We start from the raw sequence: 115,343 nt of genomic DNA, 5'->3' as shown, positions 1-115,343 counted from the left end.
AAGCATCACATCGCCAAGGCCGCGGAGATCGCGCTGGCCGTGCTGGCCCACCAAGAGGGCGAAAAGCCGGCCTAACGGTCTCATATTTTCAGATTGACAGATTGTCTGATAGTGGTGATACATCTGATATCACCGCTGGGCGTGCCGTCTTGCCTGCGCGGACCGGAGGACGAACGCCATGACCACCCCCGCCATCACACCGCCCGCCACCATCGTGATGATCGGCCTTGGCCAGATGGGGCTGCCCATGGCGAAGCGCCTGATTGGCGCCGGCTTCACCGTGCGCGGGGCGGATCCGTCGGAGCCGGCGCGCGCCGCGCTCGAAGCCGCGGGCGGCAAGGCGTTCGCGGCCGCGGCCGAGGCCGCCGCGGGCGCGAGTGTCATCATCACCATGCTGCCGAACGGCCGGATCGTGCGCGATGTCCTGCTCGGCGACGCGGGTATCGCCCGGGCGCTGCCGAAGGGCACGCTCATCATCGACATGAGTTCGTCGGCGCCGACCGACACCACCGGCCTCGCGGCGGATCTCGCCAAGCTCGGTGTGCCGCTGATTGATGCGCCGGTGTCGGGCGGCGTCCGCCGGGCGGTCGACGGTTCGCTCGCGATCATGGCCGGCGGTCCCGCGGCTGAGGTCGAGCGCGGCCGTCCGGTGCTGGCGGCGATGGGCAAGTCGATCTTCGCCACCGGGCTCGTCGGCTCGGGCCACGCCATGAAGGCACTGAACAACTATGTCTCGGCGGCGGGCTTGATCGCGGCCTGCGAAGCGCTGCTGGTCGGGCAGACGTTCGGCCTCGCGCCGGAGACCATCGTCGACGTGCTCAATGCTTCGACCGGCCGCAACAATTCCACCGAAGTGAAGATGAAGCCGTTCGTGATCAGCGGCGCCTTCAACTCGGGGTTCTCGCTGGCGCTGATGGCCAAGGATCTGCGGATCGCGGCGGATCTCGCTGCTCATCTCGGCCTTGGCATTCCGCAGATCGCGACCGTCGCCGACCTGTGGGAGCAGGCCAAGGGCACGCTGAAGACCGACGCCGACCACACCGAGATCTATCGCTTCCTCGCCGACATCGACGCCAACCGCCCGCACGCGGCATGAGCTTGCACGCCCGCATCGTCGCCGCGCTCGCCGATCCGGAACTGCGCCGGCTCGGCGCCGGGCTGACGGCGGGCCTGCATCTGCGCGGCGCGGGCGAGGAGATCCGGCTACGGCTCGACGACGGTGACGTCGCGTTCGATCCGCAGGCGCCCGCCGATATCGTATTGCGCGCCGATGGCGCCGCCTGGGAGCAGGTGCTGACGGTGCCACCGCCGCCGCGCTTCCAGGCCTTCACGGCGCTCGCCATCGCCAACGAGGCGTTCGTGGTCGAGGGCGATCCGCTGCGGGTCGCGCAGGCGCGCGCGGTGCTCGAACGGCTGTTCGAGCTGGTCTGTGCCTCGCCGGTCGCGGCCGCCGCCAGCGTTGCGCGGGACATCGGCCAGATCGCCGGTCGCTATCATGCGGCCACCCTGGACGAGGGCGTCTGCAATGTCTTCATCGAGCAGGCGGGCGCGGGCCGGCCGCTCATGTTCCTGCACACCGCCGGCGCCGACGGCCGCCAGTTTCTCGGCCAGCTGTCCGATGTCGCGCTGGCGCACGACTATCGGATGATCGCGCCGGACATGCCGTTTCACGGCCGCTCGCTGCCGCCGGCCAGCTGGCAGGGCGAACCCTACAGGCTCACCGCAAACCGCTATCTCGGCTGGTGCAGCGCGATCATCGAACAGGTGATCGGCGAGAAGGTGATCGTGGCCGGCGGCTCGATGGGCGCGGCCATGGCGCTGCTGCTCGCGGCAGCGCGGCCCGATCTCGTCACTGGTGCGATCGCCATCGAGCCGCCGTTCCGCTCCAAGGGGCGGCGCAATCCGTTCCAGCATCATGTCGCCGTGCATGCCGCCCTGCATAACCCCGCCTTCGTGCGCGGCCTGATGAGCCCGACCAGCCCGCTCGATCAGCGCCGCCGCGCCGCCTGGATCTATGCCCAGGGCGCGCCGCAGGTCTACACCGGGGATCTTGCCTTCTACAGCGACGAGTTCGACGGCGCCGCGATCGCGCCGCGGATCGATGCGTCACGCACGCCGGTGGCGCTGCTGTGCGGCACCTACGACTATTCGGCGACGCCGCAAGACGGCGAGAAGCTGGCTGCGCTCATTCCCGGCGCGCTGCTGCGGGTGATGGACGGGCTCGGCCATTTCCCGATGTGTGAACATCCCGACCTGTTCCGCCCGCACCTTGCGGCGGCGCTAGCGCACGTCAGCGGCTGAGCTGGCTGCGGTCGGTGGTGGACGTGAGCTACGTCATCCAGAGAGGCTGACTCAAAGCCAGTGAAACACGGGGCTTGCGATTGAACTCGTCATGGCCGGGCTTGTCCCGGCCATCCCGATAAGGAAGGCACTGCGTCCCTAAGCGGGGTCGCCGGGACGAGCCCGGCGACGACACATTCAGGTCGGTGGCTCTATTCCTAGTCAGGTTCTCAGAGTGACGGATCACTAAACCCTATTTCATCACTTTGCGAAGCGTTCAAAGCGCTGGATGGTGTCCAGCGCTTTGTCATCGATGCTTACTTCTTCTCGGGCAGCGCGCCTTCCGCCTTCAGCACCTCGTGGGCTGCCTTGAAGGCGTCGAGGCCGGCGGGGATGCCGCAATACACGGTGGCGTGCAGCAGGATTTCCTTGATCTCCTCGACGCTGACGCCGTTGGCGAGCGCGCCCTTGACATGGAGCTTGAGCTCGACCGGCTTGCTGAGCGCGGTCAGCATGGCGAGATTGAGCATCGAGCGGGTCTTGTGGTCGAGGCCGGGACGGGTCCAGGCATAGCCCCAGCACCACTCGGTGGTGATGTTCTGGAACGCCATCATGAAATCGTCGGCCTTGGCGATGCTGCCGTCGACATACTCGGTGCCGAGCACCTTGCGGCGGACCTGCAGGCCTTTTTCGAACTGTTCGCTGTGGGACATGGAGTGCCTCTTTCGTGCGGGGGTGGTGGTGAAGATCGGGGTTGCCGTCACAGCCCGAGATAGGCGCTGCGCACGGCGTCGTTGTTGGACAGTTCCTGGCTGGTGCCAGCGAGCACGACGCGGCCGGATTCCAGTACATAGCCACGGCTCGCGACCGAAAGCGCCAGCGTCGTGTTCTGCTCGACCAAGAGGATTGCGGTGCCGGTCTTGCTGATGTCGAGAAAGGTGTCGTGCAACTCGTCGACGACCTTGGGCGCAAGGCCATGGCTCGGCTCGTCGAGCAGCAGCAGGCGCGGCGCCAGCATCAGGGCGCGGCCGATGGCGACCATCTGCTGCTCGCCGCCCGACAGCGTGCCGGCGGCCTGGGTCAGCCGTTCGCGCAGGCGCGGGAACATGGTCAGCACGCGCTCGCGGCGCTCGGCAAGATCGGCGGCCTGGCGCACGGCATAGGCGCCGAGCATGACATTCTCGTCGACGGTCATCTCCGGAAACACATGGCGGCCTTCCGGCACATGGGCGATGCCGAGTGCCGGGATCTGGTGCGACGGACGTCCCACCAGCTCCGTGCTCTCGAAGCGGATGCTGCCGCGGGAGGCGACGAGGCCCGAAATCGTGCGCAGCAGCGTGCTCTTGCCGGCGGTGTTGGCGCCGATGACGCAGACGAACTCGCCGGCGTTCATGGTCAGCGAGACGTCGTGCAGCACATCGACGGCGCCGTAGCCGGCGTTGAGCTTCTGGACATCCAGCAGAGGCGTTGCGGTGGTCATGCCAGGGCCTCCCGTCATGCCGCCGCCGAGCGGCCGAGATAGGCCTCGACCACGGCGGGGTTGCGGGAGATTTCGGCCGGCGTCCCCGTCGCGATCAGCTGGCCGAAGTTCAGCACCACGAGGCGCTGGCACAGCGACATGATCGCACGCATGTGGTGCTCGACGATGATCAGGGTCAGGCCTTCCTCGCGCAGCTGGCGCAGCAGCGCCATGAATTCGTCCATCTCGAGATGGTTCAGCGCCGCCATCGCCTCGTCCAGCAGCAGCACGCGCGGCTCGGTGCAGAGCGCGCGCGCCACCTCGACGCGGGCGCGCTCCGGGAAGGACAGGTCGCGCGCCAGCTTGTCGGCGATGGCGCTGATGCCGACGCGCGCGAGGCACTGCCGGGCGAGCTCGCGCGCGCCTTCGACCGAGCGGCGCATCAAGCCGCCGGTCAGGACGTTGTCGAGCACCGAGGAATCGAGGAACAGCGCGACGTTCTGGAAGGTCTTGACCATGCCGGTAGCCGCGATGCGATGCGGCTTCAGCCCGACCAGCTCCTTGCCCTGCAGCCGGACGGAGCCGCTGTCGGGCCGGTGCAGGCCGACAAGATTGCTGAACAGCGTGGTCTTGCCGGCGCCATTCGGGCCGATCAGCCCGATGATCTCGCCGGCATTGGCGTCGAGCGAGACATTCGACAGCGCCTGGAGGCCGCCGAAGCGCTTGGAAATTCCGGAGACCTGGAGCTGGGGCTCGGCCATCACTTTCCTCCCTTGCCGATGAGGCGCTTCAGCCGCGGACCGATTGCCATGAAGCCGCGGGGCTCGATCAGGATCACCAAGATGAGCAGGACGCCGAACACCAGCTGCGACAGGCCAGCGGCTTCTGCCGAGAAGATCTGGTTGGCGAATTCTTCCAGCGGAATGACGAAGAAGGCGCCGAGGATGGGTCCTGCCGCGGTGCCGACGCCGCCGACGATGGCGATCATCGCCATGCGTACCGACACCGAGGCCACGCCAAACACTGTGTCCGGATCGAAGAAGAACTGGAACTGGGCGTACAGCGTGCCGAGGCAGGCGGTGAGCATGCCCGAGATCACCGCGGCGATGATCTTGGTGCGGGTGGTGTCGACGCCGATGGCTTCCGCCGCGTCGGCATTCTCCTTGATCGCGCGCAGGCGGTAGCCGAGACGGCTGCGGCGGATCTGGAGGAAGATCAGCGTGACCAGGATCAGCGCGGCGAGCATCAGCCAGTAGTAGGGCCGCGTCTCCTTGAACTGCAGCATGGCGAGGCTCGGCGGCGCGAACGGCACCGACAGGCCGACCGGGCCGCCGGTCAGGCTGCCCCAGCTGTTGGCGATAACCCGCACCACCTCACCGAACGCAAGCGTGGCGAGCGCGAAGTAGTGGCCGCGCAGCCGCATGGTCGGCAGGCTGATCAGCAGCGCCGCGACGGCGCCGAGCAGTGCGCCGGCGATCATGCCGAGCCAGGGCGAGAGGCCGAAATGGATCAGCAGCAACGTCGAGGTATAGGCGCCGATGCCGAAGAACGCGGCGTGTCCCAGCGACACCTGGTTGGCGAGGCCGGCGACGATGTTCCAGGACTGGGCCATGGCGCCGAACAGCAGCGCCAGGCACAGGATGCGGATGGCGTAGCCGCGGGGATCGAGGAAGAAGGGCGCCGCGATCGCGAGCGCGACGACGGCGAGAACGACAATGAGACGCATGGCGGACCGGGTCATCGGGCGGCTCCCAGCAGGCCCTTGGGCCGCAGAGCCAGCACCGCGATGAAGACGACGAACAGCACGAGGTTCTGCAACTGGATCGGGAACACCAGCGCCGAGAGCGACTGGATGATCCCGACCGTGAGGCCGCCGACCACCGCGCCGGCAACCGAGCCGAGGCCGCCGAGCACGACGACCGTGAACATCAGCACCACGAACTGGCCGCCGACGGCGGGCGAGGCGGTGAGGTACGGCAGGATCACGGCACCGCCGAACGCGGTGAGGCCGACGCCGAGGGCGAACGCCAGCATGTGCATGCGGTCGGCATTGATGCCCATCAGCTTGGCGGCCATCGGATCCTGCGCCGTCGCCCGCATGGCGCGGCCGAACCAGCTCGACTTCATGAACACGAACAGCACGAGGCCCGACGCCACCGACATCGCGAACGCCGCGAGATAAGGCACGCTGATGAACAGCGGGCCGAGCTGCAGCGACGAGGTCTGGTAGGGCGTCGTGACCGAATGGAAGCCGGAGCCGAACATCAGCAGCGCCGCGTTCTCCAGCACGATCAGCAGGCCGACCGTGAGGAAGATCTGCGCCACCTCCGGCGCCTGCATCACCCGCCGGATCAGCAGGCGCTGCAGCACGGCACCGAGCGCGAACACGATGATGAAGGCGAGCGGCGCCGCCAGCAACGGATCGAGGCCGAGCCATGCCCATGCGTAGTAGGCGACGAACATGCCGAGCATCAGGAACTCGGCTTGCGCGAAGTTCACGATGCCCATCACGCCGAACACCAGGGTCAGCCCGATCGAGATCACGGCATAGACGCCGCCGATCATCAAGCCGTCGAGGATGGCTTGCACCACCGCCATATCAGTCGTTCTCCGCTGTGCTGTCAGGAGGGCGCGAGGTAGCGCGTCAGCTCGCCCAGACCGCTTTGCCCTTGGCGAACTCGGACGGCCACACGGTGACCAGCTCCTTGTTGCGCCACTGCACCATCACCGGGGTGGAGAGGGTGTTGAGGCCGGTCTTGTCGAACTGCACGGCGCCACCGGTCATGGTCTTGGTCCAGCCGCCCGTGAAGCGGGTGTCGTGCAGCGCCTTGCGCAGCGCGTCGGGCTGGGTCGACTTCGCTGCCTCCAGCGCCTGTCCCAACACGTCCATGCACACCGCATGCTCCAGCGCCTCGTGCACCATGAAGTAGCCATAGCGCTTGCGGAAGCGCTCGGTGAGCTCGGGGGCGAGGTCGTAGCTGGCCGGCGAGATCGACAGCACGCCTTCGGCGAATTCGCCGAGGCCCTTTTCGAAGTCGGGAATGACGTAGCCGGCGGCGCCGCCGATCGCGGGGATTGCGATCTTCTGCTGGCGCATTGCGCGAATGATCTGCAGGGAGTCGTTGAGATAGGACACCGGGAACACCGCCTGGGCGCCCGAAGCCCGCAGCTTGTTGATCAGCGGCGTCACGTCGGTGATGCCGAGCGGATAGGCATCGTCCATCACCACCTGGACGCCGGCGGCCTTGGCGCCGTCGCGCAGGCCGGCGGCCTGCGAGGTGCCGTAGGCGGTGTCTTCATACATGATGGCGATCTTTTCCAGCTTCTGGCCGGCGGCGGCGGCGAGCGCCACGGTGCCGTCGAACTGCGCCTTGCCGAGCACGGAGGCCTTGGCGACGACCTGGAAGATGTTCTCGAAGCCGCGGCCGGTGATCTGGTCGGAGAACGACATGGTCAGCAGCGGCACGCCGCGGCGTTCGGTGACTTCCGAGATCGCGATGGTCAGCGAAGAGGCGAAGGCGCCGAGAATGGCGACGACGTCGTTCTGGGTCAGCAGCCGCTGCGCGACGTTGGCGGCGGTGGTCGGGGTCGAGGTCGAATCGGCGACCACGAGGTTGATGCGCGCGCCGCCCAACGCCTTGATGCCGCCGGCGGCGTTGATCTCATCGGCGACGAGCTCGACGCCGTTGCGCGAGTTGATGCCGAACTGCGCGTTGGCGCCGGAGAGCGGCATGATCACGCCGACATTGATCGCCTTGCCCTGCGCCACCGCGTCACGCAGCACGAACGGCATGGCGACGCCTGCGGCCGCGAGTGAAAGAGCCCGCCGCCGGGTTAGTCCTGCCGTCGCCCTGGTTTCAGTCTTGCTCACGGTTGCCTCCCTGAATGCTGGTTTGCGCTTCGCGCTTGGCCAAAAGCCCACGAGGGGGTGGGCCGATGCTGGCGGCAAAGTGGCTGGCCACTGATTGCCTGTCAATAACATTGACAGATTGTCTGATAGTATATGGCCGGCTTTTTTGCCGCAGCTGACCTGAAAAGCCCTTGGCGGATCGGGATCTGCTCTGCTATTAAGAAACCGGACGGTCGGTATCTTAAAGCGAAGGCGTGTCATGAACCCGATGTTGCAGGCCTATGGGGCTCTGGGGCTCGCGATCGTGTGTGAGGTGGCGGCCTCGGCGTTCCTGCAGAAGTCGGAGCAGTTCACCCGGATGGGGCCGATGATCGCCATGACCGTGCTTTACCTGGTGGCGTTTTTCCTGCTCTCCCAGGCGCTGAAGGCGATGCCGCTCGGTGTCGCCTACGCGATCTGGGCCGGCCTTGGTATCGTGCTGACGGCGGTTGTCGGCGTCGTGGCCTTTCGCCAGATGCTGGACATGGCAGCGCTGATCGGCATCGGCCTCATCGTCGGCGGCGTCGTGGTGATGCAGGTGTTTTCCCGGGCGACAGGGCATTGATGATGACGGGCAGCGGTTACAGCCGGAAGAAGGAGCCGGAGGCGGTGCGGCGGGCGCTGCTCGACGCCGCGGCGCGACTGGCGCTGCACCACGGGCTGGCGGGTCTCTCCATCCAGGCGGTGGCCGATGCCGCGGGGGTCACCAAGGGCGGCCTGTTTCATCACTTTCCAAGCCGGGACACGCTGCTGGACGGCCTGATCGCCGATCTCGTGCGGCGGCTCGACGACGAGATCGATGCGCTGATGGCGAACGATCCGCAGCCGCACGGCGCATTCACCCGCGCCTATGTCAACAGCGCGCTCGCCGGCAACGAGTTCGCATTCGGCAGCGACATGGCGGCGCTCAGCATGGCTATGACCACCGAGCCGCGGCTGCGGCCGTTCTGGGCGACTTGGCAGCAGCAACGGCTCGCGCGCCATCGCGACACCGACGACACGCCGCTCCTGGAGATCGTGCGCTTCGCCACCGATGGCGCGTGGTTCTACGGCGCCGCCGGCGCGGAGGGGGCGAGTGCGCAACTCGCGCCGCTGCGCGAGCGGCTGCTCGCGATGACCTACGAGAGCTGAAGTGATTGGCTTGATGGGCGCTGGCGGCGCCCATGGGCCTTGCGATTGAGACGATGGCGCTCGTCACACCAGCAGCACGGTCGACCCGGTGGTCTTGCGTGCAGCGAGATCGGTCTGGGCCCGGGCCGCCTCCTTCAGCGGATAGGTCTGGCGGACGTCGATCTTGACGGCGCCGGAGCCGACGACATCGAACAGCTCCTTGGCCATGGCGACGAGGTTGTCGCGCTTCGCCGCATAAGTGAAGAGAGTGGGGCGCGTGACATAGAGTGAGCCCTTCTGCGCCAGCAGGCCGAGATTGAGCGGCTCGACGCTGCCGGACGACTGGCCGAACAGCGCGACGAGGCCGAGCGGCGCCAGGCAGTCGAGCGATTTCAGGAACGTGTCCTTGCCGACGGAATCATAGACCACAGGTACGCCCTGCCCGCCGGTGATCTCCTTCACCCGCGCGACGAAATCCTCCCTGGTGTAGTTGATGGTGTGGGCGCAGCCGTGCTGCCGGGCGAGCGCGGCCTTTTCGTCGCTGCTGACGGTGCCGATGACGGTTGCGCCGAGGTGCTTGGCCCATTGACTGAGAATGAGGCCGACGCCGCCGGCCGCCGCGTGCAGCAGGATGGTGTCGCCTGCCTTCACGCGATAGGTCTGGCGGATCAGGTACTGCACCGTGAGCCCCTTCAGCATCATCGCCGCGGCGGTCGTGTCGTCGATGGTGTCGGGCAGCTTGAGCAGGCGGTCGGCGGGGATCAGGCGGGCCTCGGCATAGGCGCCGAGCGGCGAATTGCCGTAGGCGACGCGGTCACCGGGCGCGAGATCCGTGACGCCCGGGCCGACCTCCTCGACGACGCCGGCGGCTTCCGCGCCGAGGCCGCTCGGCAGCTGCACCGGATAGAGCCCCGAGCGGTTATAGATGTCGACAAAGTTCAGTCCGACGGCGGTGTGGCGGATGCGCGCTTCGCCCGGCCCCGGTTTGCCGACCGCAACCTCCTCCCAGACCAGAACCTCGGGGCCGCCGGTGGTGTTGAAACGAATGGCGTGTGTCATCGGAATGTCCTCCCTCGCGCGCTGCTGTCGGGCCCGCGCGCCCAATCGATGTTGCGCGGCGATCATGACGCGCCGCGGTCGATCCGGGAAGATCGATTTCGGCAGAGAGCTCCTGCCGGTGACGCAAACCCGGATCGGCGACGCTGCCGTCGTCCGGATTGGCGGGGCACGCGGGCATCGGCAGGCGTCCCCCGCATACCGTCGGTGGCCACGAAAATTTCCTTTTGTCACGCGCCCCGGCAGCAGTGCGTTTCGTGTTGCCGCGCCGCGATCAATGCCATGACATGCTCCGCGGATCGGTTGCTTAATCTAGTAAAACAATCGATTATTCACCGCGCAACGAACGATGGGGAATACGTCATGGCCGTCAATCCCGGAACAGTCTGGTACACGCGCTGCCCGGTGCCGTCGCCGCTCGGCATCGCGGTCCGGCTCGGCTGGGTCGAGGAGTTGTTCGCGCGCGAGAACATCGCGGTGCAGTCGATCGTCGACTCCAAGGATCGCAACGTTCGTGAAAGCCATTTCAATCATCATCTTGCCTGGTCGTTCCGCCAGGGCGGCAGCATCCCGCCGCTGCGCGCGCGCTCGGAAGGGCGGGCGACGCGGCTGGTCGCGCTGACCTGGACCGATGAATTCCAGGCGGTGGTGACGCTGCCGGGCAGCAGGATCGAAACGACCAAGGATCTCGTCGGCCGCCGCTTCGGCGTGGCGCGCCGCCCGGCCGACATCGTTGATTTCCATCGCGCGACGGCGCTGAAGGGCCTGGTGTCGGCCTTGTCGCTGGAGGGGCTGGCGGCGCGGGATGTCGAGATCGTCGAGATCCCGACGAACGAGTCCGTGATCGTGCCGGTCGGTGATCCCCGGCTGTTCGGCCTGCGCCGGCGGCTGACTTATTCGCATGAGGTTGCGGCGCTGCTGCGCGGCGAGGTCGATGCGATCTATGTCAAGGGCGCGGAAGGCGTCTCGCTGGCGAACCTGTTCGGCCTGCGGGTGGTGTCCGAGTTCGGCTTCCACCCCGATCCGCGCATCCGCGTCAACACCGGCACGCCCCGCACGCTGACTGTCGACGACACCTTCCTGCGGGAGCGGCCGGATCTGGTGCGGGGGCTGCTTGGCGAGGTCGTGCGCGCCGGCGAATGGGCGGCGAACCACGCCGACGAGACGGTGCGGATCATCGCCCAGGAGGTGCTGACAAGCGAGGAGGCGGTGCTGGCAGCCCACGGCCGCGATGTGCATCGCACGCTCGGCATCACGCTCGATGCGCCGTTCGTCGATGCGATCGAGAGCTTCAAGGACTTCCTGTTCGAGTGGGGCTTCCTCGAGGCCAACTTCTCGGTGCGCGACTGGGTCGCCGCCGAGCCACTGGCCGATGTGGGGCTGAGCCGGGCGGCGTGATGAGACTTGAGGGATTTGTCGGAGCGTCTGCGACCGCGCCTCGCCATGGCGGGTTGACGCGATGATCAGTCGTCGGTCCGTGATTGCTGGAGTCGGGGCCTCCGTCGCGGTCGGTCATTGGGGCGCCCGCGGCGCGCCGGTGGAGACGATCACGCTCGGCTTCCAGAAGACCGGCATTCCGCTGGTCGCGCGCGAGCTCAGGGTGTTCGAGCGCCGGTTCGAGCCGAAGGGCATCAAGGTGAACTGGGCCGAGTTCACCTCGGGCTTGAACCTGCTGCAGGCGATGGATGTCGGCAGTGTCAGCTTCGGCAACGCCGGCAATGTCGGCTGCATCTTCGTGCAGGCCGCAGGCGGCCGGATCGTCTACCTTGCCGCGCAACCCTCGGGGGCCAAGAGCGAAGGCATCCTGGTCAAGCAGGCGTCGCCGATCCGCACGCTCGCGGACCTCAAGGGCAGGCGGGTCGGCTATGCCAAAGGCTCGAGCTCGCACAACCTGCTGGCGGCGGCACTGGAGCAAAAGGGTTTGTCGCTCACTGACGTCACCTCCGTCGGCCTTGGCGCGGCGGACGGTGCGTTCGCCTTTGAGAACGGCAGCATCGATGCCTGGGTGATCTGGGACCCCTACATGGGCATCGCGCAGGCCCGCAGCGCCACGCGGGTGCTGGCCTACAGCGGTGACGTCATTGCTGACAACGCCGGCTTCCTGCTGGCGAATGCGGCGTTCGCGGCCAGCCATCCCGCGCTCGTCCGCGATCTTGTCGAAGGCTCGGCCGAGGCGGGCGCGTGGGCGAAGGCGCATCGCGATGAGGTCACGGCTGCGCTCGCGCAGGCGACGGGCATCGAGGCCAGCGTGTTGGCTGAGGTCAACGCACGCGCCGGGTTTGACGTCGTGCCGCTCAGCGAGCCGATCCTCGCGTCGCAACAGACCACGGCGGACCGCCTGACCCGGCTGGGTGTGGTGCCCAAGCCGGTTCCGGTGCGTGAGATTGTTTGGCAGCCGCCGGCGTGAGCGCAAGGCGTGAAGGATTGAGCAGAGAGAGCCTGATGAGTGTTGTAGGAGCAAGGGCCGAGGCTGCGCCGTCGCCCCGTCGTGTCGGTGGGCCGCAGTCGCCCGCCCGGATCATTCGCAGCGACGAGGAGGCGATTGCGGTGGCCCGCGAGATCGCCGCGCAGATCGCGGTCCGCGCCGCGGAGCGTGATCGGCAGCGCATCCTGCCGTTCGAGGAGCTCGACCTGGTATCACAGGCCGGGTTGTGGGCGATCAACGTCCCCAGGGCTTATGGCGGCGCCGGCGTGTCCTACGCGACGGTGGGGCAGGTGTTCGCGATCCTTGCATCCGCCGATGCCTCGATCGCGCAGATCCAGCAGAACCACAACAGTGCCGTGCACTGGCTGGCGGCGCTCGGCACCGCCGAGCAGAAGTCGTTCTTCCTCGGACAGATCCTGCGCGGCTATCGGTTCGGCAATGCTTCTTCCGAGGCCGGGGGATCGCGGGTCGATACCCTCGAGACGCAGCTCGTTGCCGACGGCGACGGCTTCCTGGTTCGCGGCCGCAAGGCTTATGCAACCGGCGCGCTGTTCGCCCATTACGTGACGATCATCGCGGCTGACCCGCAGGGGCAGCGTCATGTGGCGATCGTCGAGGCCGGCAGCCCTGGCCTGTCGATCATCGACGATTGGGACAGCTTTGGCCAGCGCATCACGGCAAGCGGCTCGGTCATTGCCGACGACGTGCGGGTGCCAAGCTCGCATGTGCTGCCACTGCATCGCGCCTACGAGGGATTTCCGCAGGGCGCGGTCTCGCAGATCTCCCATGTCGGCATCGATGTCGGGATCGCGGATGCGGCGATCCGCGATGCCATCGATTTCGTGCCGAAATTCTCCCGGGCGGCGCGCGACGGCGGCTTTGCGCGCGCCGTCGACGATCCGCTGCTGGTGGCGCAATTCGGCAAGCTGGAAATCCAGCTCCATGCGGCGGAAGCACTGCTGGAGCGGGCCGGGCGCACGATCGATCGGGCGATCGCCGACCCGAATGATGACACCATTGCCGCGGCCTCCATTGCGGTGGCGGAGGCGAAGGTGCTCGCCAACGACATCGCGCTGCGTGCCAGCGAGACTTTCTTCGAGCTGGCCGGCACGCGCTCCACCGTGCCGCCGCACGCCTATGACCGCCACTGGCGCAACGCCCGCGTTCACACGCTGCACGATGCGGTGCGCTGGAAATATCACGCGGTCGGCAACTACTACCTCAACGGCATCAAGCCGCCGCGGCACGGCACCCTCTAGGGCGTTCTTCGGTGGACATTCGATTTCAACGTTCGGTCCATCCAATGCGGAGCTCAGCAGCCATGCCATTCGACCTGTCGACGATGACCCGGCGATCGCTCCTGCTCGGCAGCGCTGCGTTGTCCGCAACCGTGCTGCTGGATGGCTCCGCCGGGCGCGTGGTCGCCGCCGAGCGCAAGCACGGCGGAACGCTGACCGTGCTGCTGAGCGCCGAACCGCCCACCATCACCACCATCGCGCACACGGCGTTCAACTCGGTTTTCGTCTCGGCGAAGGCGACAGAGGGGCTGCTCGCCTACGACTTCGACCTGACGCCGAAGCCGCAGCTCGCCACCGCCTGGTCCGTCAGTCCCGATGGCCTGCGCTATACGTTCACGCTGCGGCAGGGCGTGAAGTGGCATGACGGCCGCGACTTCACCGCGGACGACGTCGCGTTCTCCATCCGGGCGATCAAGGACGTCCATCCACGCGGGCGCAGCACCTTCGGCAATCTCGCCGAGGTACAGACGCCGGACGCCCACACCGTGATCCTCATCCTGTCGAAGCCGGCGCCCTATCTCATCAGCGCCTTCGCGGCGGCAGAGACGCCGATCATTCCCAAGCACCTGTATGACGGCCAGAAGGTGGACGCCAATCCGGTCTCCAATGCGCCTGTTGGCACCGGGCCGTTCGTGTTCAGGGAATGGGTGCGCGGCAGCCACATCGCCTATGAGCGCAATCCGAACTACTGGGACGCGCCGAAGCCCTATGTCGATCGGCTGATCATCCGCTTCATTCCCGACGGTGCGGCGCGCGCGGCGGCGCTGGAGACCGGCGAGGTGCAGATCGCGCCGGGAACGCCGATCCCCCTGAGCGACGTCGAGCGTCTCAAGGCGCTGCCCAATCTTAAGTTCGAGACCAGGGGCTACGAGTACACCAACAGCATTTCGCGGATCGAGTTCAACCTCGACAAGCCGTATTTCCAGGACGTGCGGGTGCGCCGCGCCTTCGCGCATGCCATCGACCGCAACGTGATCCACAAGGTGGTGAACTATGGCTACGGCACGCCCATTCCGGGTCCGTTCAGCGTCAACCTGAAGAGGTTCTATCTTCCCGACCTGCCGATTTATGCGTTCGATCCGGCGCGAGCGGAGAAGCTGCTGGATGAAGCCGGCCTGCCGCGCCGCGACGGCGGCGTGCGGCTGCGCCTCGTGCACGACTATGTGCCGAGCAACGAGAGCTACCGGCGCGGCGCTGAGTACATCAAGCAGGCGCTCGGCCGGATCGGCGTCGACGTCAGCGTGCGGTCGCAGGATTTCGCGACCTATACCAAGCGCGTCTACACTGACCGCGACTTCGACTTCACCTATAACGGCATGAGCAACCTGTTCGACCCAACCGTCGGGGTCCAGCGCCTCTATTGGTCGAAGAACTTCAAGCCGGGGGTGCCGTTCAGCAACGGATCGCATTACGCCAGTCCGGAGGTCGATGGCCTGCTCGAGGCTGCGGCGGTGGAGGTCGACCCGGACAAGCGGGTCGAGCAGTTCGCCAGGTTCCAGGAGGTCATCGCCCGCGATGTCCCTGACATCGGCATCACCACGGCGCCAGACTTCACCATCCACGACCGCCGGGTGCGCGACCATACGGTCGGCGCCGACGGCCTCAGCGGCAACCTTGCCGACGTGTATTTCGCCGCGCCTTGACGCCCGGCCGCGGCGCGACGAGGACAAGCCCGCCCGCATGGCCGGGAGACGGATTCGAATCGAGATATTTCAGGAACAATTTTTGGTGATGGCAAAGTCTTGCGCATCCGCTGCGCAAGGAATAGTCATCTGGATACGATTCCCGGCGGGCAGTCCGGTCGTTGATGAGGAGCTTGGCCGATGGCCGCGACCCCGAAGTCGAGCAAGGCGGCATCCGCGCCGAAGCTGGCGGCTGCGCCGAAGAAGGCCGCCGCCCTGAAGAAGCCCGCCGCGCCCAAGGCGCCGGCGTCCGCCAGCAAGGGCAAGCCCGAAGAGGGCAAGTCGCAGTCGCTGGTGCAGCAGGCCTACGAGAGCATCAAGGAGCGGATCATCAATCTGCACTTCCTGCCGGGGCAGTACCTCAACGAGGCGGCGATCTGCGCCCAGCTCAAGCTTGGCCGCACGCCGGTGCATCAGGCGCTGCAGCGGCTGCATCTCGAGGGCCTCGTCGATGTGCTGCCGCGCAAGGGCATCATCGTGCAGCCCGACAGCCTCGCGGAAATCATGAAGATCCTCGACTCCCGCGTCACCGTGGAGCCAGAGCTGGCGCGCGCGGCGGCGCGGCGCGTCGCCGCCGGCGAGGTGACCGCCGACCAGCTGTCGCGGATGATGGAGATCGCGACCGCGACGGTCGACCAGGATCCGCCGGATATCGCCGCGTTCACCGCCAACGACCGCTGGTTTCACCGCGAGATCGCCCAGCTCTCCGGCAATGCCATCATGAGCGATTTCGCGCGCGTGCTGCACGAGCGCTCGACGCGCTTCTGGTATCTCAACCTGTGGCAGACCATCGACGTGCCGGCGACCAACCGCCAGCACGCCGAGATCGCGGCGGCCGTGATCGCCGGCGACGACGAACTCGCCGCGCAGCGCATGCTCGACCATATCTCGGCGTTGCGCGCCCGGCTGGAAAAGCTCCAGCGCATGTCGCCCAACGCGTTCCGCTCGCTGCCGCCGCACTGACGCTGGTGTTCTGAGAGAGTACGCCGGTTGCGCCGCGGCGTCGGCGCGCACGGTCGCGCGCCACGAATTTTCATGCCGATCAAGGACATCGTGTGTCCTCGCCGTCGCAGCGGCGGAAGGGGCTTGCTTTTTGTATCATGTGAAATATCATCTAATTCACCTCATGATATCTGGAAGCCGACATGACCAGCACCACGCCTCCGACCACCCCGCCGGGGATGCCGTCCCTCGCTGAAATCCTGATCCAGACGGCGGACATGCCGTGGCGCGCGAAGTCGCTCGCGGGCGTGCACGAGAAGATGCTGTGGCGAAACGACGAGACCGGCGCGTCGATCGCGCTGATCCGGTTCGACAAGGGCGCGAGCATTCCGACGCCGCACCTGCATGCGTCGAACCAGTTCATGTTCTGCCTGCAGGGCCACTACGAGTACACCAGCACCGGCGTGACGCTGCGCGCCGGCTCGTTCTACTGCAACCCGAAGGGCAATGTGCACGGCCCGACGCTGGCGCACGAAGAGACCATCGTGGTCGAGATGTATGACGGCCCGCACTATCCCGAGCGGCCGTCCTGGTACAACAACGACGAGGACGCGCGGTGACCACCGCGGCAACCGACGGCATGCTGTCGGCGGCGACGCTCGCCGAGGCCGTCGCGGCGATCTTCGTGGCCGTCGGCGTTGCGCCGGCGGATGCGGCGATCGTTGCCGAGGATCTCGTCGCTGCCGATGTCGAGGGCGTCGCGTCCCACGGCGTCATGCTGGTGCCGATGTATGTCGATCGCCTGCGCGCCGGCTCGGTGTCGACGGCCTCCACCGGGGAGATCGTCTCCGACCGCGAGGCGGCGGTGGTGATCGACGCGCACGATGCGCTGGGACAGCTTACCGCCCGTCAGGCGGTGGGCCTCGCGGTCGAACGGGCGAAGCGTTATGGCCTTGCCGCCGTTACCGTGCGCAATGCCTTTCACTTCGGCGCTGCCGGCCGCTACGCGCGGATGATGGCGGACGAAGGCTGTGTCGGCATGGTGATGGCCAACACCCGGCCGCTGATGCCGGCGCCAGGCGGCGCCGAACCGCTCACCGGCAACAATCCCATCGCGATCGCGACCCCGAGCGCCGGCGCGTTCGCGCCGGAAATCGACATGGCCTTGAGCGCGGTGGCGATGGGCAAGATCCGCAACGCCGCCGCGGCGGGGCAGCCGATTCCGCAGGGCTGGGCCGCCGACAAGAGTGGCGCGGGAACCACCGATCCGAAGGCGGCGATCGAGGGCATGCTGCTGCCGGCGGCGGGCCCGAAAGGCTATGGCCTCGCCTTCATCGTCGATCTCCTGTGCGGCGGCCTGTCCGACGGCGCGATCGGCGCGGAGGTCGCGCCGCTCTACGGTCCGGCGGCGCGGCCCTATCGCTGCGCCAACCTGTTCCTCGCCATCGACGCCGGCCACTTCGTGGCGCCGGATGTTTTCGCCACGCGCGCCGGCGCGGAGCTGTCGCGGGTGTCCGCGACGCGCCGTGCGCCCGGCGTGGAGCGTGTCTACGCGCCGGGTGAACTCGCCTATGCCGCGCGCAGCTGCGCCGCCGGGCGCTGTCGCGTGTCCGCGGCAGCGCTGACCAGCCTGATCGACACCGCCCGTTCGCTCGGGCTCGATCTCGGCCACCTTCTCTCCAACTGAAAGTCCACCACGATGAAGCAGCAGATCACCACCGACAAGCTCGCCAAGCCGAACGGCCATTTCTCCCAGGCCACCACCATCGAGGCCAGGGGCAAGCTCGTCTTCATCTCGGGCATGACCGCGCGCCGCGCCGACGGCTCGATCGCCGGCATCGGCGACGTCGAGGCGCAGACCCGTCAGGTCTGCGAGAACCTCAAGGCCGCGGCGGAAGCCGCCGGCGGCTCGCTCGACGACGTGGTGCGCGTCGACGTCTATGTCCGCAACATCGAGCACTTCCCGATCATCCACAAGGTGCGCGAGGAGTACTTCAAGGCGCCGGTGCCGGCGTCCACCATGGTCGAGGTCTCCAAGATGGTGAAGCCTGAGTACCTCATCGAGATCAGCGCAATCGCCGTGCTGCCGAACGGCTGATCGATCATGCGTCTGGCGACAGTCAAGGTGGCGGGAGCGGCACGCGTCGCCCTCGCCGAAGGCGACAAGGTTCGTCTGCTGCCGGCCGAGGCCGGCGACATGGTGGCGCTGATCGCGCAGGGCCGCGCAGCGATCGACAGCCTCGCGGCGCGCAACGATCTTCAGGTCGCGCCGCTCGCATCCGTCGAGCTGATGGCCCCGATCCAGCGCTTCCAGCGCGACGTGCTGTGCACCGGCTGGAACTACTGGGACCATTTCGAGGAGAGCCGTGGCAAGCGCGAGGGGCAGGACGTCGACCGCCCCAAAGCGCCGACGTTCTTCACCAAGGGGCCGAACACGGTGATCGGGCCGCATGAGGCGATCGGCCTCGACGCCCACATCTCCGCCAAATGGGACTATGAGGCCGAGGTCGCTCTCGTCATCGGCAAGCGCTGCCGCAGCGTGTCGCAGGCGCAGGCGCTCGACCACGTGTTCGGCTACTGCCTCGCCAACGACGTGTCGCAGCGCGACCTGCAGCGCCGCCATGGCGGCCAGTGGCTCAAGGGCAAGAGCATCGATCGCACCATGCCGCTCGGCCCCTGGCTGGTGACGCCGGACGAGCTCGATCTGCCGAACACGCGGCTGGAGCTGACCCTCAACGGCGAGGTGATGCAGAGCGCGCTGCTCAAGCAGATGGCGTTTCCGATCGCCGAGCTGATCGCCGAGCTGTCGTTCGGCATGACGCTGGAACCGGGCGACGTCGTCATCACCGGCACGCCCTCGGGCATCGGCAATGCCAGGGAGCCGCAGGTGTTCCTCAAAGCCGGCGACGAGATGGTGGTCCGGGCCACGGGTCTCGGCGAGTTGCGCAATCGCGTCGTCTCGGCGAATCTGCACGACACGACTGACATCGCATCCATGAGCGCACCCTAATGAAAGTCCGCTTCGACGCCACCGGAGACGTCATCGCCATCACCGGCGGAGCCAACGGAATCGGCCGCGCCCTGGCGCGCGCCGCCGCCGCGGCCGGCGCCAGGGTGGTGGTCTGCGACATGGACGAGACGGCGATGGCCAGCCTGCGCGCGGAGGCGCCTGCCATCGCCACCCGCCGCATCGACGTCGGCGACCGTGCCGCGGTGATGGACGGCTTTGCCGAGATCGCGGCGTCGATCGGACCGGTCGATGGTCTCGTCTGCGCCGCGGCGATCCAGCCGCGCTCGGCGATCCACGAGATGGACCCGGCCGAATGGCTGCGGGTGATCGGCATCAACCTCAACGGCGTGATGTGGTGCTACCAGGCGGTGATCGGATCGATGATCGCGCGGCGCAGGGGCTCCGTGATCGCGTTCTCGTCGGGCCTCGCGCACCAGGGCTGGCCCAAGGCCTCGGCCTACGCTTCGTCCAAGGCGGCGCTGACCGCCTGGGTGAAGAGCGCGGCCAAGGAGGTCGCCGAGCATCGCGTCCGCGTCAACCTCATCGCGCCGGGCGTGATCGACACGCCGCAGTACCGCGCCGCCAATGCCGGCGCCGACGATGCCAGCTGGAAGTCCTCGATCGGCGTCGGCCGCCCCGAGGATGTCGTCGGCCCGCTGATGTTCCTTTTGTCCGACGCCGCGACCATGACTGCGTCGCTGCTCAGCCGCGACATGGCGTTCGCACGCAACGAAGACGACGAATAGGAGATCCCGGCCGATGAAACCGGTTCTGGTGGTGGGGGCCGGCCCGGTCGGGCTGATGACGGCTCTCGCCCTTAAATTCTATGGCATCGACTTCCGCCTGTTCGAGGAGGACCGCGAGTTCTCCAGCGACACCAAGGCAGGCACCATCCTCACCCGCACCATCGAGGCGTTCCGCCGCTACCGCGTCGATCGCGCGGTGCTGGCGCGGGCGCTGCGGCTCGACGAGATCGGCGACATCGAGCGGGCGACCAACACCCGCCGCGCCTCGGTGATGACCGAGCATCTCGTCGACGAGACGCGTTTTCCCTTCGTCATCAACCTGCCGCAGCACCATCTCGAACCGGTGCTCGCCGACGGCCTGTCGGACCTGCCCGAGGGCGCGGTCAACCTGCGCCACAAGCTGCTGTCGTTCGCGCAGACCGACGATGGCGTGGTCGCTCGCTTCGAGACGCCGGACGGCGTGCGTGAGGTCGAGGGCAGTCACCTGATCGCCTGCGACGGCGGCCGCAGCACCGTGCGCAGCCAGCTCGGCATCGCGGTGGACGGCACGTCGCTCGACGTCCGCTACATGCTGGTCGATATCAAGGTCGACCTCGACGCCGCCAATCCGCGCGACTATCCGTATCTCGCCTATTTCGCCGATCCGGCGGAGTGGATGGTGCTGGTGCGCCAGCCGCATTGCTGGCGCTTCCTGTTTCCGCTGGCGCCGGGCGTCGAGGAGGCGACCCCGGCCGAGCTCGAGGCCAAGGCGCGCCATTTCATCGGCGAGGTCAACGCCCTCGAGGTCATCAACACCGTGACCTACCGCGTCCATCACCGCATCGCCTCGACCTGGCGCAACGGCCGCGTGTTCCTCGCCGGTGATGCCGCGCATCTGATCACGCCGATGTGGGCGCTCGGCCTCAACACCGGCGTGCTCGACGCCATCAACCTGCCGTGGCGTCTCGCCTGGGTGCTGCGCGGCTGGGCCGCGGACAGCCTGCTCGACGGCTACGAGCACGAGCAGCGGCCGCTGGCCGCGCACGGCTCCGGCGAGATGGCGGAAGCGGCGCGCAAGCTGATGGGCGGCGAGAACGACGGTGCGCGGGCGATGTCCGGCTCGGCGTGGGCCAACGCCATGACGCGCTCGCTGCTCGGCGTCAGCCTCGATGTCGACGGCTCCGGGCAGTGGTCGCTGGTCAAGACCGAGCGTGGCGCAGTGCGCGTGGGCGACCGTGTTCCTGACATGCCGCTGTTCGAGGGGCGGGGCGGCCGTGTCTACCTGCACGATCTCTGCGACGACAGCTTCGTGGCGCTGTATTTCACCGACGTGCGCCGTCGCCCGGTGCTGCCGCCTGACGATCTGCCGGGCCTGCGCAGCTACGTGGTGTCGCGCTGGGACGCGCCGCTCGACTCGGGCCTGCGCGAGCGTGCGCTGCTCGACATCGGCAACCGCCTGCGCGAGCGGCTCGGCTGCGGCGACGACACCGTTGTGCTGCTGCGGCCGGACGACCATATTGCGGCGATCCTGCCGCTCGGCCACGCCGACATCGCAGGGCTCTACAACCGCATCCGGGGACACGCGTGATGACGGATTCGCACGATCGCATCCTGCTCGACGTCCATGCCCATCTCGCGCCGGTGGTGCCGGAGCGTCTCGCGGCGTTCGACGGTATCGTGTGGGATGCCGCGAAGGGCGTACTGGTGGTCGACGGCCACACGGTGGGCATGAAGGCGCTGTTCAAGCCCGACGCGCTGATCGCCTGGATGGCCGAGAACGGTGTCGGCCAGGCCTGGATCTCGGCACCGCCACCGCTCTATCGCCAGCAACTGCGCGGCGCAGACGCGCGCGCCTGGGCCGACTATCTCAACGCCGGCCTGCGCGACATCGCCGCGACCTCCGGCGATCGCCTCAGGCCGCTGATGCATCTGCCGGTCGAGGCGCCGGACGAGGCCGCGGCGATCGCTGCCGACTGGATCGCGCGGGGCCATGCGCTGTTCGCGATGCCGACGGGCACCGGCGACGATCGCACGCTCGGCGACGACGCCTTCGCGCCGCTGTGGCGCGTGCTCGACGACGCCGGCGCATTTGTCTTCTTCCATCCCGGCGAGTGCGCCGACGGTCGGCTGCAGTCGTTCTACCTCACCAACCTGCTCGGCAATCCCTATGAGAGCACGGTGGCGATCGCGCACCTCGTGTTCTCGGGCGTCCTGGAGCGCCATCCCAACATCGTGCCGTGCTTCGCCCATGGCGGCGGCCTCGCGCCGATGGTCGCGGGGCGGTGGGAGCGTGGCCACGCCACGGCGCGGCCAGGCGTCGACACCAGCCGGGCGGCGCCGTCGCAACTGATGCGCCGCATCCATGTCGACTGCATCTGCCACGGCGAGGCCGCGGCCGAGCTTGCCGACCGTACGTTCGGCGCCGACAATGTCGTATTCGGGTCGGACTGGCCGTTCCCGATGGGCATCGTCGAGCCGCGCCGCCAGCTCGGCGACTTCGCCGCCGAGCGGCGCCGGCGCTATCTCACCGACAATCCGGCGCGCCTCCTGGCGCGCTTCAGCACCAGGAAGGAACGCACATGAGCGAGATCCGCATGCCGGAGGGCACCGTCCTCGGCACCATCGGCGACGAGGTTATCTTCGAGAACGACACCATCCGGGTGTGGCGCCTGACGCTGCCGCCGGGCGGCATCCAGGGCTGGCACCAGCACAATCTGCCTTACCTGATCGTGCCGCTGACCCCCGGCGACAACTTCATGCGCTTTGCCGACGGTCGCTCGCGCTCGACCAAGGAGACCCCAGGCGAGGTGATGTGGCGCGAGGCCGGCATCCCGCACGAGCTGGAGAACGTCGGCCAGACGACCTATTCGAACGTGCTGATCGAGTTCAAGCAGGCGGTCGCGAAGGCCTGAGCGGCGAGGGCGCAGTCGAGTGCGTTGTTGCCGGAGTTATGTGATTTGATTTCGGCGCTGACCACACCCGCCGCGTCATTGCCGGGCGAAGACCCGGCAATCCAGCTTGTTCGCGACACGGCGATAGTCTCCATAAGCTGGATCACCGGGTCTCGGCGCTGCGCGCCTGCCCGGTGATGACGCTGAGAGTGGGAGTGCGCTGTCTATCCCAACAAAAAATCCCCGGAGCGTCGCTCCGGGGATTTTGTGTTTGTGACGATGCTGCGCGGCCTACTTCTGCTCGGGCAGGATCGGCGTCTTCGGCATGAAGCCGGGCACGTAGGTCTGGTTTGCTTCCAGCTTGCCGCCGTTGACCTGGACGTTGGAGTTGATGAAGTCGAAGGTCTTGGCCATCTTCTCAGGGAGGATATGCCCGAAGCCGTTCACCTTGACGTCGGTGTTGACGGCGATGCGCTCCAGCAGGTCGATCTCCTCGCGCACGATACCGCGGTCGAGGGCGGGCACGCTCTTGACCATGATCGCGGTGGCCTCGTCGCGATGAGCGAGGGTGTACTGCCAGCCGCGCAGCGCCGCGCGCACGAAGCCGCGCACCGCTTCCGGATTTTCGTCGAGGAAACTCTTCTTCACGCCGATCGAGTTGGAGTAGAGGTCGAGGCCGTAGTCGGCGGCGAACAGGCACACCGGCTGCTTGCCCGGCGCGGCGCGGCGGATCGCCGGCGCCGCCATCAGGAACTGGTCGACACCCTCGACCTGGCCGGCGGCCAGCATCGGAATGCGCGCGGCGGCATCGACATTGACGATCTCGAGCTTGCTGCCGTCGAGGCCGTTCATGTGCATGAAGGCGCGCCAGATCTGCGGGATGAACGAGGCCGAGCTCGAGCCGAACTTGAGGCCCTCGAGCTGCACCGGCTTGATGACGTTGGCGCCGGGATTGAGCGTGTAGACGCAGTACGGCGCCTCGACATAGGCGCCGGCGACGATCTTGACGTCGCTGCCCGCCTTGCCGGCGGCGACGAGGCTCGGCACGTCGATCAGGCCCATCTGCGCAATGCCGGTGACGACGCCCCGGATCGCATCCGCCGTGCCCTTCGACGGCATGATCTCGACGTTGAGGCCTTCTTCCTTGAAGTAGCCCTTCTCCAGCGCGACGTACCACGGCGTGTGGCGGCCGAGGCTGATGAAGTCGAGCATGAACTTGACGTTGGTCTCGGCCGCCGCCGCGCCGGTGAATGGGGTCGCAGCGAGGCACGACAATGTGGCGGCGACGCCGGCCAGTTTCTTCAGCATCTCAAGGTCCTCCGATCCGTTTTCTTTGCGGCATGGCCGGGGCCGTGCTTCCGGCGGCGGTTCCCGTTGACCACAGAGACATCATAAGATATTTCAGAAGACATACAAGCTGATCAAGCGACTCGTCGCAAGGCCTCCGCCGGCGCGCCGGACCGGGCGGATGAGCGCGGCATTGCGGGAAAGGAACGGGATGGGGTTCGTCGAGATATCCAACGTCCGCAAGGTGTTCGGCAGCGGGCCGAGGGAAGTCGTCGCGCTCGACGAAGCCAATCTGGCCTTCGAGGAAGGCACGTTCGTTGCGCTGCTCGGGCCGAGCGGCTGCGGCAAGACCACGCTGCTCACCATTGTCGCAGGCCTCGTGCCGAAGACATCGGGCTCGGTGAAGGTCGGGGGCCGCGAGGTCGATGGTCCCTATTCCGACTATGGCTTCGTGTTTCAGCAGCCGAGCCTGATGCCGTGGCGCTCGGTGATCGAGAATGTGCTGTTTCCGATGGAGATCCTCGGCCGCCGTGACGCCGCGGCGAAAGCGCGCGCCGAGCATCTGCTGGAGCTCACCGGCCTCAAGGCGTTCGCGCAGTCGCGGCCGCACGAGCTGTCCGGCGGCATGCAGCAGCGCGTGTCGCTGTGCCGCGCGTTGATCCACAAGCCCAAGCTGCTGCTGATGGACGAACCGTTCGGTGCGCTCGACGAATTCACTCGCCTCGACATGAACGACCTCCTGCTCAAGGTAAAGGCCGAGACCGGCGCATCGGTGCTGTTCGTCACCCACTCGATCTCGGAAGCCGTCTATCTCGCCGACAAGGTCGTCGTGTTCACGCGGCGGCCGGCGCGGGTCAGCACGGCGTTCGACATCCAGCTTCCGGGGCCGCGCAGCCAGGCGAGCCGCTTCACGCCCGAGTTCACCGCGGCCGAGCGCCGCGCCAGCGAAGCGCTCGGCCTTCTGGCCGCGCCGGCGAAGGAGTTGTGATCATGAGCCGCGCCACTATCTCCCAGATCGGCTATCCGTTCGCCGGCGTCGTGCTCATCTGCGTGCTGTGGGCCGTCGCCTGCTCGCTGTTCAAGATTCCCGAAGCGGTGCTGCCGTCGCCGGACAGCGTCGCCATCGCGTTCGTCGACAGCTTCGGCCTGCTGCTGCGCGAGGGCTGGGTGACGCTGGCCGAGACCGTGCTCGGGTTCGTGCTGGCGTTCGCCGTCGGCGTGCCGATGGCGGTCGCGATCGCCAACTCCCGCCCGCTCAACCTGATGTTCTATCCGCTGCTGGTAGCACTGCAGTCGGTGCCCAAGGTGGCGTTGGCGCCGATCGTGCTGGTGTGGCTCGGCACCGGCCTCGAATCCAAGCTCGCGATCGTCTGGCTGGTGGCGTTCTTTCCCATCATCATCGACACCGCCGCGGGCCTGCGCGCGACGCCGCGCGATCTCGTCCAGCTCGCGCGCAGCCTCAAGGCCTCGCCCTGGCAGATCTTCTACAAGGTGCAGTTTCCCGCGGCGCTGCCGTTCGTGCTGACCGGCGCCAAGGTCGCGATCACGCTCGCGGTCATCGGTGCGGTGATCGGCGAGTTCATGGGATCGAGCCACGGCCTCGGCTTTCTGCTGCTCAGCGCCACCTCGCAGCTCAACACGCCGCTGGCATTCGCCGCGCTGTTCGCGCTGTCGTTCCTCGGCCTCGGCGTCTATGCCGTGGTCGAGATCGTCGAGGTGCTGCTTGCCCGCTGGCTGCCGCCGCGCGCCGTCGGGCATTGAGGCCTCAGCGCTGCCGTGATCCGCAGCAGCCGGTGAATGTCTGCGGTGGATTGCGAAGGTCCAATCCGTTCTGCCACTCCTGGCGTGCCGCGGATATCGGTTCAGGTCATGACAAGGCGCCCAGGAATGAACGTTGGCGCCTTGATAGTCTGATCACAAGCGGACGCGCTCTACGCCGCCTGCAGCGACGACAGGAAGCGTTCGACTTCGCCCTGCAACTGCTCGGAATGCTTGGACAGCCCGTTCGACGCCTGCAGCAGGTGCGCGGCGACGAGGCTGGCCTCACCCGAGGCGCGGTTCAGGCTGTCGACGTTCGCGTTGACGTCGCTGGTGCCGATCGCCGCCTGCTGGACGTTGGCCGCGATGTCGCGCGTCGCGGCACCCTGCTGCTCGATGGCCAGTGAAATGGTGCGCGAGATGTCGTTGATTTCGGCAACCGTGGTCACGATCGCCTGGATGGCGCTCACCGCTTCTCCGGTCGCGGTCTGGATGCCCTGAATCTGCTGTGCGACCTCTTCCGTCGCCTTGGCGGTCTGGTTGGCCAGCGCCTTGACCTCGTTGGCGACCACGGCGAAACCCTTGCCCTGCTCGCCGGCCCGGGCGGCCTCGATGGTGGCGTTCAGCGCAAGCAGGTTGGTCTGGCTGGCGATGTTCTGGATCAGCACCACCACTTCGCCGATCTTGCGTGTGCCCTCCACGAGACTGTCGACCACTTGATTGGTGCGGCGAGCCTCGCTTGCGGCCTTCTCGGTCATGCCGGCGGAACGGGTGACCTGCTGGCCGATCTCGCCGATCGAGGCGGCAAGCTGCTCCGCGGCCCCGGCCACGGTGTCGACGCCCTGCGACGCCTGCGCCGCGGCGGCGGCCGCAGCCGCGGTCTGGCGTGCGGCATCCTCGTTGTTGCCGTTGATCGTGGCCGACATGCCCTGCATCTCGCCGGCCGCTGCGGCGACTGCCGTGACGATGCCACCGACCTTGCGCTCGAACTCGGCCGCCAGCGCTTGCCGCGTTGCGTCGCGCGCGCGGGCTGCCCGCTGCTCCGCGTCGGCCCGCTCGCCCTGGGCGTGCGCTTCGGCGCTCTGGGCGGCCTGGGCTTCCCGGGTGCGTTGAGCAGCCGTCCGGAACAGCTGTGCCAGGGTGGCCGCAAGCCAGATCAGCACGCTGGCTTCGATCAGGAGGACGACCGCGTGCAGCACGACACGTCCGAGGTCGCTGCCGCCCGGATAGATCGCCGCGGGCAGCAGGAAGTTGAGCAGCAGATGATGCAGCGCCACCGCGACCGTGCCAGCCACGATCGGCCGCGGGTCGCAGTAGGCCACCAGGCACGCCAGCGTCGCGAAGAAATACATGTGAAGGTCGAGCTGCCAGGTATGTCCGGCAAGCTGATAGGTGAACATCGAGACGTCGGCCATCAGCGCCACCGCCACCGTGAGGCGGGTCGGCAGTCCACTGCCCGCCGCCCGCCATGACAGCGTGGGGGCCGCGGCGCACACCGCCACGAACAGCGCCGGCAGCACCCAGCCATCGCCCCGGGCCATTCCGATGGCGACCGACAGCGGCAGGTGCAGCCACAACAGCGCGATCAATGCCTTGCTGACGGTCTCACGCAACGTGTCGAGATCCTCGTGGTCGGTGGTCATGCTGGTCTGTCCATCGTGGTGGTGCGAAAGCAGGCGGAAATCGCCTGCGGGTTGAGGGTGAGCCAGGCGCCGGCGGCGTGCAGCCGCTGCAGGCCGTTGCGGCCTTCGGGGCGGACGACGATGAGCGATGCGATGGCGGTCGTCCGCACGACGGCCGCGTCGGCCGCGGCCGCGGCGGCAAAGGTCTGCTGTGTGTTCCACCAGGGCGGGAACGCGACTGCGACTACATCCATGCCGGGAGTGGTGCGCAACGTCAGCGCGGCAACCGCGATCAGGCTTGCGGTCAGAAGCGCGGCGGCGCCCAGCCACGCTGGCCATTGCGCGGCCGGAGTATGCTGGGCCTGCTTCATGTGGCAATCTGATACCGAAACAAAGCTAATTCGACGTAAATTTGCGGTTCCCGCATTGTCGGTTCGCTTCGGAGACCCGACGGATCGGCGACGCCATCCGGGCTGAGGACATCGGCCTTGCACTGCATCCGGCGCTGCGGGCAGACTTGCTGCGCCGTTCACTTCAGGAGACGGACATCGATCCCCCTCCGCCGATCGGACTGCCGATGGCCGCAACAGGGCGCGCATCTGCCGGGATGGTCGTCATGGTCGCTGCCGCGGCGTTGCTTGTGTTCGGCCTCTGGGCGGCCTATCCGCGGCGACCGAACCTTGCGGCCTTCAATCCCGACACGGTCGCCCGTGTTGATGCCGCCACCTGGCGCGACTACTACGACAAGCGCTATCTCGCGCTGTTCGGCCACCTCTATCAGCTGTTCGCCCGCGAGTACGGCTATTCGCCGCTCGACAGCCTGCGCATCGCTCTGGCTGCGGCACAGGCGGCGAAGACCTTCCAGCCGACCACGTCGCGCGCCGCCGCCGCGGCCGCAACGCCATACCTGGTCACGTATTTCGGTGTGCTGGCCAAGGGGGCGCCCGCGGCCTTCGATATCGAAGCGGCTGCACGCACCGAACTCGACTGGTGGCAGGCGCGGCGTGAGCACAGCACAGGCGAGGCCTACGGCCTGACCATCGCCAAGGTCTCGACGCTGGTGTTGGGGCGCGACAACGCAAGGATCCGCGAAGCCGGCGTGCGGCGCGCGCTGGCGATGGATTATCGCGATGCGCGGGCGAATACGATGACGGACGCGGATTGGGCTGCGGTCGGCACGCAGCTGCAGGCGTCCTACCATGCGCTTCGGCAAGGTCTCGATGGGGAATAAGACGCCGCGCGAGCCGGCACCAATCGGCTGGGAGCGAACGAAAGCTTGCGCCGGCGCGCCGCAGCGGAGCCTCGGCACGTGCTGGCCGAGCGTCCTCACCAGACACCGTGGCCGCATCGATCGCACCCGCGGCAAGCGCTTGCGATCGCGGCAGATATCGATGATGGCTGGCGCCGAGAACACGCTCGCGCCCGGCAATGCGCGGCGAAGTCGGTGACATCTTCCGACGGAGATGGGGCGTCCAGGATCCGCCAGGTTTTAAGTAAATTCTTAAGCGCTGCGATGACCTAATCGCCGTGCAGCCCCGAACACCCGGGTGCCTTGGCCTGCCCGATCGATGGGTCCCATGTTCCGAGCGTTCGCCGCCATCGCGTCAGACTATCCTGGAGTCCTGCTCGGGCTCGCGACGGCCGTCTGCGTGCTGGCGAGCGCGGCGACAATCGCGCTGTTCCGCCGCGCGCAGGTGTCGACGGCGACCGGGCAGACGATCTGGCTCGGCTCGGCCGCCACGGTCGGCGGCTGCGGATTCTGGGCTGTCCATGCGATCCTGATGCCGCTCTACCTCCCCGGCGTGATCGCGGGATCGGATCCTTCTTTTGTGGCGATGTCGCTGACGCTGGCCATCGCCGCGGTGGGGCTTGGCCTTGGCCTCGTGCTGCGCAGCGACGCGCAGGTCACTGTCGTCATCGGGGGCCTCATTTTCGGTGGCGGCATCGCGGTGATGCACCATACCGGGCTGTCCGCGCTGGAGCTGCCGGGGCATCTGTCATCGTCGCCGTCGCTCGGCGTCCTGGCGCTGATGCTCGCCAGCGGGCTCGGCTGCATCGGGCTCGCCTTCGCGGCCCGCGGCTGCGATCTGTTCCGCTCGGCCGCCGCCGCGGCCTTTCTGGCCGTTGCGGTCATGGCCCATCATCTCACGGTGATGCATGCGATCGTGTTCACTGCGGACCCGGCTTTCGCCGGCGCCGTGTCGCCGCTGTTCGGCACCTCGCTGTCGATCGCGATCGCGACCGCGGTGATGGCGGCGCTGTGCCTTATCGCGCTGATCGGCGATGGCCGCTCCAAGGCGATGCTCCGCCGCCAGGAGGTGTTGCTGCACACCGCGCTGCAGAACATGTCGCAGGGGTTGTGCATGCTGGATGCCGATGGGCGGGTGTCGCTCTACAACGAGCGCTATGCCCGGCTGACCGGTGTGCCCGGCCTGCCGCTCAAGGGGCTGCTGCTGCTCGATCTGTTCAGAATGCGCCGGGCGGCCGGCGATTTCGCCGGTGATCCCGAGGAGTTCTTTCACCGCATCATGGCCGACATGCGCGCCGGCACGTCGAGCATCAAGATCATGGAGCACGCCAGCGGCCGCGTGGTCCGTATCGTCGAACAGCCGATGCCGGGCGGCGGCTGGGTCGCGACCCTCGAAGACATCACCGAGGCTCGCAGGGCGCAGGCGCAGCTCGCCTTCATGGCGCATCACGACGCCCTGACCGGCCTCGCCAACCGCGTCAGGTATCGCGAGGCGCTGGAACAGGCGGTCGCCAACCTCGGAAACGGCGGCGAGGTGGCGATCCTGTGCCTCGACCTCGACCGCTTCAAGGAAATCAACGATTCGCTGGGGCACCACATCGGCGATGAACTGCTCAAGCAGGTCGGCGAGCGCCTCGCGGCCTGCGTCGGCGCCACCGCGCTGGCTGCCCGGCTCGGGGGCGACGAATTCGCCATCGTGCTGACAGGCGATACGCCGATGGCCGGGGCAGCGGCGGCGCTTGCCCGGCAGATCATCGAGGGGATCTCGGCGCCGTTCGAAATCGGTGGCCATCATCTGGCGATCGGCATCAGTATCGGCATCACGGTGGCCCCGGCGGACGGCGACGACCCGGAACAGCTGCTGCGCAATGCCGATCTTGCGCTGTACCGCACAAAAAACGACGGCCGGGGCACCTTCACTTTCTTCGAGCCTGGCATGGATGCGCGGGCGCAGGCGCGGCGCCTGCTGGAAATGGAGCTCAAGACCGCGCTGTCGCAGGGCGAGTTCGATGTCTACTATCAGCCGATCGTCGGCTTCGAGACCGGTCAGATCGTCGGCTTCGAAGCTCTGGTGCGCTGGATTCATCCGCTTCGCGGGGTGATTCCGCCGGGCCAGTTCATCCCGGTGGCCGAGGAGACCGGCCTGATCCGCTCGATCGGTGACATCGTGCTGCGCAAAGCCTGCCGCGAGGCCGCAGGCTGGTCGCAGCAGGTCTGCGTCGCCGTGAACCTGTCACCCATTCAGTTCAAGAATACTGACCTCGTCGAGACGGTGGTCGCGGCACTGGAGGAGGCGAGCCTGCCGCCCGAGCGCCTCGAGCTCGAGATCACCGAGTCGCTGTTGCTGAACGACAGTGAAGCGACGTTCGCCACGCTGCGGCGGCTGCGTGAGCTCGGCGTTCGCATCTCGATCGATGATTTCGGCACGGGCTATTCCTGTCTCAGCTACCTGCGCCGCTTTCCGTTCGACAAGATCAAGATCGACCGCTCCTTCGTTCAGGATATCGGCGAGCGCGAAGATTCCATGGCGATCGTACGCGCCGTCACCGGGCTCGGCCGCAGCCTCGGCATCACCACCACCGCCGAGGGGGTGGAGACCTGCACCCAGCTCAACCTGCTGCGCGCGGAAGGCTGTACCGAGGTGCAGGGCTATCTGTTCAGCCCGCCACGGCCGGCGTCCGACGTCGAGTGGATGCTGTCGAACCGATCGGCACGCGCCACCGCGTGACGCGCGGGGCGCTCAGACGGAGCCGAGGAAGGCGTCGAGTCCGGCCAGCGTTTCCGCGGGCGTCTCCTCCTGTGGCGAGTGACCACACGCGAGCGCCCGGCCGCTGACATCGGCGGCCTTGTCGCGCCAGGTCGCCAGCACATCGTAGAGCTGCCCGACGGTGCCCTTGGCCCCCCAGATCGCGAGCAGGGGCGCCGTCACCTTGCGGTCGGCGTCTTCCGCATCATGGACAAGGTCGATGGTCGCGGCGGCGCGATAGTCTTCGCAGATCGCATGCCGTGTTGCCGGATCGCGGTAGCAGCGCAGGTATTCGTCGAACGCGGCCGGCTCCGTGGCCCCCTCGGTCTTGAGCTGGCCGGCGATATGATGGCGCAGGAAGAACTCCGGATCGGCGGAGATCAGCCGCTCCGGCAGCGGTGCCGGCTGGATCAGGAAGAACCACCAGAAATAACGTGTCGCGAATGCCTTGTCGGTGCGCTCATACATTGTCCTCGTCGGCGCGATGTCGATCAGCGCCAGCCGTGCGACAGCCTGGGGATGGTCGAGCGCCATGCGATGGGCAACCCGCGCGCCGCGGTCGTGGCCGACGACGGCGAAGCGTTTGTGGCCGAGCGCTGCCATCAGCGCCACCTGGTCGCGGGCCATCTCGCGCTTGCTGTAGTTGATGTGCCCGGGCCCGCCATCGGGCTTGCTGCTGTCGCCGTAGCCACGCAGGTCGGCGGCGATCACGCGATGGCGACGCGCCAATTGCGGGGCGATCTTGCGCCAGGTCACATGGGTCTGTGGATGGCCGTGGAGCAGCAGCAGCGGCGGGCCTTCGCCCGCGACCGCGGCACGGATGGTGATACCGGGCGCCACGTCGACATCGAGCAGGCCAAAGCCGTCGAGGAAGCGCGAGGGGCCGAGCTCGGTGATGGGCATGATCCTGGCTTACCGTCCTTGCCGGTTGCGGGGCGCCTGCCGGATCCGCCCGCCGGCAGAGCTCTGCCGCCGGATCCCGCCGGGGCATGGCCTCTCCTTATAGCAACCATATCGGAATTCCTCATCCAATTCCGGCATCAAACGATCGAAAACGCGCATTGGCCGCCTGTCGGACGCGACTCTAGGGTGCGCTCGCGCGCCGCGTGAAGACTGGTGCCGTTCCGGGAGGACCCAATGACGACAGCGACGTTCGACGATGCGCCGGGCCTTGCGCGCAAGCCGTTCTATAAACGTCTTTACGGCCAGGTGCTGCTTGCCATCGTGATCGGGGTCCTCGTCGGCAGGTTCTTTCCCGACATCGGCGTGGTGCTGAAGCCGCTCGGTGACATCTTCATCAAACTGATTCGGATGATGATCGCGCCGATCGTGTTCGTCACGGTGGTCACCGGCATCGCCAAGATGGGCAGCATGCGTGACGTCGGGCGCATCGGGCTGAAGGCGCTGATCTACTTCGAGGTGGTGTCGACGCTGGCATTGTTGCTCGGGCTCGTGGTCGGCAACATCGTCAGGCCCGGCGAAGGGCTCAACGTCGATCCGCAATCGCTCAACACCGCGCTGGTGTCGAGCTATGTCGGCAGCGGCGAGAAGCTGCAGTTCGCCGATTTCATCCTGAAAATGGTGCCGGAGACATTCGTCAGCGCGCTGACCAGCGGCGACGTGCTCCAGGTACTGGTCATATCCGTCATGTTCGGCCTGGTGCTGGTGCGCACCGGGCGCGGCGGCGGCATGATCGTAGGCATGCTCGATGAGGTGGCCGACGCGCTGTTCGGGGTGATCGAAGTCATCATGTATTTCGCGCCGATCGGCGCGTTCGGCGCGATGGCCTTTACCGTCGGCAAGTATGGCATCGGCTCGCTGCAGCAGCTCGGTGTGCTGATGCTGTGTTTCTATGCGACCTGCGCGCTGTTCATCTTCGGGGTACTCGGCGCCATCGCCCGTCTCAGCGGCTTCAGCCTGTGGCGCCTGCTGCTCTATATCCGCCGTGAGATCGTATTGGTGCTGGGCACGTCGACCTCGGAGAGCGCGTTGCCGGGCCTGATGGCCAAGCTGGAGAATCTCGGCGTCTCCAAATCGGTGGTCGGCCTCGTGGTGCCGACCGGCTACTCGTTCAATCTTGACGGCATCGCCATCTATCTGACCATGGCGGCGTTGTTCATTGCCCAGGCGATGAACATTCCCCTGCCGCTGGAGCAGCAGCTCGCGCTGCTCGCGGTGCTGCTGTTGACGTCGAAGGGCGCGGCGGCGGTGACCGGCGCGGGCTTCGTCACTCTGGCGGCGACACTGTCGTCGACCCATACCCTGCCGGTCGCGGGCCTCGCACTGCTGCTCGGCATCGACCGCTTCATGTCCGAGGCCCGCGCGATCACCAACATGATCGGGAATGCCGTGGCCTGCGTGACGGTGGCGCGCTGGGAGAACGCCATCGACCGCGAACGCATGGCCGCCGTGCTCTCAGGGCGTGCGCCCGATGACGTGCCGGCGGCGGCCGACGGCGCCGGGCCGGACACCGTGGCAGTCCATATGGCCATGCCCTCGCAGCTTGTCGGGCGGTCTGGTTGACCGCCCGGTTGGTGTCAGCGCGCCGTGCCGAGATGGAATTCGACGTTGACCTGGCCGCTGCCGCTGGCGGCGAAATAGTCGCACATCTGCTCCGCCTCGCCATCGAACGTATCCCAGCCGAGTGCGGCGAACAGCATGATGGTGTCGGCCATGCCGCCCTCGCCGTTGCACTTCACCGCATAGTCCGGAAGCATGGCGACGAACTCGCGGTAGCGGCGCTGGCGCCACAGCTCCAGCACATGCAGGTCGACCTGGCGGTTGAACTCGCTGGCGATGCTGGTCCAGGCCTCGGGGCCGAGGTTGCGGTTGGGCCACAGCCGGTGGGACAGTGAGCCGCTGGCGAGCACCGCCACCTGCTCGCCGGACTGCTCGACGGCGCGGCGCACCGCCTCACCGAGGCGGCGGCTCTCCTCGACCGAGGTGAACAGCGGCGAGGCGACCGAGACCACCTTGGCCCAGCCGTCGTTCATGTAGTGCATCGGCACGATGGTGCCGTACTCAAGCCCGAGCGTCGGCACCTGGTGGGCGAGCACATTGAGGTCGTTGCGACGGGCGCTGGCGGCGATGGCGTCGGCGAGCGCCGGGTTGCCCGGCAGGTCATAGCGCAGGTCTTGAATCATGTGCGGCGCCTCATGGCTGGTGTAGGTGCCGCGATGGTGGGGATTGGCGTTGATGTGGTAGCCGAAGTTGGACAGCCAGTGGGTGTCGAACACCACGAAGGTCGAAACGCCGCGCTGCCGCGCCCGGCGGCCGATCTCACGCAGCGATTCGACGGCATCCCTGCGTGCCTCCTTCAGCGGGCTGCCGCCCTGTTCCGAGAGCAGCAGCGACGGTACATGCGAAACCTTGGCGGCGAGGGCGATCTGTCCCATGGGCGTTTCCTTGTGATGGATTGATTGGCTCGGTGACGGACCGCCCGGCGTCGTTGCGCCGGGCAGCTGTCGTGCGGTTAATCGGCGACGGCGAATTCCTTCTCATGCAGCCAGGCGGTGTGGCGCGGCGGCGTCTTGGTGCGCGACCACTCCTCCACCATGTCGCGGGCGACCGACTTCATCCGGCCGAGCTGCTCGGGCGTCGCGGTCCAGGCCGCGACCTCGATGCGGTGGCCGCTGGGGTCGCGGAAATAGATCGACTTGAAGATGGTGTGGTCGGTGATGCCGACGACGTCGAGCCCCGCCGCTTCGGCGCGCGCCTTGGCCTCGTCGAGTGCCGTCAGGTCGGCGACCTGGAAGGCGATGTGCTGGGTCCAGTCCGGGGTGTTGGGGTCGCGGCCCATCGGCGGCGATTTCGGCAGCTCGAAGAAGGCAAGGATGTTGCCGTTCCCGGCGTCGAGGAAGATGTGCATGTAGGGATCGGGCGCCTTGGTCGAAGGCACCTTGTCCTCGGCGATGGCGCCGAGCAGGTCCATGTTCAGCACCTGCTTGTAGAAGTCGGCGGTCGCCTTGGCGTCGACGCAGCGGTAGGCGACGTGATGGATTTTCTCGATCTGCATGGGGGATGCTCCGTGTTGCAGCGAAGTCGTAACAAATGTTACTATTCGCCGACCTTGATCTGGATCAAACCGCCGATCGCCGCGCCGGGCTCCGCTAGGCGATGATTTGTTCCTGGGAGAACTGCATGACGCGTGGTGGGCCGAAGCCCGACGACAACCGCGAGGCCGCGCCGGGGCTCGACCTCCAGCGCTATTTCCCCTACCGCCTGGCCCGGCTTGCCGAGCTGGTGTCGCTCGCTGTTGCTGAAGTCTATGCGGTGCGCTTTGCGCTGACGCGGCCGGAGTGGCGTTTGCTCGCGGTGCTCGGCACCCGCGAGGAGATCGCGACCCGCGAGGTGTTGCGGCAGACCACGCTCGACAAGATGCAGGTCAGCCGGGCGATGCAGCGTCTCGAGGCGCGTGGCATCGTGCGGCGCTTCCGTGATCCGGACGATGGCCGGGAGCGCATCGCGCGGCTCACCGCGCCCGGCCGCGCGCTCTACAACCGCGTTGTGCCGCTGGCGCTGGCGCGGGAGGAGGCGCTGCTCGGCGCGCTGACGCCGCAGGAAGCGGCGGTGCTGGACAAGGCGCTGGACAAGCTGGCGGCGGCGTCCGCCGGTCTTGCGGAGACTGCAGCGCGCACCGAGGCGTGAGGTGGTCTCAGCGGCGCCTGGCGCGCGAGGGCACGCCGTCCAGCGCGCGCATGGCGGTGGCTTCCAGCTGCTCGCGCAGCCAGGTATGGGCGGGGTCCTTCTGGAAGCGCTGGTGCCAGACCATGTACATCGGCAGTTCGGCGAGGGCGCGGGCCTTGCTGGTGAAGGCCTTGACCGTCAGCGGAATGTCCACCCGGGCAAAGTCGCGCATCAGCTGGCCAGCCAGCAGGCTCGGCATGCTGGCAAGCATGTCCGAGCCGCGCAGGAACGCCGGCACGCCGCTGAAGCTCGGCACGGAAATCGCGATGTCGCGGCGGATGCCGCCGGCGGCGAGGCGGCGGTCGAAATCGAGCTTCTCGTTGTCGGTGTAGACCACGGTGATGTGCCGTGCCGCGAGATAGGCCGCGCGTGACGCCGGGGGCTGTCGCACCGCGGCATCGTAATAGCAGACATAGTGATCCTGCAGCAGGCGCTTCTGCACGATGTCGATGCCGGATGGCGGCAGCGGCGTGACCAGCAGATCGCAGCGGCCTTCGCGCAGCATGGCGGCCGACGGTGACTGCGACGGGATCACCCGCAGGCTGAAGCTTGCGACCGCGGTCTCGACGCGCTGGAAAAAGCCCGGCAGCAGCAGGTCGCGCTGGAAATCGTTGGCGGCGATGGTCAGCGCGAGCTGGGCGCTGGCGGGCTGGAAGGTTGCCGCACCGGCAAACTGACGCATCTCGTCGAGCAGGGCACGCGCCCGTGCCGCCAGCACATGGGCATGGGCGGTGGCGACAATGCCGCGGCCGGACTTGGCGAACAGCGGATCACCGACGATCCGCCGCAGCTTCTGCAGGCTGTGGCTGACTGCCGACTGGGTCAGTCCGAGCCGGGTGGCCGCCGCGGTGACCGAGCCTTCCTCCAGCACGGCCAGAAACAATGTCAGGGCGTGGCCGTCGAGCGCCAAATGATCAATTTTGTTCATGAGATATATGATAATCCATCTATTTATTTTGAGAATAGGGTGGCCGATCATCCCGCCAAATCCGCAGCGTTCCCAGCTGCGCACCGGCCCGGGAGGATTCGCAGGCATGACCATCCATAATCTCCGTATCGATCCGCAGGAGCGCGGCACCAACCAGCCGGCGCCGCGGCTCGGCGACGGCGGCTTCTTCGAGCGCGACCGCTCGCTGCACCCGCCGGCCTATGCGCCCGGCTACAAGTCGTCGGTGCTGCGCTCGCCGCGCCATGCGCTGCTGTCGTTCGACGCCGGCATCTCCGAGCGCACCGGCCCGGTGTTCGGCCACAATGACCTCGGTGCGCTCGACAACGACCTCATCCGCAACTACGCCAAGACCGGCGACCCGATCGGGGAGCGCATCGTGGTGCATGGTCGCGTCATGGACGAGACCGGCCGTGGCGTACCCGGCACGCTGGTGGAGTTCTGGCAGGCCAATGCCGGCGGCCGCTACCGCCACAAGAAGGATACGTATCTCGCACCGATCGATCCGAACTTCGGCGGCTGCGGCCGCACGCTGACCGACGACAGCGGCTACTATTATTTCCGCACCATCAAGCCCGGCCCCTATCCCTGGCGCAACTACATCAACAGCTGGCGCCCGGCGCACATTCACTTCTCGATTTTCGGCTCCGGTTTCGCCCAGCGCCTGATCACCCAGATGTATTTCGAGGGCGATCCGCTGATCCGCACCTGTCCGATCCTGCAGGCGGTGCCGGATGCCGGCGCGCTCGACCGCCTCGTGGCGCCGCTCGACCTCAATGCCAGCGCGCCGCTCGATCTACTGGCCTATCGCTTCGACATTGTGCTGCGGGGCCAGCGCTCGACGTTCTTCGAAAACCGCCCGGAAGGAAACTGAACCATGGTGCAGGCTTTGCCCTACCTCAAGGAAACCGCGTCGCAGACCGCCGGGCCGTATGTCCATATCGGGCTGATCCCCGATATGGCCGGATTCGACATCTTCGAGAAGAACTTCAGCAGCGTGCTCGCGGGCCCGGACACGGCGGGCGAGCGCATCCGCATCGAGGGGCGGGTGATCGACGGCGCCGGCGCGCCGCTGCGCGACGTGCTGCTGGAGATCTGGCAGGCCGACGCCAGCGGCCGCTACAACCATCCGGCCGACGGCCGGACCAAGCCGCTGGAATCCACCTTCCGCGGCTGGGGCCGGGCCGGCTCGCATTTCGAGACCGGGCTCTACACCTTCGACACCATCAAGCCCGGTGCAGTGAAAGGAGCCGGCGGCGCAACCCAGGCGCCCCATATCAATGTCTGGATCGTGGCGCGCGGCATCAATATCGGGCTGTGCACCCGCCTGTACTTCTCCGACGAGGGCGCAGCCAACGCCGCCGATCCCGTGCTCAGCCTCATCGACAACCCGGCGCGGCGCGACACCCTGATCGCCAGGCGCAGCATCCGCGACGGCCAGGTGGTCTATACCTTCGATGTCATCCTGCAGGGCGACAACGAGACGGTGTTCTTCGACGTCTGAGGACGTTACGGCAGCGATATCGCCGGAAGCGGCGCCGTCGGAGCGACGGTGCCGCTTTCGCGTTTCAGCACCGCGGGATACGCCGCCGGGACGCGTGCCGTCGCGCGGTCGTCCTGCAGATACGATTGTAAACAAAATGGCTGTGGAGTTTTCAATCGGCTGACAATACGGTGCGCTTCGTCTCGGCAGTCGGAGGTGATTCCAGCGGCTGCCCGGCCCCAACTGGCGCGAGGTTGAGGAATTTCATGGCTCGAGTTGTGCGGTGCGCAGGTGCGCGATTGACCGTCCTGGCGACGGCGACGTTGCTGGCATCAGCGGCGGCTTTTCCCGCCCTGGCGGAAACCTTGACCGACTGGAAATGTACGGGCAATTCCGACATTCCCTGGGATGAGCAGGTCGCCGGCTGCACCAAGGCGATCAAATCCGGACATTTCACCGGGCCCGTGATGGCCGCCGCGCTGTACGACCGCGGCCTTGCCTATCAGAACAAGGGCGATAGCGGCAACGCCATCGCCGACTATGATCAGGCGATCCTGCTCGATCCGAAGTTCGCCCCCGCTTACAACAACAGGGGCAACGTGCGCCAGGCGATCGGCGAATATGACCGCGCCATCGCCGACTTACGATCAGGCGATCACGCTCGACCCGAAATATGCCAATGCCTACAACAACCGCGGCAACGCGTACAAGGCCAAGGGGGACAGCGACCGCGCCATTGCCGATTACGATCAGGCGATCGCGGTCAACCCGAAATTCGTCCTCGCCTACGACAACCGCGGCAACGCCTACCTGGCGAGGGGAGACCGCGACCACGCCATCGCCGACTATGGTCAGGCGATCACGCTCGATCCGAAGTTTGTCAACGCCTACAACAACCGCGGCAACGTCTACAAGGCCAAGGGCGACAACGACCGTGCCATCGCCGACTATGGTCAGGCGATCGCGCTCGATCCGAAGTTCGCGTTCGCCTACAACAACCGCGGCAACGCCTACAAGGCCAAGGGCGACAACGACCGCGCCATCGCCGACTACGATCAGGCGATCGCGCTCGATCCGAAGTACACCAGCGCCTACAACGGCCGCGGCAACGCCTACCAGTCCAAGGGCGACAACGATCGCGCCATCATCGACTACGACCAGGCGATCACGCTCGACCCGAAATACGCCCTTGCCTACAATGGCCGCGGCAACGCGTACCATGCCAAGGGCGATAACGACCGTGCCATCGCCGACTACAGTCAGGCGATCACGCTCGATCCGAAATATGCCATCGCCTACGACAACCGCGCCATCGCCTACAGGGCCAAGGGGAATACCGACCGCGCTGCGGCCGACCACAACGAGGCGGTCCGGCTCGATCCTAAACCTGGTCAGAAATAGGCGCGGATTCGCACGCTCTCTTTTTGTCTTGACGCGTTGTCCTTACGTGAAGCGTCGCCGGCCTCCGGATCACGCCCGGTGAGAGGGCAGGCGTCGCCCGAAGACGCTTTAGTGCCCACGTCCGGCGAACAGCTGGTACAGCGACAGCACGATCTCGAAGCTGATCAGGCCGACGATCGCCCATTCGAGGCGCAGCGTGCGGCGGGTGTCGATCATGTCGGTGAGTGCCTGGGCGGTCTCGGCGATCACGGTGAGCTTGCGGTCGAGCGCCTCGACCCGCTCCTGCAGCTCGTACTCGTCTTCGAGGCGGGTGTAGAGCCGCTCCAGCTCGGGTTTGTCCCACAATGCGTCGGGCTTCTCGGTCACGGCGACGCGGCCGGACACGCGCTGCTGCACCAGGAGAGCGTTGCCGATCAGCTTGAGCATGGCGGTGCGGTCTTGCGGGGTGCGGCCGCGTTCCGCGAGCTCGCGGGCGAACGGCTCGATGACGTCGAACACCGCCGCGACGCGCCGCTCGTCGTGGGCGAGCACCGTGCTCTTGGCGAGTGCGTCGGCGACCAGCAGCAGGCGATCGTTCGACAGCGAGGTGATGCGGATCGGGCCGCCCGGCGGCACCACGTCGCCGGAATCGGCGCCGACCTCGACCTCGGTCGCCTCTTCCTCATAGCGCACGAACTCGCTGATGATGCGCGGCTTGAGCGCGGAGAGAAAGCCCGCCTGCTCGTCGGGGGTGAGGCCGATCAGCACCACCACGCCATAGCGGAACAGCACGGCCATGCCGTCGCCCTGGACGCGGAACGCGACCGGCGTGGTCGAGATCATGTCGCGCGCCTCGAATCCGCTGGCGTTGAGACGGTCGCCGACCAGCAGCGCCCGCACGGTCAGCCGTCGTCCGGTCGGAGAGGAAGGGGCTGTGGTCATGCGTGCTCCATCGCTATCGGTTGCATTGCAAAACTAGGCCGTTCACTGAAATAGGCAAGGCCGTCGACGATTGCCGCCAGGCCAGGAACCCTTTACGGGACAAGGTGTTGTCCAATGGCTTGACGTTGGCTGGCCATCCTGATGACACAGGCCGACGGCAGCGTGCCGTCTCCTTGAGACGCCGCCTCTGATCTTCACTCCGACCGATCTGCGCCACCAATGATGTTCTCTTCCTGTTTCGTCCCGGATTGCTTAGGTCACAGCAGGCGCGCCGCGGTTCCTGCCATGGGCGTGACGCGATGAGCGCACGGCGGGTCATTGCGGACATCGGCGGTACCAATGCGCGCTTCGCGATTGCCGAGAACGGCGCCTATCGCGCGCTGTCGCATGTGGCGGTGCGGGATTATCCGACGTTACAGGATGCGTTGAGCCATTATCTGTCGAGCCTGCCACAGGACATGCAGCCGTCGATCGGTGTGCTCGCCATTGCCGGACCGATCCTCGGCGACGAGATTCAGCTCACCAACCAGAGCTGGTCGTTCTCGATCCGCGCGACAAAAGACGCACTGAAGCTGTCCGCTCTTCACGTCATCAATGACTTCGCGGCCGTGGCGATGGCGATTCCATATCTCGCGCCCGAGGTCTGCCGGCCGATCGGCCCGGTGGCGTCGAAGGCACGCGGTCCGATCGGCGCGATCGGGCCGGGAACGGGCCTCGGTGTCGGCGCGCTGGTGCCTGACCGTGATGGCTGGGCCTTGCTGGCGGGCGAGGGCGGCCATGTGACACTGCCGGCGGTGACCGCGGAGGAGGATGCCGTCATTGCCATGTTGCGCCGCCGTTGGCCGCACGTGTCCGCCGAGCGGGTGCTGTCGGGGCCAGGGCTCGTTGTCCTCTACGAGACGCTGTGCGCCATTGCCGGCCGGCCGGCGCAGCCGTTCTCACCGGCAGATGTCACCGATCACGCGATCAACGGCACGGACCCGGCCTGTGTCGCGACGTTCAGGCTGTTCTGCGCCATGCTCGGGACCGTGGCAGGCAATCTCGCGGTCACCATCGGCGCGACCGGCGGCATCTATCTGGCCGGCGGCATCCTGCAGCGTTTCGCCGACCTGTTCGCGGCCTCGCCCTTCCGCGCGCGCTTCGAGGACAAGGGGCGCTTTCAGTCCTATCTGCAGCGCATCCCCACCATCCTGATCATGGATGAGTCGCCGGCGCTGCTTGGCCTCGCCAACTATCAGGAGCGCACGGCCGGCTGACGGACGCGTTGCCGATGCGGACGCGGTCATTCTCCGCCTTGATGCACGGGGCCTCACCAGCTTTGTTCCAGCGCGCACATATTATTAAGTCAGAGTGAAGTCGCGCCGCGCCGATGCGCCATCGCATCGCGCGGGCGGCGGGCAGCGCGGCGGATCGGAGCGCTGATCGCGAGACCTGCAACATTTCGTGCAACCGCGGCCCATGATTTCATCATGCGGGCAAGCTGACGTTGTGCTGCCGTGTGAAGCGCAGATGAAAAGCTGTGCTTGTTTCCGTCCACATCGCATGCAATCTTTTTACGGAAACGCCCGTCCAAGAGTCATAATCGTTCCCGTCACTCGTTGAGATCGAGGGTCTGTCCATGGCCAACCTCTCTCAGGAAACGTCCGCTCCCTGGCGGATCGGCATTCTGTTCTCGCGTACGGGTTTCATGTCTGTGATCGAGGAAACCCAGTATCAGGGCACGTTGCTGGCGGTCGAGGAGATCAATGCAGCAGGTGGGGTGTGCGGCCGCGAGCTGGTGCCGGTCGCCTACGACCCGGGCTCCGACTCGCTGGCTTATGGTCACTACGCCAAGCGCCTGATGATCGAGGACGAGGTCTCGACCATCTTCGGCTGTTACACCTCGTCGAGCCGCAAGGCCGTGCTGCCGGTGGTGGAGCGGCTGAACGGCCTGTTGTGGTACCCGACCCTTTATGAAGGGTTCGAGGCCTCGCCCAATGTGATCTACACCGGCGCCTCGCCCAACCAGAACAGCCTCGCGCTGTGCCGCCACCTCATGGACAACTATGGCAGCCGCTTCTATTTCGTCGGCTCCGATTACATCTATCCCCGCGAATCCAACCGTGTGATGCGGGAGTTGCTCAAGGCCAATGGCGGCTCGGTGGTCGGCGAGCGCTATGTCAGCGTCCATGCCCGCTGGCAGGATTTTCTGCCGATCATCCAGGATATCCGCCGCATCCGCCCGGATGTCATCTTCTCCACCGTGGTCGGGGAGGGGACGGTCTACCTCTATCAGGCCTATGCCAATGTCGGGATCGATCCCAGGCGCATGCCGATCGCCAGCCTCACCACCACGGAAGCCGAGATCGCCGCCATGGGCTTCGACGTCGGCGAGGGGCACATTACCGCGGCGTCCTACTTCCAGGGCATCGAGGGCAGCGCCAACAGCGCCTTCGTGCGCCAGTTCAAGAAGCGCTACGGCAGCGACGTGTCCACCAACATGTGTGCCGAGGCGTCGTACTTCCAGCTGCGCCTGTTCGCCAAGGCGCTGGAACAGGCCAACTCCCTCGATACCGAGGTGCTGCGCGCCATGGTGTTCGGCACCAGCTATGATGCACCGCAAGGTGCAGTCACCGTGAACCCGATGTCCGGCCACACCGATCTGTGGACCCGGATCGGCCGCGCCAACCGCCAAGGCCAGTTCGACATCATCAATCAATCACAAGAAGCGGTTCACGCCGATCCGTTCCTGATCGGCTATGGGCGTGCGACCGCACAGGCAGGACACGCCCAATGAACGAGACCCTGCGAAAGCCGGTCGGCAGCCGGGACATGGGCGGCCGCAAGTCGATGGTGCAGGAGCTTGCCGATCTCAGCGCGGTCGTGGTTGCGCCGGTCGATGACCAGACCAGCCTGCTGCTGCGCGAATTGCAGCGCTTCCGCATGCGGGTGCGTCAGGTCTGGCCGATGCCGGAGAGCGTGCCGGGCGATGCCGACGTGGTCTATTGCGACTACTGTCCTGATCTTGCGCGCCGCCTGCCGTGGATTCCCGGCGACGCGCGCTCGGCACTCGTCGTCATCGTGCCGCAGACCGAGGCGATTCAGGCAGAGGCGCTGTCCCATGCAACGCCCAACGCCGTGCTGTCACGCCCCTTCACCTCCAATGCGGTGCTGTCGAGCCTCGTGCTGGCGCGCAGCCAGTTCGGCTATGAAAAGCGGCTGCGCAGCAAGATCGAGAAGCTCGACGAGAACCTGCGCTCGATGCGCACGGTCGAGCGCGCCAAAGCCATCCTGATGGCGACGCGGCAGATGCCGGAGACCGAGGCTTACAGCTTCATTCGCCGCCAGGCGATGGATCGTCGCGTGTCGGCGAGCGCTGTCGCCGCTGCCATCGTTGACTCCTTCGAATTGCTTGGCTACGATCCGCAACACTGATCCCCAATAGCGGGGACCGGCGGCGACACTGCCGCCAACTGCACAACCGGCAACAAAGCCCTCCCAATGCTCGCGTCAGCGCGCATCGGGAGGGCTTTTTTGTTTTTCATTCCAGGAGCAAATACATGAGTATTACGCGACGGAGTTTGATGAAGAATGCGGCAGCGCTCGGCGTGTTTGCCGGCACCGGCCTGCCGCACATCTGGATCAAGAATGCCGATCTCGCCCGCGCCGCCGGCGGCGAAATCAAGGTCGGCGTGCTGTTCTCGCTCACCGGCACCACGGCGATCATCGAGGAATCGCTGAACAAGGCGACGTTGCTGGCGATCGAGGAGATCAACGCGGCCGGCGGCATCAAGGGCGCCAAGATCGTGCCCATTATCGAGGATCCGGCGTCGGACCCTGCCACCTTCTCCGAGAAGGCGCGCAAGCTCGTCGTCGGCGACAAGTGCGTCAGCGTATTCGGCTCCTACACGTCCGCCAGCCGCAAGGCGGTGCTGCCGGTGTTCGAGCGCCAGAACAATCTCTACTGGTATCCGACCCTCTATGAGGGCCGCGAGTGCTCCAAGAACGTCATCTACACCGGCGCGGTGCCGAACCAGCAGCAGGACGAGTTCGTGCCCTGGCTGATCAAGAAGTTCGGCAAGAAGTTCTACCTGATCGGCTCGAACTACATCTATCCGAAGGAAGAGAACAACTACTGCAAGAAGCTGCTGGAGAAGTACGGCGGCGAGGTTGTCGCGGAAGAGTATGTGCCGCTCGGCCATTCCGAATTCTCGTCGGTGATCAACAAGATCCGCTCGACGCAGCCCAACGTCATCTTCTCCACCGTGGTCGGCGATTCGGTGGTCGCGCTGCACCGCCAGTACCGCGCCGCGGGCCTTGATCCCGAGAAAATGCCGATGGCGAGCCTCACGACCTCCGAGAACGAGGTGGCGGCGATGGGCGGCGAAGCGGCCGCCGGGCACTTCACCTCGGCGCCCTATTTCCAGGTGCACAAGTCGCCGGAGAACGAGAAGTTCGTCGCCGCCTATCAGAAGCGCTGGGGCGCTGACAAGGTGACTCACTTCGTATCGGAAGCCTGCTACTTCCAGACCTACCTGTTCAAGCAGGCGGTCGAGAAGCTGGCGCCGAGCGACATCACGCCGCCGAACATCCGTGACGCGGTCAAGGGCGCCGAGACCATCGCGCCGCAAGGCAAGGTGCGGATCGAGGCCGAGAACCTTCACACCTGGCTGTGGCCGAAGATCGCGCAGTGCAAATCGAACGGCCAGTTCGAGATCCTGGTCGAAGCCAAGGAATGGCTGAAGCCGGTGCCTTACGCGGCCTATCCCGGGCAGGTCTGCACCGAAAAGGGTCTTGTCGAGAAGAGCTGACGGCAGGGGGCGACGACGGCCGCCGGCATCCTCTCCTGCCGGCGGCCGGCTTGACGGAGATACGCGCGTGGACCAATTCTTCGAACAGATCATCACGGGGCTCAGCATCGGATCGATCCTGCTGCTCGTGGCGATGGGGCTGTCGATCATCTACGGCTCGATGGGCATCATCAATCTCGCGCATGGCGAGTTCGTCATGCTCGGCGCCTACACCGCCTGGCTGCTCCAGACCTATTGCGGGCTCGGCCTGCTCGCGAGCCTCGTGCCGATTTTCATCGTCGTGGCGGTGATCGGCTGGATCATCGAACGCTACGTGCTCAGCCTGCTCAACAACAGGCCGCTCGACACAATTCTCGCGACCTGGGGCGTCGGCATCATGCTGCAGCAGGGCGTGCGGCTGATGGTCGGCAGCGAGCTGCGCTATGTGCAGCTGCCGCCGTCGCTCGCCGACAGCATGGACGTGTTCGGCCTCGCGGTGTCATCCTATCGTGTGTTCCTGTTTATCGCGTCGCTGCTGCTGTTCGCGGCGACGTGGGCACTGATGAACCGCACCAGCGTCGGCATGAAGCTGCGTGCCATCATCCAGGACCGCTCGGTGGCGGCTTCCTTCGGCGTCAATGCCAAGCGCGTCTATGCCCTGACATTCGCCTACGGGGCGGGCCTCGCCGGCCTTGCCGGCGCACTGGTCTCGCCGCTCAAGAGCGTCTCGCCCGATATGGGCACCGGCTATGTCGTCGATGCCTTCATGGTGGTGGTCCTCGGCGGCGTGCAGAGCCTCGTCGGCACGGTGCTCAGCGCGTTCATCCTTGGCGAGCTCTCTGGCGCCATCGCCTTCCTGCAGAACGACACCGTGGCCAAGGCGATCGTGCTGCTCGCCATCGTCGTGCTCATCCGCTTCCGCCCCGAGGGGCTGTTCACCACGCGCGTGCGCGCCTGAGACCAGATCGCTGTCCATGTCATCCAAGACCGCTTCCCCCAACGGACTTCAGCGCCTCGGCACCCAGATCGCGCCGCTGCTCATCGTCTGCGCGCTGGTGTTCGCCCTGCCGCTGCTCCTCAATAACGACTTCCTGCTCAACAAGATCGCCCGCTATCTCGTGCTCGGCATCCTCACGGTGTCGCTGGCGCTGTCGTGGGGCTATGGCGGCATCCTCAATCTCGGGCAGGCCATGACCTTCGGCATCGGCTCCTACGCCATGGCGATGGCGCTGAAGCTGAAGACCATTCCGGTGCACACCGGCTCGAGCGGCCTGCCGGACTTCATGGTCTGGAACAACGTGCCGTCGCTGCCGTGGTTCTGGGTACCGTTCAAGTCGCTGCCGTTCGCGCTCGCCGCCGGCATCCTCGTCCCGGCGCTGGTCGCGGCCGCGCTCGGCTGGTTCATCTTCCGCAGTCGCGTCACCGGCGTCTACGTCTCGATCATCACGCTCGCCACCATGGTGGTGCTCAATCTCGTGATCATCGATCAGCAGAGCTACACCGGCGGCTTCAACGGCATCACCGATCTCGCCCAGCTCGAGATTTTCGGGATTGCCTTCGATGCCTACGGTCGCGCGACCTACTATCTGGTGGCGAGCTGCGTCCTGCTCAGCCTGCTGGTCGCGTTCGCCTTCACCCGTACCAAGGCCGGCCTCATCGTCCAGGCGATCCGCGATCACGAGAGCCGGGTGCGCTACTTCGGCTACGACGTCGCCGGCTACCAGATCTTCGTGTTCGCGCTGTCGGCAGCGATCGCGGGCCTCGCCGGCATGCTCTACACGGTGGTGATGGAGTTTGCCTCGCCGACCTTCCTCGGCGTGCAGCTGTCGCTGTCGGTGGTGGTGTGGTGCGCCGTCGGCGGCCGCCAGAGCCTCGTCGGCGCCTTCCTCGGCGCGGTGCTGGTCGCGGGCATGCAGGGCGCGCTGTCGGAATCCGCCGCATTCCTCGAAACCTGGACGCTGGTGATGGGCGCGCTGTTCGTCCTCGTCGTCCTGTTCCTGCCCAAGGGCCTCGCCGGCTTCGCACAGGGCGCCTGGCGCTGGATCGCACAGCGCCGGCAGGCCACGCACGGCGTCGCCGAGAGCGTCGGCCAGACCACGGAGGGCAGCGCATGACCACCCATCTCGAATTGCGCGACGTCTGCGTGTCCTTCAACGGCTTCAAGGCGCTCAACCAGCTCACCATGAACGTGCGCAAGGGCGAGCTGCGCTGCCTGATCGGCCCCAACGGCGCCGGCAAGACCACGGCGCTCGACATCATCTGCGGCAAGGTCAAGCCGACCTCGGGCAGCGTGGTGTTTGACGGCACGGCGCTCAATGCGCTGGAGGAGCACCAGATCGCGCGCGCCGGTGTCGGCCGCAAATTCCAGGTGCCGAGCGTGTTCCGCGAGCTGACGGTGAGCGAGAACCTCGAGGTGGCGCGGGCGCGCCGGCCCGGCGTGCTCGCCAACCTGCGCTGGGATATGCGCCGCGCCGGGCAGGCGGAGGTCGAGCGTCTCGCCGAGCTGATCGGCCTGACCGACCAGCTCGAGCAGCCGGCATCGTACCTGTCGCATGGCCAGACCCAGTGGCTGGAGATCGGCATGCTGGTCGCCCAGGACGCCGAGCTCATCCTGATGGACGAGCCGACCGCGGGCATGACTGCGCAGGAGACGCGCAAGACCGCCGAGCTGTTTGCGCGGCTCAAGGGCCGGCACACGCTGGTGGTGGTCGAGCACGACATGGGCTTCGTCAAGGCGATTGGCGACATCATCTCGGTGATGCACATGGGCCAGCTGCTGGCGGAGGGCACCGCCGCGGAGGTCGAGGCGCATCCCGACGTCCGTCGCGCCTATCTCGGATCGGGAGGCATCACCAATGCTTGAGCTGGCTGATGTCGACGCCTTCTATGGCAACAGCCGGGCGCTGCAGGGCATCAACCTGAAGGTCGGCGCCGGCGAATTCCTGTCAGTGCTCGGCCGCAACGGCGTCGGCAAGACGACGTTGATGCGCAGCATTCTCGGCCTGATGGACCGCGTCACCGGGCGCCTCGCGCTCGATGGTTCGGACATCTCGGCCCTGCGCACCTACCAGCGCGCCAAGGCCGGCATCGCCTATGTACCGCAGGGCCGGGGCATCCTGCCGCGCTTCACCGTGCGGGAGAACCTGATGCTCGGCACCTTCGCCGCGAAAGCGCCCGACGGCATCGAGGAATGGGTCATCGACCTGTTTCCTGTGCTCAAGGATTTCCTCAACCGCTATGGCGGCAACCTGTCGGGCGGCCAGCAGCAGCAGCTTGCGATCGCCCGCGCGCTGCTCGCCCAGCCCAAGGTGATCCTGCTGGACGAGCCGACGGAAGGCATCCAGCCGAACATCGTCGAGCAGATCGAGGACGTGATCACGCGCCTCAACCGCGAACACGGCATTACGGTGGTTCTGGTCGAGCAGAACGTCGCGTTCGCGCGCCGCGCATCCCATCGCTTCGCGCTGCTCGAGAAGGGGCGCGTCGTCGCCAAGGGGGCGATCGCCGAGCTCACCGACGATCTCATCCAGCGTCACATGGCGGTCTAAGCAGCTTGGGCGGTCCAAGCAAGTCTGGCGGTCTAACGGGTTTTACGTCGTTCACTTGAAAGGGAGTCGAACACATGTTGCATGGTGACATTTCGAGCAGCAAGGACACGGTCGGCGTTGCCGTCGTCAACTACAAGATGCCGCGGCTGCACACCAAGGCCGAGGTTCTCGACAACGCGCGCAACATCGCGAAGATGGTCGAGGGCATGAAGCTCGGCCTGCCGGGCATGGATCTCGTAATCTTCCCGGAATACTCCACCCACGGCATCATGTACGACTCCAAGGAGATGTACGAGACGGCCTCCAGTGTGCCGGGCGAGGAAACCGCGATCTTCGCCGACGCCTGCCGCAAGGCCAAGGTGTGGGGCGTGTTCTCGCTGACCGGCGAGCGCCATGAGGAGCACCCCAACAAGGCGCCCTACAACACGCTGATCCTGATGAACGACAAGGGCGAGATCGTCCAGAAGTATCGCAAGATCATGCCGTGGGTGCCGATCGAGGGCTGGTATCCCGGAGACTGCACCTATGTCTCCGATGGCCCCAAGGGCCTCAAGATCAGCCTGATCATCTGCGACGACGGCAATTATCCCGAGATCTGGCGCGACTGCGCCATGCGCGGCGCCGAATTGATCATCCGCTGCCAGGGTTACATGTACCCGGCCAAGGAGCAGCAGATCCTGATCTCGAAGTCGATGGCCTGGGCCAACAACTGCTATGTCGCGGTGGCCAACGCCTCGGGCTTCGACGGCGTCTACTCCTACTTCGGACACTCCGCCCTGATCGGCTTCGACGGCCGTACGCTCGGCGAGTGCGGCACCGAGGAGAATGGTATCCAGTACGCCCAGCTGTCGGTGTCGCTGATCCGCGACGCCCGCCGCAACATGCAGTCGCAGAACCATCTCTTCAAGCTGATGCACCGCGGCTACACCGGCCTGATCAACTCCGGCGACGACAGCCGCGGCCATGCGGTGTGTCCGTACACCTTCTACAAGAACTGGATCACCGATCCGGAAGGCACCCGTGCCCAGGTCGAGGCGATGACCCGGCCGACGGTGGGCACCGAGGAATGTCCGATCGAGGGCATTCCCAACCAGCGTACCGCGCATCGCTGAACGCGGCCTGCCGCCGCGCCGGCACGCTCGTTCGTGCCGGCGCGGCGGACCACGGCGACTTCTTCCACATCTCACACGACACAGTATCGGGGGGCGATATGAGCAGTGAGGCGAATACAGGGATCGTGCACCAGGCCGAAGGGCAGATCGACGAACTACTCGGTCACGAATACGAGCACGATCCGGTGCCGTTGAGCGCGCGCCGCAGCGCGTTCTCCGTCACCATGGTCTGGATCGGCTTTCCCATGATCATCACCGGCGCGATGACCGGATCGCTGCTGGTGCTGGGCATGGGATTCAAGGCGGCGCTCGCCGCCATGATCATCGGCAATCTCATCATGTTCGCCTATGTAGGCGCGCTCGGCCTCATCGGCACCAACCGCGGCATGAACTTCGCGCTGATCGCCAGCATTGTGTTTGGCAAGAAGGGCTATGTGCTGGCCTCGGGGCTGCTGTCGACCTTGCTGCTCGGCTGGTATGCCGTGCAGACCGGCATCACCGGCGCGCTGATCTCCTCGACGTACGGCCTCAACTATGTCGCCATGACCATCGTCGCCGGCGTGCTGTATATCGGCATCACCTTTGTCGGCGTGAAGGGTCTGCACTGGATCGGGCTGGCGTCGGTGCCGCTGTTTGTCATTCTCGGCCTGTGGGTCGCGATCGATGCGGCATCGACCACATCGGCATCCGCCATCCTCAACTATGCCGGCAACAACGGCGTCGCCTCGATGTCCATGGGCGTCGGCCTCACCGTGGTGCTGGCCTTGTTCATCGATGCCGGCACGGTGACGGCGGACTTCAACCGCTGGGCGCCGAACAGCCGCGCGTCGCTTGCAGCCACGTTCAGTGCATTTCCGTTCGCCAATCTCGTGGCGATGCTGGTCGGCGGCGTCATGACGGCGGCGCTCGCGGTGCCCAACGCCAACCCGTTCGGCGTCGACAACATGTTCGGCTACATGAACGGCAAGCAGCTGACCTGGCTCAGCATTCTCGCCTTCGTGTTCCTCTACGCCAATCTCGGCTCGGTGTGTTCGCACTGCCTCTACAATGCCGCCACCGGCTGGTCGCGCATTCTCGGCACCAACATGCGGGTGATGGCTGTCATCCTTGGAGCGATCGGCATCGTCGTCGCCGCCGGCAACGTCTGGGCATTCTTCATCCAGTGGCTGTCGCTGCTCGGCATCCTGGTGCCGCCGATCGGCGCCATCATCCTGGTCGACCAGTATCTGTTGCGCAGCGGCGCGCAGGCTGATGCGGACTGGCGCGCCCGGCCGTTCATCGCCTGGGGCATAGGGTCGCTGTGCGCCTTCGCGGTTGAAAACCTGATGCCGGGATTGTCCACTGCGATTTCCGCCGCACTCGTCGCCGGCATCGCGTACCTCGTGATTGCACGCACGAGCGCCACGGCAGAGAAGGCGGCCAGCGCTGCATGAGCGCTGGCCCATCAAGAAACGGAAAGGGCAATCGATGAGCGTCGATTACGAAATCTACGATCTGGGGAACGTTACGCTGCAGCGCGGCGCCACCATTCGCGACTGCAAGCTCGCCTACAAGACGTTCGGCCAGCTCAATGCGGCCAAGGACAACGTCATCGTCTATCCAACCTGGTACTCGGGGCAGCACTACGACAACGAGTGGCTGGTCGGGCCGGGGATGGCGCTGGATCCGGCCAAGTACTTCATCATCATCCCGAACATGCTCGGCAACGGCCTGTCGTCGTCGCCGAGCAACACGCCGGAGCCCTATAACGGGCCGCGCTTCCCGCAGGTGACGGCGTACGACAACGTCCGTGCCCAGCACCGCCTGGTCACGGAGAAGTTCGGCATCAAGCACATCCGCATGGTGGTGGGCTGGTCGATGGGGGCACTGCAGACCTTCCACTGGGGCGCGCTCTATCCGGACATGATGGACCTGCTGGCGCCGTTCTGCGGCTCGGCGAAATGCTCGCGCCACAACTTCGTGTTTCTGGAAGGCGTCAAGGCGGCGCTCACCGCCGACGCCGCCTGGAAGGAAGGCTGGTACACCGAGAAGCCGGCGCGGGGCCTGCGCGCGGCCGCCCGCGTCTATGCCGGCTGGGGCTTCTCGCAGGCGTTCTATCGTCAGCAGCTCGACATCAAGACGCTGGGCTACTCCTCGCTCGAGGATTTCCTGGTGGCGTTCTGGGAAGGCTTCTTCCTGCCCAAGGATCCCAACAACCTCCTGACCATGCTGTGGACCTGGCAGAACGGCGACATCAGCGACAACGAGATCTACAAGGGCGACTTCAAGGCGGCCCTCGCCGGCATCAAGGCCAAGACCTATGTGATGCCCGGGCAGACCGATCTGTACTTCCCGCCCGAGGACAGCGAGTTCGAGGTCGCGCACATGCCGAACGCCAGGTTCGTGCCGGTGCCGTCGGTGTGGGGCCATTTCGCCGGCGGTCCGGGCACCAACCCGGTCGATGTCGCGTTCATCGATGCCAAGCTCAGGGAATTGCTGGCGTCGTAACGACCGGCCGCCATGTGCAAGGAGGACGTGAGATTGTCCAGTGCCCCGTTGCTGCTCGACCAGTACCGCATCGCCGACGAGCCGTATTACCGGCCCGTCGGCGACGAGGTGGCCCTCTTCAGCGCGGCCTATGCCAGCCGCATGCCGGTGATGCTGAAAGGGCCGACGGGATGCGGCAAGACGCGTTTCATCGAGTACATGGCCTGGCGGCTCGGGCGACCGTTGATCACGGTCGCCTGCCATGAGGACATGACGGCGGCAGACCTCGTCGGCCGCTGGCTGCTCGACCCGCAGGGCACCATCTGGAACGACGGGCCGTTGACGACGGCGGTGCGGCTCGGCGCGATCTGCTATCTCGATGAGATCGTCGAGGCGCGGCAGGACACGACCGTGGTGATCCATCCGCTCACCGACGATCGCCGCGTGCTGCCGCTGGAGAAGCGCGGCGAGCTGATCCGCGCCCATTCCGACTTCCAGCTCGTGATCTCCTACAACCCGGGTTACCAGAGCGCCATCAAGGACCTCAAGGAATCCACCAAGCAGCGCTTCGCCGCGCTCGACTTCGGCTATCCCGAGCGTCCGGTGGAGACCGAGATCGTGGCGCGCGAAGCCGGCATCGATCCCAATCTCGCCGATCTTCTGGTCGGCATCGCCGGCCACAGCCGCAACCTCAAGGGGCAGGGCCTCGACGAGGGCGCCTCGACGCGCATGCTGATCAACGCCGGCCGCCTGATCGGTTGCGGTATCGACCTCGACGATGCCTGCGAGACCACCATCGTCGTGCCGCTGACCGACGACGCTGACATCCGCAACGCGCTGCGCGACACCATCGCGGCATGTGCGTAGAGGCGTCCGTGAAGGCCTGATCGCCGAGGTATCGATGCTGGCAAGGCCGCAGAGCGCAGGGTGATCGAATCGGATGTGATGGAATGGGTAGGGCAGCTCCACATTCAGCGTCATGCGCGGGCTTGACCCGCGCATCCAGCCTGCCGTCGCCTGGGGGAGGCGCCGTGAAGCCGGATCACCGGGTCACGGCGCTGACGCGCCGGCCCGGTGATGACGCGGAAGGGTTTGCAGCGCCGGGGCATCCAACCCGTATCGCCACGTTGCCGTCGTAGCGGAGCCAGCGATGTCGAGCGCCACCATCAGTTCGCTGGACAGCTTCCGCTTCAGCCGCCGCCTGGCGACGGTGCTGCAGGGGCATGACGACCTCACGACGGCGTTTCATGGAGCGAAGGTGGCGCTGCAGCGCCGCGCCGATGTCGCCGAACATCTCACGGCATGGGACGAGGTGCTGCTCGGCCTGATGGACGCCAATCTCGGCGATCTCGTCGTGCGCACCTATCTGCGCATCTCCGGGCAGTGGCCGCAGAGCCGGCCGGTGGCGGATCTGCTTGCGGTCGGGCGCGCGGTGCGGCTGGTCGGGCGCGAGGCCGGCAGCCGTGGCGCCCTGGCGTTGCTGATCGAGCTGCCGAAGGTGCTGCAGCGGTTGCCGACCTCGATGGAGCTGACGATCGCGCTCGACGCGCTGCACGAACTGGCTGAGGCCGCGCCCGATGTCGTGGCGCTGGTGCTCGGGCGGCTGGAACGGCTGCTAACCCAGGCGAACGCCGGCGACTTCGCCGCCTGGATTTCCGGCGGCCTGCGCTCGGCCTCGACCAGCGCCCGGCGCCGCCGCGCCTATTTCGGCCTCGACGATCCGCTGTCGGCACGCCTGCTCGCGCTCGGGCGTTCGACCGGCGATCTCACCCGGCTGGAGCGCCGTCTCGCAGCCAACATGCATGCGTTGTGGGACTGGACGCCGCGCTTCCGCAAGCTCACCGCGACCGAAGCGCTGCCGGTGCCGCGCCGCGCCTCGCTCGTAGCCGGCCTTATCGGATTGCCGGAAAACTTTCCCGGCTACGGCGAGGCGCGCGCGGATGCGCTCTACCGCGCCGCCGCCGCCCATGCCGGCGCGCATTTTCGCCACTCGACGGTGCGCTTTCCAGTCGGCCAGCTCAAGCCGCTGCAGATCGCGCTGGTGTCGCTGATCGAGGATGCGCGGGTCGAGACGCTGGCGCTGTGCGACATGCCGGGCCTGCGGCGGCTGTGGCTGCCGTTCCACAGCGCCCAGCCGACCGACACCATGACCGCCGCGGGCCTGATGATGCGCCTGTCGCGTGCGCTGCTCGATCCGGAGTACGCCGACGACAGCGGTTGGGTCGCCAAGGGCCGTGCGCTGTTCGCGGACGCCGCATCGCGCTGGCACGATCCGGCGATCAGCCGCGAGATCGGCGGCCTGCTCGGCAATGACATCGGCCAGATGCGTCTGCAGTTCAATGCGCGGACCTATGTGGTCGAGCCGGTCTATCGCGACGACAACCTCGCGCTGTGGGATTTCGGCGACCAGCCGGACGCGCCCACGGAGGAGATTGAGCTCACGGTCGATTCGGTGCGGATCGAGCGCGAGCAGCGCGACGATGGCCAATCGCAGGACGACAGCGCGCCGCCGGATGAGACCCGCCGCGCCCGCACGGCGCAGGTGGCGCTGCTCGACGGCCTTCCCGCCGCGACCTATCCGGAATGGGATTATGCCGCTGGCATCGAGCGGCCGGACTGGACCACGGTGCTGGAGGCCGTCGCGGCACCGGTCGGCCAGGCGCACGCAGCGCATCTGCCGGCAGCGGACATGCAGGCGATGCAGCGCATCGCCGCGCTGACGCGCGATGCCTCGATCGGCCGCCGCGTCCGCCTGCGCGCCCAGCGCGAGGGCGACACCCTCGACATCGATGCCTGCATCGCCCAGGCGATCGATCGCCGTGCGGGGCTGTGGCCGGAGCCGCGCGCCTATCAGCGCGACATGCCCGGCCCGCGCGATCTTGCCGTGCTGCTGCTGCTCGACCTGTCGCAGTCGACCGCCGATCGCGACCGCCAGGGCCGGTCCATTCTCGCGGTCGAGCGCGAGGCGGCGACCATTATGGCAGCCGCAGTCGCCGACGCTGGTGATGCCATCGCCGTGCATGGCTTCAATTCCGATGGACGCGAGCGCGTGCGCTATCTCCGCATCAAGGATTTCGACGAGCCGATGGACGCCATCGCCCGATCGCGGCTCGCCGGTCTTGCCAGCAGCCATTCGACGCGGCTCGGCCCGGCGTTGCGTCATGCCGGCCAGGCGCTGGCGCAGCGCCGCGCGTTCCGCCGCGTGCTGCTGGTGCTGACCGACGGTGAGCCATCCGACGTCGACGTGCCGGATCCGGCCTACCTTGCCGAGGACGCGCGGCGCGTGGTGCAGCAGTTGCGCCGGCGCGGCATCGACACCTTCGCATTCGGCATGGGCAAAGGTCCGTTCCGCCAGCTCGACCGCATCTTCGGCGAACGCCGCGCGCTGCGCGTGCCGCGCGTCGAGGTGCTGCCGGCGCGCGTCATGCATCTTTATGCCGAGCTGAAGAAGTAGCCGCGGGTTTCGCTAGTCCTTGATGAGATGAGCGCGGTTGACTTTCTCGCCGCGCGCCTTTTCCAGGGTGGCGATCGCCGCGTCGCGGGCGTTGAAGAAGATCAGACGCATGGCGCGTTCGGCCTCGGCGTCGCGGCCGGCGGCGAGGGCGGTCGAGACGATCTCCCATTCCCTGAGCGCGGCCTGCTGGCGGCGCGGCGTGAAGAAATCGAGCGAGCGTTCACGCCAGATCAGGCCCCACAGCGTGCGGTCGAGCTGCTGGTGCAGCAACCGCGACAGATACTGGTTGCCGCAGCGTGCGGCGACGATGCCGCCGCAGCGCGCCACCGCGCGGGCAAAGCGCTCGGGCGGCGTGCCACGCGCTTTCGCCAGCTGGCGCAGTTCGGCGATCGCGGTGTCGAGGTCGGCAGCGACGCTGCGATCCTTGCGGCGGGCGAGGTCACGCACCGCAAGGCCCATCAGCGCGGCGCGGACATTGAAGATCTCGATGATGGTGTCGAGGGTCACGGCGATCGCATAGGCGCCGCGTCGCGGAAAGAAATTGACGAGGCCGCGTTGCTCCAGCGCGCGGATCGCTTCGCGCACCGGCCCGCGGCTGACGCCATAGAGCGTCGCCAGTTCCTGCTCGCGGATTCGTTCGCCGCCGCGATACTCGCCGCCGATGATCGCGGTGCTGACGTGATCGGCGATCTGCTCGGGAATGGTGCGCGTGCGCTCGCCGCGCCGTCGTGGCGTCGCCGTGCGCGGACCGGCTTCAATGTTCGTCATGTGCTGTCGTCGCCCCATCCATTCCAGAACGCGGAAATACTAGGCGCATTATCGCTCACTTGTCCAATTGTCGACAATTGACAATTGGCCGGTCGCGTGGTCCGCTTGGGTCACAAGCAGGCATGTCGCTGCACGCACGGAACACGTGCGGTGCAGCATGGCAGCGCCGCAGTCTGCGAGACGAACATGCGTCCATCTCGCGGCGGTGGCAGATGCGCAACCGCACAAGCGGCCAGAAAAGACGGATGCAGCGCATCCGGTCCACGGGAGGACGACCATGAAGGCGACGAGGATCGTGTTTGCGCTCGCGGTGGCGCTGTGCCCGACGCTGGCATCCGCGCAGGCGAGCGGCGGCCTGACGGTGGCGTTCGGCGCCGAGGGCACGACGCTCGATCCGACGAAATATTCCGCCGGCGTCGACCACTACTTCATCTCGCAGATGTTCGAGCAACTGGTTCGCTACGATCCCGACCAGAAGATGGTGAACTGGCTGGCGCAGTCGTGGGAGCTGCAGCAGCAGGACGGCAAGCCGGTGATCGACGTCAAGCTGCGTCCCGGCGTCAAGTTCCACAACGGCGACCCGCTCACCTCCGCGGACTTCGAATTCTCGTTCCAGCGGCTGCGCGATCCCAAGGTCTCGCGCTGGTCGCACCTGCAGGCCAATGTCGAGCGCTTCGAGATCGTCGACGACCTGCACTTCCGCATCCATTTCAAGGAGCCGGACGGCAACTACATTGCCGATTCGCTGGAACTGTGGGCGATCCCCAAGAAATATTTCGAGCAGGTCGGCGAAGACGGTTTCGCCAAGGCGCCGGTCGGCACCGGTCCGTGGAAGTTCGTGTCGCGCTCGGTCAAGGAGGATCTCAAGCTCGAGGCCTTCGACGACTACTGGAACAAGGACGCGCGGCCGAAGGTCAAGAACCTCACCATCAAGATCATTCCCGAGGACCTGACGCGCGTCGCCGCGTTCAAGTCTGGCGCGGTCGACTGGATCGACAATGTGCCGCCGGCGATGGTCGCCGAATTCAAGAAGATGCCGGGCGTGAGGACCTTCACCGCGATCTCCGGCAACAACCTCTACATCGATTTCCCGACCTACAAGCCGGAGTCGCCGTTCAACAAGCTCAAAGTCCGTCAGGCGGTCGCGCAGGCGATCGACATGGATGCGATCATCAAGAGCGTGCTGTTCGGCCAGGGTGAGCGCTATGCCGAAGTCGGCAAGGGCAGCACCGGTTACGATCCCGATCTCAAGCCCTGGGCCTACAATCCGAAGGAAGCCAAGCGCCTGCTCACCGAGGCCGGCTATCCCAACGGTTTCGAGACACCCTGCTACAACCTGACGACGCCGCGCGAGCCCAACGTCAAGGAGATGGGCGAGGCGATCTTCGCCTATCTCGGCACGGTCGGCATCCGCTGCAAGGTGCAAGGCCTCGAATACGGCGCGTGGATCAATCTCGGCCGCCGCGGCCGCAACGGCCCGCCGGAAATGGATGGCATCCTCAGCTGGATGTGGACGCAGGGCCTGCCGGGCGATCCGGCGACGCCGTGGGGTGGGCATTTGCATAGCTTCGTGCCGGGCAAGGGCTGGGGCAGCTATTCTTACACCGACGACAAGCAGGCTGACGCCATGGTCGAGGAGCTGAAAGCCACCATGGATCCGGCAAAGCGTGAGGAAGTGATCCGCAAGATCTCGCGCTACAAGCATGACAACGTCCTCGGCGGCCTCACCACCTATCGCCCGGTGATCACCTTCGCCTGGCGCGACAAGGTCGAGTTCAAGCCCTGGCCCTATCCGGGCGCGTGGCGCGGTTTCCAGGAAATCGGGCTCAAGCCGTAAGCGGACCTGCGGAGCAAACCCATGCTCGCCTACGCCCTGCGCCGGCTGCTGCACGGCATCGTCAGCATCATCGGCGCCTCGATCCTGATCTTCGTGATCTCCCGCATGACGGGCGATCCCATCGTGCTGCTGCTGCCGGTCGACGCGCCGCAGGCGCTAATCGATCAGACCCGTGAGGCCATGGGCCTCGATAAGCCGGTGTGGATGCAGTACCTGATCTTCGCTGGCAAGGCGCTGACCGGCGATTTCGGCAATTCGTACCGCTGGCAGATGCCGGCGCTGACCCTCGTGCTCGATCGGCTGCCGGCAACTATCGAACTCGCGTTGTCGGCGCTGCTGTTCTCGGTGGCCCTCGCCGTGCCGCTCGGGGTGCTCTCCGCGGTCCATCGCGGCGGCTGGATCGACAAGCTCGGCAAGGGCTTCGCCATGCTCGGGCAGGCGATGCCGGGCTTTTGGGTCGGCCTGCTGCTGATCCTGGTGTTCGCGGTGCAGCTCAACTGGCTGCCGGCGTTCGGAGCGGGCGGCCTCTCCCATCTCGTCCTGCCGGCGATCGCACTCGGCTGGTATCCGGTCGCGGCGCAGACCCGCATCGTGCGCTCGGCGATGCTCGACGTGCTCGACAGCGACTACATCCGCATGGGCCGCGCCCTCGGTGCGCCGGAGCGGCTGCTGGTGTGGAAGTACGCCTTCCGCAATGCCGCCGTACCGCTGGTCACCGTGCTCGGCGTCTACTTCGCCTCGATGCTCGGAGGCGCTTTCGTCGTCGAGGTGATCTTCGCCTGGCCGGGTCTCGGCCGCACGGTGGTGGAGGCGGTGTTCGCCCGCGACTTCCCGGTGGTGCAGGCCGGCGTGCTGTTCACCTCGATCCTGTTCGTCGCCTCCAACCTGCTGGTCGACCTCAGCTATGGCCTGATCGATCCGAGGATCCGGCACGATGGCTGACGTCTCCGCGACCCCGACGACGCTTCCCGGCGCGATGCGCGGGCGCTGGCTGCGCCGCATCGCCGGCGGCGGCGTGCCGTATCTGTCGCTGCTGATCTTCGCGCTGGTGGTGATCGCGGCCATCGGTGGCGAGGCGATCGCGCCGCACGACCCCAACGGCCTCGACCTCGGCGCGGCCTTCCACCCGCCGGCCTGGCAGGACGGCGGCTCGCTTGACCACCTGCTCGGCACCGACAATCTCGGCCGTGACGTCCTCAGCCGGATCATCGCCGGTGCGCGGATTTCGCTGACGGTCGCGCTCTATGCCATCGTCATCTCCGGCGGCGTCGGCGCGCTCATCGGCATGATCGCCGGCTATTTCGGCCGCTGGGTCGATGTCACCATCATGCGGCTCGTCGATATCCAGATGTCGATCCCCTCGCTGGCGCTGGCGCTGGTGATCGCCACCGTTCTGTCGCCGAGCCTGACCACGGTGATCGTGGTGATCTCCATCACCTACTGGACCTGGTATGCCCGCATCGTCCGCGGCGAGATCCTGTCGCTCAGGGAACGCGACTATGTCGCGCTCGCCAAGGTCGCCGGCTGCTCGACGCCGACCATCTTCGTGCGCCACCTGCTGCCCAACGTGCTCAACACCCTGCTGGTGCTGGCGACGCTGCAGGTTGGCCAAGTGATCATCTTCGAGGCGTCGCTGAGTTTTCTGGGTCTCGGCATCCAGAGCCCGGACGTGTCCTGGGGCCTGATGCTGGCGGACGCGCGCAGCTATATCGAGAACGCGTGGTGGGCGATCACGCTGCCCGGCGTCGCGATCATGCTGACCTGCCTGTCGGCCAATCTGATCGGCGACTGGCTGCGCGACACCTTCGATCCCAAACGCAGGCAGCTCTGACATGACGATGACCGCAGTCGACGAGGCGCGCAAGCCGCCACTGCTCAAGGTCTCGGGCCTCAAGACCTATCTCCATCTGCGACGCGGCGTGGTGCGCGCCGTCGATGGCGTCGACCTCGAGGTCGCGGAGGGCGAGACCCTCGGCGTCGTCGGCGAGTCCGGCTCGGGCAAGACCATGACCAGCCTGTCGATGCTGCGCCTCCTGCCCAAGCCCGGCGGGCGCATCGTGTCCGGTTCGATCGAGCTCGACGGCACCGATCTCGTCAAGCTCAGCGACGACGAGATGGCGCGCGACTGGCGCGGACGGCGCATCTCCATGGTGTCGCAGGATCCGCTGACCTCGCTCAATCCGGTATTCACCATCGGCGACCAGGTCGGCGCACCGTTCCGCTACCACAACCTCGTCCAGGGCCGTGGCCCGATCCGCCGGGCGGTCGAGGCGGTGCTGGGGCGGGTACGGATTCCCTCGCCGGCCAAGCGCCTCGACGATTACCCGCACCAGTTCTCCGGCGGCATGCGCCAGCGCGTGGTGACGGCGATGGCGATCGCCTGCGCGCCGCGCCTCTTGATCGCCGACGAGCCAACCAGCGCCCTCGATGTCACCATCCAGGTGCAGATGATGGAGCTGTTCCGCGAGCTGCAGCGCGAGAGCGGCGTCGGCATCATCCTCATCACCCACGACCTCGGCGCTGCCGCCGGCATCTGCCACCGCATCGCGGTGATGTATGCCGGGCGGGTGGTGGAGAGCGGCGACGTCCGCGAGATCTTCCGAAATCCCGCGCACCCCTATACGCGGGGGCTGCTCAATTCGATTCCCCATCTCGGCCAGCGCCGCCGTCGGCTGGAGGCGATCGCCGGCCAGCCGCCGAGCCTGATCGATCCACCGCAAGGCTGCCGCTTCGCCGCGCGGTGCCCGCAGCGGATGAAGCGCTGCGACGACGATCCGCCGGTGTTCGAGGTCGGGCGGGGCCACAAGGCGGCGTGCTGGCTGGCGGAGCCACGGCCATGAGGAGCCCGGACGACGGAGGGGGCGGGGCGGCGACGCCGCTGCTCGAGGTGCGCGACCTCACCAGGCATTTCCGCATGCGCGGCGGCGGCGTCGTGCGCGCGGTCGAGAACATCAGCTTCCGCATCGGCCGCGGCGAGACCTTCGCGCTGGTCGGCGAATCCGGTTGCGGCAAGACCACGCTGACCAAGCTGGTGCTCGGTCTGGAGCAGCCGACGTCCGGCGACATCCTGTTCGATGGGGTGGCGCTGGGATCGGCGTCGCCGGCGCAACTGCGCGCCTATCGCCGCCAGGCGCAGGCCGTGTTCCAGGACCCGTACGCCTCGCTCAATCCACGGCTGCGGGTGCGCACCATCATCGCCGAGCCGCTGATGGCCCATGGCATCGGCGACCGCGCCAGCCGCCGCGCCCGCGTCGCCGAGCTGCTCGACGTCGTCGGCCTGCCGGCGACGGCGGCCGATCTCTATCCGCATGAATTCTCGGGTGGCCAGCGCCAGCGCATCGCCATTGCCCGTGCGCTCGCGCTCAAGCCGTCGTTCATGGTGCTGGACGAGCCGATCTCGGCGCTCGACGTCTCGATCCGGGCGCAGATCCTCAACCTGCTCGCCGACATCCAGGAGGAGTTCGGCCTGACCTATCTCGTTGTCGCCCACGATCTCGCGCTGGTCGAGCATTTCTCGTCCCATGTCGGCGTGATGTATCTCGGCAGCATGGCCGAGCGCGGGCCGACCGCCACGGTGTTCGCGCGACCTCATCATCCCTATACCCGTGCGCTGCTCGCCTCCGTGCCGCGGCCGGACCCCGACCATCGCCCGCCGGCCGGCGTGATCCGTGGCGATATCGGCAGCGCGATGGCGCCGCCGCCGGGTTGCAAGTTCAATCCGCGCTGCCCCTACGCCACCGATATCTGCACCACCGAGGCGCCTACGGCGCGGGCGCTCGAGGCGGACCAGCTCGTCGCCTGCCATCACACCGAAGTCATTCCGCCATTGTCGTTGTCTCCAGCCTGACAGGGTCGAGCATGTCCCAGCCACAACCGATTGAAGAAGAAACGTACCTGGCCAACCTGCGCACCCTCTATGCCAAGGCGTGGCCGAAGGAGCTCGCCCGCGAGATCAGCTATCCCCATGGCGAGAAGCCGCTGACCGAGTATTTGCGGGCCTGGGCGCGGTTGCGCCCGACCAAGCCGGCGGTGATTTTCTACGGCGCGGTCATGACCTATGCCGAGCTCGACCGCCAGAGCGACCTGTTCGCCACACTGTTGGCGCAGCAGGGCGTGCGCAAGGGCGACCGCGTCTCGGTGTTCATGCCGAACTGTCCCCAGTTTCACATCGCGTTCTTCGGCATCCTCAAGCTCGGCGCGGTGCATTGCCCGGTCAGCCCGCTGTCCAAGGCATTCGAGCTCGGCTACCAGGTCAAGGACTGCGGCTCGGAGACCATCGTCGCGCTCGATCAGCTGATGCCGGTGGTGCGCGAGGTGCTGCCGGACACGCAACTGCGCCGCCTCATTGTCACGAGCTTCGCCGACGTGATGCCGGGCAAGCCGGAGATCCCCGCACCGTCCGCGGCACTGGCGGCGAAGATCGCCTGTCCGGATGCCGTCGACATGATGCCGGTGCTCGCGACCATCGCGGCGCCATCGTTCCCGGAGGGCGCCTCGCTCGATGACGTCGCCGCGCTCAACTACACCGGCGGCACCACGGGCATGCCCAAGGGCTGCATCCACACCCAGCGCGACATGCTCTATACGGTCGCGGCCAACACCTCGCTGGCGCCGCCGCCGGACACCTCGATCGCGCTGAGCTTCTTCCCCGAGTTCTGGATTGCGGGCGAGAACATGTGTCTCATCTTCCCGGTGTTCAGCGGCACCACGCTGGTACTGCTGACGCGCTGGGATCCGGTCGCTGTCATGACGGCGATCGACCGCTACAAGGTGACGAGCACGGCGATGCCGGTCGACGGCGCGCTGGAGTTGATGGACCATCCCCGCTTCGGCGAGTTCGATTTCAGTTCACTGACCAATGTGCGGGTGGTGTCGTTCGTCAAGAAGCTCAACATGGACTATCGCCGCCGTTGGCAGGAGAAGGTCGGCACCATCCTCGCCGAGTCGGCCTGGGGCATGACCGAGACCCACACCTCCGACAGCTTCACCACCGGAATGCAGGACGACGACTTCGACCTGAAGTCGCGGCCGACCTTCGTCGGCCTGCCGGTGCCGGGCACCGAGTTCAAGATCTGCGATTTCGACACCGGCGCCATCCTGCCGCTGGGATCGGAGGGGGAGATCTGCTGCCGCACGCCGTCGCTGCTGAAGGGCTACTGGAACAAGCCGGAAGCGACCGCCGACACCCTGCGCAACGGCTGGCTGCACTCCGGCGACATTGGCCTGATCGACGAGGACGGCTATCTGCACTACCTCGGCCGCCGCAAGGAGATGATCAAGGTCAAGGGCATGAGCGTGTTCCCCGGCGAGGTCGAGGCGCTGCTGGGACAGCATCCGGCGGTGGCTGCGGCCGGTGTGGTGCCGCGTCCCGACGAGGAGCGCGGCCAGGTGCCGGTGGCGTTCGTGCTGATCAATGCGGAGACAGGCGCTGGGACGACTGCGAAAGCGATCGAGGGCTGGTGCCGTGAACGCATGGCGGCGTTCAAGGTGCCGGAAGTGCGCATCGTCGAGTCCCTGCCGATGACGGCGACGGGCAAGGTCAAGAAGCAGGAACTGGGTCAGTTGCTCCATGGGTGAACGTGTGTTCAAAAAGCTCCTTATCGCCAACCGCGGTGAGATCGCCATCCGGATCGCCCGCGCGGCGGCGGATCTCGGCATCGCCACGGTCGCGGTCTATTCCGCCGACGACGCGTTGTCGCTGCATGTCCGCAAGGCCGACGAGGCGCAGCCACTGGGGCGCGCAGGTGCCGCGGCCTATCTCGACATCGACCGCATGATCGCCATCGCCCGCGACAGCGGCTGCGATGCGATCCATCCCGGCTACGGTTTCCTCAGCGAGAATGCCACCTTCGCGCGGCGCGCCGCTGAGGCCGGCATCACCTTCGTCGGACCGTCACCGGCGGCGCTGGAGCTGTTCGGCGACAAGGTCGCGGCGCGCAAGCTCGCGATGAAGACCGGCGTGCCGGTGATCGAGGGCACGACCGGGCCGACGACGCTCGACGAAGCGGTGGCGTTCTTCGACAGTCTTGGCGGCGGCGCCATGATGATCAAGGCGGTGTCCGGCGGCGGGGGCCGCGGCATGCGTGCCGTGCGTCAGGCTGCCGATGTCGCGGAGGCCTATGCGCGCTGCCGCTCCGAGGCCAAAGCTGCCTTCGGCGATGACGCCGTCTATGTCGAGCGTCTGGTCGAGGATGCCCGCCATATCGAAGTGCAGGTGGTCGGCGACTGCGGTGGCGCGGTGTGCCATCTGTGGGAGCGCGAATGCACCATCCAGCGCCGCAACCAGAAGCTGATCGAGATCGCGCCGAGCCCGTCGCTGTCGCCGGCGCAGCGCGAGCGCATCACCGGCGCGGCGCTCAAGCTCGCCACAGCCGCGTCCTATGACAATCTCGGCACCTTCGAGTTCCTGGTCGATGCCGGCGATCCCGAGGAGGGCGCGTTCTTCGCCTTCATCGAGGCCAATCCGCGCCTGCAGGTCGAGCACACTGTTACGGAGGAGGTGACCGGCGTCGATCTCGTCGCGACCCAGCTGCGCATCGCCGGCGGCGCGACGCTCGCCGCGCTCGGGCTCAGCCAAGGGGCGATCGCGCCGCCGCGCGGCTATGCCATCCAGCTGCGGGTCAACATGGAGACCATGGACCGCGACGGCAACACCCAGCCGGCGAGCGGCACACTGACCGCGTTCGATATGCCGTCCGGCCCGGGCGTGCGCGTCGACAGCTTCGGTTACACCGGCTATCGCACCGGCACGTCGTTCGACTCGCTGCTCGCCAAGCTGATCGTGCATTCGGCCGGCTCCGACTTCGCCGCCGCGGCAGGCAAGTCCTACCGCGCCGCCTGCGAAGCGCGGATCGAGGGCGTCGCCACCAACCTGCCGTTCCTCCAGGCGCTGCTCGCCAACAAGGCGTTCGTCGCCAACCGCGTCAACACCCGCTTCGTCGAGACCCACGCGGCGGAGCTGGCGGAGGCGGCCGCAGCGGCGCATCCGCATCGCTTCTTTGCAGGCGCCGGCGGCGTGGCGGACGCCGCAGCCACGGCGTCGCGGGCGACCGCGCCTGCGGGTACGGTCGGCGTTCCCGCGCCGCTGCAGGGCACGGTCGTCGCGATCGCCGTCGCCGATGGCGACACCGTGCGGCCGGGCCAGCAGATCGCGGTGCTCGAAGCCATGAAGATGGAGCACCTCGTCGCGGCGACGCAGGGCGGTGTGGTGCGGCTCGTTGCGGCCAAGGTCGGCGATACCCTCGCCAAGGACGACGCCATTGTCTTCATCGAGCCCGCCGAGATCGACGGCGCGGTGGAGGCGGACGACCATGTCGCCGATCTCGATGCCATCCGGCCCGATCTTGCCGAGATGATCGCCCGGCAGGCGTTCACGCTCGACGAGAACCGCCCCGATGCGGTGGCGCGCCGCCGCAAGACCAACCAGCGCACCACGCGCGAGAACATCGACGCGCTGGTCGACGACGGCAGCTTCATCGAGTACGGCTCGCTGGCGCTCGCCGCGCAACGTGCCCGCCGCACCCATGACGACCTCATCCGCAATACGCCGGCGGACGGCGTCGTATCGGGGCTCGCGACCGTCAACGGCCGGCACTTCGACGCCGACCGCGCGCGCTGCATGGTGGTGGCCTACGACTATACCGTGCTCGCCGGCACGCAGGGCCAGCGCAACCACAAGAAGCAGGACCGCATGTTCAAGCTCGCCGAGGAGCTGCGCACGCCGGTCGTGTTGCTCGCCGAGGGTGGCGGCGGCCGGCCCGGCGACACCGAGCGGCTCGGCGTTACCGGTCTCGACGTGCCGACCTTCGGCCAGTTCGCCAAGCTGAGCGGCCTCGTGCCGCTGGTCGGCGTCGTGTCGGGCCGCTGCTTCGCCGGCAATGCGGCGCTGCTCGGCTGCTGCGACGTCATCATCGCCACGAAGGATACCACGCTCGGCATGGGCGGTCCGGCGATGATCGAGGGCGGTGGTCTCGGCGTTTACCGGCCCGAGGAGGTCGGGCCGATGTCGTTCCAGGTGCCGAACGGTGTCGTCGACGTCCTGGTCGAGGACGAAAGCGAGGCGATCGAAGCGGCGAAGAAGTACCTGTCGTATTTCCAGGGCCCGATTGCGGAGTGGACCGCGCCGGACCAGCGCCTGCTGCGCCGTGCGATTCCGGAGAACCGGCTGCGGGTCTACGACATCCGCACGGTCATTGATACGGTGGCCGACCATGGCTCGGTGCTGGAGCTGCGGCCGGAGTTCGGCGTCGGCATCCTCACTGCGTTCATCCGCATCGAGGGCCAGCCGTTCGGCCTCATCGCCAACAATCCAAAACATCTTGGCGGTGCGATCGACGCCGACGCCGGCGACAAGGCGGCGCGCTTCGTGCAGCTGTGCGATGCCTTCGACATTCCGCTGCTGTCGCTGTGCGACACGCCCGGCTTCATGGTCGGGCCGGAGGCGGAGAAGACCGCGCTGGTGCGGCATGTGTCGCGCATGTTCGTCACCGCGGCGAGCATCACCGTGCCATACTTCACCGTGGTGCTGCGCAAGGGCTACGGCCTTGGCGCGCAGGCGATGGCTGGCGGCGGCTTCCACGCGCAGACCTTCACCATCTCCTGGCCGACCGGCGAGTTCGGCGGCATGGGCTTCGAGGGGGCCGTGCGGCTCGGCTTCCGCAAGGAGATGGAGGCGATCGCCGATCCAGTGGCGCGTGACAAGTTCTTCCGCGACATGGTCGCGAAGTTCTACGAGAACGGCAAGGCGATCAACATCGCCTCGGTGCTCGAGATCGACCAGGTGATCGATCCCATCGACACCCGCGCCTGGGTCATCCGCGGCCTTCGTTCGGCCCCGCGCCAGCCGCACCGTGACGGGCGAAAGCGACCGTGTGTGGATACGTGGTGAAGGCCGGGCGATCAGGACGACCAGGTGTCACGTGTCGCTCAGAACAGCATTCGTGACATGGAGTGCGGCGACGTGATCCGTCACCCTGAGGTGGCCATGCAAAGCATGGCCCTCGAAGGGCGACGGCCCGAACCGTTGCTCAGCGGCCGTCCATCCTTCGAGGCTCGCTCCGCTCGCACCTCAGGATGACGGGGAGAGGCCGTCCCTCGTCGCGCGGTGCCTCTCCTCATGGTGAGGAGCGGCCGCGGGCCGCGTCTCGAATCATGAGGCCACTGACTCTCAGCCGTCATGGCCGGGACGAGCCCGGGCATGACGCAGCAAGGGGAGCGGTCGCAGTGTGAGGGGCGCTTCCTCGGGGCCTCATCCTTCGAGACGCCCGCTGCGCGGGCTCCTCAGAATGAGGAGAGACGATGGTCGCTTCCGGACGATAGCGATGATAGGCACGAGGCGCCGCTCAGCCCGGCTTGGTCGTGTCGCGCCCTTGTGTGATCAGCCGCGCGCCGCGCTGGTCGCGGGTGTGGATCCACAGCCAGTTCATGGCGACGGCGAGGCGGTTGCGCACGCCGATCAGGAAGTAGATGTGGGCGAGGCCCCAGATCCACCACGCGATGGCGCCGCGCAGCTTGATGCGGCCAAAGTCGATCACCGCGAGACTCTTGCCAATCTGGGCGAGACTGCCGGCGTGCTTGTAGTGGAAGGGCGTCGTCGTCGTGTCGCCGCGCAGCCGTGCCGCGATGGTGCGCGCGACATGGCCGCCCTGCTGCTTCGCCGCCGGCGCGATGCCCGGCACGGGCCGGTCGTCCGGGCCATCGATGGTGACGGTGTCGCCGACCGCGAAGATCTCGGGATGATCGGGCACGGTGAGATCGGGGCGGACTTGCAGGCGGCCGGCGCGGTCCGCCGGGGCGCCGAGCCACTCCGCCGCCGGCGAAGCGCGCACGCCCGCCGCCCAGATGATGGTGCTGGCGGCGAGCTTGTGGCCGCCATAGACGACGCCTTCGCTGGAGCATTCCGACACCGGCTGCCCCAGCACGACCTCGACGCCGAGGCTCTCCAGCGAGCGCTGGGCGTAAGCCGAGAGATCCTCGGGAAATCCGGCGAGCACGCGTGGCCCGGCTTCGATCAGCAGCACGCGGGTCTTGCGGGTGTCGATGTTGCGGAAGTCCGGCGGCATGGTGACGCGCGCCAGTTCGGCGATGGTGCCGGCGAGCTCGACGCCGGTCGGGCCGGCGCCGACGATGACAAAGGTGAGATGGGCGGCGCGCCGCGCCGGATCGCTCTCGCGCTCGGCGCGCTCGAACGCCATCAGGATGCGGCGGCGGACGGTGGTGGCGTCTTCCAGCGTCTTGAGGCCGGGGGCGAACGGCTCCCACTCGTCGTGGCCGAAATAGGCATGCCGCGCGCCGGTGGCGAGCACCAGCGTGTCGTAGGGGAGTGTGCTGCCGTCGTCGAGCTGCACGGCGCGTGCGGCGCTGTCGATCCCGGTGACGGTGCCGAGCAGCGTTGTCACCTCGGGGCGGCCGCGTAAGAGGAAGCGGATCGGCCAGGCGATCTCGGAGGTCGCAAGCGAAGCGGTCGCGACCTGGTACAGCAGCGGCTGGAACAGATGATGGTTGCGGCGGTCGATCAGGGTGATGTCGACGGGCACGCCGCGCAGGCGGTGCACCAGTTCGAGGCCGCCGAAGCCGGCGCCGACGATGACGACGCGGTGGCGGCCGCCGGCGCGCGGCGGGATGGCGGATGCTTGCGGATTTGCGGTCATGGGCACACGACAGTCAATGCGGCATCGGAACGATGTCGCATTGTAGGCCGGGCATGGCACCTGTCCGCAATCAAAATCGCGCGGTGGCCATGAAGCCGGTGGTTGCGATCTGTGATCGCAGCCACCGGCGGGATCCCCATCAGGACGGCAGGCGAAAATCCGCGCGCCAGCCGAGCTCAGCGCGGGCCTTGTCGCTGGTGACCTGATCGTTGGCGTCGGCGATGTTGTAGATGCCATGGCCATGGTCGAGAGCGAGCAGAGCCGCATGGGCCGCGGCGTCGACATGCACGGCCACCGGATGAACCGGCGCGTCGTTGCTGCCGGGACCATAGAACAGGCCGTAGCGCAGCACGACGCCCTCGATCGGCGCAGCGTCGAGGATCTGCTGCTCCAGCGCGGCGACCGCGCCGCCCGTCGGTCCGCTGCCACTGGTGTCGAGCGGATCCTGCTCGGTGTGGGGCAGGGCGCCCGGCGCATAGATCCAGGCGATGCTCTGCGCCACCAGCCGCCGCGCGCCGGCGGCGTGCGCGGCCTGCACGAGATTGCGCGTGCCCTCGCGACGGATGCGGGCGTTGCGCGCCACGGCTTCGTCGCGCGTTGCCGGATCGTGCAGCATGGCGAGATCCGTGAGCTGGTGCATCACGATGTCGGGCTTTGCCGCGACGGCGGCGCCGGTCAGCGCGTCGGCGTCGAATACGTCGACGACAGCGGCCTCAGCGCCAAGTGCGCGCAACGTGTCGGCGCCTTGCGCCGTGCGCGTGGTGCCGATCACGGTGTGGCCGGCGCTGCGCAGCAGCGGGGTCAGGCGGCGGCCGATGACGCCGGCGGCGCCGGCGAGGAAGATGCGATGGGACATGTCTGTGCCTTGGTTGATGAGGGATTTCGTCGCCAGATGCGCGGCATCGTTGCCGGTGGATTGGCGGTGCGGCGCCGGCTTAGCGTCGGCGGCGCTTGCGTGCTGGTGTGTCCGGCGCGTCGCGCGCCTCGATGCGCGCGGCGGCCCGGTCGCTGAACCAGGTCTGGACCTGCGCGGCGAAGCCCGCCGGCAGCTTGCGCCCGACCACGCCCGCAAGATCGGCGAGTGTGGTGCCGGCGAGTTCGGCGCGCATACTCTGCTCGGCGCGCAGCATCACGGCATGGATGCTGCACACGCCGTTGAGCTGGCGCGCCGGCGGCTTGCCGCCATAGAGCGCACAGCGGCCGCGGATCTCCTGGCAGTCGAACAGCGGCTTGCGTCCTTCCAGTGCGTCGACGATGTCGAGCACCGTGATCTTGTCGGGCGATCGCGCGAGGCGATAGCCGCCGCGGATGCCTTCGGATGCAGTGACGAAGCCGGCCTTCTCCAGCTTGGGCATGATCTTCGCCATGAATGACGGTGACACGCCCTGGAATTCCGCGAGATCGCGGCTGCTGGGTGGTGTCTCCGGCGGTTCCACCAGCCACAGCAGGCAGTGCAAGCCATATTCAACGCTCGATCCGATGTGCGCCATAACGCGGACTATATTAGTCCGCGTTTTAGAAGGCAAGCGCGGGATGCGGCCGTGATCTTAGCCGCGCAGGAGGCCGCCTCCGCGGGGCTTGCGCGGGGCAGGGCAACGTCGTAGAAATAGAAAAAGAACGATCGTTCTGTCAAGCAGAACGATGTGCGACGAGGGCGACGGCGATGCAAGGAAATGTGCAGGCGGTGGATGCCGTGGTGGCGCGCACGTTCGCGACGCTGCCCGCGCTGCTGGAGGCGGCGCCGCGCCTGATCGCGCGGGCGCAACTGCTCGATGTCGACTGCTGGCTCGGGCCTGTCGAGCAGCCGTTCCTGGCTGCCATTCGTCGCGGTCGCATCGTGGAGATGACGGTGCCTTCGCGGCCGATGCCGTCATGGCGTTTCGGCTACACCGCGACGGCAGGCGCGTGGCGGGCCTACTGGGAGACCGAGCCGAAAGCGGGCTGGCACGATCTGCTGGCGCTGACCAAGCGCGGCGAGGCGACGCTGTCCGGCGATCTGCACCCGTTCCTCTGTCACCTGCAGTATTTCAAGGATCTGCTGGCGCTGCCGCGTGCGCAGATGCCGGGAAGGGCCGCATGACCGCGATCATCGAGCCGATCGTCGGCCGCTATGTGCATGTCGACATCGACGGTGTCGACCATCGCATCTATTTTGAGGAGAGCGGCAGCGGCATCCCGCTGGTCTGCCTGCACACCGCAGGCTCCGACGGCCGGCAATGGCGGCACTTGCTGACCGATCCGGAGTTCGTCCAGACCTATCGCATCATCGCTTTCGATCTGCCCTGGCATGGCAAGTCCAATCCGCCGGAAGCGTTCGCAGGCGACGAGTACCGCCTGACCACCGCGAGCTACACACGGACCGTTCGTGCGTTCTGCCGTGCGCTCGGGCTGGACAGGCCTGTGGTGATGGGCTGCTCGATCGGCGGGCGCATCGTGCTCAACCTCGCCAACGATCATGGTGACGAATTCCGCGCGCTGATCGGGCTGGAGGCCGCTGACTTCCAGCAGCCCTGGTACGACACCGACTGGCTGAACCGGCCGGATGTTCATGGCGGCGAGGTCTGCGCCGCGCTGGTGTCCGGTCTCGTCGCGCCGCAGAGCCCGGAGGCGACGCGCCGCGAGACGCTGTGGGCCTACAAGCAGGGCGGCCCCGGCGTGTTCAAGGGCGACCTCTATTTCTACCGGGTCGACGGCGACCTGCGCGGCCGCCTCAGTGGCATCGATCCCGCGCGCTGTCCGCTCTATCTGCTGACCGGCGAGTACGATTTCTCCTGCTCGCCCGAGGATACGCTGCGCACCGCGGCGAGCATCCCCGGCGCGCAGGTGACCATCATGGAGAAGCTCGGGCACTTCCCCATGAGCGAGAACCCCGCCCAGTTCCGCCGCTATATCGCGCCGGTGCTGGCGGAGATCGCCCAACGACAAACAGCCTGACAACACAGAGGGACATCCAAGTGACTGACACCAGGACCATGCGGCAGTGGGCCGCCACGGCGGCGCTCGTCGCCGCCTGCGGCTGGGCGAGTGCAGCCTCCGCCGCCGGCGACACCATCAAGATCGGCGTGCTGAACGATCAGTCCGGCGTATTCGCGGACAATGGCGGTCGCGGCTCGGTCGCCGCCGCCAAACTCGCAGCGGAGGATTTCGGCAACGAGATTCTCGGCAAGAAGATCGAGATCATCAGCGCCGATCACCAGAACAAGCCCGACATCGCCGCGGCGACGGCGCGCAAGTGGATCGAGAACGAGGGCGTCGACGTCATCGCTGACGGTGCGGCGTCGTCCGCCGGCTTCGCCATCCTCGAGGTCGCCAGGCAGCGCAACAAGATCTTCATCGTCAGCGGCCCGGGCTCGTCGGATTTCACCGGAAAGGCCTGCTCGCCGGTCAGTTTCCACTTCACCTACGATACCTACGCGCTGTCGAAGATGACCAGCGAGGCGGTGACCAGGGCCGGCGGCAACAGCTGGTACTTCATCACGGCGGATTACGCCTTCGGCCATGCGCTGCAGCGCGACGCCACGCGCTTCATCGATGCGGCGGGCGGCAAGGTGCTGGGCTCGGCGGCGCATCCGCTCGGCACCGCGGACTTCGCCTCGTTCCTGCTGCAGGCGCAGAGCTCCAAGGCCAAGGTCGTCGGCCTCGCCACCTCCGGCGCCGACGTGCAGACCGCGATCAAGCAGGCGAGCGAGTTCGGCATCGTCGAAAGCGGCCAGAGTCTCGCCGGGCTTCTGGTGTTCATCACCGACGTCAATGCCCTCGGCCTCAAGGCGACGCAGGGGCTGCAGATCGCGTCCTCGTTCTACTGGGATCTCGACGACGAGACACGGGCCTGGAGCAAGCGCTACTTCGCGAAGATGGACGGCCGGGTGCCGAGCATGGTGCAGGCCGGCGTCTACAGCGGCGTACATCACTATCTCGCCGCGGTGAAAGCCGCCGGCACCACGGACACCGCGGCGGTCGCCGCCAAGATGCACGAGATGAAGGTCAACGACATGTACAACAAGGACGTCGACATCCGTGCCGACGGCCGCGTGCTGCATCGCATGTACCTCGTGCAGGTCAAGAAGCCGCAGGAGTTGCAGTACAAGTACGACTACTACAAGATCCTCACCTCCGTTCCCGGCGAGCAGGCGTTCCGCCCGCTGAGCGAGAGCGAGTGTCCGCTGGTCAAGCGCTGAGCGGCCACAACGTCGCACGTCTTCTGTCTGGAGCTGTCATGAATCCGCGTCCAAACTTCGTCGGCGGCCGGCCCGTCGCAGGCACCGGTCCGCTGTTCGCCTCGATCGATCCTGCCACGGGGCGGCGCAACGGCGAATTCACCTCCGCAAACGCCGCCGATGTCGATGCGGCGGTGCGCATAGCCGCGGAGGCAGCCGGGCAGACGGCGTGGCGCACCATGCGACCGCACGAGCGGGCGCGAATTCTCTCGCGCATTGCCGATGGCATGGCGGCATGTGCCGAGGACCTTGCGGCGATCCAGATGCAGGAGAACGGCAAGGTCATCGCCGAGTGCCGGGCGCAGGTGGCGAGCGCGATCGCCACCTATCGCTACTATGCGGCGGTGTGCGAGACCACGGAATCGGAGCTGACGCCGCCGCGCGGCGACTATCTGTCGATGACGGTGCATGAGCCGATCGGCGTGGTCGCCGCGATCACCCCCTGGAACTCGCCGCTCACCATGGAGGCGCAGAAGGTGGCGCCGGCGCTCGCCGCCGGCAACGCGGTGGTCCTCAAGCCGTCCGAAGTGACGCCGACCGCAGCCCTCGATATCGCCGCCATCGCTGTTGCGGCCGGGCTGCCGCCGGGGCTGCTCAACGTTCTGACCGGCACCGGCGCGGACACCGGGGCCGCGCTGGTGACGCATCCGTCCGTCGGCATGGTGTCGTTCACCGGCGGCACCGAAACGGGACGGGCGATCGCGCGGCTGTGCGCCGACCGGCTGATCCCGTCGGCGCTGGAACTCGGCGGCAAGTCGCCGAACATCGTGTTCGCCGATGCGGGCCTCGATGCCGCGGTCGACGGTGTCGCCGGCGGCATCTTCGAGGGCTCCGGGCAGTCCTGCGTCGCCGGCTCTCGGCTATTCGTGCAGCGCGCAATTTATGATCCCTTCCTCGACAAGCTGCGCGCGCGGACGGAAGCCTTGCGTGTCGGCCTGCCGGCGCAGGCCGGCACCACCATGGGGCCGTTGGCCTCGTTCCCGCATCGCGAGAGGGTCGAGCGCTTCGTGCAGTCGGCGCGCGATGAGGGCGGCGCCATTGTCAGCGGCGGCCGCCGTCCAGACGACGACGCGCTCACGGCGGGGGCGTTCTATCTGCCGACCATCATTGCGGGTCTTAACAATGCCGCGACCGTGTGCCGGCAGGAGATCTTCGGCCCGGTCTTGTGCGTGCTGCCGTTCGACGACGAGGACGACGTGATCGCGCAGGCCAACGACAGTGTCTACGGGCTTGCCTGCGGCGTCTGGACGGGCGATTACCGCAAGGCGTGGCGGGTGGCGCGCGCGGTCCAGGCCGGCACGGTCTGGATCAACACCTACAAGCAGCTCAGCATCGCGGCGCCATTCGGCGGCTTCAAGCACAGCGGCCTCGGCCGCGAGAAGGGAATTCAGGGCATGCGTCTGTACCAGCAGAGCAAGAGCATCTACTTCGGCCTCGCCGACGCTACAGGTGCCGCATGATATCAGCACCTGTCCTGCGCCGCGTCGGCTTCGTCGGGCTCGGCGTCATGGGTGAGCCGATGTGCCGCAACCTTGCCCGCAAGGGCAACGTCCGGGTGACGGCCTTCGATCGCGACGCCGCGCCGCTGCAGCGCCTCGCGATGGTCGGCGTCGAGCGCGCGGCAAGCCTCGCCGACCTCATGTCGGTGTGCGACACGGTCTTCCTGGCGCTGCCGAGCGGCGCCCATGTCGAGGCGGTGTGCGGCGGCGAGGGTGGCCTGCTGGCGCATGCGCAGGCCCGCCACACGATCGTCGATCTCGGCACCTCGCCGGTCGATCTGACGCGCGATCTCGCCGGGCGCTTCGCCGCCAAGGGCGCGCGCTATGCCGACGCCCCGATCGCACGCACCCGCCAGGCGGCGGAAGACGGCACGCTCAGCATCATGGTCGGCGCGGATGAACCGACCTATGAGGCGATCCGGCCGATGCTGGCGACGCTCGCCACCGACATCACTCATTGCGGTCCTGTCGGTGCCGGGCAGATTGTCAAGATCCTGAACAACATGGTGCTGGTCGAGACGGTGGTGGCGCTCGGCGAGGCACTGGCCACGGCGCGGCGCGCCGGCCTCGACGGCAAGGTGCTGTTCGAGACGTTGACCAAGGGGTCGGCCGACAGCTTCGCGCTGCGCAACCACGGCATGAAGGCGATGCTGGTCGACACCTTCCCCGAGCGGGCGTTCTCGACGCAGTATGCGCGCAAGGATCTCGGCTACGCGCTGGACCTCGCCAGATCGGTCGGCCTCACGCTCGCAGGCGCCGAGACCGCCGATGGCCTGCTGGCGCGTGCGGCCGAGAGTGGCTTTGGCGACCTGTACTGGCCGGTGGTGGCGCGGGTGATCGCGGCGCAGCGGGATGAGGTCGCCGACGACAACGGAGGAACTTCGGCGTGAGCCCTGCAGCGGGATCGGGCAAGGAATCGAGCAAGCAATCGGGCAAAGATAAGGCCCCCGACAGGGAGAAGGACGGCGGCGGTGTCGCCGCGGTCGAGCGCGCATTGTCGATCGTCGCGGCGGTGGAAGCCGCAGCCGCACCGATCAGTCTTGCGGATCTGTCGCGCGACACCGGCTTCTACAAGAGCACGATCCTGCGCCTGCTGGTGACGCTGGAAGACAAGGGCTATGTCACCCGGCTCGGCGATGGCCACTACGACCTCGGCCCCGCCGCATTCCGCCTCGGCGCCGCGTTCGAGCGCAAGAACACGCTGCATCACCATATCATGCCGGTGCTGCAGCAACTGGTGGCGCAGGGCACGGAGAGCCCGTCCTTCCATGTTCGCCAGGACCAGAGCAGCCGTCTGTGTCTGCTTCGCGTCAATTCCACTCATTCGACCCTCGACCGCATCGAGGCCGGCTCGCTCTATCCGCTGCACGCTGGCGCCGCAGGGCAGGTGATCCTGGCCTTTGGTGGCGAGCGCGGTGCGCGCTACGACACCATTCGCAGCGACGGCTGGGCGCTGTCGCTCGGCGAACGCGATCCCAGCTGCGCCGCGGTCGCGGCGCCGGTGTTCGGCCCGGATGGCCGACTGATCGGCGCGCTGTCGCTGTCCGGGCCGCGCGAGCGCTTCGGCGAGGACGAGATCGAGGCCATGCGGCAGGCGGCAGGCACGGCCGCGGCGAAGCTGACCCGCGCCCTTGGCGGCGCCTGGCCGCCGTTCGCGGCGCCGGCGGAGCAGGCCGCGCGCACCGCGCGACGGAGGGAGCGATGAAAGCGGCGGCGGCTTTGGCGGGCGCAAGCGCGGCCGCGGCAGCGATGCCGGATTTCTCGCGCCGCTTCGACGTGCTGGTGATCGGCGGCGGCAACGCGGCGCTGTGCGCGGCGATCAGCGCGCGCCGGCTGGGTGCCTCCGTGCTGGTGCTGGAGGCGGCGCCGAAGTTCTACCGCGGCGGCAACACCCGCCACACCCGCAACATGCGCTGCGCCCACGACAGCGCTACGCAGCATCTCACCGGTCCCTATACCGAGGACGAGTTCTGGGACGACCTCAAGCGTGTCACGCAGGGGCACACCGACGAGGACCTGGCGCGATTCATGATCGCCCAGTCCAAGGACATGCTCGGCTGGATCGAACAGCAGGGCGTGCGCTTCCAGCCCTCGCTCGGCGGTACCCTCAGCCTCGGCCGCACCAACTCGTTCTTCCTTGGTGGCGGCCGCTCGATGCTGAACGCGCTGTACCGCACGGCCGAAGAGCTCGGCGTCGAGGTCGCCTATGACGCGGAGGTCGTCGACCTCGCGATCGAGGGCGGCATGTTCCTGTCCGCCGAGGTGCGCGTGAACGGCCGCGTCGAGACGGTGCGTGCTGGCGCGCTGGTCGCAGCTGCCGGCGGCTTCGAGGCCAACATCGCCATGCTCAAGCAGTACTGGGGCGACGTCGCCGATAATTTCCTGATCCGTGGCACGCCTTATAATCGTGGCACCGTGCTGCGCATGCTGCTCGACAATGGCGTGCAGGCGGTCGGCGATCCCACCCAGTGTCATGCGGTGGCGATCGATGCGCGCGCGCCGCGCTTCGACGGCGGCATCATCACCCGGCTCGACTGCGTGGTGTTCGGCGTCGTGCTCAATAATGTCGCCGAGCGCTTCTACGACGAGGGCGAGGATTTCTGGCCCAAGCGCTATGCGATCTGGGGACGCCTCGTCGCCGGCCAGCCCGACCAGATCGCCTACATCGTGTTCGACGCCAAATCGCTGACCTCGTTCATGCCCTCGCTCTATCCACCGATCAGCGCGCCGACCATTGCCGAGCTGGCCGGAAAGTTCGGCCTCGATCCGCGGCGGATGGACGCGACGATCAATGCCTTCAACGCGGCGGTGGTGCCCGGCACCTTCGACCAAACCGTGCTCGACGACTGCCGCACCGAAGGGCTGTCGCCGCCCAAGTCGCATTGGGCGCGGCCGGTCGATACCGCACCGTTCTATGCCTATCCGGTGCGCCCTGGCATCACGTTCACCTATCTCGGCACCCGCGTGAACCGCGAGGCGCGCATGCTGATGCAGGACGGCAAGCCTGCCGCCAACATGTTCGCCGCCGGCGAGATCATGGCCGGCAATGTGCTCGGCCGCGGCTATGCCGCGGGGATCGGCATGACCATCGGTAGCGTGTTCGGCCGGATCGCCGGCCAAACCGCCGCAAAAACGGTTCGGAACTGAGGCGTACCATGCTCGACATCACCTCTCGCCCGGATCACGGCGCTTCCCTTCTCACCGCGAACCAGGCAGAAGCCGAACGGCTGATGACCGTGTGCAACTCCTGCCGCTATTGCGAAGGGCTGTGCGCCGTATTCCCGGCCATGGAGCTGCGGCGCGAGTTCGCGGCCGGCGACCTCAACTATCTCGCCAATCTCTGCCACAGCTGCGGCGCCTGCTACTACGACTGCCAGTTCTCGCCGCCGCACGAATTCGCGGTCAACGTGCCGCAGACGCTGGCTGCGGTGCGCAATGACTCCTATGCCGCTTACGCCTGGCCGCCCTTCCTCGGCGGCGCGTTCCGCCGCAACGGCCTGACCATCAGCCTCGTGATGGCGCTGAGCATCGGCGCCTTCTTCGCGGCGATGATGGCGTTCAACGATCCGCGGGTGATGTTCGGCAGCCATGCCGGTCCCGGCGCGTTCTACCGGATCATGCCCCACGAGGCGATGGTGGCGGTATTCGGTGCGGCGTTCGCTTATGCCATCGTAGCGCTGGTGATGGGCGTCCGGCGGTTCTGGATGGATATCGCCGGGCATGGCGACGGCAGCGTGCCGGCATTCTGGCAGGCGGTCAGGGATGCGGCGCAGCTGCGCTACCTCGACGGCGGCGGCGTCGGTTGCATGAACGACGACGACAAGCCGACCGACAATCGCCGGCTTTATCATCACCTGACATTCTATGGCTTCGGGTTGTGCTTCGCCTCCACCAGCGTCGCCACCATCTATGCTTATGCCTTTGGCTGGCACGCGCCCTATGCGGTCTATGATCTTCCGGTGGTGCTGGGCACGCTCGGCGGAATCGGCCTTGTGATCGGCCCGATCGGGCTGTGTCGTGCCAAACAGAAGCGCGATCCGGCGATGGTCGACGCCAGCCGGCGTGGCATGGACACCGGCTTTATCGCCATGCTGTTCCTGACCGGCCTCACCGGGCTGTTGCTGCTCGTGCTGCGCGCGACGCCGGCGATGGGCACGCTGCTGGCGCTGCATCTCGGCTTCGTCTTCAGCTTCTTCGTTACCATGCCCTATTCGAAGTTCGTGCACGGCCTCTACCGTTTCGGCGCACTGATGAAATACGCCGGCGAGCGGCGGCGGGAGATGGCCGGCGGCTGACCGGCATGGCCGGCTGGTTGCTCAATTCCTCATCCTGAGGAGCCCGCGGAGCAGGCGTCTCGAAGGATGAGGCCCGTACGTTGCTATGGCCTCATGGTTCGAGACGCGCGGCTTTGCCGCGCTGCTCACCATGAGGAGGTCCAGAGATTTTGCGGCTCTCGAAGGCATAAAAAAGCCCGGACGCGCGAGGCATCCGGGCTTTCGATGTTCGGGAGGGAGCAGGTCTCAGCGCGGCGGCTGGGACTTGCTCATGGCAGCGCGTAGCGCGTCGGCCAGCGCCCCGCCGGTGTCCGGCTTGCCGCCCTTGCGCGGCGCCTGCGAGGTCATGTGCTTGGCCTGGCCGCGCGACATCGGGGCAGCGCCACGCTCGCTCTTGGCGCCGAGCTCGTCGTCGAGGCGCAGCGTCAGCGAGATGCGCTTGCGCGGTGCGTCAACCTCCAACACCTTGACCTTGACGATGTCGCCGGGCTTCACCACCTCGCGCGGGTCCTTGATGAAGGTGCGCGACATCGCCGAGATGTGGACGAGGCCGTCCTGGTGGACGCCGATGTCGACGAACGCACCGAAGGCCGCGACGTTGGTCACCGAGCCTTCCAGGATCATGCCCGGCTTGAGGTCGTTCAGCGTCTCGACGCCGTCGGCGAAGGTCGCGGCCTTGAACACCGGGCGCGGGTCGCGGCCCGGCTTCTCCAGTTCGCGCAGGATGTCGGTGACGGTCGGCAGGCCGAAGGTCTCGTCGACGAAGCTTTGGGGCTTCAGCGTACGCAGCACGGTGGCGTTGCCGATGACAGCCTTGATGTCGCTCTTGGTGGCCTCGAGGATGCGTCGCACGATCGGATAGGATTCCGGATGCACGCCCGAGGCGTCGAGCGGATCGTCGCCGTTGGGGATGCGCAGGAAGCCGGCGCACTGCTCGAACGCCTTCGGCCCGAGCCGTGGCACGTCCTTGAGGTCCTTGCGCGAGGCGAACGGGCCCTTGGCGTTGCGGTGGTCGACGATGCTCTGGGCAAGGCCGGCGCCGATGCCCGACACCCGCGCCAGCAGCGGCGCCGAGGCGGTGTTGGCGTCGACGCCGACGGCGTTCACGCAGTCTTCGACCACGGCGTCGAGCGAGCGCGACAGCTTGGACTCGGACAAGTCGTGCTGGTACTGGCCGACGCCGATCGACTTCGGGTCGATCTTGACGAGCTCGGCGAGCGGGTCCTGCAGGCGGCGGGCGATCGATACCGCGCCGCGCAGCGTGACGTCGAGATCGGGCAGTTCCTGCGAGGCGAAGGCGGAGGCCGAGTAGACCGACGCGCCGGCTTCCGACACGACGATCTTGGTCATCTTCAGCTCGGCCATGTTGCGCACGAGCTCGGTGGCGAGCTTGTCGGTTTCGCGCGACGCGGTGCCGTTGCCGATCGCGATCAGCTCGACCTTGTGCTTGCGGCAGAGGTTGGCGAGAATCGCCAGCGCTTCGTCCCAGCGGCGCTGCGGCTCGTGCGGGAAGATCGCGGTGGTGTCCACCACCTTGCCGGTGGCATCGACCACGGCGACCTTGACGCCGGTGCGGAAGCCCGGGTCGAGTCCCATGGTGGCGCGGGTGCCGGCGGGCGCGGCCAGCAGCAGGTCGCGCAGATTGGAGGCGAACACCCGCACGGCTTCCTGCTCGGCGGCTGTCCACAGCCGCATGCGCAGGTCGACGTTGAGGTGGATCTGGATCTTGGTGCGCCAGGCCCAGCGCACGGTCTCGCTCAGCCACTTGTCGCCGGGGCGGCCACGGTCGGCGATGCCGAAGCGCTGGCCGATGCGCAGCTCATAGGACGACACGGTGGTCGGCGTCGGCGACGGCGCTTCCGGATCGATCTGCAGGTCGAGGATCTCTTCCTTCTCGCCGCGGAACAGCGCCAGGATGCGGTGCGACGGCAGCTTGTGCAGCGGCTCGCTGAACTCGAAGTAGTCGCTGAACTTGGCGCCGGCTTCCTTCTTGCCGTCGCGCAGCTTGGACGTGAAGATGCCGTTCGACCACATCTGCTCGCGCAGCGCGCCGATCAGGTCGGCATCCTCGGCGAAGCGCTCCACCAGGATGGCGCGGGCGCCATCGAGCGCCGCGGCGACGTCCGCGACCTGCTTGTCCGGGTTGATGAAGGCGCCGGCGGCGTCCTGCGGGTTGATTTCCGGCTTGGTGAGCAGCTGATCGGCGAGCGGCTCGAGGCCGGCTTCCTTGGCGATCTCGGCCTTGGTGCGGCGCTTGGGCTTGAAGGGCAGGTAGATATCCTCGAGGCGACCCTTGCTGTCGGCGGCCATGATCTGGGCTTCGAGGGCGGCGTCGAGCTTGCCCTGCTCGCGGATCGAGTTGAGGATCACGGCACGGCGGTCCTCGAGCTCGCGCAGGTAGCCGAGGCGCTCTTCCAGCGTGCGCAACTGGGCGTCGTCGAGCGCGCCGGTGATCTCCTTGCGGTAGCGGGCGACGAAGGGAACGGTGGCGCCGCCGTCGAGCAGGCCGACGGTGGCCTCCACCTGCTGCTCGCGAATGCCGAGTTCGTCTGCGATCCGTTTGAAGATGGTATTGGCCAAGCGCGCACCTGTCATTCCGAGAGAGAGGCCGGGCACCGAGGGATCCTGGAAGGCATCGTCAGGCGTCCGGAGAAGCGCTTATGGCTATCGGAGGCCGATTCATCAACCCGTCACGATTCGAAAAAGTTTCTGTGAATTGGTGCCGAGGCGGCATAGACAGGGAACCGATCCGCCCTCGCAGAAAATGCTAAGCCATGGAACGGCTTAGGGGAAAACGACATCCTGCGGCTGCATGGTCGCCTCAAGGGCGCGCAGGGCTTCTTCGGCGAGCGTGGCGGTCGGGCGAAAGGGCCCCTCCGCGGCCTTGAGGCCGGCGTCCTGCAGGCGGCCGATCAGCCGCTCCGTCCGCAGGCGGGCCGCGTTGCTGTCGACATGATAATAGGTGTCGAGCATGTGCTCGGGAGTGAACGAGGAATCGGCGACCTCCCCGACCACCGTGATGCCGTGGCGGCTGAAGATCGCCCGCGCCTCCTCGGCGATCGGCAGCTTGCCGTCGTTCATGCTGTAGCAGTCCGTGCCTGCCACCGATGGCCAGGTCAGGTAGACGCGCACGCCGCGGCTCGCCTGCAGTTCCGCGAGCTTTCCGGCGGCCCATTCCACCACCGGCGGCATGGTGCCGGCGGCGGCGATGTAGTCGGCGCAGGAGATGTTGTCCACCGAGGAACGGCGGCGATGGTCGTCCTTGCGGTCGCCGTACGGCCATTTCGCATGCTCGTTGCGGATCTGGCGGTAGTTGGATCGCAGCAGGTTCTCGCGCATGAACAGGCGGGCGGCGTCGGACAGGTTGTGCAGCGACACGTGCTGCACGGCGAACATCAGCCGCTGCAGCGCCGGCTGGCTGGCGTAATAGGCGGCGTATTCGTTGGGCGTCTTGTCGATGAAGTCGAGCGGGACGATGTCGCGGGTGTAGTACACCCACTCCAGCGGCACGATCAGGATGTCGCCTGCGCGGGCGTAGCGCAGCATCCGGTAGATCTTCATGTCGAGCGGGATGCTGCCATTGTCGGCGACGTCGATCACCGGGGTGCGGAAGGCCGCCTCGATCAGGGCCGGCTCGATGCCGAACATCGAGCTGGAGCCGGCGTCGACGACGATGCGCGGGCCGGGTACGCGCTCCAGCAGCAGCTGCGGATAGGAGAACGGCACCTTGCGGGTGTGCGCCGTCAGCGCGTCGTAGGAGGCAAAGCTCGCCAGAGCGGCGAGCGCGGCGCCTCCGATCGCGAACAGCAGGAATGTGGCGAGCGTCTTCACGTCAGAAATTATAGTAGATGAACGGGGACGGGATCGAGGTGTTGGTCGCGATCATTGCCACGATCGTGGCTGCGCCGGCGAGCGCGCCCGACAGCGCGGCGCGGCCGCGCCATTCCAGCGAGGCGATCGCCTGGCTGTTCGGGCACAGCCACACCAGCGCGGCGCTGACGGCGAGCAGCGGCGGTGTGGCGAACAGCACGGCGGGCGCCGCCCATTGCGGGCTCGCCATCGCCTTCAGCACCGCATGGGCCGTGGCGAGATCGGGGGCGCGGAAGTACACCCAGGTGATGTTGACGAACAGAAAGGTGACGATGAGGGCGAGGAGCCGCGGCAGGCGGTAGCCGGCGGTGGTCCACAGGCGGTGCACGCAGCAGGCGGCGCCATGCAGCGCGCCCCAGGCGATGAACGTCCAGTCGGCGCCGTGCCACAGACCGCCGAGCAGGAAGGTCAGGAACAGGTTGCGATAGACCATGCCGGGGCCGCCGCGGTTGCCGCCGAGCGGGATGTAGAGATAGTCGCGCAGCCAGCGCGACAGCGTCATGTGCCAGCGCCGCCAGAAGTCCTGGATCGACACCGCGATGTACGGCGAATTGAAGTTGTAGGGAATGCGCACGCCGAACAGCAGCGACAGGCCGACCGCCATGTCGGCATAGCCGGAAAAGTCGAAATAGAGCTGGAAAGTGTAGGCGATGCTGAGCAGCCAGGCGTCGGCAAAGCCGAGCGGGGCGGTCGCGATGGTCTTGTAGCCGAGATTGACGAAGACGTTGAGCTGGTCGGCGACCAGCAGCTTCTTGATCAGGCCGATCGAGAACAGGCAGGTGCCTTCGATCAGGAACGCGCCGTAGGCGGAAGAGGCGAACGCCAGTCCGTCCTTGTGCCGCAGCGCCTGGAACTGCGGCATCACCTCGCGCCAGTGAATGATCGGGCCGGCGACGAGGTGGGGGAAGTAGGTGACGAACAGGCCGTAGCTGGCGATGTCGCGCTGGCGCTGGCCGTTGGCGTAGATGTCGGCGAGGAAGGCGATCTGGGTGAACGTGTAGAAGGAGATGCCGATCGGCAGGGCGATGTCGATATGCCGTGGCGGCAGCTCGAACAGCCAGCTGAGGTTGTCGAGCACGAAATTGGTGTACTTGAACACCCCGAGCATGCCGAGGTCGAACACCAGTGCGGCGATGAACACCGCCTTGCGGCGGGCGGGGCTGAGGCCGAGGTCGACCAGCGCGCGGCCGCTGAGATAGTTGACCAGGATCGAGACGACGAGGATCGGCGTCTCCGCCGGATTGCCCCAGGCGTAGAACACCACGGAGGCGACCAGCAGGATCGGCACCAGCAGCCGGCGCCATCCCGCGGCCAGCGAAAGATGGAAGGCCGCAAGGACGATCGGGAGAAAACCGAGGAAGAATTCTCTGGTGACGAACAGCATGGTCGGGCTTCGGGTCTCCGGCCATTCCCCAAAGCCACATTTCCGGCGCCGCCGTCAATATGACCGGTGGTATGAGAGAGCGCCGGTCAGCCATGCCGGGACGACGCCATGAGGTGTCATCCTGCCGTTATCATCCGGGTGAGGCGCCGGCCGCGCCGCAGCGCGGCGGGCGATCAGTACTGGTTGTAGTTGTAGTAGAAGAACTGCGAGCGCGGCTGGGCCGGGCGGGCATAGTACTGCTGGCCGTAGGCGTCGGCCTCTTCATAGCCGCGCTGGTACTGCTGCTGATACTGCTGGCGCGGCTGGTAGACGCGGCGGCCGTAGGCATCGGTGGCGTAGCCACGGCTGACCGTCACCGGCCGGCCATACTGGTCGACATAGACCTCCGGCGCATTGTCGAGACCGTCGGTGTTGCGTGCGGTGGTGCGTGGCGCGATCTGCACCGGCTCGCCTGGCGCGGCGCGGCGCGAGCTTGCGACAGCCGTGCCGCTCTCGCCGTTACGGCCGCGAGCGATTGCGGTCTCCGACGAACCGGTCAGGGTGACGGTGGTGTTGAGCACCCCTTCCTTTTCGACCAGCGCATAGAGCGTCGAGGCGTTGTCGCGCGACAGTCGGACGCAGCCATGCGATGCCGGCGAGCCGAGCCGGCGCACCGAATCCGTGCCGTGAATGGCGTGGCCCATCTTGGTGAAGAAGATCGAATGCGGCATCGGCGCGTCGTCCCACTCCTTGGAGAAGTGGTCCGCTTCCATGCGGAAGGCGCGGAAGGTGCCGTTCGGCGTCTCGTGGGCGGGGACGCCGCTGGAGACCGGCCATGTGTAGCGCTCGACGCCGTCGACCGCGACGGTCATCTGCTGGTTACTCTTGTTGATGGTGATCTGCACAGCGGCATTGGCCGCAGGGCTTGCGACGGCGATCGCTGATCCGACGATGGTGATGGAGAGGAGGTGGCGAAGAATGGACATGCTGTGACGAGATACCCTGTGATGCGTACTCATACTGATGGTCTCCGGGCTCCTGGCCTCAAGTGCACGCGGCCTCAAGTGCACGCCCTCCACCGTCCAGCGGTAGTAAAGCACGAAACTGCAATTTGGTTCCAGCGGCTTTGCTGTTCATCCTGGGCCGATGGCCGGCAGATTGGTCCCCCCATGCTTTCGTCAGATCGTGGCGCAACTTTTGGTTCCTTGTGGCGTTGACGCGGCATTCCGATGTTCCAGGGAGCCAGAGAATGAGGAAGACCACCGTACCGCAATCGGCTGTTCTCGCCGTCGTCCGGCCGTCGCTGTTCAGGCTGCATCTGCTGGCCGCGCTGTCGGCGCTTGCGCTGCTTGCGATACCCCATCTCGCCCATGCGCAGGGCATCGTTGGCGGTGCCGAGGAAGGCGCGCGGCGGGGCAATCGTGCGGCCGGACCGGTCGGCGGCGTGGTGGGCGGCGCGGTCGGCGCCGGTGTCGGAGGCGTCGTCGGCGGCGTGAAGGGCGTGCTCGGGATTCCCGATCGCCGGGCGCACCGCTCCTATCATCGCCGTCATCGCCATCACCGGCATTATTGATCGCGTCACGTCCTGGCGCGATGATCGATCCGCCGCGCCCTGCGCGGCGGATTTCCTTTGTCAGGCTGGTGGGCGCGTGACGGCTGACAATCGGATCAGCCGGGATCAGGACAGGTGGGACCATGTCTCGTCGCGACCGGCGTCTCGAGGAGGCGCGCGTGTTCTATGCCACGCTGATGGCGGCAGCCGGCGGTGCCGCGGACCCGCGGTTCGCGCGGGTGTTCGAAAGCGTGCCGCGCGAGGCCTTCGTCGGTCCCGGACCATGGCAGATCATGGTGCAGGGCGGCGCCATCGTGGAGACGCCGAGCGCCGACCCCATTCATCTGTGCCAGAACGTGCTGGTGGTGCTCGACCGTCCGAAGGGAATCAACAACGGCGAGCCGTTCCTGCATGCAGGCTGGCTCGATGCGGTGGCGCCGAGATCCGGCGAGACCGTCTGCCAGATCGGCGCCGGCACGGGCTACTACACCGCGCTGCTCGCCATGCTGGTGTTGCCGGGCGGGCGGGTCAACGCATTCGAGCTCGACGACCGCCTCGCCGCGGCGGCGCGCGTCAACCTCGCGCCATTCGATGGCGTCAGCGTCGTCACCGGCGATGCCACCGTGCTGCCGCTGCCGCCATCGGACCTGATCTATGTCAATGCCGGCGTGGTGGCGCCGCCGTCGTCCTGGCTGGAGGCGCTGCAGCCCGGCGGGCGGATGATCTTTCCCTGGCGTCCGTCCGAGTCCGTCGGCCTTGCGCTGCTGGTGACACGCACGGCGCATGGCTTTGCGGCAAGGGTCGTCGGAGGCGCCTGGTTCATCCGGTGCAGCGGCGCGTCCGATGCCGCCGGCTCGCTCAGGGTGCCGAGCCGCGCCGAAGCCGCGGCGGTCGCGTCGCTGTGGCTGACGCGCGACCGCGCCCCCGACGCTTCCGCTGTCGCGGTCTATCCGCAGGTGTGGTTCTCGGCGGCTGCGCTCGATAGCGCCAAATAGGGCTATCGGCAGAAGCCGCAACCTTCTGTGTCGGAGCGTTGGATGCGTCTGTCCTGAGGTCGACAGTTCGACCTACGCGCGATGTGCGGCGCTCATCACCAGCTCTGCTCGAACGGAGCAAAGAACTGGCCGCCGCCCCGGCGTATGTAGCGCGGCTGGGGATTCGGGTTGCGCTGGAAGAAGAAACCGAAGCCGTCGTCGTTCTGGCGGTTGCCGTCGTTCCAGCCATTGTCGTCCGCCACCATGACGGTGCTCGGCTTGCGCGTGATGAAGCCGCCCTGGGGCTGGTCGCTCAGCACCGCGACGAATTCGGTGCGATAGTTGGTCTCCTCGCTCAGCGGCTCGTCGGAAATGACGATCGAAGAGCGCGGCAGCGCGGTGGGCGCGATGCGGTCGAGGATGTCCTGCGGGATGGTGATGCGGTCGAGCGCGTTTTTGGCGTCGTCGGCATGCTCGATCGTCACCGCGGTCCAGCGCAGGCCCGCATCGCTGCGCGCCGTCGCCGTGAAGACATGCGTGCCGAGGGGCTTGTCGGGGTCGCGGATCGTGACGGGGGCTTCGATGCTGGCATCGAACACTTCGCCGCCGCCGTCCGGCGCCGGCTTGTGGGTGTTGCGCCGGACATAGAGCGTGCGCGTCGCGCGGCTGATGTAGATCGAGACCGGCTCGAGGGCGAGCTTGGCGTCGAGCGCCGCCTTGGCGGTGTCGGCCTTCTTGGCCTGAGCCGTCTTGGCGGCTTCCTTGGCCGCGCTGGCGGCGTCGATCTTCGACGAGGTGTCCGCCTTCGCGGCGTCGAACTGGGCGCCGAGCTCTGCAGCCTTGGCTGCCGCCTTCTGCTGGCGATCCCCGGCCTTCGCTTTGGCCTGGTCGCTCTTCGCGGTGTTTACGGCCCGATCGGCGGCTGCGACCTCGGCATCGGCGCGGGTCTTGAGGCGCTCCAGCTTGCGCAGGGCGGCCGCGAGCGGAGCGGACTCACGGGCGGCCGCCGCCGCGGCCTTCTTGGTGTCGTCGGCGGCGGTGGCCGCGTCCGCAGCCTCGCGCGACAGCGTCTCGGCCCTGGCGGGAGCCGCCGCGACGACGGCAGCGTTCGGCACGAACAGCGACAGCGTCGGGTGGGAAAAATCGACGGGAGCGGCGTCCTCCGGCGAGATGATGACGCGCATGCCGATGCGGGTTCTCTCAAACAGCTTCTCCGCGAAGCCGTAGGGCATGCGCACGCAGCCATGCGAGGCGGCGTAGCCGGGCAGCGGCCCGCCATGCAAGGCGAGGCCATTCCAGGTGATGCGCTGCATGTTCGGCATCCAGGCATCGTCATACATGGTCGAGTGGTGGTCCTTGTCCTTCTCGACGATGGCGAACACGCCGGCCGGGGTCTCGCGCTCCTTGACGCCGGTCGATACCGGCGCGCGCAGGATCCAGCCCTCGGCGTCGTAGAACGTGACCTGCTGGCTCTTGATCGACACAATGGCCATGATCGGCTCGCCGGCCTCGCGCGGCGCCACGGTCTCGGCCGCCTGGGCGCGGCGCGCCTGCTTCGCGGCGGCGTCCGGAACCGGCGCCAGCAGCGCGGCCATCGCCGCGAGCATTGCGATGGCTGAAGGCCCGAGGCGGCGTCCGGCCACGGTGGATTTCGCCCGCATCAATCGATTCGCCATTCCATTCCCCGTTGCAGCGCGCGCAGCTGCCGTGCCTGTCTCCCATATCAGACTCGCGGGGAACAAGCATGCCTGCAGCTGAAACCGGCATCAAACAGGTTGCGGATCCCCGCCGGCCGGCCATCCCGTTGCTCGCACGCAACACCCCGGCAAAACGCGGCCGCCGGCGAGGTTATGCCATTGCCTGGTCATTTCCTTGTCAGGACAATCGTTCGTCCGCATGATGTGCAGTCCGGTTCCGATGAGGCTGGAATGATGAACCCGCGGCAACTCCTGATCGTTCCGATGCTTGCGGTGTGCGCCGTCGCGCTCGCCACCGCGATCGTTGGTCTGCCTGGCGCGATGCCGGACGATGGGGAGGCCGTTGCCGCCACGCCGCCCGCCGACCTCGCTGCGCCCTTGTTCGCTATCGCGCCGCAGACCGCCGCGCCGTCGCAACCGGACGCGATAACCGCCGGCGATCAGGATAAACCCGCGGCGCCGGCCCGTTCGAAAGCCGATGGAGCGAGCGGGCTGCCGCCTGCGGAACGCGCCGCCGGCACGCCCGTCGCGCCGCCGATGCCCACAGCGGTTGCCGAAGCGGCCCCGCTGGCTGCGCCCGATGCCCGGTCAGCCGAACCGGAAGCCATGCAGGTCGCCAATGCCAATCCGTCGGATGTCGAACCTGTCGAAGCCGCCAGGGCGACGCCGCCGATCGAGATCGTCGACGAGTGCCTGGTCGTGGACATCTGCGTCGATCGCTATCTGTGGGCGCTCTATCAGCGCACGCCCAAGGAAGACGCCATCAAGGTGCAGGAATGGCGGGATGTCGTCGTCAAGCGCAAGCGCAAGATGGTAACGGTATCCCGGGCTTTCACCAGGCTGGTCGATCAGGACTTCGGCTGGAAGGACCCGGATGCGGCGGTGCATGCCGGCAGGCCGATGATGGACTATGTGATCGGCGGCATGGAGCGCAGCTTCAAGCTGAAACTGTTTCAGCTGCTGCATGCGGCGGAGGCCGCGGGGCTGTCGCCGGGCATCACCAGCGGCTTCCGTGACGATTACCGACAGTCGATCGCGAGCGGCCTCAAGGCCGCAAACAACAGGTCGTATCATGGCGGCAGCCTGCGCGGCGGCTATGGCCACGGGCTCGCAGCCGATGTGGTGAGCGTCGACGGCGCGACGCGCGACCAGCGGTTTGCGTCCTCGTCGCGATTCTGGACATGGATCGATGCGCACGGCCAGGAGTTCGGCATCGGGCGTCCGTATCTCGGCCGCGACCCGCCACACGTCGCGCCGATCGACGGCGAGGAATATGCCAAGCACCATCCCGCCATCAGGACGGTAGCGCTGGCTGTCAAGAAGGAGGAGCCTGCGAAGGCGAAGGTGAAGAAGGTCGACGCCGACGCAAGGAAAGCCGATATCCGGAAAGCTGACATCAGAAAGGCCGATGTCAGGAAAGCGGACGTCAGGACGGCAGAGATCAAGAGGGCCGGCGCAAAGAAAGGCAAGCGCCTCTCTGCGCGCGATCACGCACGCTCCGCGAAGCCGCCGCGGACCGCGGCCGTCTCGAAGCCGAAAGCGAGCTGAGCGGCTCCGCTCCGCGATCAGGCCGGCACGATAAGATCCGGAAGGCCGCGTTGCTCGCTGCGGCGCGTGTCACACCCGCTGCACAAAACTGTCGACCACGCGCTTCTCGCCGGCCTTGTCGAACGCGATGGTGAGCTTGTTGCCGTCGACCTGTGTCACCGCGCCATAGCCGAACTTCTGGTGGAAGACGCGGTCGCCGGCGGAGAACTCCGAGTTGGTGCCAGTGGATTTCGCCACCAGTTCGCCCTCGATGGTCAGGCCGCCGCGCTTGTTGCGCCAGCTGCCGAACTGATCGCCGCCGGGCGCGAAGCCGCTGCCGGTCTCGCGGAAGCCACCGCCGCGGCTGCCGCTGCCGCCACCCGTGCCACCGCCGCCGCCCTTGCGCTGCTGCGCGCGCTGCCAGCCCGGCGTCGAATAGGTCGAGCTGAATGCCTCGAGATTGTCGTAGCGCGAGGCGCCATAGCCGCCGGCGCCGCCCCAGCCGCTGCCGCCCTTGCTCTCGGTGATCTCGACATTGTGCGCCGGCAGTTCGTCGAGAAAGCGCGAGGGAACGGTGGTCGACCACGAGCCATGGATGCGGCGGTTGGTGGCGAAATAGATCTTGGCGCGGCGCCGCGCGCGGGTGATGCCGACATGGGCGAGGCGACGCTCCTCCTCGAGGCCGGCGCGGCCCTGCTCGTCGAGCGCGCGCTGGTGGGGAAACAGCCCTTCCTCCCAGCCCGGCAGAAACACGGTGTCGAATTCCAGCCCCTTGGCGGAATGCAGCGTCATCACCGACACCGCGTCCTCCTCCGGGCCGCCGTCGCGGTCCATGACGAGGGCGATGTGTTCGAGGAAGCCCTGCAGGTTCTCGAACTCCTCCATGGAGCGCACCAGCTCCTTGAGGTTCTCAAGGCGCCCGGCGGCGTCGGCGGAGCGGTCCTTCTGCCACATGTCCGTATAGCCGCTCTCGTCGAGCACGATCTCGGCCAGTTCCGAGTGCCGCGTCACCTCGCTCTGGGCCCGCCAGCGGTCGAAGCTTGTGATCACGTCGCGCAGCGAGCTGCGTGCCTTGGGCTTGAGCTCGTCGGTCTCGATCACCATCCGCGCCGCTTCCATCAGCGGGATGCGGCGCTTGCGGGCGTGGTCGTGCAGCAACTGCACCGTGGCGTCGCCGATGCCGCGCTTGGGCACGTTGACGATGCGCTCGAAGGCGAGATCGTCGGCGGGCGAACTGATGACGCGCAGATACGCCAGCGCGTCGCGGATTTCGGCGCGCTCGTAGAACCGCGGGCCGCCGATCACGCGATAGGGCAGGCCGAGGGTGACGAAGCGGTCTTCGAACTCGCGCATCTGGAACGAGGCGCGCACCAGGATGGCGATCTCGTTGAGCTTGTGCTGCCGGCGCTGCAGGTCCTCGATCTCCTCGCCGATGCCGCGGGCTTCCTCTTCGGAATCCCAGGCGCCGGTGACGGTGACCTTCTCGCCGTCCTCGTCCTCAGTGCGCAGCGTCTTGCCGAGCCGGCCCTCGTTGTGGGCGATGAGATGCGAGGCGGCGGCGAGGATGTGGCCGGTCGATCTGTAGTTGCGCTCCAGGCGGATCACGGTGGCGCCGGGGAAGTCGTGGTCGAAGCGCAGGATGTTGTCGACCTCGGCGCCGCGCCAGCCATAGATCGACTGGTCGTCGTCGCCGACGCAGCAGATGTTCTTGAGCGCTGGAGCAGGCGTCGCGGGTTGTTGGGCTTCTTGGGTGTCCGACGGCTCCTCGCGCGAGGCGTCGCGCAGCATCCGGCCGGGCAGCGGCGCGGCCGCGCCCTGCGACAGCAGCCGCAGCCACAGGTACTGCGCCACGTTGGTGTCCTGGTACTCGTCGACCAGGATGAACTTGAAGCGGCCCTGGTACTGCCTGAGCACGTCCGGGTGCTCGCGGAACAGGCGGATGTTTTCCAGCAGCAGGTCGCCGAAGTCGGCGGCGTTCAGCACCTTCAGCCGCTCCTGGTAGGTGGTGTAGAGCTTGCCGCCCTTGCCGTTGGCGAACACGGCGGCCTCGCCCGACGGCACCTGCGATGGCGTCAGTCCGCGGTTCTTCCAGCCGTCGATCAGGCCGGCCAGCATGCGCGCCGGCCAGCGCTTCTCGTCGATACCTTCGGCCTGCAGCAGCTGCTTGAGCAGGCGGATCTGGTCATCGACGTCGAGCACGGTGAAGTTGGATTTCAGCCCGACGAGCTCGGCATGGTAGCGCAGGATGCGCCCGCCGATGGAGTGGAAGGTGCCGAGCCACGGCATGCCCTCGACCGCCTGTCCCAGCATCTGGCCGAGGCGGTGCTTCATCTCGCGCGCCGCCTTGTTGGTGAAGGTCACCGACAGGATCTCGCCGGGGCGGGCACGGCCAAGCGTGAGGATATGGGCGATCCGCGACGTCAGCACCCGCGTCTTGCCGGTGCCCGCGCCGGCGAGCACCAGCACCGGGCCGTCCAGCGTCTCGACCGCTGCGCGCTGCTCCGGATTGAGCACGCTGAGATACTGGGGCGCTGCCGCCGCGCGGGCGCGCGCGGCAATGCCGCCAGCGGCGGGCTGGTGCGCGGGCACGTCGAAGGGGCTCAGCTTGATCGGATCAGTCATGCGAATCGTCTTGGAACCAGGATGGCACCGCGGTGCGAAGCGGTACAGCCGCCGCGACGGCAGGCTCCTCATATAGGCGTCATCAGGGGCTTAGGACAGTTTTTGCACCCCGAATAAGGCCGTTTTCCCCGCTTCCGGCATGCGGAGTCCGCAGGGTTCATCCGCTGCGGCGCGACCCGCGTGCACGGGGGGCGGCGATCGCCGCGGAGGTCTCGCGTTCCGGCTTCCGCCTGCCTATATGCGACGAAATCGGGGGGCGAAGGAGGTCTGCGATGACGTCGCACCACCTTCCCTTCGAGAACCGCTGGACCAGCGGCAACCGGGCCTGGACCTGGCATTGCGAGCTCGAGCATCTCGGCCTCGCCAATGTGCGGGCCATGTATGTGGAGCACGAAACCCACCACGCCGAGGAGCCGGCCGTCATCTTCGACATCCCCGCCGGCTTCGTGCGGGATTGGCTCGCGTTCCACGACAAGCGCAGCGCCCGGCGCCAGCAGGCGTTCGGCCTGACCGTGCTCGCGCTCAGCGTGATCGCGGTCCTGGTGGCGGTTGCCGGCCTGCTGCGGCCGTGAGGTCGACTCTTGAAGCGGGCCGGTGCCACCGCTTACTGTTGAAACTGTTGATGAATTTAAGGCTTTGACGCCTTGATGCGTCAAAACGTCGCAGACATGTCCCGCCTTAAGTGCGGTGCGTCAATTGCTGACTGTGTCTGGCGCCCCCTACAGTCAGCAACATTGCCGCCCGTTCGCGGGCAAAGTCATTGCTGGGGGTGTGTGTGTCGATTTCTCGGCCAGTCTCCGAAACGATTGCGAAAGCCATGCCGGGCGTGCTGGAGCATGCGCCCGCGCTGCCCCATCCCGAAGGGGCACTTCCGATCCGCCTCAATGTGGTGAATGCCGGCGCGGTGGCGTTCTATCATGCGGTGGCGGCGCTGGCAGTGTGGCCGGCGCTGTTCAGTTGGAGCGGCGTCGTCCTGGCGGCGCTCGGCACCTATGTGTTCGGCACGCTCGGCATCAACCTTTGTTATCACCGCCTGCTGACCCATCGCGGGCTGGTCTGCCCGAAATGGCTCGAGCACAGCTTCGCCATTCTCGGCGTCTGCTGTTTCCAGGACACGCCGGCGCGCTGGGTCGCCGTGCATCGCCGCCATCACGAGCATTCCGACGCGCAGGCCGATCCGCACAGCCCGCTGGTGAGTTTCCTGTGGGCCCACATGGAGTGGGTCTATGTCGTGAACCGCGACCTCGACCGGCTCGGCATTTTCGACTGCTACGCCAAGGATATCCTGCGCGACCGGTTCTACGTTGCGCTTGAACGCAAGAGCCGCTGGCTGTGGGTGATCGCCGCCTCCTGGGCGGTGTTTTTCGTCGCCGGCCTTTTGGTTGGCCTCGTGAACGGGCAGTCGCTGACGGACGCCGCCTGGTTCGGCGCGAGCTGGCTGGTCTGGGGCGTGTTCGTGCGCACGGTGGTGGTCTGGCACATCACCTGGTCGGTGAACTCGGTCGCGCACCTGTGGGGCTACCGCAGCTACGCCACCGCCGACTGCAGCCGCAACAATGTCTTCGTCGGCCTGCTCAGCAACGGCGAGGGCTGGCACAATAACCATCATGCCGACTCCCGGGCGGCACGGCATGGCCATCGCGCTGGCGAAATCGATGTCACCTGGTGCACCATCTGGGCGCTGGAGGCGGTGGGTCTGGCGACGCGGGTGATCCGTCCCTCACGCCAGGTTGTTGACAGGAACGCCTGCGAAAGCGAAGCCGCATGAGATTTGCGGCTGCGCGGCGCCGAGGCGTCTGGGCTGCGTGTGGAGAGGTGACGTTGAGGTGAGCGCGACGGATCGTCCGGTCTGGATTACCGGCGTCGGGCTGGTGTCGTGTGTTGGCGAGGGCGAGGCGCACCATGCCGCTGATCTCGGCGGCCAGCCGCCGATGCTCGACTGCAGCGATCCGGCGCCCTATGCCCGCTATCGCTTTCCGCCGTTCGCATTCGAGCCGCAGATTCCGAAGAAGGTCGACCAGCGCCAGATGGCGCAGTGCCAGCGGCTCGGGACCTATGCCGCGGGCCTTGCGCTGGCCTTCGCCGGCCTCAAGGGCCGGCAGGATCTGCTCGAGGCGCTCGACATCATCGCCACCACGACGGGCGGCGAGCGCGACCTTGCGGTCGATACTGCGGCGCTGGCGGGCCTGCCCGGCGCGGCTGATACGGCCGCCTTTCTCAACGACACGCTGATGAACGGGCTGCGCCCGACCTTCTTTCTCGGCCAACTGCCCAATCTGCTCGCCGGCAACATCGCCATGGTGCATGGCGTCGGCGGCTCGGCGCGCACCGTGCTCGGCGAGGAATCCGCCGGCGCCGATGCGGTCGGCCTCGGCTTCCGGCGCGTGGCCGGTGGCCAGAGCGATCTCGCGCTGGTGGGCGGGGCGTGCAACGGCGAGCGGCGCGACCTGCTGCTGTTCCTCGTGGCCGCGGGCCAGGCGCTGACGGCGGACGCGCCGGCGGTGTTCGCGCGCGAGGCCCATGGCGGCGGCGTTGCGCTCGGCTCGCTCGGCGCATTCCTGGTGCTGGAAAGCGCCGATCACGCGCAGGCGCGCGGCGCGCCGCCGCTGGCACGGCTGACCGAGGTGCTGTCGGAGGCGGCGCCCCGCGACGCCGCGGCACGGGCCGCGAGCCTCGATGCGCTGTGGGCGCAGGTTGCGCCGCGCGTGGACCTGCATCACACGGCGATCCTCTCCGGGGCCACCGGCGCGGAGCCGGCGACCGGTCTCGAACGGCGCTGGCTGATGCGGCACGCCGATCTGCCGATGCGCGCGACCGGCACGCATGTCGGTCACGGCATCCAGGCGCAGTTTCCGCTGAATGTCGCCATCGCCGCGCTGCTGCTGCGCCGGCGTGCGCTCTTTCCGGCCTGCGGTCCGTTGGAGCGCGATGTCGCGCCCGATCACGCCCTGAAGCAGGTCGTGGTCACCGGCATTGGCCGCAAATACGGAGAGGGCATGGCGCTGCTGGAGGCGGTGCCATGACCGGGACGGATCCGATGCGCGACCGGCCCCGCACGGTGGTCGTCACCGGCGCCGGCCTCGTCACGGCGCTCGGCATCGGCAAGGCTGACAACTGGCAGGCGTTGGTGAATGGCCGCTCCGGCGTCCGCCGCATCCGCCGCTTTTCGACGGCCGGGCTCAAGGTCGGCATCGCCGCCAGCGTCGATGCGGTGACCGCCGAGCCGCCCACCGCCACCAACCTCTGCCACGCCTTCGCAACGCACGCGATCGAGGAGGCACTCGCCGAAGCCGCCATCGGCCCGCGCGGCCGTTTTCCGGGACCGCTTTATCTTGCGGTGCCGCCGCTGGAACTCGACTGGTCGCAGAGGATCCGTCTCGCGCAGGCCACCGGGCGCGGCGAGGAGCTCGTGTATGACGATCTGCTGCGCGCCGCAGCCACCGGGGCGTTCTCCGATCTCGACGAACAGTGTGAGCATGGCGCGGTGGCGACGCGGCTGCAGGCGGCTTACGGCACGCGCGGCGCGCCGGTGTCGCTCAACACCGCCTGCGCCTCCGGCGCCACCACGATCCAGCTCGGCGTCGAGGCGATCCGGCGCGGCGACACCGACGCAGCGCTGTGCGTCGGCACCGACAGCTCGGTCAATCCGGAGACGCTGATCCGGTTCTCGCTGCTGACCGCGCTGTCGATGCGCGACGACGTGCCGGAAACCGTCTCGCGGCCGTTCGCGCGCAGCCGCGACGGCTTCGTGATGGGCGAGGGCGCCGCCGCGCTGGTGCTGGAAAGCCTCCACAGCGCGCGGGCGCGCGGCGCGCCGATCCTCGGCATCGTCAGCGGCGTCGGCGAGACCGTCGACCGTTTCCACCGCACCCGGCCGAGCCCGGGCGGCGGGCCGGTCGCCGCCTGCATGGGCCATGCGCTGCGCGACGCCTGCCTCGCGCCGGATGCGATCGGCTACATCAATGCCCATGGCACCGGCACGCCGGAGAACGACCGCACCGAGTATCTCGGCATCGCCGCGGTGATGGGCGGACGCGACATCGCGGTGTCGTCCAGCAAGTCGATGATCGGGCACACGCTGTCTGCGGCCGGCGCGATCGAGGCGGTGATCACGCTGCTCGCGCTGCGGGCGCAGCGGTTGCCGCCGACCATCAACTACCGCGATCCCGATCCGGAGATCCCGCTCGACGTGGTGCCGAATGTCGCCCGCGATGCGCGCGTCGCGCATGCGCTGTCCAATGCGTTCGGCTTTGGCGGCCAGAACGTCTCGCTGGTCCTCAGCCATCCGGATGCGTGAGGCGTGGCCGCCATCGTCACGGCCTTTCGGCCTCAAGGCGGTGCGGGCCAAGCCGGGCACCGCAGCCGGCGGCATCGCTGGACGGCGAAATTGATGGTCGCCTCCCGAGGCGCTTCGCGGTAAACCCGACGCGTTCCGCACGCGGGCCTTCGGCCCGCGGTTGGTGCTTTGCCATCGGGGCATCCATAAGCTATTGGTTTTACGACGCTATCAGGCAACCCGGGACTGAACCCGGGCGACATCCGAGGACACCCATGCCGACCTATCGTTCCCGCACCACCACCCATGGCCGCAACATGGCGGGCGCCCGCGGTCTCTGGCGCGCCACCGGCATGAAGAACGAGGACTTCGGTAAGCCGATCATCGCGGTCGTCAACTCCTTCACCCAGTTCGTGCCCGGCCACGTCCACCTCAAGGACCTCGGCCAGCTCGTCGCCCGCGAGATCGAAAAGGCCGGCGGCGTCGCCAAGGAGTTCAACACCATCGCGGTCGACGACGGCATCGCCATGGGCCATGACGGCATGCTCTACAGCCTGCCGTCGCGCGAACTGATCGCCGACAGCGTCGAGTACATGGTCAACGCCCACTGCGCCGACGCCATGGTGTGCATCTCGAACTGCGACAAGATCACCCCCGGCATGCTGATGGCGGCGATGCGCATCAACATCCCCGTCGTGTTCGTGTCCGGTGGCCCGATGGAGTCGGGCAAGGTCGACATCAAGGGCAAGATCCGTTCGGTCGACCTGATCGACGCCATGGTCGCCGCCGCCGACGACAAGGTCAGCGACGCTGAGGTCGAGGTCATCGAGCGTTCCGCGTGCCCGACCTGCGGCTCATGCTCGGGCATGTTCACCGCCAACTCGATGAACTGCCTGACCGAGGCGCTGGGCCTGTCGCTGCCGGGCAACGGCTCGATTCTTGCCACCCACGCCGACCGCAAGGGCCTGTTCGTCGAGGCCGGCCACCTCATCGTCGATCTCGCCCGCCGCTATTACGAGCAGGACGACGCCCGCGTGCTGCCGCGCAATGTCGCGAACTTCAAGGCGTTCGAGAACGCCATGACGCTGGACATCGCCATGGGCGGCTCGACCAACACCGTGCTGCACCTGCTCGCCGCCTCCTATGAAGGCGAGATCGGCTTCACCATGACGGATATCGACCGTCTGTCGCGCCGCGTGCCGGTGCTGTGCAAGGTGGCGCCCGCGGTCGCCGACGTCCATCTCGAGGACGTGCATCGCGCCGGCGGCGTGCTCGGCATCCTCGGCGAGCTCGACCGCGCCGGCCTGATCGATGCCTCGCTGCCGACCGTACACTCGCCGACGCTCAAGGACGCGCTCGACCGCTACGACATCATGCGCACCACCAGCGAGAGCGTGAAGACGCTCTACCGCGCCGCCCCCGGCGGCGTGCCGACGCAGGTTGCGTTCAGCCAGGAGCGCCGCTTCGAGGAGCTCGACACCGACCGCGAGACCGGCTGCATCCGCGACGCCGCGCACGCCTTCTCCAAGGACGGCGGTCTTGCCGTGCTGACCGGCAACATCGCGCTCGACGGCTGTATCGTGAAGACCGCGGGCGTCGACAACAGCATCCTGAAGTTCTCCGGCCCCGCGCGCGTGGTCGAGAGCCAGGACGCCGCGGTGGAGGCGATCCTCACCAACAAGATCAAGGCCGGCGACGTCGTCGTCATCATCTATGAAGGCCCGCGCGGCGGTCCCGGCATGCAGGAGATGCTGTATCCGACCAGCTACCTGAAGTCGAAGGGCCTCGGCAAGGCGTGCGCGCTGATCACCGATGGCCGCTTCTCCGGCGGCACCTCGGGTCTCTCCATCGGCCACGTTTCGCCGGAAGCCGCCGAGGGTGGCCTGATCGGCCTCGTGCAGGATGGCGACCGCATCGAGATCGACATCCCCAACCGCAAGATCCATCTCGCGGTTGACGAGGCCGAACTCGCGCGCCGCCGCGCCGCCATGGAAGCCAAGGGCGCGGGCGCCTGGAAGCCTGCCCAGCGCACCCGCAAGGTCTCGACCGCGCTCAAGGCCTATGCCGCGATGGCCACCAGCGCCGCGCAAGGTGCCGTGCGCGTCATCAAGGACTGATCGTCGCGCAAGCGATCATGACGCGGCCGGCGGATGCGCAAGCGTTCGCCGGCCGTTTTGTATCCGGCCTTTGTCAATCCGGATCATGATCCTTGCTCTTGTAGTGGTAGGGCGGCCCGACCGGCACTTCTTCTGTTTCGCAATGGACGCCGGGCCTGCACACTGGTTTCGGTGGCTGCTTCTTGTCGTCGAACGCGAAAGTCCAGGCCGTCTGGATGTAGGTCTGGCCGGGATTCAAGATTACCGGTCGGACCAGCGAAGCGCGGGTGCGCGACGACGAAATCTCGACGAGACTTGCGTCCGGATCGTCGGACAGCGGTTCGCGCGGCACGATGCAGACGCCAAAATGGCGGAACAGATCGTGCGCGAGCAGCGCATCGCCGACCGTCGCAAAGAACGCTGTATGCCTTGTCAGCTGTTCGGCATGGTGAAGCACCCTGGCATCGGTCGAGAATTCGAACGGCACGAAGTGCGCCTGCGGACCCTCGGCCATCAGTATCCATGACGACGGTGCCATCATGCCTGGCCAGGTCGGCGATGGACTGGTGACAAGCTCATAATCGCTGGCGTGGGGCTGCCTGATCTGCAGCGGAATTTCGATTCCCTCGACGGCCCAGTGCCTGTGCAGCAGGTTGATGCCGCAGAATTCGGCGACGCCGTAGGCATGGAAGATCGGTGCCAGAATCCCGGTGGCCCGATCGAGCATGCCGTCGCGCCGGATGTCGGCGTCGGCATTCTGGACATCGGGTGTGCTGTTGTAGAGACGAGGATGGAAATCGGACGGCGCGGACGTGACGCTAACGTCGGTCATGGCAATATCCCTTGCTGAAAAGATATAAAAAGACGTCGTCTGAAAACGACTCCACGCTAGCGCGGTGTCGGCGTGGCTTGCAAACCGAAAGATGCCGGAGGCGATTGGTGCGTGAGCGCCGATGCTCCATCTGGAGTTGTGGAAGAGGTGCAGCCGCATGCAGTCCGCCGACGATATCGCGGCGCTGATCGCGCGCGAGCCGCGGATGATGGCGCTGCTCGACGCGGTCGCGCGGCTGCACCTGCCGGATAGCTGGATTGGCGCCGGCTTCGTGCGCAACGCGGTCTGGGACGTGCTTCACGATCGGCCGCCCGATTGCGCGCGGCTGAACGATGTCGATGTCGTGTTCTTCGATCGCGCCGATCAGCGCCGCGCGCGCGAGCAGGCCATCGAGGCCGACCTCGCCCGTGAGTGTCCGGGCGTGCCATGGTCGGTTCGCAATCAGGCCCGCATGCATCTGCGCAACGGCGATGGTCCATATGCTGACACCGCAGAGGCTGTGGCGCGATGGCCGGAAACCGCGACCGCCGTGGCCGCGCGGCTTATCGGCGGCCGTGTCGAGCTGCTCGCGCCGCACGGCGTCGATGACCTGCTGCGGCTGATCGTGCGGCCGACGCCGGCGTTTGCGTCCCGGCGTGCGGTGTTCGAGGCGCGGCTGCACGCCAAGGATTGGTTCGGGCGCTGGCCACGGCTGACGGCCGTGCGTGATTGACCGACGCGCCGGCTGCACGCGGTGGAAGCCGCTGGGGCGGGCGCCCGGGCTGTGGCAGAGTGCAGCAGGGCGGTAGCGATCGCGACGGGCGCCGCCGAAAGGAGCGACCATGTCCATCGACCTGCGCGTGGCTGCGGATGCCGACCGGCCGTTCCTGATCCGGCTCGAGGATCTCTGCATGCGCGGCTATGCGACGGCGCTGTGGGGGCGCTACACGCCGAGCTTCGAAGCCACGTCGCCGCTCGCCGGGCACCGCATCGTGGTCGCGGCCGGGCGCGAAGCCGGCTGCCTTGCCACCGAGGACCGCGGCGATCACCTCTGGGTGGCCAAGCTCTATATCCATCCCGACTATCAGCGGCGGGGGATCGGGGCGATCGTGCTGCATCACGCGGTTGCCGAAGCGCAGGCGCGCGATTGGCCGCTGCGCCTCAGTGTGCTCGTCACCAATCCGGCGCAGGCGTTCTACCGGCGCGAAGGCTTGCGGGCCTATGAGCACACGCCGGAGCGGGTGTTCATGACCACCGAGCCGGCCGGCCCGCGCGCCTGATGCTGGCGGCTGGCCTCGTGGATCAGGCCTGCGCCGCCTTTTTTACCGGCATGGCGATGCCGCGGCCGATGCCTTCGGGGCGCGGGGCGCCGGACTGCGCCTTGACCAGCGCCTGCAGGCGCGCGGCGATATCAGGCGGGAACGGCGCGACGCGGCGCACGGTCATGTCGACATGCAGCAGCAGGTTGTCGGAGGTCGCCGACAGCCAGCCCTCGGTGGCGTGCCGCAGCTCCTCGAAGAGGTGCAGGCGCTTGTCGTCGGCGGCGATCAGCAGCACATGGGCCTGCACCGGGTCGCCCTCGTGGATCTCGCGGATGTAGCGCACATGGCACTCGGCGGTCATGGTCGAGAGGTTGCGGGTGTTGTGATAGGTCTGCCCGATCCCGATCATGTCAAAGAACTCGTCGACCGAGCGGTCGAACAGCACATTGTAGTAGGCCATGTTGAGATGGCCGTTGTGGTCGATCCACTGCGGCTCGACCCGCATCACCTTGCAGACATAGGGGGTGGGCGCGAGATGGAGGCCCTGCATCGGATCGCGCGTTTCGGTCATGCTGTTCCCAACTGTCGTCGCGGACCGCTTCCCGATATTTGGGCCCGCTTGGTGCTTGACCCAGTATACATCCTTTGCCACGGTCCCCTGCAATCGCGTGGACTCATACAGGGTGCGCAGCCCTGTCCTTCGCGATTTGCACAGCAACTTGACTTGGATGATCGGCGCGTTTCGGCCTCCCGGCCGGTTCGCGTTTTCGGGAGGACACATCGTGGGACTGACGACCGTCAACAGCCTGCCGCGGCCGGAGCCGCAGAAGCTTGCAAGCGCGCTGGAAGCGCTGGCGGCGCGGTTCGGTAACCGGCTGGTGACCTCGCAGGCGGTGCGCGAGCAGCACGGCCACACCACCACCTGGCTGACCAACCAGCCGCCGGACGCGGTGGTGATGGCGCAGGAAACCGCCGACATCCAGGATGTCGTGCGCATCTGCGCCGCCCACGGCGTGCCGGTCATTCCGTTCGGCACCGGCACCTCGCTCGAAGGCCAGATCAACGCCCCCGCCGGCGGCGTCTGCATCGACCTGCGCGACATGAACAAGGTGCTGGCGGTGCACGCCGAGGATCTCGACTGCGTCATCCAGCCCGGCGTCACCCGCAAGATGCTCAACGAGTACATCCGCGACCAGGGCTTGTTCTTCCCGATCGATCCCGGCGCCGACGCCTCGCTCGGCGGCATGGCCTCGACCCGCGCGTCGGGCACCAACGCGGTGCGCTACGGCACCATCCGCGAGAACGTGCTGGCGCTGAAGGTCGTGCGCGGCGACGGCGAGATCATCACCACCGGCACGCGGGCGAAGAAGTCATCGGCGGGCTACGACCTCACGCACCTGTTCATCGGCGCCGAAGGCACGCTCGGCATCATCTCCGAGCTCACCATCAAGCTGCGTGGCATTCCGGAAACCATCGCGGCCGCGGCCTGCTCGTTCGAGACGGTGGCCGGCGCCTGCCAGGCGACCATCCTCGCCATCCAGACCGGTATTCCGGTGGCGCGCATCGAGCTTTTGAATGCCGAGCAGGTCAAGGCGTGCAACGCCTACTCCAAGCTGAGCCTGCCGGAGACGCCGCTGCTGCTGCTGGAATTCCACGGCAGCGAGGCCGAGGTCGCGGCGCAGTCGCAGTCGTTCGCCGAGATCGCCGCCGAGTGCGGCGGCGGCGGGTTCGAATGGACCACCAAGCCGGAGGATCGCACCCGGCTGTGGCAGGCGCGGCACGATTCCTACTGGGCGGTGCGCGGCCTGCGGCCGGGTGCTGGCGTGGTTGCAACCGACGTCTGCGTGCCGATCTCGCGCCTCGCCGACTGCGTCGTCGAGACCGAGGAGGATTTGAAGCGTCTCGGCCTGCTGTCGCCGATCGTCGGCCATGTCGGCGACGGCAACTTCCATTGCTCGCTGCTCGCCGACACCGACAACGCCGCCGAAATGGCGAAGGCGGACGAGTTCCTGCACCGCCTGGTCGAGCGGGCGCAGGCCATGGGCGGCACCTGCACCGGCGAGCACGGCATCGGCCAGGGCAAGCAGAAGTACCTGCTCGGCGAGCTCGGCCCCGCGGCGCTGGACGCGATGCGGGCCGTGAAGCAGGCGATGGACCCGCAGAACATCTTCAACCCCGGCAAGATCATCCCGGCGGCCTGAAGCGGGCGGCCGATCCCCGATGTGACCGGCCGCCGCGGGGCGGCCGGTGGCGTTTCGGGCTGTCCTGTGCCTCTTGTTGCGCGCCCTGTTGCGCGCCCTGGCCCCTCGTCTCCGGCCCGTCATGGCTTCTGTCATAGGGGCCTGTCATGCTCCGTGCGTGCAGTGGACGGCGCTCCGGGGCGGCTGTGACTTCGCCACAGTTCCCTCTATGATGTGGGCCTCGTCCCGTATCGAAGACCTGCTCATGAACCCTGTTGCCGACGATTCGCGGCCCGCCGCGGCGGCCTAACGAGAGACCATCGTGCAGACGACGTTGCTCGGACTGGCGATCGCCTTCATCCTCGCGCTGCTGGCGGCCCTGGTCGGCCCGTACTTCATCGACTGGAACCAGTTCCGGCCGCAGTTCGAAGCCGAGGCGAGCCGGGTGATCGGCGCGCCGGTGCGTGTCGGCGGCCAGCTCGATGCGCGCCTCCTGCCGACGCCGACGCTGCGGCTGCGCACGGTGGCGGTGGGCGGCGCCGTGGATACCAGCCGGCTCAAGGCCGACAAGCTCGACGTCGAGTTCAGTCTCGGGGCGCTGCTGCGCGGTGAATGGCGGGCCACCGACCTCACCATCAATGGCCTCGATCTCGCGGTGGCTCTCGACCCGCGCGGCCAGCTGGTGTCTCCGCTGGGCAGTGGCGGCGCCAACCTGGCAGCGGTGGCGATCGACCGCCTCAGCCTCACGGGCCGCGCCGCGCTGCATGATGCAGCGAGCGGTGCCATCGTCGCGCTCGACGACATCGCGTTTAGCGGCGATGTTCGCGCGCTGGCGGGAGCGGCGCGTGGCGACGGCAATTTCAGCTACCATGGCGTGCGCTATCCGTTCCGCCTCGTCACTGGCCGCAGCGGCGATGGCGGCGGCACCCGCGTGCGCTTCACCATCGATCCCGGCGAGCGGCCGTTCGGCATCGATCTCGACGGCGTCGTCACGGTGACGCGCGAGGTGCCGCGGTTCGACGGCGCACTGACGCTGTCGCGCGCGATCGCGTTGCGCAGCGACAGCAACGGCAACCGCCTGCAGACGCCGTGGAAGCTCGGCGCCAGGGTCAAGGCCGATCCGGCGGCGGCGAAGTTCGAGCAGGTCGAGCTGGTGTATGGCTCCGATGATAGCGGGCTGAAGCTCGCCGGCTCCGCCGACGCGCGCTTCGGCGCGGCGCCGGCGCTGCGCGCGGCATTGTCGGCGCGGCAGCTCGATGCCGACCGGCTGCTGGCGAAGGAGAGCGCGGGCACGGAGCCGACGCGGCTGATTCCGGGGTTGCGCAGCCTCGTTGCCGCCATTCCCGCGCCGTCGTTTGCCACGCGGCTGGAGATCGACGCCGACACCGTCATGCTCGGCGGTCGCCCGGTGCAGGGCGCCGCAGCGGCATTCCATGGCGACAGCGATGGCTGGATCGTCGATCGGCTGGAGGCGCGGATGCCCGGCGGCACCCAGCTCGCGCTGGCGGGGCGGCTCGCCTCCGGCGGCGACTTCAAGGGTGACCTCAAGGTCGACGCCTCCGATCCTGAAGGCCTCGCCGCGTGGCTGCGCGGCCGCGGCGATTCGCCGCTGCGCCTGCAGGGGCCGCTGCGCCTGTCCGGCAACCTCAGTGTCGGCGCCGACCGCATTGCGCTCGAGCGCGCGGTGGCGGAGGTCGAAGGCGCCGCGGTCGAGGGACGGTTTGCGCTGTCCGGCGGCGCGGCCGGCAAGGGCGCCGGCGGGATCAAGCTCGAGGCCGCACTGAAGGCGGCGCAGGCCGATCTCGATGTCATCGCCGGTTTTGCCCGCGCCTTTGCCGGTCCGCAGGCCGAATGGCCCGACGAGGCGCAGCTGTCGCTGGACATCGGGCACGGCCGGGCCGGCGGCCAGGACATCAGCCCGCTGCAACTCGACATGAGCTACGGGCCCGGCGCGTTGACGCTGACCAGCCTGAGGCTCGGCGGCAGTGGTGGTGTCACGGTGGAAGGCAGCGGCGCGTTCGACCGCACGGCGACGACCGGCAAACTTGGCCTCAAGGCACGCGCAGCGTCGCTCGAGGCGCTGTCCGCGTTCCTGTCGCCCGTGCTGCCTCCGACCATCGCAGCGCGGCTCGCGGCGCTGCCGGCCGCGCCGGCCGGTGCCAGGAATGACATCAAGAGCGACATCAAGGGTGATGCAAAAAGCGACGCGAGGAGCGGTGCCAGGCTCAAGGTCGCGCTGACCCTCGATCGCATGGACAAGGCCGATCGCGCCGGCGCCGGCCGTGGCGATGCCAGCGCCAACGTATTGGCGAGCTTCGATCTCGATGCGCCGCAGCTCAAGGGGACGGTGCGTGCCTCGGCGGCGCCGGCGATCGCCGCGCTCAATCGCTTCGACACCGAGGCGCTGGCGCGCAACGACGTCGATATCGACGGCAAGCTGACCGCGGAGCAGGGGCGCGTGCTGCTGACGCTGCTCGGGCTCGAGCGGACGATCGCGGTCGGCGACGGCGCCGCGCAGATCGAGGCGACGGCGACCGGCGCCCTCAAGGCGCCGCTGCGTTTCAAGGCGAAGCTCGCCGGTGCCGAGCTCGATGCCGACGCCCAAGGCAGCCTGGAGCCGTGGGCGGATGAGCCGAAGGCGGCGATGACGGTCAGTGCGCGCAAGCTCGATCTGTCGCCGCTGTTCGAGCTGCCGCCCGGGCGCGTGCCGGCGCTGACAGTCGCGCTGTCGTCGCGTCTGTCGGTTGCGGGTCCGCGACTGAGCTTCGACGACATCGACAGCACGGTGGCCGGTTCGCGGGTGCGCGGCCGGCTGTCGTTGACCCGCGGCGAGCAGCCGGCGTTCGCCGGCGAACTCGGCGTGGATACGCTCGACCTCGGCGCGGTGTTCGGGCTCGCGATCGGCGCCGCGGGCGGCGGCGCTGATGAGCCACTCGGTCGCGGGCCGCTCGCGGGCGCGCGCGGCGAGCTTGGCTTCCAGGCACTGCGCGGCACGCTGCCGGGCGGCGTCGAGCTGAGGCCGGTCAGCGGGAGGCTGAAGGGCAACGGCGTCGCGCTGACCATCGACAATCTCAAGGGCGCGATCGGTGGCGGCGATGTCGCCGCCGATCTCACCGCGGCCAGCGGCCGCAATGGCCTCGCGCTCGACGCCCATGTCCAGCTCGCCGGCGTCGACGGCGCCGCGCTCGCCTATCGCGGCTTGTCGCTGCCGGCGGGGCGTGCATCGCTGCAGATGGCGCTCGCCGCCCGCGGCCGCAGTGCCGGCGCGCTCGTCGGCGCATTGTCGGGCAACGGCACGGTGTCGATCGACAACGCGCGGATCGGCGGGCTCGATCCCAGGGTGTTCGATGCGGCGATCGCCGCGAGCGATGCCGGCCAGGCGGGCAATGATCGGGTGCTGCGCGATGTCGTGACCGGCGCGCTGCGCGGCGCGCCGCTGCAGGTGGCCGCGTTGCAGATTCCCTTCACCATCCGCGACGGCAGCCTGCGCGTGACCGCGACCACGCTCGACGCCGACGGCGCCCGTGCCATTGTTTCCGGCGGCTATGACATCCCCGCCGACCAGGCGGACCTGCGCGCCAGCCTGATCTCGACCCGGGTCGGCACCGACACCAGCCGGCCGGAGATCCAGCTGTTCGCCCATGGCGCGCCCGATCGGCTGAGCTGGACGGTCGACGTGACCTCGCTGTCGTCGTGGCTCGCAGTGCGCGCGATCGACCGCGAGACGCGCCGGCTGGACGCGATCGAGCGCGGTGAACCGATGTCGCCACCACCGCAGCAGCAGCCACCGCAGCAGGTGCCCGCACAACAGCCTGCGCCGCCTGCGACCGCCGCGCTGCCGCCGGCCGTCGAGCCGGTCCCCGGTGCGCTGCCCGCGACCGGCGTGCCGGTGCCTGGGCGCGATCCGCGCCGTCAGGAGCCGAAGGTGCGGCCGGCGACGTCGACGCCCGCCGCCGCGCCGCGTGCGACGCCGCCGCAGGCTGCTGCCGTGCCGCCGGCGGCCGCGCCCGGCGTGCAGCCGCTGCCGCCGCCGATCGAGATCCGTCCCGCGCCCGGCGCGGTGCGGCATCCCAAGCCGGCGCCGCGCCCGCCGCTGCAACTGGCGCCCCCGGCCCAGAACTGACGCGAAGCATCGTCTGCGACGTGCAGACGCTCGAAGCCGCGCGCCGTTCCGCGGACGCATCGTGATGTGTGTCGCGCCACCGTGACGGCATCGATGCGCCGAGAGACGTCGGCGCTCCCGGCCAAAATCATCATTAGTAACGATGGTGCCAAGACCGGTTTTTGCCAGAGTGAGATTTTGATGCCGATGCGTCGGCTCGCGGGCCACGGCGCGGCGAAGACCAGAGCTTTTTCGAAGCCTCGATGCTTTAGGAGCGACGGCATGGCGACATTCATTCCCAATTTGCGTCCTTTTCCGGCCCAGGTGGCGCAACCCCAGGCATTCGTGGATACGCCCAATTTTGTGTATTCCGACTGGCTCAACCAGTCGGGCGGCATCAACGCGCCGATCGGCAAGCTGAGTGGCCAGACGGTCGGGATCGTCGGCGGCGGCGCGGCCGGTTGCGTCGCGGCGTTCGAGCTGCAGAAATGCGGCGCCAAGGTCACCTTGTTCGACGCCGAGACCGCGGAGGAGGTCGCTGACAAGCGCCCGCCGGGAGGCCGGCTGTACAGCTCGCGGTTCCGCGACTCCAACGGCGTCGCGACGGTGGACATCGCCGAGATGGGGGCGATGCGCTTTCCGCCGAGCGAGGAGGCGCTGTTCTACTATCTCAACGCCTTCAACATCCAGACCACGGCCAACTTTCCCGACCCCGGCAAGCAGCCGACCTGGGTCTATTACAAGGGGCAGGGCCAGATGTGGTCCAATCCGGCGGTGCCGCCGAACGGCTTCGAGCGGGTGTGGAATGGCTGGGTGGCGCTGGTCAACAACGGCATCACCGTGCCGAATGGCGTCTCGTTCTGGTCGTCGGTGTCGTTCAACACCCAGCTGCAGCTGTCGCCGACCAACGGCACCGCGCTCGCCAACGTGACCAATGCCTGGCAGTACTATCTCAACGAGTTCGGCAGCGACAGCTTCTACACCGGCCTTTCCAAGATCTTCGGTCCGCAGCACAAATGGCAGGTGCCTGCGGGCGCGGTCTGGACCGCGGAGGATTTCACCCGCTTCGGCACGCTCGGCATCGGCTCCGGCGGCTTCGGGCCGCTCTATGGCATCGGCTTCAACTACATCTACCGCCTGCTGACCAACGCGCTCGAAACCGACCAGCGCTTCGTGCCCGGCGGCATCTCGCAGCTCTGTCAGGCGTTCGTCAGCCGCTTCACGTCGACGGGCGGCAGCTATGTGCCGAACACCCGCGTCACCCATGTGAAGGTCGCCGAACAGCAGCCGGGCACCGTGACGCTGACCCTTGGCAATGGCAGCAAGCAGACCTTCAACCGGGTGATCGTTGCGGCCACCACGCGGGCGATGGAGATGGGGCTGTCGCTGAGCGATGCGCAGCCGCAGCTGCCGCCCAACCAGCAGACGACCTATCCCAATGTCGGTGAAGCCATCAACCGCATCCACGTGACCTCGTCGACCAAGCTGTTCCTGCGCACCAAGAAGTTCTGGAACAATACCCGCTTCCCGCGCAACATCCTGTCCGACACCAAGCTGCCGCAGCTCTATACGCTCGATTACGGCGATCCGCAGAGCGGTGTGGTGCTCGTCACCTATACCTGGGAAGACGATTCCACCAAGACGCAGGCGCTGAGCCCCGCCGAGCTGCTGGAGACGCTGAAGAACGAAATCCGCACCATCACCGCCGGCACGGCGTTCTCCGACTATGCCGACCAGCTGGTGCCTTATTCTGGCAATCTCGAGCGCGACATGCGCAGCGTGGTCTGGCAGTCCACCAAGGATTATTTCGGCGCCTTCACGCTGGCGCAGCCAGGCCAGGATCCTTACGTCGACACCGTCTACCGTGATTTCGGCAAGGCCGGCTCCGCCATCGACAACCTCGTCTACGTCGCCGGCGACTGCACGTCCTGGACCGGCGGCTGGGCCGACGGCGCGCTGCAGTCCGGGCTGAACTGCGCCGCTGGCGTGATCAAATCGCTTGGCGGTACCTTCACCGTCTCCAACAACAATCCGATCACCGCGGTCGCGCCGCCGCGCTACGCCTACTACACATGAGCGGAACCGTCTTCGTCGCGGGCATGCTCGGCCAGCCCGCGACCGGCTTCGGCGTCCAGGCCGCGGATTTTCTCGCCGCCCTGCAGCGGGTATCGTCGCGCCCGGTGCGGGGGCTCGACATGACGCCGCGGCCGGACGGGCGCTATCCCGACCGGCGCGACTGGCCCGGTCCTGACGACGCCGTCATCATTGTCGGCGGCGGCCCGGGCGTCGCGCTGTTCGGCGGCTGTCCGGCCCGCAAGATCGCTTTTACCGTCTGGGAATCCAACCGCCTTCCCGACGACTGGATGATTCCGCTCGCCATGGCCGACGAGGTCTGGACGCCGACGGCCTGGGGAGCCGACGTGCTGCGCGACAATGGTGTCGATCCGGCGCGCGTTCATGTGGTGCCGGAAGGCGTCGACGACCTGCTGTTCCAGCCGCATGGTCGCGGCCTGCCGCTGTTCGACGAACTCGATGGCTTTCGCTTTCTGCATGTCGGCAAGGCCGAACCGCGCAAGGGCACCTTCGAGCTGCTGCAGGCCTTCGATCGCGCGTTCGCCGTCGACGAGCCGGTCTATCTGCTGCTCGCCTGCCACAACCGGCTGCTGCCCGGGTTCGACACCGTGCGCTTCATCGAGAACATGGCGCTGCGGCGGCGGCGCTGGGTGGTGCCGGTGCAGCCGCTGCCGCGCCGTCGCGACGTGGCGGCGCTGTATCGCAGTTGCGATGCGTTCGTCGCGCCGTCGTGGGCGGAGGGCTGGGGGCTGCCGGCGCTCGAGGCGCTGGCGAGCGGGCTCCCGACCGCCGTCACGCAGTTCGCCGGCCACAGCGCCTTCGCCGACGCGCAGAACAGCCTGGCGATTCCGTTCCGCCTCGTGCCGGTGACGCCGGAGGCGCTGCCATGCTTCGTTCGCGGTGATGGCGATTACGGCGAGTGGGCCGATCCGGACATCGACGGCCTCGCAGAGGTGATGCGCACGATGGTGCGCCAGCGCGATGTGTTGCGGGTGCGCGCGCTGCGTCAGGCAGCCGCCATCGGGCAGCGCTGGAGCTGGACTGCCGCGGCGCTGCGGGCCTGCGACCGCATCGAGCATCTTTTGGCGCGGCGGCAAGCGGTGGTCGCCGCATGCTGAGCCGGGTCTCCCGTTGCGGCATTTCCTATGTACCGGACGCTTACGGGCGGACCACCCATGGCATTGTCGGGCGGCAATCGGCCGGACGCGAGTTCCTCAGGGCGTTTGCGCTGGCAAAGCGTGCGGAAGGCTATCGCTGCGTCGCCGCGACCCCGGACGACTTCTCGGCGTTCTGCGAGCAGATCGCTGAATTCGGCGGTGACCCCGCTGCGGCCTACCACATCGGCGTCAACGATATCGACGCCATCGCGCGTCTCGGCACGCTGTACTGGCCCGATCCGGTGCTCGGACGGCTCGCCTGGATGCGGCGCTCGCTGCGTGACGACGCCTACAGCCTGTGCGGTGTCACGCACACGCTGTCGGAAAGCGGCGTGATCGCCGGCCTGCAGGACCTGTTGGTCGCACCGCTGCAGCCCTGGGACGCGCTGGTCTGCACCTCGCAGGCGGCGCGCCGGTCGGTGCGCGCGATCCTGGACGATTTTGCCGACTATCTGGAAGAGCGCACCGGCGCGCGCAGCGCCATGCCGGCGCAGCTGCCGGTCATCCCGCTTGGCGTCGATGCGGCGCGTTTCGAGCGGACCGACGCCCGCGCGGCCGCGGGACGGGTACTGCGGCGGCAGCTCGGCATAGCCGACAGCGCCGTGGTCGGGCTCTATTTCGGCCGCTTCAATTTTCTCACCAAGGCCCATCCGACGCCGCTGTTCATGGCGTTCCGCGAGGCCGCCGCCGCGACGCCCGGTGTCGATCTCCATCTGCTGATGGCCGGGCAGTTCGTCAATCCGCTGGTCGAGGCGGAATTCCGCGCCCTCGCGCAGGCCTACTGCGGCGACGTGCCGATCTCGTGGATCGATGGCCGTGACCCGGCGTCATCGGAGGCGAGCTGGGCGGCTGCCGATCTCTTCGTCTCGCTGCCCGACAATTTGCAGGAGACCTTCGGCATGACGGTGCTGGAGGCGATGGCGGCATCCTTGCCCTGCGTGGTCAGCGACTGGAGCGGCCTGAGGGAAAGCGTGGTCGACGGCGAAACCGGATATGTGGTGCCGACCTGCATGCCGTCGGCACGCGAGAGCGATATGGTGCTGACGCGTGCGGCGTTCGGCGTCGAGAGCTTCGACGATTCGATCGCGGCGCTGAACCAGGTCGTGGCGGTCGACATCGGTGTCGCGGCGCGCCGGATCGCGGCGCTGGCGGCAAGCGCCGAGCTGCGCCGGCGTCTCGGCCGCGCAGGCCTGGCACGGGTCGTCGGCGACTATGACTGGACCGCGATCCTGGCGCAGTATCAAGCGCTGTGGGACGAGTTGGCGGCGATCCGTCTGCAGGCGGCGCGCAGCACGAGCGGCCGGCCGCCGCTCACCCAGTTCGGCCTGAGCGATCCGTTCCATGCTTTCGGCCACTTTGCCACCGCGCAACTTGCTCCCACGTCGGTGGTGCGCTGTGTCGCTGCGACGACGGCCGCGCAGCTCACCGAGCTTCGTGCTCATCCCTCCCATGCGATGCTGCTGCCGCTGCTGCTGACGCCTGCCGATCTGGCGGCGCTCGTCGCCGCCATCGCGCGCAACGGCAGCGCGACCGTGATCCAGCTCGAGACGGCATTCGGGCATTTGCGCAGGGAGAAGGTGGCGTTGAGTCTCCTGTGGTTGTTTAAATTTGGAGTTGTCAACATCGAGTACTGAACGCAAAAGTTGTTTTTCCCGTTGAACGAAGCGGTCCCCGGTCCTAAGGTTTTCTCCGCGCAGCGCGCGTCCGGGGGGGACGGGCAAATCCCGTCTGCGAGCATGAACCTTTCGCACAAGGAAACGGCGATCGTCTTCCGGATCATGCGGGAGCTGACCGCGGACCACGGTTCGGCCGAGCTGCGACGGGTGATCGGCGAACTGCTGCTCGAATTGATGGATGCGCAATACATCGCATCCTATGTCTGGGATCCGGAGCAGCGCTGCTTCGTCGATCGCGTGTCGATCAACATGGACGATGCCAACCTCGGCAATTACGAGCGCTATTTTCAGTTCCACGATCCGATCACGCCGGCGCTGCAGCGTCGCCGCACCGCGACCTGCGTGTCGGAGATCATCGAACGCCCCCGGTTCGAGCGGACGGCATTCTTCAATGATTTCCTGACCCGTGACGGGCTGCACTTCGGCGTCAACTTCTATGCCTATGCCGGCGGCCACAACATCGGCGACCTGCGCATCTGGCGAGGCCGGCACAAGGAGGATTTTTCGAAGCGCGACGTCGAGATCCTCGATGCGATCGGCGTCGCGTTCACCCAGGCGCTGCTGCAGCGCCGCCTGGTCGAGCTGCCGCGCGGACAGATCGACGTTTCGGCGCGGGTCGAGCGCTGTGGCCAGTCGGTGGCGCTGACGCCGCGCCAGAAGGAGATCGCCGCCGCGATCGTGCGCGGCTGCTCCGACCGCACCATCGCAGACGAACTTTGCATCTCGCTGCCGACGGTGCGCACCCACGTCCAGAGCATCTATCAGAAGTTCGGGGTGTCGAGCCGCACCCAGCTCGCGCGGCAAGTGCTGTTCAACTGACCGTCTCCGCCCTCGCGCCGCAGGGCTTTCCGCCCCGGCCCATGCGGGACTAGGCTACCTCCAGGTCTGACGAATCGACGGCCGGCCAGGCGACAGCCGGCGAGGGAGGGATGATGGCGGAGACATCGATGCGCGAAGGCGCGGAGAGCAAGACGGCCTGACCGGTGTTGCGCTCGCTGCAAGGCTACAGCGCGGCCTTGCTGTCGCGGGACCTGGTCGCGGGGCTGACGCTCGCCGCTATCGCCATTCCCGAGCAGATGGCGACCGCCCGGCTCGGCGGGTTCGCACCGCAGATCGGCTTCTTCGCGTTCCTCGCCGGCGCGCTGGCCTTCGCCGTGCTGGGCGGCAACCGCTTCCTGTCGAGCGGCGCGGATTCGACCATCACCCCGATCTTCGCCGGCGGCCTTGCGCTGCTCGCCACCGCCGGCTCGCCGGATTACGCGGCGCTTGCGGTGACGCTGTCGCTGATGGTGGGCGTGCTGCTGGTCGCGGGCGGCATCTTCCGCCTGGGCTGGATCGCCGACCTGCTGTCGGTGCCGGTCACCGTCGGCTTCCTGCTCGGCATCTCCATCCACATCCTGATCTCGCAGCTGCCGGCGGTGCTCGGGCTGCCGGGGCCGGAAGGGCCGATGCTGGCGCGGCTGTGGACGCTGCTGTCGCATCTCGGCGCGGCCAATCCCTTCACCATCGTGATCGGCCTTGGCGTGCTCGCGATCATCACTGTCTCGGAAAAGATCGACGCCAGGATTCCCGGCGCGCTGATCGGGCTGGTCGCGGCGAGCGCCGCGGTGGTGCTGATGGGGCTGGAGGCGCGCGGCGTCGCGGTGCTCGGCGAGCTGCATGGCGCGCTGCCGCGGCTGACACTGCCCGATGTCGGCATCATGCAATGGGTGCACCTCGTGCCGCTGGCGCTGATCATCGCCATGGTGGTGATGGTGCAGACCGCCGCCACCACGCGCTCGTTCCCGTCGGATCCCGACACGCCGCCGGATGTCGACCGCGACTTCATCGGCGTCGGCGCCGGCAGCCTGCTGTCCGGCCTGATCGGCGCATTCCCCGTCAACGCCAGCCCGCCGCGCACGGCGATCGTGGCCGAAACGGGCGGCCGCTCGCAGCTCGCCGGCCTTGCGGCGGCGGCCATCGTGCTGGCGCTGCTGGCGTTCGGCGCCGCGCTGCTGCGCCATGTGCCGAATGCGGCGCTCGGCGGCGTGCTGCTGTTCGTGGCGCTGCGCATCATCCGTACCAGGCAGATCGTGACCGTCTATCGCCAATCGCTCGGCGAGTTCCTGCTGATCGCCGCGACCGCAGCCGCCATCATCCTGTTTCCGATCGAGCAGGGCGTCGGGGTCGGCATCGCGCTGTCGCTGCTGCACGGCATCTGGAGCACCACCCGGGCGCGGGCCCAGCTGTTCGAGCGTGTGCCCGGCACGTCGATCTGGTGGCCGCAGAGCGCGCACATGCCCGGTGAAAGCGAGCCCGGCGTGGTGGTGGCGGGGTTTCAGGCGCCATTGTCGTTCCTCAACGCCGAGCATTTCCGCCGTGACATCGTCGCGCTGCGCCGGGCATCGCCGCAGGCGCGGCTGTTCGTGCTGGAAGCGACCGGGATCGTCGAGATGGATTTCACCGCCGCGCAGGTGCTCAAGGACCTGATCCGCAGCTGCCACGCCAACGGCATGATCTTCGCCATCGCACGGCTGGAATCGGAGCGCGCCCAGGCCGCGATGGTGCGGTTCGGCGTCGAGCAGGAGCTCGGGCCCGACCGCCTGTTCCACACGGTGGAGCAGGCGGTGCAGGCGTGCCGGCCGCGCCAGGGGGCGTAGCGCTCCG

At 67.4% G+C, this 115,343-nt stretch carries 99 protein-coding genes and 1 pseudogene (1 of these 100 running past the window's edge); 73 read left to right on the top strand and 27 right to left on the bottom strand.

From position 1 onward, the window contains the following. The 3 genes from AB4Z37_RS18335 to AB4Z37_RS18325 form a co-directional block, all read left to right on the top strand. Positions 1-75, top strand: the 3' end of a protein-coding gene (locus tag AB4Z37_RS18335; protein WP_441518170.1) for a GntR family transcriptional regulator. The gene continues 615 nt to the left of window position 1, outside the view; 75 of the gene's 690 nt are visible here — the last part of the coding sequence; its start codon lies beyond the left edge, outside the window; its stop codon occupies positions 73-75. Positions 76-178: 103 nt separating this feature from the next. Continuing rightward, positions 179-1,096 carry an NAD(P)-dependent oxidoreductase gene (locus tag AB4Z37_RS18330; protein ID WP_441518169.1) on the top strand — a complete coding sequence of 306 codons (918 nt, stop codon included), beginning with the start codon at positions 179-181 and terminating at the stop codon, positions 1,094-1,096. Continuing rightward, positions 1,093-2,301, top strand: a complete 1,209-nt coding sequence (locus AB4Z37_RS18325; RefSeq protein WP_441518168.1) for an alpha/beta fold hydrolase — start codon at positions 1,093-1,095, stop codon at positions 2,299-2,301. Before AB4Z37_RS18330 ends, AB4Z37_RS18325 begins: the two co-directional genes overlap by 4 nt. A 296-nt stretch (positions 2,302-2,597) precedes the next feature. Here the strand turns inward: AB4Z37_RS18325 and AB4Z37_RS18320 are convergent, their stop codons facing one another. Genes AB4Z37_RS18320 through AB4Z37_RS18295 form a run of 6 tightly spaced genes read right to left on the bottom strand, consistent with a single transcriptional unit; the run spans position 2,598 to position 7,610 of the window. Continuing rightward, positions 2,598-2,993, bottom strand: coding sequence for a carboxymuconolactone decarboxylase family protein (locus tag AB4Z37_RS18320; protein ID WP_441518167.1), 396 nt, complete (start codon positions 2,991-2,993; stop codon positions 2,598-2,600). Between the two features lie 47 nt (positions 2,994-3,040). Further along, entirely contained in the window at positions 3,041-3,742 is a 702-nt protein-coding gene (locus tag AB4Z37_RS18315) for an ABC transporter ATP-binding protein (RefSeq protein ID WP_441518244.1), read from the bottom strand. 32 nt (positions 3,743-3,774) lie between these two features. Continuing rightward, positions 3,775-4,500 (bottom strand): ABC transporter ATP-binding protein, encoded by a 726-nt coding sequence (locus AB4Z37_RS18310; protein WP_441518166.1) that lies wholly within the window; start codon positions 4,498-4,500, stop codon positions 3,775-3,777. Next, a complete protein-coding gene (locus tag AB4Z37_RS18305; RefSeq protein WP_441518165.1) occupies positions 4,500-5,480 on the bottom strand; it encodes a branched-chain amino acid ABC transporter permease in 981 nt (326 codons plus the stop codon). The genes AB4Z37_RS18310 and AB4Z37_RS18305 overlap by 1 nt, the downstream gene beginning before the upstream one ends. Continuing rightward, positions 5,477-6,337 (bottom strand): branched-chain amino acid ABC transporter permease, encoded by an 861-nt coding sequence (locus AB4Z37_RS18300; protein ID WP_441518164.1) that lies wholly within the window; start codon positions 6,335-6,337, stop codon positions 5,477-5,479. Before AB4Z37_RS18300 ends, AB4Z37_RS18305 begins: the two co-directional genes overlap by 4 nt. A 46-nt stretch (positions 6,338-6,383) precedes the next feature. Next, entirely contained in the window at positions 6,384-7,610 is a 1,227-nt protein-coding gene (locus tag AB4Z37_RS18295) for an ABC transporter substrate-binding protein (RefSeq protein ID WP_441518163.1), read from the bottom strand. Positions 7,611-7,848: 238 nt separating this feature from the next. On the opposite strand from AB4Z37_RS18295, the gene AB4Z37_RS18290 reads away from it, so the two are divergent. Further along, entirely contained in the window at positions 7,849-8,193 is a 345-nt protein-coding gene (locus tag AB4Z37_RS18290) for a DMT family transporter (RefSeq protein WP_441518162.1), read from the top strand. Between the two features lie 2 nt (positions 8,194-8,195). Further along, on the top strand, positions 8,196-8,759 hold the full coding sequence (locus AB4Z37_RS18285) for a TetR/AcrR family transcriptional regulator (RefSeq protein ID WP_441518161.1): 564 nt from the start codon (positions 8,196-8,198) through the stop codon (positions 8,757-8,759). 63 nt (positions 8,760-8,822) lie between these two features. Here AB4Z37_RS18285 and AB4Z37_RS18280 read toward each other — a convergent pair whose 3' ends face one another. After that, entirely contained in the window at positions 8,823-9,797 is a 975-nt protein-coding gene (locus tag AB4Z37_RS18280) for a quinone oxidoreductase family protein (protein WP_441518160.1), read from the bottom strand. A gap of 360 nt (positions 9,798-10,157) precedes the next feature. Here AB4Z37_RS18280 and AB4Z37_RS18275 point away from each other — a divergent pair, with 360 nt between their 5' ends. From AB4Z37_RS18275 to AB4Z37_RS18215, 13 genes are all read left to right on the top strand, one after another. After that, a complete protein-coding gene (locus AB4Z37_RS18275; RefSeq protein WP_441518159.1) occupies positions 10,158-11,192 on the top strand; it encodes an ABC transporter substrate-binding protein in 1,035 nt (344 codons plus the stop codon). A 61-nt stretch (positions 11,193-11,253) separates the two neighbouring features. Beyond that, a complete protein-coding gene (locus tag AB4Z37_RS18270; protein WP_441518158.1) occupies positions 11,254-12,201 on the top strand; it encodes an aliphatic sulfonate ABC transporter substrate-binding protein in 948 nt (315 codons plus the stop codon). Between the two features lie 35 nt (positions 12,202-12,236). After that, on the top strand, positions 12,237-13,478 hold the full coding sequence (locus AB4Z37_RS18265; RefSeq protein WP_441518157.1) for an SfnB family sulfur acquisition oxidoreductase: 1,242 nt from the start codon (positions 12,237-12,239) through the stop codon (positions 13,476-13,478). A 62-nt stretch (positions 13,479-13,540) separates the two neighbouring features. After that, positions 13,541-15,160, top strand: coding sequence for an ABC transporter substrate-binding protein (locus tag AB4Z37_RS18260; protein ID WP_441518156.1), 1,620 nt, complete (start codon positions 13,541-13,543; stop codon positions 15,158-15,160). A gap of 180 nt (positions 15,161-15,340) precedes the next feature. After that, positions 15,341-16,162, top strand: coding sequence for a GntR family transcriptional regulator (locus AB4Z37_RS18255; protein WP_441518155.1), 822 nt, complete (start codon positions 15,341-15,343; stop codon positions 16,160-16,162). Between the two features lie 182 nt (positions 16,163-16,344). Further along, a complete protein-coding gene (locus AB4Z37_RS18250) occupies positions 16,345-16,761 on the top strand; it encodes a cupin domain-containing protein (RefSeq protein ID WP_441518154.1) in 417 nt (138 codons plus the stop codon). Further along, on the top strand, positions 16,758-17,828 hold the full coding sequence (locus AB4Z37_RS18245; RefSeq protein ID WP_441518153.1) for an Ldh family oxidoreductase: 1,071 nt from the start codon (positions 16,758-16,760) through the stop codon (positions 17,826-17,828). Before AB4Z37_RS18250 ends, AB4Z37_RS18245 begins: the two co-directional genes overlap by 4 nt. Positions 17,829-17,840: 12 nt before the next feature. After that, complete coding sequence (locus AB4Z37_RS18240) at positions 17,841-18,239, top strand: RidA family protein (RefSeq protein WP_441518152.1); 399 nt, start codon at positions 17,841-17,843, stop codon at positions 18,237-18,239. A 6-nt stretch (positions 18,240-18,245) separates the two neighbouring features. Continuing rightward, positions 18,246-19,151: a fumarylacetoacetate hydrolase family protein gene (locus tag AB4Z37_RS18235; RefSeq protein WP_441518151.1), complete on the top strand. Its 906-nt coding sequence runs from the start codon at positions 18,246-18,248 to the stop codon at positions 19,149-19,151. Further along, positions 19,151-19,897 (top strand): SDR family NAD(P)-dependent oxidoreductase, encoded by a 747-nt coding sequence (locus tag AB4Z37_RS18230; protein ID WP_211967055.1) that lies wholly within the window; start codon positions 19,151-19,153, stop codon positions 19,895-19,897. The genes AB4Z37_RS18235 and AB4Z37_RS18230 overlap by 1 nt, the downstream gene beginning before the upstream one ends. A 13-nt stretch (positions 19,898-19,910) precedes the next feature. Next, positions 19,911-21,464 (top strand): FAD-dependent monooxygenase, encoded by a 1,554-nt coding sequence (locus AB4Z37_RS18225; protein WP_441518150.1) that lies wholly within the window; start codon positions 19,911-19,913, stop codon positions 21,462-21,464. Beyond that, positions 21,464-22,459, top strand: coding sequence for an amidohydrolase family protein (locus AB4Z37_RS18220; protein ID WP_441518149.1), 996 nt, complete (start codon positions 21,464-21,466; stop codon positions 22,457-22,459). The genes AB4Z37_RS18225 and AB4Z37_RS18220 overlap by 1 nt, the downstream gene beginning before the upstream one ends. Continuing rightward, the gene (locus AB4Z37_RS18215; protein ID WP_441518148.1) at positions 22,456-22,788 is read left to right on the top strand and encodes a hypothetical protein; all 333 of its coding nucleotides are present in this window, start codon (positions 22,456-22,458) and stop codon (positions 22,786-22,788) included. The genes AB4Z37_RS18220 and AB4Z37_RS18215 overlap by 4 nt, the downstream gene beginning before the upstream one ends. 270 nt (positions 22,789-23,058) lie before the next feature. Here the strand turns inward: AB4Z37_RS18215 and AB4Z37_RS18210 are convergent, their stop codons facing one another. Then, positions 23,059-24,075 carry an ABC transporter substrate-binding protein gene (locus tag AB4Z37_RS18210; RefSeq protein WP_441518147.1) on the bottom strand — a complete coding sequence of 339 codons (1,017 nt, stop codon included), beginning with the start codon at positions 24,073-24,075 and terminating at the stop codon, positions 23,059-23,061. Positions 24,076-24,265: 190 nt separating this feature from the next. On the opposite strand from AB4Z37_RS18210, the gene AB4Z37_RS18205 reads away from it, so the two are divergent. Together AB4Z37_RS18205 and AB4Z37_RS18200 are read left to right on the top strand one after the other, a co-directional pair. Beyond that, a complete protein-coding gene (locus AB4Z37_RS18205; protein ID WP_441518146.1) occupies positions 24,266-25,042 on the top strand; it encodes an ABC transporter ATP-binding protein in 777 nt (258 codons plus the stop codon). Positions 25,043-25,044: 2 nt separating this feature from the next. Continuing rightward, positions 25,045-25,815: an ABC transporter permease gene (locus tag AB4Z37_RS18200; protein ID WP_441518145.1), complete on the top strand. Its 771-nt coding sequence runs from the start codon at positions 25,045-25,047 to the stop codon at positions 25,813-25,815. A gap of 170 nt (positions 25,816-25,985) precedes the next feature. On the opposite strand, the gene AB4Z37_RS18195 is transcribed toward AB4Z37_RS18200, so the two are convergent. Together AB4Z37_RS18195 and AB4Z37_RS18190 are read right to left on the bottom strand one after the other, a co-directional pair. Next, positions 25,986-27,455: a methyl-accepting chemotaxis protein gene (locus tag AB4Z37_RS18195; RefSeq protein WP_441518144.1), complete on the bottom strand. Its 1,470-nt coding sequence runs from the start codon at positions 27,453-27,455 to the stop codon at positions 25,986-25,988. Continuing rightward, positions 27,452-27,805, bottom strand: coding sequence for a hypothetical protein (locus tag AB4Z37_RS18190; protein WP_441518143.1), 354 nt, complete (start codon positions 27,803-27,805; stop codon positions 27,452-27,454). The genes AB4Z37_RS18195 and AB4Z37_RS18190 overlap by 4 nt, the downstream gene beginning before the upstream one ends. A 245-nt stretch (positions 27,806-28,050) precedes the next feature. Between AB4Z37_RS18190 and AB4Z37_RS18185 the strand changes: the two genes are divergently transcribed. Together AB4Z37_RS18185 and AB4Z37_RS18180 are read left to right on the top strand one after the other, a co-directional pair. Next, entirely contained in the window at positions 28,051-28,665 is a 615-nt protein-coding gene (locus AB4Z37_RS18185; protein WP_441518142.1) for a hypothetical protein, read from the top strand. A 346-nt stretch (positions 28,666-29,011) separates the two neighbouring features. Further along, on the top strand, positions 29,012-31,411 hold the full coding sequence (locus AB4Z37_RS18180) for a putative bifunctional diguanylate cyclase/phosphodiesterase (RefSeq protein ID WP_441518141.1): 2,400 nt from the start codon (positions 29,012-29,014) through the stop codon (positions 31,409-31,411). Between the two features lie 12 nt (positions 31,412-31,423). Here the strand turns inward: AB4Z37_RS18180 and AB4Z37_RS18175 are convergent, their stop codons facing one another. Then, positions 31,424-32,332, bottom strand: a complete 909-nt coding sequence (locus tag AB4Z37_RS18175; RefSeq protein ID WP_441518140.1) for an alpha/beta fold hydrolase — start codon at positions 32,330-32,332, stop codon at positions 31,424-31,426. Positions 32,333-32,566: 234 nt separating this feature from the next. On the opposite strand from AB4Z37_RS18175, the gene dctA reads away from it, so the two are divergent. Beyond that, the gene (gene dctA, locus AB4Z37_RS18170; RefSeq protein ID WP_441518139.1) at positions 32,567-33,952 is read left to right on the top strand and encodes a C4-dicarboxylate transporter DctA; all 1,386 of its coding nucleotides are present in this window, start codon (positions 32,567-32,569) and stop codon (positions 33,950-33,952) included. Positions 33,953-33,966: 14 nt separating this feature from the next. On the opposite strand, the gene hpaD is transcribed toward dctA, so the two are convergent. Next, positions 33,967-34,824, bottom strand: coding sequence for a 3,4-dihydroxyphenylacetate 2,3-dioxygenase (gene hpaD / locus AB4Z37_RS18165; protein ID WP_441518138.1), 858 nt, complete (start codon positions 34,822-34,824; stop codon positions 33,967-33,969). 77 nt (positions 34,825-34,901) lie between these two features. Next, on the bottom strand, positions 34,902-35,444 hold the full coding sequence (locus AB4Z37_RS18160) for a VOC family protein (protein WP_441518137.1): 543 nt from the start codon (positions 35,442-35,444) through the stop codon (positions 34,902-34,904). A gap of 125 nt (positions 35,445-35,569) precedes the next feature. Between AB4Z37_RS18160 and AB4Z37_RS18155 the strand changes: the two genes are divergently transcribed. Next, a complete protein-coding gene (locus tag AB4Z37_RS18155) occupies positions 35,570-36,076 on the top strand; it encodes a MarR family winged helix-turn-helix transcriptional regulator (protein WP_441518136.1) in 507 nt (168 codons plus the stop codon). Positions 36,077-36,083: 7 nt separating this feature from the next. On the opposite strand, the gene AB4Z37_RS18150 is transcribed toward AB4Z37_RS18155, so the two are convergent. After that, positions 36,084-37,043, bottom strand: a complete 960-nt coding sequence (locus tag AB4Z37_RS18150; protein ID WP_441518135.1) for a LysR family transcriptional regulator — start codon at positions 37,041-37,043, stop codon at positions 36,084-36,086. Positions 37,044-37,149: 106 nt separating this feature from the next. Here AB4Z37_RS18150 and pcaH point away from each other — a divergent pair, with 106 nt between their 5' ends. The 4 genes and pseudogenes from pcaH to AB4Z37_RS18130 all read left to right on the top strand — a co-directional run bounded on the left by pcaH (position 37,150) and on the right by AB4Z37_RS18130 (position 39,945). Beyond that, positions 37,150-37,935, top strand: coding sequence for a protocatechuate 3,4-dioxygenase subunit beta (gene pcaH, locus AB4Z37_RS18145; RefSeq protein ID WP_441518134.1), 786 nt, complete (start codon positions 37,150-37,152; stop codon positions 37,933-37,935). A gap of 3 nt (positions 37,936-37,938) precedes the next feature. Further along, positions 37,939-38,565, top strand: coding sequence for a protocatechuate 3,4-dioxygenase subunit alpha (gene pcaG / locus AB4Z37_RS18140; RefSeq protein WP_441518133.1), 627 nt, complete (start codon positions 37,939-37,941; stop codon positions 38,563-38,565). 245 nt (positions 38,566-38,810) lie between these two features. After that, positions 38,811-39,137, top strand: a pseudogene (locus AB4Z37_RS18135) (tetratricopeptide repeat protein); the annotation flags it as partial. A gap of 28 nt (positions 39,138-39,165) precedes the next feature. Continuing rightward, complete coding sequence (locus AB4Z37_RS18130) at positions 39,166-39,945, top strand: tetratricopeptide repeat protein (RefSeq protein WP_441518132.1); 780 nt, start codon at positions 39,166-39,168, stop codon at positions 39,943-39,945. Between the two features lie 108 nt (positions 39,946-40,053). Here AB4Z37_RS18130 and AB4Z37_RS18125 read toward each other — a convergent pair whose 3' ends face one another. After that, entirely contained in the window at positions 40,054-40,866 is an 813-nt protein-coding gene (locus AB4Z37_RS18125; protein WP_441518131.1) for an RMD1 family protein, read from the bottom strand. 299 nt (positions 40,867-41,165) lie between these two features. On the opposite strand from AB4Z37_RS18125, the gene glk reads away from it, so the two are divergent. The 13 genes from glk (at position 41,166) to AB4Z37_RS18060 (ending at position 56,215) form a co-directional block, all read left to right on the top strand. Next, positions 41,166-42,122 (top strand): glucokinase, encoded by a 957-nt coding sequence (gene glk, locus AB4Z37_RS18120; RefSeq protein WP_441518130.1) that lies wholly within the window; start codon positions 41,166-41,168, stop codon positions 42,120-42,122. Between the two features lie 362 nt (positions 42,123-42,484). Beyond that, complete coding sequence (locus AB4Z37_RS18115; protein ID WP_441518129.1) at positions 42,485-43,642, top strand: transporter substrate-binding domain-containing protein; 1,158 nt, start codon at positions 42,485-42,487, stop codon at positions 43,640-43,642. Next, entirely contained in the window at positions 43,639-44,280 is a 642-nt protein-coding gene (locus AB4Z37_RS18110; RefSeq protein WP_441518128.1) for an ANTAR domain-containing response regulator, read from the top strand. The genes AB4Z37_RS18115 and AB4Z37_RS18110 overlap by 4 nt, the downstream gene beginning before the upstream one ends. A 125-nt stretch (positions 44,281-44,405) precedes the next feature. Next, positions 44,406-45,656, top strand: coding sequence for a transporter substrate-binding domain-containing protein (locus AB4Z37_RS18105; protein ID WP_441518127.1), 1,251 nt, complete (start codon positions 44,406-44,408; stop codon positions 45,654-45,656). Positions 45,657-45,723: 67 nt separating this feature from the next. Further along, positions 45,724-46,593, top strand: coding sequence for an urea ABC transporter permease subunit UrtB (gene urtB, locus AB4Z37_RS18100; protein WP_441518126.1), 870 nt, complete (start codon positions 45,724-45,726; stop codon positions 46,591-46,593). Between the two features lie 16 nt (positions 46,594-46,609). Next, entirely contained in the window at positions 46,610-47,749 is a 1,140-nt protein-coding gene (gene urtC / locus AB4Z37_RS18095) for an urea ABC transporter permease subunit UrtC (RefSeq protein WP_441518125.1), read from the top strand. Beyond that, positions 47,746-48,498 carry an urea ABC transporter ATP-binding protein UrtD gene (urtD, locus tag AB4Z37_RS18090; RefSeq protein WP_211967081.1) on the top strand — a complete coding sequence of 251 codons (753 nt, stop codon included), beginning with the start codon at positions 47,746-47,748 and terminating at the stop codon, positions 48,496-48,498. Before urtC ends, urtD begins: the two co-directional genes overlap by 4 nt. Then, positions 48,491-49,183 (top strand): urea ABC transporter ATP-binding subunit UrtE, encoded by a 693-nt coding sequence (gene urtE, locus AB4Z37_RS18085; protein WP_211967082.1) that lies wholly within the window; start codon positions 48,491-48,493, stop codon positions 49,181-49,183. Before urtD ends, urtE begins: the two co-directional genes overlap by 8 nt. Positions 49,184-49,257: 74 nt before the next feature. Then, positions 49,258-50,295, top strand: coding sequence for an aliphatic amidase (locus AB4Z37_RS18080; protein WP_211967083.1), 1,038 nt, complete (start codon positions 49,258-49,260; stop codon positions 50,293-50,295). Between the two features lie 98 nt (positions 50,296-50,393). After that, positions 50,394-51,728, top strand: coding sequence for a purine-cytosine permease family protein (locus AB4Z37_RS18075; RefSeq protein WP_211967084.1), 1,335 nt, complete (start codon positions 50,394-50,396; stop codon positions 51,726-51,728). A gap of 34 nt (positions 51,729-51,762) precedes the next feature. Then, positions 51,763-52,782 (top strand): alpha/beta fold hydrolase, encoded by a 1,020-nt coding sequence (locus AB4Z37_RS18070; protein WP_441518124.1) that lies wholly within the window; start codon positions 51,763-51,765, stop codon positions 52,780-52,782. A 33-nt stretch (positions 52,783-52,815) separates the two neighbouring features. After that, positions 52,816-53,628 (top strand): CbbQ/NirQ/NorQ/GpvN family protein, encoded by an 813-nt coding sequence (locus AB4Z37_RS18065; protein ID WP_441518123.1) that lies wholly within the window; start codon positions 52,816-52,818, stop codon positions 53,626-53,628. 283 nt (positions 53,629-53,911) lie between these two features. Next, positions 53,912-56,215, top strand: a complete 2,304-nt coding sequence (locus AB4Z37_RS18060; RefSeq protein WP_441518122.1) for a nitric oxide reductase activation protein NorD — start codon at positions 53,912-53,914, stop codon at positions 56,213-56,215. A gap of 12 nt (positions 56,216-56,227) precedes the next feature. On the opposite strand, the gene AB4Z37_RS18055 is transcribed toward AB4Z37_RS18060, so the two are convergent. Then, positions 56,228-56,983, bottom strand: a complete 756-nt coding sequence (locus tag AB4Z37_RS18055) for a GntR family transcriptional regulator (protein ID WP_441518121.1) — start codon at positions 56,981-56,983, stop codon at positions 56,228-56,230. Positions 56,984-57,260: 277 nt separating this feature from the next. Here AB4Z37_RS18055 and AB4Z37_RS18050 point away from each other — a divergent pair, with 277 nt between their 5' ends. From AB4Z37_RS18050 to AB4Z37_RS18020, 7 genes are read left to right on the top strand one after another with little or no spacing between them, the layout of a single operon-like run. Then, the gene (locus AB4Z37_RS18050) at positions 57,261-58,820 is read left to right on the top strand and encodes an ABC transporter substrate-binding protein (RefSeq protein WP_441518120.1); all 1,560 of its coding nucleotides are present in this window, start codon (positions 57,261-57,263) and stop codon (positions 58,818-58,820) included. Between the two features lie 21 nt (positions 58,821-58,841). After that, positions 58,842-59,762 carry an ABC transporter permease gene (locus tag AB4Z37_RS18045; RefSeq protein ID WP_211967090.1) on the top strand — a complete coding sequence of 307 codons (921 nt, stop codon included), beginning with the start codon at positions 58,842-58,844 and terminating at the stop codon, positions 59,760-59,762. Further along, positions 59,755-60,651: an ABC transporter permease gene (locus tag AB4Z37_RS18040; protein ID WP_441518119.1), complete on the top strand. Its 897-nt coding sequence runs from the start codon at positions 59,755-59,757 to the stop codon at positions 60,649-60,651. Before AB4Z37_RS18045 ends, AB4Z37_RS18040 begins: the two co-directional genes overlap by 8 nt. Before the next feature lies 1 nt (position 60,652). Next, entirely contained in the window at positions 60,653-61,660 is a 1,008-nt protein-coding gene (locus AB4Z37_RS18035; RefSeq protein WP_441518118.1) for an ABC transporter ATP-binding protein, read from the top strand. After that, positions 61,657-62,667, top strand: a complete 1,011-nt coding sequence (locus AB4Z37_RS18030; RefSeq protein WP_441518117.1) for an ABC transporter ATP-binding protein — start codon at positions 61,657-61,659, stop codon at positions 62,665-62,667. The genes AB4Z37_RS18035 and AB4Z37_RS18030 overlap by 4 nt, the downstream gene beginning before the upstream one ends. 11 nt (positions 62,668-62,678) lie before the next feature. Further along, positions 62,679-64,397 carry an AMP-binding protein gene (locus AB4Z37_RS18025; protein WP_441518116.1) on the top strand — a complete coding sequence of 573 codons (1,719 nt, stop codon included), beginning with the start codon at positions 62,679-62,681 and terminating at the stop codon, positions 64,395-64,397. Then, positions 64,390-67,707: a carboxyl transferase domain-containing protein gene (locus tag AB4Z37_RS18020; protein WP_441518115.1), complete on the top strand. Its 3,318-nt coding sequence runs from the start codon at positions 64,390-64,392 to the stop codon at positions 67,705-67,707. The genes AB4Z37_RS18025 and AB4Z37_RS18020 overlap by 8 nt, the downstream gene beginning before the upstream one ends. 454 nt (positions 67,708-68,161) lie before the next feature. Here AB4Z37_RS18020 and AB4Z37_RS18015 read toward each other — a convergent pair whose 3' ends face one another. The 3 genes from AB4Z37_RS18015 to AB4Z37_RS18005 all read right to left on the bottom strand — a co-directional run bounded on the left by AB4Z37_RS18015 (position 68,162) and on the right by AB4Z37_RS18005 (position 70,959). Next, positions 68,162-69,469 carry an NAD(P)/FAD-dependent oxidoreductase gene (locus AB4Z37_RS18015; protein ID WP_441518114.1) on the bottom strand — a complete coding sequence of 436 codons (1,308 nt, stop codon included), beginning with the start codon at positions 69,467-69,469 and terminating at the stop codon, positions 68,162-68,164. A 139-nt stretch (positions 69,470-69,608) separates the two neighbouring features. Further along, positions 69,609-70,325, bottom strand: a complete 717-nt coding sequence (locus tag AB4Z37_RS18010) for an NAD-dependent epimerase/dehydratase family protein (protein WP_441518113.1) — start codon at positions 70,323-70,325, stop codon at positions 69,609-69,611. 79 nt (positions 70,326-70,404) lie between these two features. Continuing rightward, positions 70,405-70,959 carry an RrF2 family transcriptional regulator gene (locus AB4Z37_RS18005; protein ID WP_441518112.1) on the bottom strand — a complete coding sequence of 185 codons (555 nt, stop codon included), beginning with the start codon at positions 70,957-70,959 and terminating at the stop codon, positions 70,405-70,407. A 173-nt stretch (positions 70,960-71,132) separates the two neighbouring features. Between AB4Z37_RS18005 and AB4Z37_RS18000 the strand changes: the two genes are divergently transcribed. Genes AB4Z37_RS18000 through tcuB form a run of 8 tightly spaced genes read left to right on the top strand, consistent with a single transcriptional unit; the run spans position 71,133 to position 79,480 of the window. Continuing rightward, positions 71,133-71,549 (top strand): hypothetical protein, encoded by a 417-nt coding sequence (locus AB4Z37_RS18000; RefSeq protein WP_441518111.1) that lies wholly within the window; start codon positions 71,133-71,135, stop codon positions 71,547-71,549. After that, positions 71,546-72,403, top strand: coding sequence for an alpha/beta fold hydrolase (locus AB4Z37_RS17995; protein ID WP_441518110.1), 858 nt, complete (start codon positions 71,546-71,548; stop codon positions 72,401-72,403). Before AB4Z37_RS18000 ends, AB4Z37_RS17995 begins: the two co-directional genes overlap by 4 nt. A gap of 20 nt (positions 72,404-72,423) precedes the next feature. Next, positions 72,424-73,647 (top strand): ABC transporter substrate-binding protein, encoded by a 1,224-nt coding sequence (locus AB4Z37_RS17990; RefSeq protein WP_441518109.1) that lies wholly within the window; start codon positions 72,424-72,426, stop codon positions 73,645-73,647. A 38-nt stretch (positions 73,648-73,685) separates the two neighbouring features. Next, on the top strand, positions 73,686-75,146 hold the full coding sequence (locus AB4Z37_RS17985; RefSeq protein ID WP_441518108.1) for an aldehyde dehydrogenase: 1,461 nt from the start codon (positions 73,686-73,688) through the stop codon (positions 75,144-75,146). Continuing rightward, on the top strand, positions 75,143-76,075 hold the full coding sequence (locus AB4Z37_RS17980) for an NAD(P)-dependent oxidoreductase (protein ID WP_441518107.1): 933 nt from the start codon (positions 75,143-75,145) through the stop codon (positions 76,073-76,075). Before AB4Z37_RS17985 ends, AB4Z37_RS17980 begins: the two co-directional genes overlap by 4 nt. After that, positions 76,072-76,890, top strand: coding sequence for an IclR family transcriptional regulator (locus tag AB4Z37_RS17975; RefSeq protein ID WP_441518106.1), 819 nt, complete (start codon positions 76,072-76,074; stop codon positions 76,888-76,890). Before AB4Z37_RS17980 ends, AB4Z37_RS17975 begins: the two co-directional genes overlap by 4 nt. 44 nt (positions 76,891-76,934) lie before the next feature. Next, positions 76,935-78,332 carry an FAD-dependent tricarballylate dehydrogenase TcuA gene (gene tcuA / locus AB4Z37_RS17970; RefSeq protein ID WP_441518243.1) on the top strand — a complete coding sequence of 466 codons (1,398 nt, stop codon included), beginning with the start codon at positions 76,935-76,937 and terminating at the stop codon, positions 78,330-78,332. Positions 78,333-78,340: 8 nt separating this feature from the next. Next, positions 78,341-79,480 carry a tricarballylate utilization 4Fe-4S protein TcuB gene (gene tcuB / locus AB4Z37_RS17965; RefSeq protein WP_441518105.1) on the top strand — a complete coding sequence of 380 codons (1,140 nt, stop codon included), beginning with the start codon at positions 78,341-78,343 and terminating at the stop codon, positions 79,478-79,480. 225 nt (positions 79,481-79,705) lie between these two features. Here the strand turns inward: tcuB and AB4Z37_RS17960 are convergent, their stop codons facing one another. The 4 genes from AB4Z37_RS17960 to AB4Z37_RS17945 form a co-directional block, all read right to left on the bottom strand. Further along, positions 79,706-82,039, bottom strand: coding sequence for a Tex family protein (locus tag AB4Z37_RS17960; protein ID WP_441518104.1), 2,334 nt, complete (start codon positions 82,037-82,039; stop codon positions 79,706-79,708). A gap of 204 nt (positions 82,040-82,243) precedes the next feature. Further along, positions 82,244-83,290, bottom strand: a complete 1,047-nt coding sequence (locus AB4Z37_RS17955; RefSeq protein WP_441518103.1) for a hypothetical protein — start codon at positions 83,288-83,290, stop codon at positions 82,244-82,246. A 1-nt stretch (position 83,291) separates the two neighbouring features. Next, on the bottom strand, positions 83,292-84,713 hold the full coding sequence (locus AB4Z37_RS17950; RefSeq protein WP_441518102.1) for an MBOAT family O-acyltransferase: 1,422 nt from the start codon (positions 84,711-84,713) through the stop codon (positions 83,292-83,294). A 173-nt stretch (positions 84,714-84,886) separates the two neighbouring features. Next, entirely contained in the window at positions 84,887-85,678 is a 792-nt protein-coding gene (locus AB4Z37_RS17945; RefSeq protein WP_441518101.1) for a L,D-transpeptidase, read from the bottom strand. A gap of 263 nt (positions 85,679-85,941) precedes the next feature. Between AB4Z37_RS17945 and AB4Z37_RS17940 the strand changes: the two genes are divergently transcribed. Together AB4Z37_RS17940 and AB4Z37_RS17935 are read left to right on the top strand one after the other, a co-directional pair. Next, complete coding sequence (locus AB4Z37_RS17940; protein WP_441518100.1) at positions 85,942-86,265, top strand: hypothetical protein; 324 nt, start codon at positions 85,942-85,944, stop codon at positions 86,263-86,265. A gap of 122 nt (positions 86,266-86,387) precedes the next feature. After that, positions 86,388-87,239: a protein-L-isoaspartate O-methyltransferase family protein gene (locus AB4Z37_RS17935; RefSeq protein ID WP_441518099.1), complete on the top strand. Its 852-nt coding sequence runs from the start codon at positions 86,388-86,390 to the stop codon at positions 87,237-87,239. A 95-nt stretch (positions 87,240-87,334) separates the two neighbouring features. On the opposite strand, the gene AB4Z37_RS17930 is transcribed toward AB4Z37_RS17935, so the two are convergent. Continuing rightward, positions 87,335-88,894: a L,D-transpeptidase gene (locus tag AB4Z37_RS17930; protein ID WP_441518098.1), complete on the bottom strand. Its 1,560-nt coding sequence runs from the start codon at positions 88,892-88,894 to the stop codon at positions 87,335-87,337. A gap of 252 nt (positions 88,895-89,146) precedes the next feature. Between AB4Z37_RS17930 and AB4Z37_RS17925 the strand changes: the two genes are divergently transcribed. Further along, a complete protein-coding gene (locus AB4Z37_RS17925) occupies positions 89,147-90,463 on the top strand; it encodes a peptidase M15 (RefSeq protein WP_441518097.1) in 1,317 nt (438 codons plus the stop codon). Positions 90,464-90,532: 69 nt separating this feature from the next. Here AB4Z37_RS17925 and AB4Z37_RS17920 read toward each other — a convergent pair whose 3' ends face one another. Further along, positions 90,533-93,064 (bottom strand): ATP-dependent helicase, encoded by a 2,532-nt coding sequence (locus AB4Z37_RS17920; RefSeq protein ID WP_441518096.1) that lies wholly within the window; start codon positions 93,062-93,064, stop codon positions 90,533-90,535. Between the two features lie 272 nt (positions 93,065-93,336). Here AB4Z37_RS17920 and AB4Z37_RS17915 point away from each other — a divergent pair, with 272 nt between their 5' ends. From AB4Z37_RS17915 to ilvD, 5 genes are all read left to right on the top strand, one after another. Continuing rightward, entirely contained in the window at positions 93,337-93,636 is a 300-nt protein-coding gene (locus AB4Z37_RS17915) for a hypothetical protein (RefSeq protein WP_441518095.1), read from the top strand. 245 nt (positions 93,637-93,881) lie between these two features. Beyond that, entirely contained in the window at positions 93,882-94,832 is a 951-nt protein-coding gene (locus AB4Z37_RS17910) for an acyl-CoA desaturase (protein WP_441518094.1), read from the top strand. A gap of 58 nt (positions 94,833-94,890) precedes the next feature. Then, positions 94,891-96,087 (top strand): beta-ketoacyl-ACP synthase, encoded by a 1,197-nt coding sequence (locus tag AB4Z37_RS17905; RefSeq protein ID WP_441518093.1) that lies wholly within the window; start codon positions 94,891-94,893, stop codon positions 96,085-96,087. Then, on the top strand, positions 96,084-97,361 hold the full coding sequence (locus AB4Z37_RS17900; RefSeq protein ID WP_441518092.1) for a beta-ketoacyl synthase N-terminal-like domain-containing protein: 1,278 nt from the start codon (positions 96,084-96,086) through the stop codon (positions 97,359-97,361). The genes AB4Z37_RS17905 and AB4Z37_RS17900 overlap by 4 nt, the downstream gene beginning before the upstream one ends. 254 nt (positions 97,362-97,615) lie before the next feature. Further along, positions 97,616-99,457 (top strand): dihydroxy-acid dehydratase, encoded by a 1,842-nt coding sequence (ilvD, locus tag AB4Z37_RS17895; protein WP_441518091.1) that lies wholly within the window; start codon positions 97,616-97,618, stop codon positions 99,455-99,457. A 73-nt stretch (positions 99,458-99,530) separates the two neighbouring features. Here ilvD and AB4Z37_RS17890 read toward each other — a convergent pair whose 3' ends face one another. Further along, a complete protein-coding gene (locus AB4Z37_RS17890; RefSeq protein WP_441518090.1) occupies positions 99,531-100,427 on the bottom strand; it encodes a hypothetical protein in 897 nt (298 codons plus the stop codon). Here AB4Z37_RS17890 and AB4Z37_RS17885 point away from each other — a divergent pair. Continuing rightward, positions 100,426-100,980 (top strand): nucleotidyltransferase family protein, encoded by a 555-nt coding sequence (locus AB4Z37_RS17885; RefSeq protein WP_441518089.1) that lies wholly within the window; start codon positions 100,426-100,428, stop codon positions 100,978-100,980. The two genes, AB4Z37_RS17890 and AB4Z37_RS17885, sit on opposite strands and share 2 nt — an antisense overlap. Before the next feature lie 109 nt (positions 100,981-101,089). Further along, positions 101,090-101,527, top strand: coding sequence for a GNAT family N-acetyltransferase (locus AB4Z37_RS17880; protein WP_441518088.1), 438 nt, complete (start codon positions 101,090-101,092; stop codon positions 101,525-101,527). Positions 101,528-101,549: 22 nt separating this feature from the next. Here the strand turns inward: AB4Z37_RS17880 and AB4Z37_RS17875 are convergent, their stop codons facing one another. Beyond that, positions 101,550-102,080 (bottom strand): thioesterase family protein, encoded by a 531-nt coding sequence (locus AB4Z37_RS17875; protein ID WP_441518087.1) that lies wholly within the window; start codon positions 102,078-102,080, stop codon positions 101,550-101,552. 211 nt (positions 102,081-102,291) lie between these two features. Between AB4Z37_RS17875 and AB4Z37_RS17870 the strand changes: the two genes are divergently transcribed. The 7 genes from AB4Z37_RS17870 to AB4Z37_RS17840 all read left to right on the top strand — a co-directional run bounded on the left by AB4Z37_RS17870 (position 102,292) and on the right by AB4Z37_RS17840 (position 115,336). Next, positions 102,292-103,710, top strand: a complete 1,419-nt coding sequence (locus AB4Z37_RS17870; RefSeq protein ID WP_441518086.1) for an FAD-binding oxidoreductase — start codon at positions 102,292-102,294, stop codon at positions 103,708-103,710. Between the two features lie 301 nt (positions 103,711-104,011). Beyond that, complete coding sequence (locus AB4Z37_RS17865; RefSeq protein ID WP_441518085.1) at positions 104,012-107,812, top strand: AsmA family protein; 3,801 nt, start codon at positions 104,012-104,014, stop codon at positions 107,810-107,812. 261 nt (positions 107,813-108,073) lie between these two features. Next, positions 108,074-109,867: a flavin monoamine oxidase family protein gene (locus AB4Z37_RS17860; RefSeq protein ID WP_441518084.1), complete on the top strand. Its 1,794-nt coding sequence runs from the start codon at positions 108,074-108,076 to the stop codon at positions 109,865-109,867. Further along, positions 109,864-110,982 (top strand): glycosyltransferase, encoded by a 1,119-nt coding sequence (locus AB4Z37_RS17855; RefSeq protein ID WP_441518083.1) that lies wholly within the window; start codon positions 109,864-109,866, stop codon positions 110,980-110,982. The genes AB4Z37_RS17860 and AB4Z37_RS17855 overlap by 4 nt, the downstream gene beginning before the upstream one ends. Next, the gene (locus AB4Z37_RS17850) at positions 110,976-112,655 is read left to right on the top strand and encodes a glycosyltransferase family 4 protein (protein WP_441518082.1); all 1,680 of its coding nucleotides are present in this window, start codon (positions 110,976-110,978) and stop codon (positions 112,653-112,655) included. Before AB4Z37_RS17855 ends, AB4Z37_RS17850 begins: the two co-directional genes overlap by 7 nt. A 102-nt stretch (positions 112,656-112,757) precedes the next feature. Further along, on the top strand, positions 112,758-113,516 hold the full coding sequence (locus AB4Z37_RS17845) for a response regulator transcription factor (RefSeq protein ID WP_441518081.1): 759 nt from the start codon (positions 112,758-112,760) through the stop codon (positions 113,514-113,516). A 164-nt stretch (positions 113,517-113,680) separates the two neighbouring features. Further along, the gene (locus AB4Z37_RS17840; protein ID WP_441518080.1) at positions 113,681-115,336 is read left to right on the top strand and encodes a SulP family inorganic anion transporter; all 1,656 of its coding nucleotides are present in this window, start codon (positions 113,681-113,683) and stop codon (positions 115,334-115,336) included. Positions 115,337-115,343 lie beyond the last annotated feature (7 nt).

The organism is Bradyrhizobium sp. 2TAF24, assembly GCF_052115025.1.
In the GTDB taxonomy this organism is placed as follows: Bacteria; Pseudomonadota; Alphaproteobacteria; order Rhizobiales; family Xanthobacteraceae; genus Bradyrhizobium_A.
The sequence above is the reverse complement of the archived record's forward strand: the minus strand, read 5'-3'. Positions and strand labels throughout refer to the sequence as shown.

Coding starts and splice junctions, on each gene's coding strand:
- AB4Z37_RS18330 (WP_441518169.1), top strand. CDS start 179: ATGACCACCCCCGCCATCACACCGCCCGCCACCATCGTGATGATCGGC.
- AB4Z37_RS18325 (WP_441518168.1), top strand. CDS start 1,093: ATGAGCTTGCACGCCCGCATCGTCGCCGCGCTCGCCGATCCGGAACTG.
- AB4Z37_RS18320 (WP_441518167.1), bottom strand. CDS start 2,993: ATGTCCCACAGCGAACAGTTCGAAAAAGGCCTGCAGGTCCGCCGCAAG.
- AB4Z37_RS18310 (WP_441518166.1), bottom strand. CDS start 4,500: ATGGCCGAGCCCCAGCTCCAGGTCTCCGGAATTTCCAAGCGCTTCGGC.
- AB4Z37_RS18305 (WP_441518165.1), bottom strand. CDS start 5,480: ATGACCCGGTCCGCCATGCGTCTCATTGTCGTTCTCGCCGTCGTCGCG.
- AB4Z37_RS18300 (WP_441518164.1), bottom strand. CDS start 6,337: ATGGCGGTGGTGCAAGCCATCCTCGACGGCTTGATGATCGGCGGCGTC.
- AB4Z37_RS18290 (WP_441518162.1), top strand. CDS start 7,849: ATGAACCCGATGTTGCAGGCCTATGGGGCTCTGGGGCTCGCGATCGTG.
- AB4Z37_RS18285 (WP_441518161.1), top strand. CDS start 8,196: ATGACGGGCAGCGGTTACAGCCGGAAGAAGGAGCCGGAGGCGGTGCGG.
- AB4Z37_RS18280 (WP_441518160.1), bottom strand. CDS start 9,797: ATGACACACGCCATTCGTTTCAACACCACCGGCGGCCCCGAGGTTCTG.
- AB4Z37_RS18275 (WP_441518159.1), top strand. CDS start 10,158: ATGGCCGTCAATCCCGGAACAGTCTGGTACACGCGCTGCCCGGTGCCG.
- AB4Z37_RS18270 (WP_441518158.1), top strand. CDS start 11,254: ATGATCAGTCGTCGGTCCGTGATTGCTGGAGTCGGGGCCTCCGTCGCG.
- AB4Z37_RS18265 (WP_441518157.1), top strand. CDS start 12,237: ATGAGTGTTGTAGGAGCAAGGGCCGAGGCTGCGCCGTCGCCCCGTCGT.
- AB4Z37_RS18260 (WP_441518156.1), top strand. CDS start 13,541: ATGCCATTCGACCTGTCGACGATGACCCGGCGATCGCTCCTGCTCGGC.
- AB4Z37_RS18255 (WP_441518155.1), top strand. CDS start 15,341: ATGGCCGCGACCCCGAAGTCGAGCAAGGCGGCATCCGCGCCGAAGCTG.
- AB4Z37_RS18250 (WP_441518154.1), top strand. CDS start 16,345: ATGACCAGCACCACGCCTCCGACCACCCCGCCGGGGATGCCGTCCCTC.
- AB4Z37_RS18240 (WP_441518152.1), top strand. CDS start 17,841: ATGAAGCAGCAGATCACCACCGACAAGCTCGCCAAGCCGAACGGCCAT.
- AB4Z37_RS18235 (WP_441518151.1), top strand. CDS start 18,246: ATGCGTCTGGCGACAGTCAAGGTGGCGGGAGCGGCACGCGTCGCCCTC.
- AB4Z37_RS18230 (WP_211967055.1), top strand. CDS start 19,151: ATGAAAGTCCGCTTCGACGCCACCGGAGACGTCATCGCCATCACCGGC.
- AB4Z37_RS18225 (WP_441518150.1), top strand. CDS start 19,911: ATGAAACCGGTTCTGGTGGTGGGGGCCGGCCCGGTCGGGCTGATGACG.
- AB4Z37_RS18220 (WP_441518149.1), top strand. CDS start 21,464: ATGACGGATTCGCACGATCGCATCCTGCTCGACGTCCATGCCCATCTC.
- AB4Z37_RS18215 (WP_441518148.1), top strand. CDS start 22,456: ATGAGCGAGATCCGCATGCCGGAGGGCACCGTCCTCGGCACCATCGGC.
- AB4Z37_RS18210 (WP_441518147.1), bottom strand. CDS start 24,075: ATGCTGAAGAAACTGGCCGGCGTCGCCGCCACATTGTCGTGCCTCGCT.
- AB4Z37_RS18205 (WP_441518146.1), top strand. CDS start 24,266: ATGGGGTTCGTCGAGATATCCAACGTCCGCAAGGTGTTCGGCAGCGGG.
- AB4Z37_RS18200 (WP_441518145.1), top strand. CDS start 25,045: ATGAGCCGCGCCACTATCTCCCAGATCGGCTATCCGTTCGCCGGCGTC.
- AB4Z37_RS18195 (WP_441518144.1), bottom strand. CDS start 27,455: ATGACCACCGACCACGAGGATCTCGACACGTTGCGTGAGACCGTCAGC.
- AB4Z37_RS18190 (WP_441518143.1), bottom strand. CDS start 27,805: ATGAAGCAGGCCCAGCATACTCCGGCCGCGCAATGGCCAGCGTGGCTG.
- AB4Z37_RS18185 (WP_441518142.1), top strand. CDS start 28,051: ATGGTCGCTGCCGCGGCGTTGCTTGTGTTCGGCCTCTGGGCGGCCTAT.
- AB4Z37_RS18180 (WP_441518141.1), top strand. CDS start 29,012: ATGTTCCGAGCGTTCGCCGCCATCGCGTCAGACTATCCTGGAGTCCTG.
- AB4Z37_RS18175 (WP_441518140.1), bottom strand. CDS start 32,332: ATGCCCATCACCGAGCTCGGCCCCTCGCGCTTCCTCGACGGCTTTGGC.
- dctA (WP_441518139.1), top strand. CDS start 32,567: ATGACGACAGCGACGTTCGACGATGCGCCGGGCCTTGCGCGCAAGCCG.
- hpaD (WP_441518138.1), bottom strand. CDS start 34,824: ATGGGACAGATCGCCCTCGCCGCCAAGGTTTCGCATGTACCGTCGCTG.
- AB4Z37_RS18160 (WP_441518137.1), bottom strand. CDS start 35,444: ATGCAGATCGAGAAAATCCATCACGTCGCCTACCGCTGCGTCGACGCC.
- AB4Z37_RS18155 (WP_441518136.1), top strand. CDS start 35,570: ATGACGCGTGGTGGGCCGAAGCCCGACGACAACCGCGAGGCCGCGCCG.
- AB4Z37_RS18150 (WP_441518135.1), bottom strand. CDS start 37,043: ATGAACAAAATTGATCATTTGGCGCTCGACGGCCACGCCCTGACATTG.
- pcaH (WP_441518134.1), top strand. CDS start 37,150: ATGACCATCCATAATCTCCGTATCGATCCGCAGGAGCGCGGCACCAAC.
- pcaG (WP_441518133.1), top strand. CDS start 37,939: ATGGTGCAGGCTTTGCCCTACCTCAAGGAAACCGCGTCGCAGACCGCC.
- AB4Z37_RS18130 (WP_441518132.1), top strand. CDS start 39,166: ATGACCGCGCCATCGCCGACTTACGATCAGGCGATCACGCTCGACCCG.
- AB4Z37_RS18125 (WP_441518131.1), bottom strand. CDS start 40,866: ATGACCACAGCCCCTTCCTCTCCGACCGGACGACGGCTGACCGTGCGG.
- glk (WP_441518130.1), top strand. CDS start 41,166: ATGAGCGCACGGCGGGTCATTGCGGACATCGGCGGTACCAATGCGCGC.
- AB4Z37_RS18115 (WP_441518129.1), top strand. CDS start 42,485: ATGGCCAACCTCTCTCAGGAAACGTCCGCTCCCTGGCGGATCGGCATT.
- AB4Z37_RS18110 (WP_441518128.1), top strand. CDS start 43,639: ATGAACGAGACCCTGCGAAAGCCGGTCGGCAGCCGGGACATGGGCGGC.
- AB4Z37_RS18105 (WP_441518127.1), top strand. CDS start 44,406: ATGAGTATTACGCGACGGAGTTTGATGAAGAATGCGGCAGCGCTCGGC.
- urtC (WP_441518125.1), top strand. CDS start 46,610: ATGTCATCCAAGACCGCTTCCCCCAACGGACTTCAGCGCCTCGGCACC.
- urtD (WP_211967081.1), top strand. CDS start 47,746: ATGACCACCCATCTCGAATTGCGCGACGTCTGCGTGTCCTTCAACGGC.
- urtE (WP_211967082.1), top strand. CDS start 48,491: ATGCTTGAGCTGGCTGATGTCGACGCCTTCTATGGCAACAGCCGGGCG.
- AB4Z37_RS18080 (WP_211967083.1), top strand. CDS start 49,258: ATGTTGCATGGTGACATTTCGAGCAGCAAGGACACGGTCGGCGTTGCC.
- AB4Z37_RS18075 (WP_211967084.1), top strand. CDS start 50,394: ATGAGCAGTGAGGCGAATACAGGGATCGTGCACCAGGCCGAAGGGCAG.
- AB4Z37_RS18070 (WP_441518124.1), top strand. CDS start 51,763: ATGAGCGTCGATTACGAAATCTACGATCTGGGGAACGTTACGCTGCAG.
- AB4Z37_RS18060 (WP_441518122.1), top strand. CDS start 53,912: ATGTCGAGCGCCACCATCAGTTCGCTGGACAGCTTCCGCTTCAGCCGC.
- AB4Z37_RS18055 (WP_441518121.1), bottom strand. CDS start 56,983: ATGACGAACATTGAAGCCGGTCCGCGCACGGCGACGCCACGACGGCGC.
- AB4Z37_RS18050 (WP_441518120.1), top strand. CDS start 57,261: ATGAAGGCGACGAGGATCGTGTTTGCGCTCGCGGTGGCGCTGTGCCCG.
- AB4Z37_RS18045 (WP_211967090.1), top strand. CDS start 58,842: ATGCTCGCCTACGCCCTGCGCCGGCTGCTGCACGGCATCGTCAGCATC.
- AB4Z37_RS18040 (WP_441518119.1), top strand. CDS start 59,755: ATGGCTGACGTCTCCGCGACCCCGACGACGCTTCCCGGCGCGATGCGC.
- AB4Z37_RS18035 (WP_441518118.1), top strand. CDS start 60,653: ATGACGATGACCGCAGTCGACGAGGCGCGCAAGCCGCCACTGCTCAAG.
- AB4Z37_RS18030 (WP_441518117.1), top strand. CDS start 61,657: ATGAGGAGCCCGGACGACGGAGGGGGCGGGGCGGCGACGCCGCTGCTC.
- AB4Z37_RS18025 (WP_441518116.1), top strand. CDS start 62,679: ATGTCCCAGCCACAACCGATTGAAGAAGAAACGTACCTGGCCAACCTG.
- AB4Z37_RS18020 (WP_441518115.1), top strand. CDS start 64,390: ATGGGTGAACGTGTGTTCAAAAAGCTCCTTATCGCCAACCGCGGTGAG.
- AB4Z37_RS18015 (WP_441518114.1), bottom strand. CDS start 69,469: ATGACCGCAAATCCGCAAGCATCCGCCATCCCGCCGCGCGCCGGCGGC.
- AB4Z37_RS18010 (WP_441518113.1), bottom strand. CDS start 70,325: ATGTCCCATCGCATCTTCCTCGCCGGCGCCGCCGGCGTCATCGGCCGC.
- AB4Z37_RS18005 (WP_441518112.1), bottom strand. CDS start 70,959: ATGGCGCACATCGGATCGAGCGTTGAATATGGCTTGCACTGCCTGCTG.
- AB4Z37_RS18000 (WP_441518111.1), top strand. CDS start 71,133: ATGCAAGGAAATGTGCAGGCGGTGGATGCCGTGGTGGCGCGCACGTTC.
- AB4Z37_RS17995 (WP_441518110.1), top strand. CDS start 71,546: ATGACCGCGATCATCGAGCCGATCGTCGGCCGCTATGTGCATGTCGAC.
- AB4Z37_RS17985 (WP_441518108.1), top strand. CDS start 73,686: ATGAATCCGCGTCCAAACTTCGTCGGCGGCCGGCCCGTCGCAGGCACC.
- AB4Z37_RS17980 (WP_441518107.1), top strand. CDS start 75,143: ATGATATCAGCACCTGTCCTGCGCCGCGTCGGCTTCGTCGGGCTCGGC.
- tcuA (WP_441518243.1), top strand. CDS start 76,935: ATGCCGGATTTCTCGCGCCGCTTCGACGTGCTGGTGATCGGCGGCGGC.
- tcuB (WP_441518105.1), top strand. CDS start 78,341: ATGCTCGACATCACCTCTCGCCCGGATCACGGCGCTTCCCTTCTCACC.
- AB4Z37_RS17950 (WP_441518102.1), bottom strand. CDS start 84,713: ATGCTGTTCGTCACCAGAGAATTCTTCCTCGGTTTTCTCCCGATCGTC.
- AB4Z37_RS17945 (WP_441518101.1), bottom strand. CDS start 85,678: ATGTCCATTCTTCGCCACCTCCTCTCCATCACCATCGTCGGATCAGCG.
- AB4Z37_RS17940 (WP_441518100.1), top strand. CDS start 85,942: ATGAGGAAGACCACCGTACCGCAATCGGCTGTTCTCGCCGTCGTCCGG.
- AB4Z37_RS17935 (WP_441518099.1), top strand. CDS start 86,388: ATGTCTCGTCGCGACCGGCGTCTCGAGGAGGCGCGCGTGTTCTATGCC.
- AB4Z37_RS17930 (WP_441518098.1), bottom strand. CDS start 88,894: ATGGCGAATCGATTGATGCGGGCGAAATCCACCGTGGCCGGACGCCGC.
- AB4Z37_RS17925 (WP_441518097.1), top strand. CDS start 89,147: ATGATGAACCCGCGGCAACTCCTGATCGTTCCGATGCTTGCGGTGTGC.
- AB4Z37_RS17920 (WP_441518096.1), bottom strand. CDS start 93,064: ATGACTGATCCGATCAAGCTGAGCCCCTTCGACGTGCCCGCGCACCAG.
- AB4Z37_RS17915 (WP_441518095.1), top strand. CDS start 93,337: ATGACGTCGCACCACCTTCCCTTCGAGAACCGCTGGACCAGCGGCAAC.
- AB4Z37_RS17910 (WP_441518094.1), top strand. CDS start 93,882: ATGCCGGGCGTGCTGGAGCATGCGCCCGCGCTGCCCCATCCCGAAGGG.
- AB4Z37_RS17900 (WP_441518092.1), top strand. CDS start 96,084: ATGACCGGGACGGATCCGATGCGCGACCGGCCCCGCACGGTGGTCGTC.
- ilvD (WP_441518091.1), top strand. CDS start 97,616: ATGCCGACCTATCGTTCCCGCACCACCACCCATGGCCGCAACATGGCG.
- AB4Z37_RS17885 (WP_441518089.1), top strand. CDS start 100,426: ATGCAGTCCGCCGACGATATCGCGGCGCTGATCGCGCGCGAGCCGCGG.
- AB4Z37_RS17890 (WP_441518090.1), bottom strand. CDS start 100,427: ATGCGGCTGCACCTCTTCCACAACTCCAGATGGAGCATCGGCGCTCAC.
- AB4Z37_RS17880 (WP_441518088.1), top strand. CDS start 101,090: ATGTCCATCGACCTGCGCGTGGCTGCGGATGCCGACCGGCCGTTCCTG.
- AB4Z37_RS17875 (WP_441518087.1), bottom strand. CDS start 102,080: ATGACCGAAACGCGCGATCCGATGCAGGGCCTCCATCTCGCGCCCACC.
- AB4Z37_RS17860 (WP_441518084.1), top strand. CDS start 108,074: ATGGCGACATTCATTCCCAATTTGCGTCCTTTTCCGGCCCAGGTGGCG.
- AB4Z37_RS17855 (WP_441518083.1), top strand. CDS start 109,864: ATGAGCGGAACCGTCTTCGTCGCGGGCATGCTCGGCCAGCCCGCGACC.
- AB4Z37_RS17850 (WP_441518082.1), top strand. CDS start 110,976: ATGCTGAGCCGGGTCTCCCGTTGCGGCATTTCCTATGTACCGGACGCT.
- AB4Z37_RS17845 (WP_441518081.1), top strand. CDS start 112,758: ATGAACCTTTCGCACAAGGAAACGGCGATCGTCTTCCGGATCATGCGG.